The following is a 115,343-nucleotide window of genomic DNA, read 5'->3' on the forward strand; positions in this document are numbered from 1 at the left end:
GTCGTGTTGGTGGGTCGTGAAGGATTCGAACCTTCGACCAATTGGTTAAAAGCCAACTGCTCTACCAACTGAGCTAACGACCCGTAACTTTCGAAGCCGCGATACACCCACCGGAATCAACCAGTGATTGTCGCTCTTCGTGGAGGATTGTCCGCGCTCAGCCGCCGACAACCTTCCGCAATATGGTGGGTCGTGAAGGATTCGAACCTTCGACCAATTGGTTAAAAGCCAACTGCTCTACCAACTGAGCTAACGACCCAAGCGAGGCGCATATACTACTGATTTTTTTGCGCTGTTCAACCCCTTTTTTCAGGATTGTTGCGACTTTTTTTCCTCTCCGGCGCTCAATGATTAATTGGCAGCCAGATACTCCCCGGCCAGCTTGGCCGCACCGGAATTCGGATAGCTCTTCACCACCTTCTCCATCTGCCTCCTGGCCTCCGCCTTGTCACCCAGGCGATCATTCGTCACACCAAGCTTGTAAACCGCATCGGACGCCTTACGATGATCCGCGTAGCGGGTCGCGACAATGGTGAATGCCTGCTTTGCCTGCTCAAGCTTGGGCTGCACCAGATAAACCTCACCCAGCCAATAGTAGGCATTGACGGTCAGGTCACCTTCCGGGTATTCGCCGATAAAATCGTACAGCTTGCCGATGGCCGCGTCGTAATCTTTCTGCTCGCGGATCAGCGCCTGGATTTCCTGGTAGGCGGCCCGTTCCTTGGCATCCGGTTGCCGGTATTCCCGGGTCGGGGTTGCCTGCGGTGATTCTCCGGCAGGGCTTTCGCCACCATCATTGCCCGCTGACGGGGCCGGTTGCGCCCCACCCTGCCCGTCCAGCTTGCCGGACAGGTCGAGAATCCGCTGGTCCAGATCGATATAACGATCCCGTGACTGGCGCGACAGCCGATCAATCTGATTACGCTGTTCTTCCACTTCTCCCTGCAGGCGACGGACCTCCTGCTGCAGTTGCTGGATCATGTAGAACATTTCGGCATTGGCCTGGCCACCGGGGGCCGATTGCGCCAGCGCACTGCCCGCTTGCCCGAGGGCAAGCGAGAGCGCAACTGTCGCCATGAGTGATTTTCTCATGGATATTCCCGTTGCTGGGTTTGTCGATTACTGAAAAATCAGTTCAACGCGACGGTTCTGGGCCCATGCACTGTCAGTGGAACCCATAACCGCTGGCTTCTCTTCACCATAGCTTACGGTTTCGATCTGGCCACGTGAAGCACCGTTTACAATCAGGAAGCGCTCAACTGCGTTGGCACGACGCTCACCCAGCGCCAGGTTGTATTCCTTGGTGCCACGCTCATCGCCATGACCTTCGAGACGGACCTGCTGGCTCGGATTGGCTGCCAGGAACTTGGCATGGGCAACCAGCACGTCACGGGCTTCCGGCTTGATCTCAGAGGTATCGAAATCAAAGTAGAAGGTGGTGATCTGACGCATGGCTTCCATCTCGGCACGCTCCTGCGCAGCCTGACGCTCTTCGGCACTCAGCTGGCCGGAAGAAATGCCACCGTCGTCGGTGCCGCCGTATACGGTGCTGCCATCCTGCCCGGAAGCCGCGGTGTCGGTGTAGCCTTCATCCACGGTTTCACCGGTGGAGCTACAGCCAGCCATCAGGCCGAGGGAGAAAACCATTGCAACCGCTTTCTGCTTCATTGAAATATTCATAGTCACTTCCTTCTTTTCCATGAGTTGAACTTTTTATTGGCCAGAGTCACCGCTTCAGCGGGAAATCGGTGACCAGGCCGGGTCACGGACATCACCTTCAGAGGCTGGCAAGGTGTAATTTGCCCCGCCATCTGCGGAAATCACCGTGAGAACGCTTTGGCCGTTCTGTTGTGTTGCGTAAATCAGCATTCGCCCGTTAGGCGAAACACTGGGCGACTCATCCAGCTTGGTGCGCGTAAGTACGGTTTCTTCGCCTGTTTCAAGGTTGGTACGGGCAATGTGGAACGCCCCTTCACGCTGGTGGACGTAATAGACGTACTTGCCATCCGCACTCGGGCGTGGCCGGGCGTTGTAACGGCTGCCGAAGGTAATCCGTCGCGGCTCCGCACCTTCACTTTCCATGTAATAGACCTGCGGCCCGCCGGAGCGATCCGACGTGAAGAAGATCCCGCGACCACGATGATCCCAGGTGGCTTCCGTGTCGATCGACCAGTGATTGGTCAAGCGCTTCAGCGAGCGGCTGGCTATATCCATTTTGTAGATCTCTGCGTTGCCATCCTTCGACAACGTCAATAATAACGAGCGGCCATCCGGCGACCAGGCCGGTGCCGAGTTCAGCCCCTTGAATTCCGCGATTCGGGTACGCTTGCCGGAACTCAGTTCATGAAGGTAGATAGCCGGCTTGCTGCTCTCGAAGGAGACATACGCCAACTGTTTGCCGTCCGGCGACCAGGCCGGTGACAGAATGGGCTCCCGGCTGTCGAGCCGGATCCGGGCCCGCTTGCCATCCACATCACTGACCTGCAGCTTGTAAAGGGGCTTGCCATTGACGTTCTGCAGGGTCACGTACGCCAACCGGGTTGAAAAGGCGCCAGGCACCCCGGTAATGGCTTCATAGACCTTGTCGCTGATGTGGTGCGCCAGGGTACGGATATTGCTGACCGGAGCCGAGGCAGTCTCGCCCAGCAGACGGCTTTCCCGGTTGACATCGAACAGCTCATAACGGGCACTGACCCGGTCGCCTTCCCGCTGCATCTGGCCTACCAGAACGTAACGCTGTCCCAGCATCCGCCAGTCCCGGAAAAAAACCTCATCGCCTTTTGACGGCAAGCTGAGCATTTTTTCCGGTGGCAGCGGACGAAACTCGCCGCTCATCGCCAGGTCGTCACGAATAATCGTGCTCACGTTATCGCCGGCCGGCATGGCACCGGACTCGGCAAAAGGCACCACCGACAGGGGAATGGCGGCGTCCGCACCCTCGGTAATCCGGATCAGCAACTCTGCACTGGCCGGGCCTGCCGAGACCAGGAGTGCCAGTACCAGAGACCAGAGACCGGATTTCAGCGCCCGGAAACGATGGGTATTGATCCTGTTGCTCATAATCGATTCCCTTGTCCTTTATCTCAACCGCCGCGGGTTGAATTCAATGGTGAACTGCCGGAAATAGCGTTCAAACGTATCCCTGCTGTCCGGGATCGGATAGCGACTCAGGGACCGCACGGCACTTACGGCCGAGTTGTCAAAAGCGGTATTGCCGCTGCTGCTGACCAGTTTGACCGATGCCAGTTCGCCGGTCGGCAGCAAGGTAATCTGCAGTCGTGCCGTCATGTCCTCGGTTGCCGATGAAGGCGGATACCAGGCCTGGCTCAGACGCTCTCGAATCAGCGCCTGGTACTTTTCGCTTTCCGACATCATCTGGCTTTCCCGGGCCTTGGCCGCAGCCGCAGCGGCCTGACGCTGTGCCTCAGCCTCCTGCGCCTTGCTGGCCTGCTCTGCCAGGGCTTCCAGTTGCTGCTCCCGCAGCCGGCGCTCTGCCTCTTTGCGTTTTTCCTCGGCCGCCTGCCGGGCCTGCTCTTCCTGTTCCTGGCGCTGGCGTTCCAGCTCTTGCTGGCGACGCTTCTCTTCTGCCGCCTTGCGGGCAGCTTCTTCCTTGCGCTGTTTCTCGGCTTCCGCCTGCTGGCGGGCACGTTCCCGGGCTTCCGCATCGGCTTTCTGCCTGGCCGCTTCCGCTTCCTTTGCCTTACGCTCCTTTTCCAGCGCGACCTGGCGCTCCTGCTCACGCTTGCGGGCTTGCTCGCGGGCCTGCGCTTCCTCTGCCTTGCGTTGTTCTTCGGCCTGCCGCCGGGCCTCTGCCTTGCGCTGCTCCTCGAGGCGGCGTTGCTCCTCCTGAGGATCCGGCTGTTGTACCGGCTCCATCTGGGGACTCGGCTCCGGCTGCGGCGCAATCAGACGTGCCGCAATCGTCCGTGGCTTCGGCTCGTCCAGTGGCTTGGTCCAACTCCAGCCCACCAGCGCCACTACAACCAGTGCAATGTGCAGGCCTACAGACAGCATAACCGGTGATTTCCACGGTGGCTGTCCGGTCCGGGTTACATCGCGTTCATGACCTGTCACGGATAAAACCTGCCTTACTTGCTGTCATTAGCCGCGTCGTCTGCAAACGCTTCGGTAATCAGCCCCACGCTCGAGGCCCCGGCACCCTGCAGCTCAGCCATCAGGCGCACCACCACACCGTATTCCACATGCTCATCACCACGGACCAGCACCTCACCATTGGCCCGCTCCGACAGGATCGTGGCCACCTGGCTGCGCAGCTCACCAAGGCTCATCGGATCGCTGCCGCGGTCTCCCACCTCCAGGTAGTACGCGCCGGCGGCGTCTACCGACACAATGATCGATTCCACGTCCTTCTGGGCCTGGATCGGATCGGAGGTGGTCTCCGGCAGGTCAACCTTGACGCCCTGGGTCAACATCGGCGCGGTCACCATAAAGATCACCAACAGCACCAGCATCACGTCGATGTAGGGAACCACGTTGATTTCCGACATCGGCTTGCGGCGTGCCGTGGGCATCATTCCCATGCCTTTCATATCTGCCTGCTCCTGGTTAACTGGACCTGCCCGTTATCAGGCACCTGAAGCCTGCTCACTGCTGTGAACCCGACGATGGAGAATGCTGGAGAATTCCTCCGCAAAGGTTTCGTAGTTCTTCAGCAGGGCATCCGACCGGGCGGCAAAGCGGTTGTAGGCGATGACCGCCGGAATGGCCGCAAACAGGCCCATGGCCGTGGCGATCAGCGCCTCGGAGATCCCGGGGGCCACCGTTGCCAGCGTCGCCTGCTGCACCTGGGCCAGGCCCCGGAACGAGTTCATAATGCCCCAGACCGTACCAAACAGGCCGACATAGGGACTGGTGGAGCCGACGGTTGCGAGGAACGGCAGGTGCATTTCCAGCCGCTCCTGTTCGCGGGAAAACGCCACGCGCATGGCCCGCTGGGATCCATCCATGACGGCATCGGCATCCCGGCTTTGCTGACGGAGACGGGAGAACTCCTTGAAGCCGGCACGGAACACCGACTCCAGGCCTGAATAGGGCGTCGGGTTGGCGCTGACATCGCGGTAGAGCTGCCCCAGGTCCATGCCGGACCAGAACCGCTCTTCGAACTCGAGCTGTGCCTTGCGGGCCTTCTTGAATACCTGCAAGCGCTGGAAAATCAGGGCCCAGGAGACCATCGAAGCCAGCACCAGCAGCAGCATGACCAGCTGCACCAGCAGACCCGCATTGGAGATGAGATACCAAACAGAAACTTCTGACTCCACCTTTTACTCCTGGCTCATTCCGGTTGATGAGTTAGTGTCATGATAATGTTCAAGCAGCTGCCGCATGTTATCGGGCAGCCGGCGTGGCCGACCGCTGTCGAGGGCTACGCAGGCAACCCGGACATCCGCCTCGGACAGCACTTTACGGTCACTGGCCCGCAGCACACATTGACGGAAATCCATCCAGACTCTTCCGAACGCCACCGGATCGGCGGTCACCAGCAACTGGTCGTCCAGTTTCGCCGGTACGGCATAATGTATCGACAGGCGCTGAACAACATAGCTGATGTTGTCCGCCAGCCCCGCCCGCAGCCCAACGCCACGGTTACGTATCCATTCCGTTCTTGCCCGTTCCATGTAATGCAGGTATTTGGCATGGAACACGATGCCGCCGGCATCGGTATCCTCAATATAGACCCGCACCGGCCATTCGAACGACTGCTGGCTCGTGTCAGCCAAGATGGTCCTCCCGCGACCCGGCGCCGGACGCCACTCCGAAGTGCTGATAGGCAGTGGAGGTGACCATGCGGCCGCGGGGCGTCCGCACCATGAAGCCCTGCTGGATCAGGAAGGGTTCGAGTACGTCCTCGATGGTGCCACGCTCTTCACTGATCGCTGCCGCCAGGCTTTCGACCCCAACCGGGCCGCCGTCGAATTTCTCGATCATCGCCAGCAGCAGGCGGCGGTCCATGTGGTCAAAGCCCTGATGGTCCACCTTGAGCATGTTCAGGGCCTCGTCCGCCACCTGCTCGGTAATCCGGCCATCGGCACGGACTTCGGCATAATCCCGCACCCGCCGCAGCAGTCGGTTGGCAATCCGCGGGGTACCGCGGGAACGACGGGCAATTTCAAAGGCGCCGGTTTCATCAATGACGACACCCGACAAGCGTGCGGACCGCAGAATGATGCTGGTCAGGTCCGCGGTGTTATAGAACTCAAGCCGCTGGACAATGCCAAAACGGTCGCGCAGCGGCGACGTCAGCAATCCGGCGCGAGTGGTCGCCCCCACCAGGGTAAACGGCGGCAGGTCCAGCTTGATCGAACGGGCGGCCGGGCCTTCGCCGATCATGATGTCGAGCTGGTAATCCTCCATCGCCGGGTAGAGCACTTCCTCCACCGCGGCACTGAGCCGGTGAATTTCGTCAATAAAGAGAACGTCACCCTCTTCCAGGTTGGTCAGCATGGCAGCCAGGTCACCGGCTTTCTCCAGCACCGGGCCGGAGGTGGTCTTGATGGACACACCCATTTCATTGGCAATGATGTTGGCCAGCGTGGTCTTGCCCAGACCGGGCGGGCCGAAGATCAGCACGTGATCGAGAGCTTCCTGGCGGCCCCGGGCGGCGGAGATGAAAATCTCCATCTGGTCCCGCACCGAAGGCTGGCCGACATACTCTGCCAACAGGCCGGGGCGAATGGCCCGGTCCTGAACTTCTTCATACTGGCCTGCCTGGGCAGAAATCAGACGATCCGATTCAATCATGGGTAATGCTCATATCCGGGGCAACGCTTGACGGATGCTCACTGGCACTTCAAAACGCCACCCATTGTACAAACAGCCACTTGGCTGTCACGTTACGCTCTATACAGGTTACCGATGGCGACGTACCCGGACCGGTCCTTTCAGCTGGCCGGTATCATGTTTCTCAGTGCCAGACGGATGAGCTCTTCCCGGCTGCGCCCCTCCTCTGCCACCCGGCTCACCGCCCGGGCCGCTTCCTGGGGTTTGTAGCCCAGGGCAATCAGGGCCGCTTCCGCTTCCTCAACCGCATCTGCACTGCGCACCACCGGCGCTTCCCCGGAACCTGTCGCCGCCGACTCCACAGTAACAAACTGCCCTTCAAGTTGCCCTATCCTGTCAGCCATTTCAATCAGCAACCGCTCCGCGGTTTTCTTTCCGACGCCAGGCAATTTGACCAGCGCGTTAACATCCCGGCCATCCACGCAACGGATGAACTGGTTGGCATCGAGTCCGGACAGTATGCCCAGGGCGAGCTTGGGCCCGACTCCGTTGACCTTGATCAGCAGGCGGAACAGGTTACGGTCCAGCGCGGCGACGAAACCATACAGACTCTGGGCATCCTCGCGAACGGCGAAGTGGGTATGCAGGATTACCTCACTGCCGGCGTCGGGAAGCTGAAAAAAGGTGGTGTAGGGAATGTCGACTTCGTAACCCAGTCCCGCGCATTCAACCAGCGCCCGGGCCGGGGATTTTTCGATGAGTTGTCCTCGGATCCGACCAATCAAACCTGATCTCCTGCGGCACTCGGGCCGTGTTTACAGTTGTCGTACGCGGCCGCCACGCACCTTGCCGCCAGCACCACCGCCGGCAACCAGCCGGCTGACGCTCTGGCTCATGTGAGCGTGACACAGCGCAATGGCCAGGGCATCCGCCGCATCCGCCTGGGGTCGGGACGACAAGGCAAGGAGCACCTGCACCATGTGCTGAACCTGGGATTTGTCTGCTCCACCCTTGCCGACCACGGCCTGCTTGACCTGGCGGGCGGAATACTCATGAACGGCGAGACCGCTGTTGGCGGCACTGACGATGGCCGCCCCCCGGGCCTGCCCCAATTTGAGGGCGGAATCCGGGTTACGGGCCATAAAGACCTGCTCGATCGCGAATTCTTCCGGACGGAATTCTCCGATCAGCGTTGCAAGACTGTGAAAGATGGTTTGCAGCCGCTCCGGCATGGGTTTTTCGCCCACCCGGATACAGCCGCTATCGATGTACTGCACGTGGCGGCCCTCGGCGCGGATGATACCGTAACCGGTAATCCGCGAACCGGGGTCTACACCAAGAATGATGGCCAAGCTTGCTCCTCAGGCCGCTCGTGCATTCAGTTGCTGTCGCCGGCGGGGGCTTCGGCCACGTTGCCTTCGCCGTTCTTTGCCGCCGGCTTGCGCAGCCGGATATGCAGTTCGCGCAACTGTTTTTCGTCCACTTCGCCCGGTGCCTGGGTCATCAGACAGGTCGCGCTCTGGGTTTTCGGGAAGGCGATCACGTCCCGGATGGAGGTCGCGCCGGTCATCAGCATGATCAGCCGGTCCAGGCCGAAAGCCAGACCGCCGTGGGGCGGACAGCCGAACTTCAGGGCGTCGAGCAGGAAGCCGAACTTGGCCCGGGCCTCTTCTTCGCCAATCCCCAGGATGCGGAATACCGTCTCCTGCATCTTGCCATCGTGAATACGGATGGAACCGCCACCAAGCTCGGTGCCATTCAGCACCATGTCGTAGGCACGGGACAGTGCGGTAGCCGGTGAAGCTTCCAGTTCTTCCGGCGTGCAGGACGGCGCGGTGAACGGATGGTGGATGGCGGTCAGGCCACCGTCGGCGGTTTCCTCGAACATCGGGAAGTCCACCACCCACATCGGCGCCCACTCACAGGTCAGCATCTTGAGGTCGTGACCCACCCGGATACGCAAGGCACCCAGGGCTTCGTTGACCACCACTTCCTTGTCCGCACCGAAGAATACGATGTCGCCATCTTCGGCACCCACCCGCTCGATGACCGCCATGGCGACGTCATCGCCGAGGAACTTGACTATCGGGGACTGCAGGCCTTCAGCACCCTTGGCCAGTTCGTTGACTTTGATGTAGGCCAGGCCCTTGGCACCGTAAATGCCGACAAATTTGGTGTATTCGTCGATCTGCTTGCGGGTCAGCTCACCACCTTTCGGTACCCGCAAAGCGGCGACGCGACCCTTCGGATCCTTGGCCGGGCCGGCGAAGACCTTGAAGTCGACATTTTCCACCAGGTCTGCCACATCCAGCAGCTCCAGCGGGATGCGCAGGTCGGGCTTGTCACTGCCGAAGCGGCGCATGGCTTCGGAATAGGGCATGCGCGGGAAGTCCGGAAGGTCCACCTTCAGCACATCGCGGAACAGGTTGCGGATCATGTTCTCGTTGAGCGACATCAGCGTTTCTTCATCGATAAACGAGGCCTCGACGTCCACCTGGGTAAACTCCGGCTGACGGTCGGCACGCAGATCTTCATCACGGAAACACTTGGCAATCTGGTAGTAGCGGTCAACACCCGACACCATCAGCAGCTGCTTGAACAGCTGAGGCGACTGCGGCAGGGCAAAGAACGACCCTTCGTGGGTACGGCTCGGCACCAGGTAATCACGGGCACCTTCCGGCGTAGCACGGGTCAGGATCGGGGTTTCCACATCCATGAATCCGTTGCTGTCCAGGTAGTTACGGATGTAACTGGTCACCCGGGAACGGAACCGCAGACGATTAAGCATTTCCGGACGGCGCAGGTCGACAAAACGGTACTTGAGACGGACGTCCTCGCCAACGTCCACATGCTCGTCGAGCGGGAACGGCGGCGTGGCAGCGGCGTTGAGGATCTCCAGGCCGGTACCCAGCACTTCAACCTGGCCAGTCGGCATGTTGGCATTTTCAGTACCCGCCGGGCGGCGACGGACACGACCGGTCACCTTGATGACAAATTCGCTGCGCACTTTCTCTGCCAGCGCAAAGCTTTCCGGGGTGTCCGGGTCAAACACGACCTGTGACATGCCGTCACGATCGCGAAGGTCGAGGAAGATTACCCCGCCATGATCCCGGCGACGATGCACCCAGCCGCAAAGTGTGACGACCTGGTCGATGTGAGATTCGTTGATTCCACCGCAATAATGACTGCGCATACCCGTTCCCGTTAGTTCTGAAATGTGCGATTTAATTGGTCTCAGCCCGCCGCTGGCTCTTTGGACGCTGATGAACTGCCCTTGTCGACCAGGTTCTTCTTCGACCCGGTCTTGAAATCGGTTTCATACCAGCCTGTTCCCGCCAGGCGGAAGCCTGCTGCGGATATCCGCTTGCGGAACGCAGGTTCCTGACAGGACGGACAATCCTTCAGCGGCTCGTCACTCATCTTCTGGAGTACGTCCTTCTCAAAGCCGCACTCGTTACACACATATTCATAAATCGGCATGTTCAATACCCCATAACATAACCAACACCGGCCTCTCCGGCGACGCGGAGACCTGCCCTGCTCATATCATCGGATACCGCCGGGAATCTCTGTGCTCTGAGACGCTTTTGACGCGGACGCCCAGGTTCTGGCGGACCCTACTGGAAAAGCCGCCCATTATAAACACAATGGGATGGAAAATCAGGCTTCCGTCACGGTGGATGACGCCATCATCCCCGATCGCTAGAATGTCGTGTTTATCGACAAGATCAACTGGAGACCTTTCGTGTCCGTCAGAGCCGAACAGAAACTCAGAACCCGCCGCGCGCTGATGGATGCCGCCCTCGCCCAGTTAAGTGCAGATCGCGGATTCGGGAGCCTGAGCCTGCGGGAAGTGGCACGGGAAGCCGGTATAGCACCCACTTCATTCTACCGGCATTTTGCGGAACTGGACGAGCTCGGACTGGCACTGGTGGACGAAGGCGGGGTCGCCTTGCGGCAACTGATGCGCCAGGCCCGCAAACGAATTGCCCGTGACGGCAGTGCAATCAGTACGTCGATCGAAACCTTTATGGAGTACCTGGGCAACAACGCCAACCTGTTCCGACTGATGCTGCGGGAACGCACCGGCGTGTCCAAACCTTTTCGCACCGCGGTGCAGGCCGAAATTGACCACTTTGTCACCGAACTTGCCGACGACCTCCGGCGGTTTGCCGAAGAAGAAGGCAAACCTCTCTCGGATGCCCGCCTGGTGGCGGAAGCGATGGTCACCCTGGTATTCAACCAGGGCGCCGAAGCCCTGGACGCCACTGCCAAAGAGCGGGATCTGCTGAAGGCCAAACTGAAAACCGAGCTGCGGATGATTCTGGTTGGTTCCCAGGCACTGGCCCGGCAAAGCGGGAAAAGAGATTGAAGGCGTACCGGGTACCTTCCTGCCCTCCCGGAAATCGGAAGTATTTATGGAACCTTCCGGCGACCGGCAACGTCAGTCAAGTGGGATAGAGCCTATCCTCCATTGTTGAGTCGTTGCCTTCACAGGTAACTTGAGCCCGCCGGACAGGCGGGCTTTTTTTGTGGCAAGACGTTCAGCACCCGGCCACGACCCGCTGGATGCGACCACCCTGGCGATAGCCGACCGGTAACAGGGCATGGCGCCCGGCATCGGCACCGTCATCGCCAGACCAGTCCGACAACAACCGCTCGACCGCCCGGGCCCGGGCCCGGATGGATCCGGCAAACACTGACGTGCGGTAATCGAACTGCACCCCCACCCGAAGCCCGCCTGCGACGGGCATGGCATAACGGACCGTTGCCGGCACCCGGTCAACCATCGGTTGCACATGTTCGTCACGCAGGTCGTTTTCGAGGAAGAATGACACCCGGACGGGCTCCCCCGGTTGCACAACCCCCGCCTCGAGAATCAGCGCAGCCCCTTCGCGATCAAAATCCAGTACCGCAGATTGGGCAATCAGCACTGAGGGATTGCTGCCCTGATACACCCGTGCCCCCAGAATTCCGAGAGCAAACTGACGGTAGGTCACCGTATCTTCTTCCTGCCTGGCGGCCGAAACCTGCTGGGGTACTGCCAAGCTGTCAAACTTCATCCACATCCCCGACCTCTCTTTATTATTGGTTGAATACAGGCACGGGCGTACCCGTCTGCAGAACACGCCCAATAGAGAAACGTCGAGGGATTTCAGAAGGTTCCGGTTTTTTCTTAAACCGGTTTGTGTTGGCCCGAAATGCCGGGCTGCCTCAGCAGCCCTTTACCCGGTCAAGGAGCGGCCCAAGCCGCTGGATGATCGCCTGCAGCCCGGAATCCGTATAGGGGACAGGCTGCTGGCGACCCCAGACCGGTGCCGGCCACGCCGGATCCCCCTCAAAACGAACGATGTGGTGCAGGTGCAACTGGGGCACCATATTGCCCAGGGCCGCCACATTGAGCTTGTCGCCCTCGAACAGCGCCATCATGCCCTGCCCCAGGCAGCTGGATTCCCGCAGTAACTGCTGCTGGTCGGCGACGGTCAGGTCATAGATCTCGCGAACAGCCATGCGCCGCGGAACCAGGATAATCCATGGCCAGCTCTGGTCATTCATCAGTCGGATGTCACACAGGGCGGACTGCCCCAGATCGAGCGTGTCCGCCTGCAGACGTTCGTGTAGCCGGTACCCGCTGTCTGTCATTGCATCACACCGAGTGAAACTGGTTACGGCCGCGACCAATGGCGTAATAGATCAGGCCATGACGCTCGAGAATATCCGGGTCGTACAGGTTACGGCCATCGAATACCACCGGCTCCCGCAGCGCCGCACTCACTACATCAAAGTCCGGTGAACGGAATTCCTTCCACTCGGTACAGATCGCCAGCACATCCGCATTCTTCAGTGCCTGCTCCTTGGTACCGCACAAGGTCAGACCAGGCTGGTCCCCGTAGATGCGCTGGGTCTCCTCCATCGCTTCCGGGTCGAAGGCCTGGACGGTCGCGCCCGCCTTCCAAAGGTCTTCCATCAGGTTACGGGACGAGGCCTCACGCATGTCATCGGTATTCGGCTTGAACGCCAACCCCCACAGCGCGACCACTTTGCCGTCAAGATTACCGCCGAAATAATGGCTGATCTTGTCAAACAGGACGTGCTTCTGGGCATGGTTGACCGCCTCCACCGCATTGAGCAGGCGGGCCTCGTAGTCACAGTCCCGCGCGGTACGGGCCAGCGCCTGGACATCTTTCGGGAAACACGACCCGCCGTAACCGCAACCGGGATAGATAAAGTGATAGCCAATGCGCGGATCCGAACCGATCCCGCGGCGGACGGCTTCGATATCCGCACCCAGCCGCTCGGCCAGGTTCGCCACTTCGTTCATGAAACTGATCTTGGTCGCCAGCATGGCATTGGCGGCGTACTTGGTCAGCTCCGCGGAGCGGATGTCCATGAAGATCATCCGGTCGTGATTGCGGTTGAACGGATAGTAAACTTCCCGCAGCAGATCTGCCGCCCGCTCGCTGTCGGTACCCACTACAATCCGGTCCGGCTTCATGAAGTCGTTGATCGCCGCGCCTTCCTTGAGGAACTCGGGGTTGGACACTACGTCGAACTCCAGCTCGAGGCCACGGTGATCCAGCTCTGCGCGCACGGCGGACCGGACCCGGTCACCGGTTCCGACCGGAACTGTGGACTTGTCCACCACCACCTTGTAGTCCGTCATGTAGGTGCCGATGGAGCGGGCCACCGCAGTGACATACTGCAGGTCGGCAGAACCATCTTCATCCGGCGGCGTACCGACGGCAATGAACTGCAGCGTGCCATGCTCGACCGCCTTGCGGGGGTCTGTGGTAAAGGCCAGGCGACCCGCCTCCACCGTGTGCCGGACAATGGCGTCCAGGCCTGGCTCGTAGATCGGGATCTGGCCGTTTTCCAGCTTGTCGATCTTGGCCTGGTCCACATCCATGCAGAGGACCTGGTGACCGACGTCTGCGAGGCAGGCACCGGTGACCAGCCCGACGTATCCCGTTCCGAAAATGGTGATTTTCATGGTTCAGCTTCCGCTTCCGTAGTTCAAAAGACTGTCGAATATCCGTTCGTTGCAGACCCGCAAGGTCAGGCTTCTGCCGCCTTGCGGTCCTGCCAGATTTTTTCCCACGCCAGGGCGGTGCCGACAATGACGTCGAGGTCATCGAAATCCGGGCTCCAGCCCAGGACCGCACGAATCCGCTGGTTATCCGCCATCAGCGCCGCCGGATCTCCGGCCCGCCGGCCGGTTTCCACGACCGGGAAATCCACCCCGGACAGGCGCTTCACCACCTCGATGACTTCCCGCACCGTAAAGCCACGGCCATAACCGCAGTTCAGCACCCGGGATTCCCCTCCCCGGGCCATATGATCCAGGGCCATTACATGGGCCTTGGCAAGGTCCTCGACGTGAATGTAGTCGCGGATACAGGTGCCATCCCGGGTGTCATAGTCGATGCCGAACACACTCATCCCATCGCGGGCGCCGGTGACGCATTCACAGGCCACCTTGATCAGGTGAGTCGCCTCCGGTGTCGCCTGCCCCAGCAGGCCGTCCGGATTAGCTCCGGCCACGTTAAAATAGCGCAGGATGACGTAGTTCAGGTTACTGGCGGCTGCCAGATCCATGATCATCCGCTCGCTCATCATCTTGGACGCGCCGTAGGGATTGATCGGCGCCAGCGGCAGGTCCTCGGTCAGCACGGTCTGTTCCGGCATGCCATAAACCGCGGCCGTTGACGAGAACACCATATAGGGAATCTGGTGGCGTTCTACTGCCCGTAACAGGTTCAGGGTATTGCGGGTATTGTTGCTGTAATACTTGAGGGGGTTGGTGACCGACTCCGGCACCACGATGTTGGCGGCGAAGTGAAGCACCGCCTCGAACCGGTGGGCCTGAAAGACCGCCTCGATGGCCGCTTCGTCGGCCAGGTCGCCCACCACCAGCTCGCCGCAGGTGACGGCCCAGCGATACCCGGTCGAGAGGTTGTCAAAGACCACCACGTCGTGACCGGCCTTACCCAGCTGACGCACAACATGGCTACCAATATATCCGGCTCCGCCGGTGACCAGAACTTTCATGGTGTTATCTGCTCCTTCCCTGAATTCACGATGCGCTGACGGCGGATTTCTTCACGTCGCCGGGCAAAAAAATCACTGATGATGGTACTGCAGGGCTCTGCCAGAATGCCGCCTTCGGCCTCCACCCGCCAGTTCAGCGAGGGTTCCGCCAGCGTCTGGCGGACCGATTCAACCGCGCCCGCTTTGGGCTCCGTGGCACCATAGACCAGGCGGGAGATCCGGCTGTGTACGATGGCCCCGACGCACATGGTGCACGGCTCAAGGGTGACGTAAAGCGTGGCGCCGGACAACCGGTAATTGCCAACCCGCCGGGCTGCATCCCGCAAGGCACGCACCTCGGCATGGGCGGTAGGGTCACAGCCACTGATCGGCGCATTGAAACCGACACCGATCTCCCGACCATCCCGGACCACGACCGCCCCGACCGGAACCTCGCCCCGGGCGGCGGCCTGCGCCGCCAGTTCCAGGGCCCGGCTCATCCAGAGCTCGTCCTGCGCCCGGATGTTAGCGGACGCGGGCTCTGGTGCCACCGTTACTCCCACTCGATTATCAACAGAAATAAAAAACATTTATTTTTCAATATGATACTAACCAAAAAAAGCAAAGGACCATGATAAATACCACGTCGAGAAATCACCAACTTAAGCAACAAAGTCGATACTCGGAGCCTATTTTAGCACTCAAGACTTAGTCTGAGACTCAATAGGTAACCTAGGACGCAAATCAAGAAGGTGTACATGTATATAGGCTCCGCCTCCCAAAGCCTGTTGCACTCTGTCAGCCTCTGCAGTCAGCAGCGACAATAACTCATCCGCTTTGATCATGCGCTTTTCATCTGGATGTTTCCATTGACGGTCTTTTGCAAGAGTCACCAACAAAGCTCCAGCTTTACTGTATTCTGCTGCCATGTATTTCCTAACAAGCTGATTTTCTATTGTATCTCGCAAGTCTGTCGCTGTGCGCCCATCACCAAGTTTTAGTTCAATCACAGCTTCATGCTTAGAAATAACAGAGCGCAAACGTATATCAGTTTCCTTTTCGTCAGCTGTAACAGCCTCTTGGTCCATAGTGTAGATCGAGTTCGCGGCATAGCTCAGCTCGCGCGAAATTTCTCGACGCATCACCCTCTCGTCTGATATCCCTGCCCAAGCCTCTCGCGGTGACGCGTCACGGAGAAGAAGGTCGTTTAGGTCAGATAGCCTATCCTTCAAAATCGCAAACATAGCTTCATTCGTTGAGGCAGGCGCTTCCCCGCTTCGATCAAGTGCTACCGCTTGAGCCTCATCAAATACCTCAGCATCAATCTCTTGCGCCCAACTCTCTTCTGCCACAGCCAAAATGCGATCCTTGAAATGAGCGCACAAAGGATCTGCGGCCATCTCGAGCTTGGCAGCCAAGCCCTCCTCGCCTTTCGCGTTGAGTAATGCCGTTACAATGCTATTGCGTGCCTGTTCCGCGTTGTCTCGAGTGTCCGGTGAATAGGACCCTTCGTGGTGCGCATCGTCTTGTATTCGAACGTGGCGATAGGCCAAACGAAGAAGCCTCAGCAGTAGTTTCGGCGTGAATCGTTCGTCACCCAAACCAATTCCGTCTTGGCGATCACCAAAGAGGCTGGCCAGCCATGTCACAGCGTCTGATCGCTCAGATGGTTCAACTATCTCAATCTGATCCGCCAGCTTTTCGACACTCGTCTGCGGATCAATTCGCATTAAGGTCGACAACCAAACGAGGCGCAGCGAAAGCGGCAATTGTTGTTCCAATCTTTGTAGTGCCCGTTCTTGAAGTCTCTTAATTTCCGCAGCATCGCCATGCTTCAAGATAACCCGTGTGACTTGCCGAACCCTTTCGGTCATTCCGGTCGTGTTATCGGCGCCATTAATCCAGTCCCCACCGTCATCTAGCCAGGATTCCAGTCGTGGTAAAAATAAACTGGCTACCCTCTCAGGCGCATAATCAATTCCTTGAAGTAGGCTCGAATGTCCACGCTCACCTGACGGCCGGTTCAGCTCCCACGACAATTCATTTCCAAGCGTCCGGTCCACAGCGTTTGGGTGCGTGTCTACGAGACCTTCTATCCACTGAGGCAGGCCGTTCAGTTCAATCAGAGCGTACCGCGCGGCTAGCTCGGCTTCGGCATCGCCGAGTTTAGCTGCCCAGTCGGGGGCCTCCGCTTCGGCGTAGATCGCGGCCAGACCAAGTTGCCAACGTACAAGAAATGTATTGCGCTCGCCTTCGGGCCTTTCGCTGGGAAAAGTTGGGTGGTCATCACGCCAGATCTTCATCAGCACCCGGCGAAGCTTGTCGGCCGTTTCTTGATTGAATTGCTCTTCAATGAATCGCCGGTTCCAGCCTGACGATCGACTGTCTTCACCATCATGACTCATGGCGCGCCACAAGTTCCAAGCAGTGTTCCAGCTTTGCTCCGTCGAAAATGCGTTTTCAGGCTGATTGGCAACTTCTCGCCAGAACTGAACCCAGCTCGCGCGGTTCTTGGCCTTTCGCCGCTCTTCTTGCTTCTTTCGTTCAGCCTGCTTCTTTTCCCAACGACGATGCTCTTTGTCGTGCTTCGATGGTTTCAGCGAGTCGTCAAGTCTTTGCACGAATGAAGGTTCATCCAATATGAGAGGCCTAAGTCCTTCAACGTGTTTTTTCCATGTATCACGATCCGGCGACAGACGGATGGCTGCCTCCAAGAGCATTGCGCGTTCACCCGCATCCCGGGTCGTGTCACCAAGCGCTTCGCTCACCCAAGTCAGATCCCGGTCCGGTCTTAGCTGAACTGGTCCATCGTGAATAGTGATCTCTGCGAGCCGTCTCCAAGGATCTTTGATTTCATGGAGCGACTGCAGCAAAGCGTCCTCAACCCAGAAAAGACGCTCATTGTCCACTGCTTTCAGATTGACCAGCCGTTCGCGAAGTGATTTGATCGGCTCATCGTCGCAATGGTCTCGGTGGTGTAATCGCAATGCGATTACACCACCATGCAGCCACTGGTCGTCTAGGCTTATATCGAGGCCGCGTTCACATGTTGCAGCGAGTGCTCCACTGAGATGTGGCCGATCACTCATAATATGCGGCCACTCTTTTCGCCATTTAAGCCCCTCTGATACTAGCGCGAGGAGACCATCACGAAGTTCCTCAAGGACAGGGAGATCAAGAGACGCTCCTGCTATCAGGCGTGGTAGTTGCCAACTAAGATCGCCTACATTGCGCTTCTCTCGCTTTATCCATCTAAGGGTCCGACAAAGCTGCTCAACCGACATGTATTTTGGGAAAAGGGGTAGTATGGCACCGCGTACTACTCTATCAGGCCAGAGATCATCAGCATCAGCTATCCTGGCAGAAACTATCCCTAATCTCTCATCACCAAGGGCTACTAAAGCGTCAATAGCCATTATGCGCTCGACCGCAGTTGCAGCAATGTCCTGAGTGATATCGAATACGATGTCTGCACAAGCTTCTATGCGACCCGCCTCTATAAGGCTGATGAGGACTTCTCGTACATCCGGATTCTCTACTCCACTGCGCCAAATCCTGTCGATTTCTTCTGCCAACTCGCTCGATGCAAATCGGTGGACCTGAATGTGAGGCACCTGAAGGCCTCTCCACCCACCAGGGCCGTAGCGCTTAGCGTAGGCGCGAAGAGCTTGATTTCGCTGCGTCTGCGTTAGCGACTCTGGGTCGCCTTCATCCAGAAGCACAGCAGGCTCATTGTCTCGCAAGAGTTCAAAAATCCCGTCTTCTTGCAAGGCTAGCCACCCCGCCACTGGTCGCTTGGACGGGCGAACGATTGTGTTACCTTTTGTCTCCGCGAAGAGAAGACGTTTGAGGGCTCGAAACGGCATGCCTTGTCTTCGAAAAGCTATTAGCCGCTCCGCAGCAAGGTACTCGGCAACAGAGCGATGATGGAAGCGCACTCGGCCATAAGAAGCGAAGCCAAATAACGGACGCTCCAGCAGTGCTTTTCGTTCGTTCGGCTGCCAATCGGATAGGATGATCGCGGGATCAAGAGCTGCCTCCTCGTCAACAGCGTCGGACGCTGCACTATGACGAATGGTTATACGACGTGTCATCTGAACTGCAAGCGCGAGTCGGCTAGCTCCTTCGATCGCCTTGTCGACAGATAATTCCGCCGGTTCAGGTCTATCTTCGCGAGGAAGCAACTTCACGCGAACATTCGTGGCAACCTGATCGCGATGTGTTCGGATGCGTTTATGCTCACGCCAGTCCGCGCATAACTCAATGAGGTCCTGAGGCCTACGTGCAAACTCTAGGGCATTGCGACGTCGTAAGTCTTCAAAAAGAAGATCAGGATCGCTCACTCCCTGGTGTCGACAAAAATCGACGATCTGTTCGTCCGACAACGGCATTAAAGCTACAGACCGCCAATCGGGCGATTGATTTTTGCTTCTGTTGTCGTGTTGCTCCCGATGCTCACGCATTGCGATTTTCGCAAATGCTTCTTCATCGGAGTCCGAAGACGGCGCCATAGGAACAGGCAGTACGTTTCGGACCAGCTGTTCGTCGAAGGGGATCGGCCGTGTCGTGATGACGACGCGCGCCCGATGAAGCTGACCGCCGATACACTTTTTCAGTCGTTTGAGCGCGCGCTCAAACGACCCCATCGTCAATTTTAGCTCGTCAATCGAGTCCAGAAAAAAAGTCGCCACCTCAGACTGTGAGGCAAGCCACCCATCCAGCCGGGCTTCTTCATCTGCATCTAACAGACTGCGAAGGTCTTCTGTTGCCAACGCGGCCAATTCAACGAAGAATGCAGGTTCTCCCGAGACCCAAAGGCGCTCCGACTGTTTACGGCATTCGTAGGTTTTTCCTGCCCCTGCCTCGGAAATTATCAGTACACGTTTTGAATGTAGTAAATCATCCCATGTATATCCTCGCGACCAGCCCAGGCTGACCAAGAAAGACTGTTGGTCGGCATCATTAACCTTCCCATCAGGGATATCTTTAAAGGTCCGCTCTATTATTGTCACTAATGCCACCTATAAAATTTTTACCAATTAGGCCCGAATCTAGTGGTGCGCTTCGTTACAGCCTCAACATATTTAAATACAGCACCATGAGACTCATTAGCGAAACTGGACTCCCCTTCAATGCTGAGGCACAACGACTCCAACATACTTATAAATCGTTGTGCGAGAGACTCCATAACGACGAGCTACGTCTGCAACACGCATGTCAGGGTTGCTTAGAAGTTCTTCAATCTCCCGAACTTGCTGATCATCAAGCTTAGGCTTCCGCCCTCCCGCCCGGCCCCTAGCACGTGCTGCAGCAAGACCAGGCTGCGTTTGTTTGCGAATCAAGCTACGTCGAAATTCAGCTAGTGCAGCAAATACATGAATAACTACTTTTCCTGCTGCACCGGTAGTTTCGATCTGCTCGGTAATGCTCTCAAACCCCACCCCTAGCTGCTCTAGACTTTCCACTGTCATTACTAAGTCGGACAAACTTCGCCCTAGATCATCCAACCGCCAAACTACTAGGGAATCCCCCGCACGCAACTCCCTAAGGCACTGTTCAAGCTTTGGGCGCTCCCTACTATTACCGCTGAAAGCTTCTTCATAGATCGCGCGACACCCTGCCTTCTTGAGTGTCTCACGCTGGAGGTCTAGGTGCTGGTTATCCGGCGATACTCGGATGTATCCTATGCGTTGATTCATTGACACAACCAGAACATTGAAAAGTTAACGGAAATATTAACAGCCTTCGCTAGCTCAGGCGAGCGGAAGTTGAGAGCATCGCTGAGTAACCTGCTCCTAATTCATAGGCGCAATGATTGATACATCAAGAGACGGATAGGGGAGCGAAGAATGAGCAAGAAGAGCCCAGAAGAATCAGGTAATTACACCAAGAAAGCTTTGCCACTCGAAGCTGACGCCGCCAGCCGGGGCGTTCAGAGACTGACAGACCAGGAGAAATTGGAACTTCGGCGGGATATGATGGAGTCTTCAGCTTGGGCAAAGGAAGAACTGGCCCGCCGACGTAAAAAGCAAGGGGAGCGATCATAGCCTTGTCATGGCTCAGACCTCGGCATAACAATCTTGGTCATGATCTTACCCATTTCCTCCTGCGTCACCTCGATCTTACTGAGAACAGCGAGGATTGTTGACTGGCCGAACAGGGCAGTTCGCACGTCATCGGTCAGCCATAGCTTCAATAGGCCACCCAAACGGCCAAGATCGCCGTTGATTCGGGCCAACTCCGGGACCTGCTCACAATCGACCACACCCTTGATCTTGTAGCCCTGTCCAACCTCACGCAGATAACGCGCAGCGCTCATGCCTGCTCGCTTTGCTTGCACCTTGATATGTTCCTTTTCCTCGGGTAAGCAGTACACCTTGATAGGTATACTGCTCCTCCTCGTTATTCATTTTGCCTTATCGTCCATCGTCTTTTGCCTTACCTACTTGTCACCTGGCGGATAGTGTCCAACGCCTCCTGGAAGTCCTCCGGCGTCGCTCGACCAGTTTCAGCCTGGTAGTACAAGATTGTAAACATATTGGCCACCGCCTCCGCGACGGGCGAAATCTGCCGGGCGGTTTCCTGGTCAATGAACTCCAAGGCGGCCAGCTTGGTCGCAGCCTGATGAATTGCTTGCTGAACTTCGATATTATGTGTGGTTGTCATGTGTCACCTCTCTGTCAGGTGGTATGTGAAAATGCGGGCCGGTGCACCATCACCGGCCCGTGTGCTTTCTAACTAATTGCTACTTGCGTCGGCCAAACGGCCAGCGTCTCATTTTGTCGATTTGATCGACCGATCTCGTCATGTCCTTGTAAGCACGCCCGGCCAACCTGTTAAGGCCAGCATCACAATGAACATCACTGCGAAGAAACCAAATACCTCCGCAAGATTTTGAGGTGGAAAGTTAAACTCCATAATCAGTAATCCTTATCTAGGGAGTCTCTGAATAAGTCTCAAAATCAGCGATAATACGGCCATCGCCAACCGCATAGGATTCGTTGCCAACATGGATCAAATCACCTTCTCCGAAGCCGAGTACCAGACCAAGAAGCGTAAGACTCGCCGCGAGATTTTTCTGGAACGGATGGACAAGCTGATTCCCTGGAAGCAGTTGGAAAAGAAGGTGGCCCGTTATTACCCCAAGGGCCAGAACGGACGGCCTCCCTATCCGCTGCCTGCCATGCTGCGGGTTCATTGCATGCAGCTGTTCTATAACCTGAGCGACCCCGCAATGGAAGACGCTCTGTACGAGATCGAGTCTATGCGGCACTTCGCTGGTCTGAAGTTGGACCGCTTGCCGGACGAGACAACGATTCTCAATTTCCGGCATTTCCTGGAGCAACACGGTCTTGGCAAGGCGTTGTTTAAAGAGGTGAACAAACACCTGGAGAAAAACGACCTGATGCTGCGTGAAGGCAGCATCGTAGATGCGACCATCATCTCTGCTCCCAGCTCTACAAAGAACCAGGCTGGCAAGCGCGATCCGGAGATGCACCAGACCAGGAAAGGCAACGAGTGGCACTTCGGCATGAAGATGCACATTGGTGTCGACGACAAGCTGGGCCTGATTCAAAGCATTTATACCACCGCTGCCAACGTTCACGACATCGTACCCACCGACAAGCTGCTGCACGGTGAAGAGCAACGAGTCTTCGGCGACGCCGGTTACCTTGGCATTCAAAAGCGGGATGAGCATAAGCACCGCGAAGACGTCTCCTGGTTCATTGCCAAAAGGCCTGGCATCCGGAAGAAGCTGGATGCCAATAAGATGAAAGCCGAGAAAATCAAAGCCAGTGTTCGTGCCAAGGTCGAGCATCCGTTCCGGTATATCAAGCAGGTCTTCGGCTATAGCAAGGTCCGCTATCGCGGTCTTGCCAAGAACAACAACCGGCTGCTCTTGCTGGCCGCGTTCAGCAACCTGCTGATTGGTGAAAAATACATGCTGGCGTAGGGCCAGTGCGCCTGTTTTCCGCCAAAATGGCGGGAAACGGGCAAGAAACACACAAATAACGGGAGAATAACGTCTGAAAATCCCGATTTTTGCGGCTTTGAAACACCATCGGCAAAAATCAGCGGTTATTCAGACCCTCCCTAGGTTGCCGGAATGGATCGAAGACTATAATCGCAGCCACCCGCACAAGGGACTGAAAATGAAATCGCCCTGGGAGTACCGGGCAGAGCTGGCATCAAATTAATGAGGTGGTGTCCGGTTTAACGGGGGCAACTACAGACAGCACAAACAAGACAATAACGTGGCTCGATCTTAAAATCATGATTTCACAGGGAAAACATTATGAATGTTAGTGGATTTTCAATAGATAGCATCTTATGGAGTAATTTAAGAAGCTGCCAACAAGGTAGTATAAGGACAGCGTTAAGCTACTTGAGAAAACCGCTAACTGAAACTGCTAAGGCCTGTTTAGTCAGTTTACCTACAGGCGCTGGAAAGTCTGGTGTAATTAGCGTCATCAGCCATAAAGCCTCTCAAAAAAAGGTACTTGTACTCTGTCACCGAAGGGCCGTTTGTGATCAGTTGTATTCAGAGATAAATGGTAAGTTTTTTGACGAACGTGCTGCCGGTTCAAGCATTCCATTAAAGCGTGTCTTTGATGATATCGACGATTTATCAAAAAATGGTATTTATGTATCAACATTTCAGAAGCTTCAAAAATTCAACTCTATAGAACTAGGAGAACTAAAGAAAGAAATTGACCTTATTATTATTGATGAAGGTCACTCTGAACCCTCTCCCATTTGGCGCACTCTCGTGAGGGGAATGGATGCTCATAAAATTGTCATCACAGCAACTCCGTATCGCAACGATCTATTTCAATTTGATGTTTCAGCAGACTTCAGCTATATCTACACTTTTGAAAAAGCACTTTCGGATAACGTGCTTAAAGAACCTCAATTTGAATCTATTGATCCTCAAATATTAAGCACCTCCATTCGCTCATTCTTAACTGAAAACCCTAATACAAAATGCATCATAAAATGCAAAAACATAAGTGAAATTGAAAGTTATTACGACCAATTAAACAGCGACTTTAATGTACTGGCTATACACGATCAGCTTAAGAAAGATCCTCGAATCAATGTTAAATCAGCCGTACCTGCCAACTTAAAAAACTCTCAATATGAAGTCATCATTCATCAACGAAAGCTTGATGAGGGTGTTGACATACCGCAAGCAAAGCTATTGATCCTCACTTACAATGTTAATAGTGGTAGAGAGCTCGTACAAACAATTGGCCGTGTTGTTAGAATCTTTGCTGAAATCGAACCCAAAGTGATAGAGATAAACAGTAATTCAAATCATCAAATGTGGCAGAACTATCGCTTATTTGATGCATCCCTCAATAGTGATAGCGCTGTTAAAAAATTTATCCACTCTTTGGATGCTAACAAGTTAATAGAACTTTATCTGGAGGCCTTTCCTGATTCAAGTTATTATGGCAATCGCTTTTTGAGAAAATTTGACCTTAACGAATTTGATCCAGAGGCCTCACTAAATATACCAACAGCATCTGTTTGTTTTTTAAACACAACTGAGGGGTTTAGTGTAGAGCTTCTATCAGACATATTATATTGGCGATGCAATAATAACGGAGAGCTTGCTAAGCAATTTAACACACAGATTGATATTTATATTATTGCCTCCATAGCTTTTAACCGCTCTAAATTCTTAAAAGATCATTTCTTTTTCGAGCCCTCCTTAGAAATAACTATTATTAAAGAACTATCTAACAATATCGTCGCAATTTACGATAGCAGAGGGCGACGCCTTAGCAGAGACAAAGAATTAAAACTTGGCTCTGCCGTACCACAAGAGAATTTATTTAAAATTCTATCTCTTGGTGAATCCTCAACTACTAAAGAGGCCAGCAGCAAGTCTGTTAGTTCAGCAAGGAGACGCCCTGATAGCATAGCAATTAAGGGACAGAACTTGGATCAAATGGCAGATCAACAAGCTAATTCTTCATACCGAATTTCTACTGCAAGATTAGATACTTATGACAGAATGCAAACGAAATCTGGTAGCTATTACGTAGGTGTAGACTCAGGGCGCATATCAGACCAAAAAGAAAACTCATTCAGCCTGCATGAATTAAATGACTGGTTAGAAAAAATGAACACTGTCCTTGCTGGAGAATTACTAGTTAACAACCCCCTCATCGACTCTTATGCAAAGCCAGTTAGCATAGGCACTAATATAAATGTCGAAAGCGTGATATTTGATTTCAGCGATTTCGAATCACCAATAACAATCTCAATCGATGGTTCAAGTCATACCATAGACAATGATTTCTTACACAGGAATTATGAAAACGGATTTCTGATAATACCTGGAGTTGAGGAGAGTCGAATAGTAATCGAGCTTCGTAATGAAGAGCCATACCTAGACATGCACCCTGACCAGCCAATTTTTTATTCTATAAATGAATATGACGTTCAAAACGATAATATTGTTGACTTTCTAATTGAACATATTCACAAAGCTTTGTTGGAAAATGGAATCGGATATTCCCAAGATAAATTCTATCAAACAAAACTTCCCGTCGAACACTCTTTCAATTTTGATGAATCAAATCTAGCAAACGTGGTCATTGGGCTTCCTGAATTACTAGGGGAAAACCTAGATGAAAAAGGTTATAGGGATGGAGTATATCAGGTTGAAAATCGGAACTTCAGCACAGAATCAATCTTCTACCTATTAGACAAGATTAAAGCCAATGGAATGGATAATCCAACACGGGCGGACTTAGGACCGTTTTCTCCATATATCCCCAATGCCGATCTAGTCATAAACACTGATATGGGTACTGAGCCTGCCGATTTTATTTTGTCATCTAAAAGCAAACTTGTATATGTACACATAAAATGTGGCAACAGTTCTGTAAGGCCATACTCTTCAGCTGGTGCACTTGCTGAGGTAGGATCTCAAGCAATGAAAAACATGGAAATGTTGGTAAGTGGGAACGAATTGCTAAAACCAGGAAACTGGAACTTACTACTATCGGCTTGGCCCACAGCGGGGGCTGAGCAATTGATGCATGAGAGGATCAGGTTAATTAACGGACAACCCTATACCGCCAGTAACCCTCAAGATAGGCAGCAAAAGCTGAACGAAGCCTGGGACGTAGTTTCCCAGAGACGCCGCTCAACAGCAGTTCGTAAGGAAGTATGGATTGTTTCCGCAAATAGTTTTTCTGTAGGGCACTTTAAAGGTCAGCTATGGCTTGGTCAAAATGCGGCCAGTGAGACATTACAAGCTTACCAATTAATTAATAGCTGGATATCGACTGCGCACATCAATGATGTGGAGCTAAAAATATTTGTTTCTCCATAAATTAAATTTTAACTTTAAATGTCGAGTCAGAATTATCTCTTCCGACTCGACATTTCTAAAGGCAAGCATCTTTCCTAGAAAAACACATGAAACGAGTTGTTTTAAGCAATAACGTTAAAAGATTGAGCTTACAGACTATAACCTTTTAAGCTGTCCATTCATCAACCATATCAGCCCAGTCCTGCAACATCGCTGTTCGTTGATCACGATACTCAGCTTTGTTATATATCGCTCTTACGCCTTTTTGCTCATGCGCCAGGCATTTCTCTATTCAGTCGGTGTTGTAACCGGCTTCATGGAGCAAGGTACTGGCCGTGCGCCTCAGATCGTGGGGTCCAAACTTGGCAAGAGACTGCCCTTCTTTCTGAGCCAGCTTGTAAGTCATGGTCATTACTCGATTGAGTGTGGCACTGCTCATGGGTACGTCAGAATCGTAGCGTGATGGCAGAACGTACTCCGATCCTCCGGAGAACGTCTTCAAAGCGATGAAGATGTCCATGGCCTGTCTGGATAGAAACACCAGGTGTGGGTTTCGCCGTTTCATCCGTTCCTTGGGGATCGTCCAGAGCGCTTCGCTGAAGTTGATTTCACTCCAGGTGGCATTCGTCAGCTCGCTTTTTCGCACCATCGTCAGCAACAGCAATTTGACCGCTGCCCGGATCGATGGTGATGTGCCAATACGTCCCATGTACTGGTACATGAGCCTGATTTCTTCGGGCGTCAGGGTTCGATCTCTCGGCTCAAACCTGGCAATGCTTGCGGGCCTCACCAGGTCTGCCGGGTTCTCAACCTTCTGGCCTCGCTCAGTCGCCCAGCGGTATACCTGGAGTACAATCTCACGCGCATGAACCGCCGTAGCAGGCGCACCGCGCTCCACGATGGCGTCGGTTAGTGCTCGCAAGTCCTCGTGGGTGATTTCGGTCAGCTTCTGATTGCCGAATTTCGTTTCCAGCTCTCTCGTATATACCGAGCGGCGCATATCACGGGTAGAGTCGGCCATCTGGTAGCCACGTAGCCACTTTTCCGCCCAGGCACCAATAGTTTCAGCCCCTTTAACACGCGCCTTGTCTCGGGCCTTCTCCTTCGCTGGCGACTTTCCATCGGCGACCATCCGCTTGGCTTCACCAAGTCGCTCACGGGCTTCTGCCAGCGTGATCCCCCCAACGCCATAGCGGCCAAAGGTGATTGTCTCTTGCCTGCCATTGATCGAGTAGTTGTAACGGAATGAGATAGAACCGGCAGGAGTGATAGCCACATAGAGGCCATCCCGGTCATTCACCTTGTAGAGTTTATCCCTCGGCTTGAGGTTGCGCAGCTTGGTATCGGTCAGCAAGAGCCTTATCCTTCTTCGATTCCAATACCATGCTGGAAGATCACCCAAAATTAGGCCATAAAATCAATAAAAACAGATAGGTAAATAATTTCGATACCATGAACACACAGGATCAAGCAGCATGGTATCAGCTATCACTCATGGCATCATGTCTCGATAATACCACCTTGGATACCACGCTCAAGCGGTGCTTCCCGCTGCCATCAGCTGCCAAACACTGCCAGACATAAAAACAAAAAAAAGCCCATGAAAACATGGGCTTAAGTGTCATTTAATGCCAGCTAGTACCAGCTAATGCCTAACGTGTGATCATTCCCACTCGATGGTTGCAGGCGGCTTGGAGGAAATATCGTAGGTTACCCGGGACACTCCGGAGATCTCATTGATAATCCGGTTGGAGACCGTCTCCAGCAGCTCATAGGGCAGATGCGCCCAGCGGGCCGTCATGAAGTCGATGGTTTCCACCGCCCGCAGGGCAATCACGTGCTCGTAGCGGCGGGCGTCACCCACCACGCCAACGGACTTGACCGGCAGGAACACGGCAAAGGCCTGGCTGGTCTTGTGGTAGAGGTCGGCACGGTGCAGTTCTTCCAGGAAGATCGCATCGGCCCGACGCAGGGTGTCGGCGTATTCCTTCTTCACCTCACCAAGGATGCGCACACCGAGGCCAGGACCCGGGAACGGATGCCGGTAGACCATATCGTAGGGCAGCCCCAGCTCCAGGCCGATCCGGCGGACTTCGTCCTTGAACAGCTCCCGCAGCGGCTCAACGAGCTTGAGCTTCATGGTTTCCGGCAGGCCACCCACATTGTGGTGGGACTTGATGACATGCGCCTTACCGGTCTTGGAAGCCGCAGACTCGATCACGTCCGGATAGATGGTGCCCTGGGCAAGCCAGTTCACATCCTGGATACGGGCGGCTTCCTCATCAAACACTTCAATAAAGGTGTTGCCGATGATCTTCCGCTTCTTCTCCGGATCCGACTCGCCCTTGAGGCGGGACAGGAACAGCTCTTCGGAATCGGACCGGATGACCTTGACCCCCATGTTCAGGGAGAACATCTCCATCACCTGGTCGCCCTCATTGAGGCGCAGCAGGCCGTTATCGACGAAGACACAGGTCAGCTGATCCCCGATTGCCTTGTGCAGCAGGGCCGCGGTGACCGACGAATCCACGCCACCAGACAGGCCCAGCAGCACCTTTTCGCTACCCACCAGGTCACGGATCTGCTGGACGGCATCGTCGACAATCTTGGCGGCAGTCCAGAGCGCCTCACAGCCACAGATGTTGAGCACGAAATGCTCGAGGATACGCTTGCCCTGGAGAGTGTGGGTCACTTCGGGATGGAACTGCACACCGTAGAGATTACGGGCGAGGTCCTGCATGGCGGCAATCGGCGCGCTCTCGGTGGAGGCGAGCAGCTCGAAGCCTTCCGGCATCACCACCACCTTGTCACCGTGGCTCATCCACACATCCAGCAGCGAGTCACCGGTGGCGGTCAGGTGGTCCTTGATGTCTTTCAGCAGCGGGCCTTCGGCACGCACCTTGACCTGGGCATAGCCGAACTCACGCTTATCCGAACTGGCGACGCGACCACCCAGCTGTTCCGCCATGGTCTGCATGCCATAGCAGATACCGAGGACAGGGATACCGCGATCGAACAGGCCTTCCGGTGCCCGCGGTCCGCCCAGCTGCGTTACCGACTCCGGCCCGCCCGCGAGGATAATGCCTTTGGGACTGAATTCATCAAGCTCGTCGTCGGTAATATCGAAGGCTCTGATTTCGCAGTAGACACCGATTTCCCGAACCCGGCGCGCAATCAGCTGGGTGTACTGGGAACCGAAGTCGAGAATCAGGATGCGGTGATCGTGGATATTCTGGGCCATGGGGTCCTCAAACAAAAATGAGTAAGCATGGCCCGGAAATCGGGCCATGCCGGGCAGGCATCTGTCAGCCGATGCGGTAGTTGGGCGCTTCTTTGGTGATGGTCACATCGTGGACGTGACTCTCGCGCATGCCGGCGTTGGTAATCCGCACAAACTGCGGCTTGGTGCGCATGTCGTCCATGTTGGCGCAGCCGGTGTAACCCATGGAGGCTCTCAGACCACCCATCATCTGGTGGACGATATTACGCATCGGACCCTTGCAGGCAACCCGACCTTCGATACCTTCCGGAACCAGCTTCTCGACGCCTTCACTGGCATCCTGGAAATAACGGTCACTGGAGCCCTGCCCCATTGCGCCGAGCGAACCCATGCCACGGTAGGCCTTGTAGCTCCGGCCCTGGAACAGTTCCACTTCGCCGGGCGCTTCGTCGGTGCCGGCCAGCAGGCTGCCGACCATGACGCTGTGGGCGCCCGCGACAATGGCCTTGGCCAGGTCACCGGAGAACCGGACACCACCATCGGCAATCAGCGGTATGCCACGGTCTTTCAGGGCTGCAGCCACATTGGAAACCGCAGTGATCTGCGGAACGCCAACACCGGCCACGATGCGGGTGGTACAGATGGAACCCGGACCGATTCCTACCTTGACGGCGTCCGCACCGGCATCGGCCAGGGCGAGGGCGGCCTCGGCGGTGGCGATGTTACCGCCAATCACCTGTACTTCGGGGAAGCTGGTCTTCACCCAGCGGACACGATCGATCACACCCTTGGAGTGGCCGTGGGCGGTATCCACCACGATGACATCGACTCCGGCTTCCACCAGAGCGGCCACCCGGGCCTCGGTATCGCCACCGGTACCGACCGCGGCACCAACCCGCAGACGACCCTGGTCGTCTTTGCAGGCCAGCGGATAATCCTTCGCCTTCTGGATATCCTTGACGGTGATCAGCCCACGCAGCTCGAAATTCTCGTTGACCACCAGCACCTTCTCGATCCGGTGACGGTGCAGCAGTTCCTTGACCTCTTCCAGGTCCGCGCCTTCACGAACCGTCACCAGCTTGCTCTTCGGTGTCATGATCTCGGACACCGGGGTATCCATACGGCTTTCAAAGCGGATATCACGACCGGTAACGATACCCACCAGGTCCATACCATCAACCACCGGCAGGCCGCTGATGTTGTTGGCCATGGTGATTTCGACCAGCTCGCGCACGGTCGTGGAAGGCGATACGGTGATCGGATCCTTCACCACGCCACTTTCAAATTTTTTCACCTTGCGTACTGCTGCCGCCTGCTGCTCGACCGACATGTTCTTGTGGATAATGCCGATGCCGCCCTCCTGTGCCATGGCGATGGCCAGCTCGGCCTCGGTCACGGTGTCCATCGCAGCTGAAACGAGCGGCACGTTGAGGGTGATATCCTTGGTCAGCCGGGTTTGCAGGTTAACGTTTTTGGGCAGAACTTCGGAATGTCCGGGGATGAGCAGGACGTCATCGAATGTGAGGGCTTCTTCGGCAATACGCAACATTGGGACCCGCCTTTTGAACGTGCTAAATTGAGGCTTCGCCCCACCCTACGGAACGCTCGTTGGAATGCTCATTTCACAACGGTTTCGGTGCGGCGGAACAAAGCGAAATCCTTAATCGATCTATTATAAAACCCTGCCGGTGCACAGTAAACCGGGTATATTCCAACACTTGATTGCATCTTTTTGAATTTTGGGTATTTTTGGTCAGCAGAATTTTCGGAATTCCCTTATACGGGAAGCCGGAAACGGCCCTCTCACCCCGAAACCCACAAAGTCGACAGCTCCGGACCTGCCTGATGGACAACCTTTACCCAACCGCCCGCCCCCGCGCCCTGACCGTCAGCGAGCTCAACCATCAGGTCAGACACCTGCTGGAAACCAGCTTCATGCAGGCCTGGATCGAGGGTGAACTGTCGAGTTTTACCCGGCCGTCTTCCGGCCACTGGTACTTCACCCTGAAAGACCAGCGCTGCCAGGTTCGCTGTGCCATGTTCCGCGGCTTCAATCAACGGATCCGGCCGATCCCGAAGGAAGGCGACCTGGTGCGGATCCGTGGCAAGGTGAGCCTTTACGAAAACCGTGGCGATTTCCAGATCCTGGTGGAGCACATCGAACCGGCGGGCCTGGGTGCCCTGCAACAGGCTTTTGAAGAACTCAAGCAGAAACTCCAGCTTGAAGGACTGTTCGACCCGGCCCGCAAACGGCCGGTTCCTGCCTCACCGCGCCACATCGGAGTGGTAACCTCACCAACCGGTGCGGCCATTCATGACATCCTCACGGTACTGGCACGACGCTGCCCGGCCATTCCGGTCACGCTTTATCCGACCGCTGTCCAGGGCGCGGCCGCTACCGGCGAGATTGTTGCCGCCATTGAGCGGGCCCAGCGTCACGGGGTCGCCGACGTACTCATTGTTGGGCGCGGTGGCGGCTCGCTGGAGGACCTGTGGTGCTTTAACGAAGAAGCGGTCGCCCGGGCCATTGCCGCCTGCAGCATTCCGGTAGTCAGTGCGGTGGGCCATGAGGTGGATGTGACCATCGCCGATTTCGTGGCGGATATGCGGGCACCAACCCCATCTGCCGCGGCTGAAAAAATTTCTCCGGACCAGCAGGTCTGGGTGCACCGGGTCAGCGAGCAGCACTTGCGGCTGACGGGCGCCTTCCGCCGCCATATGCGCCAGCTGACTACCCGCCTTGACCAGCTGGCCGCCCGGTTGCGGGATCCCCGTCGCGAATTGCTGGAAAAGGCGCAACGGCTGGACGAACTGGACACCCGGCTCGCCAAGGCCGTGCAGCGGCGCCTGGAGCAGGATCAGCTCCGCACCGGGCACTTGGTCCAGCGCCTGCGCATGCAGTCCCCGACACGCCGCCTCGAGGCCGAACAGAACCGCCTCACCGTTCTTGCCGAACACCTGCAAAAGGCCATGCACCAGTACCTTGGCAGGCTCAATGACCGCCTCGGTCATGGCGGGCAAAGCCTGCACCTGGTCAGCCCGCTGGCCACCCTCGGTCGTGGCTATGCCATTGTCAGAACTACGGATGACCGCATTGTCCGGCGCGCCGCCGACCTCGAACCGGGGGATCACGTCAGCGCCCGGGTTGCCGAAGGCACCATCGAGGCTACGGTCACCGGCATCCGCCAACACCACGAGTAGGCCGCCAGCCCGCCCCGGTGAGCCAGAACCGGGGCCCGACAGCCCGTCCTGTAACCACTTTGCCAACACCGGCTTAGCCGATGGTCTAGTGGTTCTCTGGGGCAAAGTCCCTAAAGTCTGTAGGTAACGCGAGGTCCTCCCGGGGCCCCGTTCACCGAGGCAACCGCCAGGTACCCGGGAGTCCCTGAAAACAATGACAACAACGATCAGGAACGTGAGGTGGAATTATGGACTACCACTCGGAATTCAGGCGCTCGATTGAGCAACCGGAAGAATTCTGGCAGGAACAGGCGGCAAAAATTGCCTGGTTCCGCTCTCCCCAGACAATCTGGCAACCCACCGATAACGGCCATGGCAAGTGGTTCCCGGATGGCGAACTGAATACCTGCGATGTCGCCCTCGACGCCAACATCCGCGCTGGCCGCGGCGACCAGAAGGCGCTCATTTACGACTCCCCCGTTACCGGAATCACCCGTTCCTATACCTATAACGAGCTGACCCGGGAAGTCGCGCGCTTCGCTGGTGCTTTACAGGCGCGGGGTGTGGACAAAGGCGACCGCGTCATCATCTACATGCCAATGATCCCCGAAGCGGTGGTTGCCATGCTCGCGTGCGCCCGCATTGGCGCCATCCACTCTGTGGTGTTCGGCGGGTTTGCCGCCCATGAACTTGCAGTACGGATTGAAGATGCCACCCCCAAGGCCATTGTAACGGCATCCTGCGGCATCGAAATCAACCGGGTAATCGAATACAAGCCGCTGGTGGACAAGGCCATCGAGGAGTCCAGCCATAAGCCCGAGGTCTGCATCGTCTACCAGCGCCCCCAGGCGACCGCAGAGCTCAAGGCCGGCCGCGACCTGGACTGGAGCGACGTGATGGCGACCGCCACCGAGGTCGCCCCGGTGCCGGTGCTGGCCACCGATCCGCTGTACATCCTGTATACCTCTGGCACGACCGGCAAGCCCAAAGGCGTGGTGCGGGACAACGGCGGTCACGCCGTCGCCCTGCGCTACAGCATGTCGCTGGTGTATGACGCCAAGCCCGGCGATGTCTACTGGGCAGCCTCCGATGTGGGCTGGGTGGTCGGCCACAGCTACATCGTCTATGCGCCGCTGTTTGCCGGCTGCACCACCATCCTGTACGAGGGGAAACCGGTGCGGACACCCGACGCCGGGGCGTTCTGGCGGGTTTGCCAGGATCATAACGTCAACCTGCTCTTTACCGCGCCCACTGCGTTCCGCGCGGTGCGCAAGGAAGACCCGGAAGCCGATCAGCTGCGCAAGTACAACGTCAGTTCACTGAAGCGGATCTTCCTCGCGGGCGAACGCCTGGATCCGCCAACCTATGAATGGCTGAAGGAACACACCGGCCTGCCGATTCTCGATCACTGGTGGCAGACCGAAACCGGCTGGGCCATCTGCTGCAATCCGGTGGGCACCGAGATGATGGCAACCAAGCCCGGCTCGGCCACCGTGCCGACTCCCGGCTTCAATGTTCAGGTTCTGGATCCGAGCGGTAACCAGTCGCCGGCGGGCGAGCAGGGCCAGGTCGTTGTCAAGCTGCCGCTGCCACCGGGCTGTCTGACAACCGTTTGGGGTGATGACGAGCGTTTCCGCAAAACCTACCTCGACGTAATCCCGGGCTACTACAGCTCCGGCGACGGCGGCTACGTGGATGACGAGGGGTATGTTTTCATCATGGGCCGCACCGACGATGTAATCAACGTCGCCGGCCACCGGCTCTCCACCGGCGAGATGGAAGAAGTCATCGCTTCGCACCCTGCGGTTGCCGAGTGCTGCGTGGTTGGTGCCCACGATGAACTCAAGGGCCAGGTCCCCATCGGCCTGGTGCTGATCAAGGATGGCGCAACCATTGCCCATGATGAACTGGAAGAAGAGCTGGTCGAAATGGTGCGGGACAAGATTGGCGCCATCGCCTGTTTCCGCCAGGCCATGGTGGTCGAGCGCCTGCCCAAGACCCGCTCCGGCAAGATTCTGCGGCGGATCATCCGCCAGATTGCCGACGGTGAGGATTATGCCGTGCCGAGCACCATCGACGATCCGGCCATTCTGGACGAGATCAGCAGCCACTTCAGACGCTGACAGGTACCTTGCCGGTATCCGCCGCCCTGCTCCAGGGCGGCGGCATTGCGTCATGGCAAAGCCCGCCCAACACATTGTTTTTAAAACCTAAAAAAGGTTATAAGGAATCCCAAAAAAAGCGTTGACGCTCCCCAAACTCGGTCTATACTGAAATTGCTGTGAAATTACAGCGGTATTTAGTGAATGCGTTCCAACGTCCTGCCTGTGTGCTCTGCGTTGCTCCTTCCTCAGTACTCTCTGCATTTCTCAGCACAGGTTTATCCGCAAGGAATACCGAAGGTCCCCGTGAGGGCAAAATTTCAGGAATACAGGAAAGATCAATGTCCGATACCAAAACTGGCCACGTTAAGTGGTTTAACGAGTCCAAGGGCTTTGGCTTCATCGCTCAGGACGGTGGCAGTGACGTTTTTGTTCACTACAGCGCAATCAACTCCGGTGGTTTCCGTACCCTGACCGAAGGTCAGCAGGTACAGTTCACCGTGACCCAGGGTCCGAAAGGCCCGCAGGCGGAAAACGTAACCCCGCTCTAAGGTTACCTGATCCGTCCATTGCCCCTCACGGGCACTGGAGCACAAAAAAAGCCGGAATCATCCGGCTTTTTTTGTGCTTGCAGACTTGCCCTGGTCAGGCGTCAGCTACTTCGGGACTCGCGGCCGCAGTCGCCGCGGCGCTGTTGCCAACTACCCTGGCGACCGCCGAGAACAGGGCCTGCAGAGTCGCTGAGGTGGTGTCCTCCGCCAGCGCAGCTGCACTGGTGTGCTCCCCGTTCACTGCGAGCCGGATACAGGCCAACGCGTTGGCACTGGTACCCTCGCCCAGGGCGAACTCGTCATAGGCCTCAACCGCCAGCGATACGCCACAGGCCGCTTCGATGGCTGCCGAAACCGCTTCAACCGCTCCCAGTCCACGACCTTCCAGGTTCATGGCCTGCTCGCCCGCGCCCACGCTGACCCTGGCAACGACCCCTTCATCATCGCGATGCAGGTCGTAGGAACGCAACTCCCACGGCGCCTGAACCTTGAGGTAACGGTCTTCGAACAGACGATGAATGGTCAGCGAGTCAATCTCACCACCATTGACCTCGGCCTCTTTCTGCACCGCCTTACTGAACTCGATCTGCAGCCAGCGCGGCAAACTGATGTTGTAATCCCGCTCCAGCACGTACGCCACCCCACCCTTGCCGGACTGGCTGTTGATCCGCACCACTTCTTCGTAGCGCCGTCCCAGATCCCGCGGATCGATGGGCAGGTAGGCAACATTCCAGGTGTCACCCTCTTTACGCTGGGACAAGCACTTGCGAATGGCATCCTGGTGGCTGCCGGAGAAGGCGGTAAATACCAGCTCACCCGCGTAGGGATGCCGGGGATGGGTGGAAATCTCGGTGCAGGCTTCCACTACATCGGTAATTTCTGCCATTCCGGACAAATCCAGGGTCGGGTCGATGCCCTGGGAGTACAGGTTCATTGCCATGGTGACGAGATCCATATTACCGGTGCGCTCGCCATTACCCATCAGGGTACCCTCTACCCGGTCGGCGCCGGCCATGACCGCCAGTTCGGCGGCGGCGACGGCACAGCCGCGATCGTTGTGGGTATGAACACTGATACTGACATGCTCACGATAGCGGATGTTGTCGCAGATCCACTCCACCTGGTCGGCGAACACATTGGGCGTGGCCATTTCGACGGTGGCAGGCAGGTTGATGATTACCCGCTGCCCCTGATCCGGACGCCAGACGTCATTCACCGCATCAATGACTTCGGCGGCGAAGTCCAGCTCGGTACCGGTGAAACTCTCCGGCGAGTACTGGAACGTCCAGTCAACGTCCGGGTTGCGGGCGGCATGCTCTTTCACCAGCCGGGCGCCGTTGACGGCGATGTCACGGATGCCCGCACGGTCGAGGCCGAACACCTGTTCCCGCTGGACCGTGGACGTGGAGTTGTAGACATGCACAATGGCCCGCTGCGCACCCTGCAGCGCCTCATAGGTACGCTCGATCAACTCGGGACGCGCCTGGGTGAGCACCTGGATGTGGACATCCGCCGGAATGCGGTCTTCTTCAATCAGTTTGCGGCAAAAATCAAAGTCCGGCTGGCTTGCGGCCGGGAAGCCGATTTCAATCTCTTTGAAGCCCAGCTTGACCAGCAAATCGAACATCCGCTGCTTCTGCGCCACCGACATGGGCTTCACCAGCGCCTGGTTACCATCCCGCAGATCCACCGCACACCACAGCGGTGCACGCGCGATCACCTGATCGGGCCAGCGACGATCCGTTTTTCTGACGGGCGTGAAGGGGACGTACTTGCGATGATCAAATGCCATGATGTTATTCCCTGTGCTTGTGATCCGGGATGGACTCAATGATTGACAGGTTACGCCTTCTGCAGGGGAAAAAGATTGCGAATTTCGGTGCTAACGAAGCTTTTTGGCTATATTATTTCTCAAATAATATATTTGAGGCCATTTTATGCCAAGCAAACCAAAAAACCTCGTGAGAATCGACAAAACCGACCGCAGAATCCTTGAACAACTGCAGCAGAATGGCTCGCTTACCAACCAGGAACTGGCCGACAAGGTCGGACTGTCGCCCTCCCCTTGCCTGCGCCGGGTAAGGGCCCTTGAAGATTCCGGGGTGATCGTGCGGCGGGTAACCATACTGGATCACAAGAAGCTCGGCCTGGCGCTGACTGCAATCATCCTGATCGGGATGGATCGCCACACTCCGGAACGGTTTTCGGTATTCGAGGAAAAGGTCGCTGAGTTCCCGGAAGTGCAAGAGTGCTATGTGATCACCGGCCAGGATGCTGACTACATGCTGAAAGTGGTGGTGCCCGACATGGACCACTACCACGACTTTCTGCTGAACCACATTACCCGCATCCAGGGCGTCAGCGGGGTCCACTCCAGCTTTGTGTTGCGACGGGTCATTGACAGCACTGCGCTGCCCCTGGGCTACCTGAGCTGATCACGCCAGCCGGCGGCACCACAACCGGAAAGAGATTCAGGACTGGCCTGCGACCAGCTCCGCCAGGTAAGCACGGGCCATGCACTTGAGTTCGCAGACCAGCTGGTCGCCCTGGTCCCGCGGCAGCGTGACCGCAAGCCGCAGCACCGTGCCCGCTGAGCGCGGCAGCAACAGACTGGCGGTGCCGCGGCGCTCCGCGTCAAGCTGCGGATAGAGCTCCTGCAGACGGGCATCCAGGTCAGCGGCGTGGTTATACAGCTCGCGCACGTCCAGATCCCGTAATTCCGGCATGGCTTCGACACCGCTCCAGATGGCCGTATAGGCCGGCTCCTCCCGGTAGAAACGGTAGAACAGGTCTATCAGCACGTCGATGGCCTGTTCCGGGCTGATCTCCGCCAGCCGGTCCCGCAGTAGCGATTCCATTTTTGCCACATGCTGTTCGGCAATCGCCTTGATGATCGCCGCCTTGTTGGGAAAGTAGCGGTACAGCGACGCCAGTGACATGCCGGAATTGCGGGCAATTGCCGACATGCTGGTACCATCAACACCCAGCTCATGGATAATGCCAGCCGCGTGCCGCAATATGCTGCTCACCCGCTCCCGGCTGCGGGCCTGGACCGGCATACGGCGGGGCGTCACATCGACGGTGTCATCAGTCATCGGCTACCTGTCTGGTTCGCTATTGGGGATCACCGGCATCCGGAGCTGCGGGAGATGCATTCTGCGTCGCGGCAATCTGTACCTTGTGCCGCCGGCTCCGTACAATAACGGCCACTTTACGATAAATAAAGATCGCGCTGAACAAGACGGTTCACGCCCTTTACCCGCAACCCTTTTCAACTGCCTACGGAAAACACGATGCGAGCAAGCCGCTACCTGATTGCTACCCAGAAAGAAACACCCGCCGACGCCGAGGTGATCAGCCACCAACTGATGCTGCGGGCCGGCATGATCCGCAAACTGGCTGCCGGCCTCTACACCTGGTTGCCCATGGGCTTGCGGGTGCTGCGCAAGGTGGAACGCATTGTCCGCGAGGAAATGGATCGCAGCGGCGCCCAGGAAGTGCTGATGCCGGCGGTCCAGCCTGCCGAACTGTGGCAGGAGTCAGGCCGCTGGGAACAGTATGGCGGTGAACTGCTGCGGATGAACGACCGTCACGGCCGGGAGTTCTGTTTTGGTCCGACCCATGAGGAAGTCATTACCGATCTGGTGCGCAACGAGCTCAAGAGCTACAAGGAGCTGCCCGCCAACTTTTACCAGATCCAGACCAAGTTCCGTGATGAACGGCGCCCCCGCTTCGGTGTCATGCGCGCCCGGGAATTTATCATGAAGGACGCCTACTCCTTCCATCTGAACAGCGAGTCCCTGGACGAAACCTACCAGGTCATGCACCGCACCTACTGTGCCATCTTCGATCGCCTGGGCCTGGATTACCGCCCGGTACAGGCAGACTCCGGCGCCATCGGCGGTAGTGCCTCCCACGAGTTCCACGTGCTGGCCTCGTCCGGCGAAGACGACATTGTTTTCAGCACCGACAGCGATTACGCCGCCAACATTGAAAAAGCCGAAGCCGTTGCCCCGGCTGGCGACCGTCCCGCGGCCACCGAGCCCATGGCCGAAGTGGCAACCCCGGACCAGCGCACCATCGACGCGGTGGCAAACTTCCTCAAGGTTGACGCCACCCGCACCGTGAAGACTCTGATTGTCAGGGCGGAGGCCGCTGACGATGGCGAAACAGGCCTGGTTGCACTGGTGCTGCGCGGTGACCATACCCTCAACGAAATCAAGGCGGAGAACCTGGCCGGCGTTGCCGAACCGCTGACCATGGCCACAGACGAGGAGATCGAGCAGGCAGTGGGCTGCAAGCCCGGCTCCATCGGGCCGGTCAACCTCCCGCTGCCGGTGATTGTCGACCGCAGCGCTGCCCACCTGGCCGACTTTATCTGCGGTGCGAACCGCGAGGGTTACCATCTCACTGGCGTCAACTGGGAGCGGGATGTGCCGCTGGCCCGAGTCGAAGACCTGCGCAACGTGGTGGAAGGTGACCCGAGCCCGGATGGCCGCGGCACGCTGGAGATTCGCCGCGGTATCGAGGTCGGCCACATTTTCAAACTGGGCAACAAATACAGCAAGGCGATGAATGCCACGGTGCTGGACGAGCACGGCAAGGCCGTCATCATGGAAATGGGCTGTTACGGTGTCGGGGTATCACGCATCGTGGCTTCTTCCATCGAACAGAACCACGATGACCGCGGCATCATCTGGCCTGACGCCATCGCGCCGTTCGAAGTCGCCATTGTAACCCTGAACGCCCATAAATCGCCGGAGGTCCAGGAAGCGGGCGACCGGCTCTATGACCAGTTGCGCCAGGCGGGCTTTGATGTGCTGCTGGATGACCGCAACGAACGGCCCGGTGTGAAGTTTGCGGATATGGAACTGATCGGCATTCCCCACCGCGTGGTCATTTCCGATCGTGGCCTGGCCGCGGGAACTCTGGAGTACAAGGGCCGCCAGGATGCTGACAAGCAGGACGTTGCCGTTGAGGACATTCTGCCGTTCCTGATCAAGGCCTCGCCGCGCCGCGGCCTGTAATCCGGCAGGCAGGCAGGCCGGCGCCTGCCTTGTCATTCAGACGGGGTCAGGGGGTGCAACTACCCCTGGCTCCATCTCCAGCTCAACCCCGAAGCGGGTTTTGACGTCCTCACGGATCCGTCGCGCCAGCGCCAGGATATCCGCCCCACTGCCCCCTGAATGATTAACCAGCACCAGCGCCTGGTGGCTGTGAACCCCGACCCGGGCGTCGCGATAGCCTTTCCAGCCACATTGATCAATCAGCCAGGCGGCAGCCAGCTTTACACTGCCGACGGCGGGATAGCCGGCAATGCCGGGATTGTCCCGCTGCAGGCGTTGCCAGGTTTCGTCACTGACGACCGGGTTCTTGAAGAAACTGCCGGCGTTAGGGAGCGTTTGCGGGTCCGGAAGTTTGCGACGCCGTACCGCCATGACCGCATTGGCGACATCCAGCGGCGTCAGCGTGGCAAGGTCCAGTTCGTCGCCAAAATAGCCTTTGAGGTCCCCGTAATCGAGCGACAGCGGACGACTGCGGGATAACCGCAGGCGAATCTCGGTGATTACATAGTGCCCCGGATCCTGCTTGAAGAGGCTGTCGCGGTAACCGAAACGACAGTCTTCGCCGGCCAGCACAACGGTTTCACCGGAATGGCGATCAAGGGCAGTCACACTGACCAGGGTATCTTTCAGTTCTACCCCGTAAGCGCCTATGTTCTGCACCGGGGCGGCACCGGCAGTGCCCGGGATCAGCGCCAGATTTTCGATGCCACGGTATCCGGAGGTGGCTGCGTACATCACCGAATCGTGCCAGTTCTCGCCGGCGCCCAGCACCAGGGTGGCCTCGTCGTTGCGGACATCCTCCCAGTGCCGGCCGCGCATGGCGATCCGGATCACCAGCCCCGGCGGATCACCGGCAAACACCAGGTTACTGCCACCCCCCAGCACCAGCGTGGCAAGCTGCTGCTCTTCGGCCCAGGCCAGCGCCGCGGTCAGTTCACCACTGTCATGAACGGCTACAAAGTAGCGCGCCGTCGCGGCAATACCCAGGCTGTTCAGCCCTCGCAGACTGACGTTTTGTTGAATATCAGGGCGCACAGTCAAGCCAGCCGGCCACGGATGGCATCAAGCAGCCCGTCACTGGCATCCTCAATGAGGTCCAGGACGTCATCAAAACCTCGGTCGCCGCCATAGTAAGGGTCCGGGACTTCGTCCATCAGCCCCATACGGCCATAGCCAAGAAACAGCTCGGGCTCGGTACCGCCGTTCTGGCGCCAGACATCACGGACGTCCGCCAGGTTCTGCCGGTCCATGACCAGGACATAATCAAAGGTATCCAGGTCTGCAGGACACAGCTGACGCGCTCGCAGTCCACTGAGATCAACTCCACGCCGCCCGGCAGCCTCCAGGGCACGGCTGTCAGGCGGACTGCCGACGTGCCAGTGACCGGTGCCGCAGGAGTCGATCACCACCCGGTCTGCCAGACCCGCCCGCGCCACCTTGTGCGCAAACACCCCGTGGGCCGTGGGCGATCGACAGATATTACCCAGACACACAAACAGTACCTGTACGGATTCAGCCATAACTCAGCGCTTCTCCATCAGTTGACGCAGCCGTTCCAGGTCAGCCTCGGTGTCGACCCCGGCCGGCGGCGCCTCACAAGCCACCGCCACATGAATCTTCTCCCCGTTGTACAGAGCTCGCAGCTGCTCCAGGGATTCTGTCACTTCCTGAGGGGCTGGAGCCCAGGTCACGAACTTGCGTAGCAGGCCCACCCGGTAGCCATAAATACCGATATGGCGGAAGTAAAGCTGACCTTCCGGCAGAGCCGCCGGCTGGGCCATCCCGCTCCACAGATCCCGCGCCCAGGGAATCGGAGCGCGACTGAAATAATGGGCCATGCCAGAATGATCAAACACCACTTTGACAACATTGGGGTTAAAAACGCTGGCGATGTCGTGCAGTGGTTCACACAGGGTGGCCACGGCCGCGTCCGGATACCGTTGCAGGTTAGCCGCCACCTGGTTGATCAGCGCCGGCGGAATCAGCGGCTCGTCACCCTGGACGTTAACCACACAATCATCTTCGCCAAACCCCAGAATCCGGCTGACCTCCTCCAGACGGTCCGTCCCGCTGGCGTGATCCGGGGAGGTCATCACCACCTCTTCCCCGAACGCCTCGCAGACCTGGCGGATGCGCTCATCATCCGTGGCAACCACCACCCGCGTGGCATCACTTTCCCGCGCCCGTTCACAGACATGCAGAATCATCGGCTTGCCGGCAATCTCGGCCAGCGGCTTGCCGGGCAGGCGGGTGGAGGCGTAACGGGCCGGAATGACAACCGTAAAAGACATGATAACTCCCTTGTCAGTACTGGCCGTTCAGCGCTTGTCCAGACGCTCGTCCGTGGTCAGCGTCCGCGCTTCGCTGGCCAGCATTACCGGAATGCCCTCGCGGACCGGGAATGCCATGGCGTCCTGGTAACAGATCAGTTCCTTGCGATCCGGGTCCAGCTTCAGATCACCTTTACATACCGGGCAGGCCAGCAAAGCCAGTAGTTTCTTGTCCATATCGGGTCTCACAGATGGTTCATTCATGCGGATTCACAATCCGGCTATTGTAAGGCGATCGCCTGCCAGGCGTCACTTGGAGGCGCTGGGCACTTTGCCAAGGCGATCCAGCAACGTGGCACCAAAGTCCTCAGGCAGACTGGCGCTGACCTCCAGCACCCAGTGTGCTGTTTCTCCGCCACGCCCCTCGCCCAGTGCGCGGCATTTCACGGCATCCTTGGCGGTCATGACCAGCCACTCATCCGGCCCGATCTCGAGATCCGCGGCGGAAAACCGGTGATGATCCGGCAACGCCCGGCCACGGACCCGGGCGCCAAGATGCTCAAGTGTCTCAAAAAAGCGCACCGGGTTGCCGATTCCCGCCACCGCCCTCACCTTGCGGCCAGCGAGGTCCGTCAGCGGGCAGGTTTTACCGGTATACAGATGCCGCAGGACCGCCGGTTGCAGGTTCATTACAACCTGGCGGGGATGCGCAATGGCCGGCAGCGCCTCTCCATTGGCTATGACAAAGTCTACGCTATCAAGACGCTCAGGGGGCTCCCGCAGCGGGCCGACCGGAATCGGCGCACCATTGCCGAAGCCGCGGCGGGCATCCACCACCGCCAACTCCAGGTCCCGCGGCAGGCGGTAATGCTGCAGGCCGTCGTCACAGACCAGAACGTCTCCGAGATCCTGCTCCAGAGCCCAACGGCCACCCTGATAACGATCCGGGTCAACCACCACCGGCACTCCGGTCTGCTGCGCCAGCATGACCGGTTCGTCGCCGCCTTCGGCGGGATCAGTTGTGGGTGTCACCAACAGCGGATAGCGGGTTGAGGTACCGCCATAGCCTCGGGTCAGGATAACCGGCCGCCAGCCCTGGTCACGCAGGAAGTCGACCAGCCAGGCAGTCAACGGAGACTTGCCGGTGCCACCGGCGGTGATGTTGCCGACCACAATGACCGGCGCCGGCAATTGTCGGCCGGCGGCCAGGGCCAGCCCCTGCCGGCGGCGGCGCGCCGCAATCCGGCGATACAGCCAGGCCAGCGGCCAGAGCGGCCATAGTGGCCGCCGCTGACTGTACCAGAGGCGGTCGACCAGCGTCATGCCGACTCGCTGAATTGCATCTGATGCAGCTGGGCGTAAGCGCCCCCCGCCGCAAGCAGCTCCTCGTGGCGTCCGGATTCGACAATACGGCCACCATCCATCACCAGAATGCGGTCGGCCTTCTCGATGGTAGAAAGGCGATGGGCAATCACCAGCGTGGTTCGCCCCTGCATGACCGTTTCCAGCGCTTCCTGGATGTGCCGCTCGGATTCGGTATCGAGCGCCGACGTTGCTTCATCCAGAATCAGGATTGGTGCGTTTTTCAGGAGCGCCCGGGCGATCGCCAGGCGCTGCCGCTGGCCACCGGACAACATCACACCGTTATCACCGATCATGGTGTCCAGCCCATCCGGCATCCGGTCGATGAATTCCAGGGCGTGCGCCTTGGCCGCCGCTTCGCGGATTTCCTCAAGACTGTGATCCCGTAGCGCACCGTAGGCAATGTTGGCCGCAATGGTGTCATTGAACAGCACCACATTCTGGGTCACCAGGGCGATCTGTGCCCGCAATGCCGACAGCCGGAAATCCCGGATCGAACAGCCGTCGATGCGGATATCCCCTTCACTGATTTCGTAGAACCGGGGCAGCAAGCTGACCATGGTGGACTTGCCGCTGCCGGAGCGACCAACCAGGGCAACGCTCTGGCCGGCGGGTATCTCCAGGCTGATGTCCTGCAGCACGTTATCCAGCTGATCGCGGTAGCGGAAGGCAACCCGGTCAAACTCTATGTTGCCCTCGACCCGCTCAGGCTCAAAGCTGCCGTTGTCGTGTTCCGGCTCTTCGTCCATGGTTTCAAAGACATCGTGGGCCGCAGCCACCCCTTTCTGGATCTTGGCATGGACCGAGGTGACCTGGCGGATCGGCTTGGCCATGGTGGTAGCTGCAGTAATGAAGGCGACCAGCTGGCCGGTGGTCATCGCGCCGCGAATTTCCGGAGCCAGCATCGTCCACACCAAAGAGGCGATGGCCACCGCAACCAGCACCTGGATCACCGGAACGCTGATGGCCTGGGTAGAGGCCATCTTGAGACTCTGCTTGAGATTACGCTCACTCACCTGGCGAAAACGTTCGCGCTCGTAGCCTTCACCCCCGAAGGTACGCACCACTCGGTAGCCGGTAATTGCCTCTGACGCCACATGGGTGATGTCCCCCATGGAGCCCTGGATGCGCCGGCTGATCTTGCGGAAGCGCTTGCTGGCGTAACTGACCACCAGGCCAATGAGCGGGCCGACCGCAAGAAAGATCAGGGTCAGTTTCCAGTTGGTGTAGAGCATAAAGCCAAGCAGGCCGAGAATGGTCAGACCTTCGCGCAGGGTGATAGTCACCGCGTTGGTGGTGGCCTCGGCCACTTGCTCGACGTTAAAGGTGAGCTTGGAAACCAGGCGACCGGAGGCATTATCGTCGAAATAGCGGGAAGGCAGATCCATCAGCCGGTCAAACACCTGGGTACGCAGGGCATTGATCACCTGGCGGCCGACATAGCTGATGAAATACTGGCTCATGAACGTGCCCAGCCCCCGAAAGGCGAAGACCCCGACGATGAGCAGCGTGAGAAACAGCCGGTTCTGGTCGGTCGGGTTCTCGATGGCAGTAATAACATACTCCATCGCCGCGGCCATGCCGGTGGAGGCGGCCGCGTAGATGACGTTACCAACCACCGCAAGGGAAAACGCGATCCAGAATGGCCGCGCGTAGGCCAGCAGCCGCTTGTAGGTCTGCCAGTTGGAACCCGCCCTTGCGGTGGGGGTCGGTGCTACCGGCTCGGTCACGGTTCGTCACCACTTCGCTCGGTGGTAATGCTCAGCTTGGCAAACCCGAGTCGACCGGCCACATCCATCGCCCGCACCACGAATTCATGGGGGGTCTGGGCGTCGGCCGTAATGATGAACGGCAGGGATGTGTCGCCCTCAGCCAGCTCGCTGACCGCCCGCTCGAGGGTTTCCCGCCGGTTATTCACCAGGGCCCGGTCGTTCACCGCATACTGCCCCTGGGCGTTGATCACCACATCAATCTGGCGTATTTCCGTTTCCGCCACGTCGCCATTGGCCTCGGGCAGATCCACCTTGAGGTGACTCTCCCGGGTAAACGTGGTGGAAACCATGAAGAAAATCAGCAACAGGAACACCACGTCGATCAGCGGCGTGAGGTCTACCCCGACTTCCTGACTTCTCTGGCGCTTGAACTTCACGGCGTTCAGGCTCCCTCGACGTCGATTTCGCGGTCACCGTGGACCACTTCCACCAGCTTGATCGCTTCCTGCTCCATGCTGACCACCAGTTCGTCCACCCGACGGATGAAGTAGCGGTGGGCAATCAGTGAAGGGATTGCAACACTCAGACCGGCCGCAGTGGTAATCAGCGCTTCCGAGATCCCGCCCGCAAGGTTACCGGCATTGCCGACACCCGCCAGCTGGATCTCGGCAAACACCTTGATCATCCCGATAACGGTACCCAGCAAGCCCAGCAGCGGGGTAATCGTGGCTACGGTACCCAGCGGATTGAGAAACCGTTCCAGTTCATGGATGACCTGGCTGGCCTCGTGTTCGATGCTCTCTTTCATGATCTCGCGACCATGCTTGGCGTTCATCAGGCCGCCGGCGAGTACCCGGCCAAGGGGCGAGGAACCTTGCAGGGCCTTGAGCTTGCGGCCGTTAAGCTCTTTCTTCTTGATCCAGCGCCAGAGCTCGTTGATCGTTTCCTGCGGCGCAACACGGGACACCCTCAGGGTCCAGAAACGCTCCAGGATAATGGCAAGGGCAAGAATGGAACAGGCAACAATTGGCACCATGAGGATGCCGCCAGCTTTCAACAGCTCGAACACGCTTGGACTCCCTGATTGTTAACAAGCCGCGCTACTTTAGCATAGCTGCGGTCCGGGGCCACACCGGGAATGTCACAGTATTTTAACGACCCTGCCAATGTGCTTCGGGCGGCCGTATCCAGAACGGCGCACCGTCACGTTCCTGTCCGCTGACGATGCCTTGCGGGGTCAGCAGGAATCGCAGCGCACCGGAGTAGGCCGTATTGAAGGATTCCGCACCGGCCTCGCGATAGCGTCGCACCACCTCCCCATAGGGATGGCCATAGCGGTGCCGGTAACCGGCACTGTATACCACCACATTGGCCGTCAATGCTGCCACCCAGGCCACGGATGACGAGGTCTTGCTGCCATGGTGGCCGGCAATCACAAGGCGCCGCCGGGGCGCAGGTACTTCACCGATAAAATCAATCAGGGCAGGCTCCGCGACGACACTCAGGTCTCCCGGGATCACCACCTCGGTTCCGTTGGCCCGCATCAGCAGAGCGCAGGACCGGTCATTACCGGATAACCGGGCCGCAGCCACACCCGCTGCTGCGGAAAAATGCCAGAGCCGCACATCCAACCCCAGACCGGGAACGGCCGCACCACTCCGGCACGGCTCTACCTCGGGAATCCCCTCGCCGTCGCCCAACAGTTCCCGCAGCCGCGCCGGCTCGCCAGTGATAATCCGGTCCACCTGCAGCGACCCGAGCAGCAAGGGCAGCCCACCGGCATGATCCCGGTCGCCGTGGCTGACGATCAGGGTGTCGATGCGGCGTATCCCCTGGGCCCGTAACCCCGGGAGCAGCACGCTAGCAACCGCGGAATACCCGGCTGGCGATTCCGGGCCGCTGTCGTAGAGGATCACCCGGTCGCGGTGACGAATCAGCACGGACAGGCCCTGACCAACGTCCCAGACCCGCAGCTCGGGATACTCCGGCCCGGCGCTGTTGACCGGGGCAGCCCGCCACACCACCGAACCCGCCGCCCAACACCCGATGACTACCAGGGCGGCCCGGCGAGCGCCCGTTGAGGGCACTGCCAGCAGGATAAGCACCAGCACCGCAAATGCCACCACCACCGGCAACGGCACCAGCGGTTGCTGCACCGGCACCGCTGCCAGCCATTCCAGCAGGCGCCAGAGCAACTCGACCACCGCATCAAGGACCGGGGCAACCCAGACCACGGTCGCCGGAAACACCAGTACCAGGCAAACGCCGGCCAGAACCGCAGGCATGACCAGGACCGATACCAGCGGAATTGCGAGCAGATTGGCCGGAAACCCCATCAGCGTCTGATCCTGCCCCAGAACGGCCAGGATCGGCCAGAGCCCGGCGAACACCGCGAACTGGGCCAGTAACAGGCCCGCCAACCAGCCACTGCCGGCGATCCGGCGGGCGAAGGTGAGCAACAGCACCGCAACCGCACCAAACGATAGCCAGAAGCCCTGGTCCAGCGGCGCGGCCGGGTCAATCACCAGCACTACCGCCAGGGCAAGGCCCCACCCCTGCCAACTGCGCCCCTGCTGCCCGCGCAGAATCAGCCAGCCGGCAATGGCCACCATCAACAGTGCCCGCCGGGTCGGGACCGTAAAGCCGGCAACCAGGGCATAAACCAGGCTGGCAGCCACCACCAGGCAAAACGTCACGGCGCGACTCCAGCCGGGCGTCAGCCAGCGCATTCCCGTGCGGGCGGGCAGCGGCATGCGGGTCAATAACTGACGGAGAATCAGCCCGACACCGATGGCCACCAAACCGAGATGAAGTCCGGAAATCGCGACCAGGTGAATGGTGCCGGTCGCCTTGAGCACTTCCCAGTGGGCCGGCGTCATGGCGCCGCGGTCGCCCATCGCCAGTGACGCAATCAGCGGGAAATGACGGGCTTCCCCCAGCAGGGCACGCAAGCGGGCCGCCAACCGGCCCCTGGCCTGATGATAATGGCAGGCCAGACTGCACGATCCGCCGGTAACCGCCTCGATGTCACGCACCGTGCCGGTCGCCCCGAATCCCTGACGATACAGCCAGGTCTCATAACGGAATCCCGCCGGGTTCACGCTGCCATGGGGGCGCTTGAGCACAACGGTTGCGCGGACCCGGTGCGGCAGGTCGCGGGTGGCCTCTGACCCATACCAGGCGAGTCGCAATCTGGTCGGCAGCTGTGCGGCTTCCTCCGCAGCAAACTCCGGCCAGCCATCCACACACAGCGGAAAGCGCACGCTGCCAAAGCTGCCAGTGGCGGGGATATCACACAGATAACCGGTGACGGTCAGCGGCACTCCCTCCAGTGACTGCCCGCCCACCTGGCGTGGCAGCCGATCGGCCAACCGCTCCTCAGCCGACCAGGAGGCCCAGCCAAGGCCCGCCAGCAGCCAGGCCAGAAAGACCAGCAGCGACAGCGTTGCCCGGTGGCGAATTAGGTAAATACCGCAAAGCAGGGCAACCGCGGCGCCAAAAAGGCCGTAGAAAGGTAGAACGGCGCCGAACCAATACAGTAAGATAACGCCGCATGCGAAAGGAGCCCATCCCCGGGCTGAAAACGGATTTCCGGACAATCCCTGTCCTCCTGAAATACACCTGGTTTCAATCCTGCTTAGGGGCTGAACCCATTACCCTGTACAGGCAGAACTTCCTGATGCCAAAGAAGTTCATGAAACGCTATCTGCCATCTCCCGAAAAGGTGCGCTCCATGGAGTCCCTGCACTTTCTCGGGGATATCCTTCATGAACCCAACCTCTGGCACATCAACCGTCACGGCGTGGCACGGGCCTTTCTGATCGGGCTCTTCCTGGCAATGATCCCGATGCCATTCCAGATGCTGGCGGCGGCCTTCTGCGCCATCTGGTTCAATGCCAATCTGCCGCTGTCCGTCGCACTGGTGTGGGTCAGCAACCCGGTCACCATGCCGCCGTTGTTCTATTTCAACTACAAACTGGGTGCCTGGCTGCTGAACCGCCCGGTACTGGAATTCGAGTTTGAACTGGATCTTTCCTGGATCAGCGAGCGCATGCTCGACATCGGCATCCCGCTGTACTTCGGCTCACTGGTTGTCGCCACTGCCAGCGGATGCCTGGCCTACGTGGCGATCCAGTATCTGTGGCGCCGAAAGGTCCGTAACGACTGGGCCGAGCGGCGCCTGCTGCGGTGCAAACGCCGCAGTTCCGATTAAGCCGGATCCTGCTGTAACCGCCCCTGTTCCAGGCGCATGACCCGACCGAGGCTGCGTGCCATGGTCATATCATGGGTAACCATTACGAACGCCAGCCCCAGCTGGTCCCGCAGCGACTCAATCAGCTCCCGCACGCCGCGACCGGTCTGTTCGTCCAGATTGCCGGTGGGCTCATCCATCAGCACGCAATCAGGCTCGTTGACCAGCGCCCGGGCAATCGCCACCCGCTGACGCTCCCCTCCGGACAGCTCTCCCGGTTTGTGCCCCAACCTTGGCGCCAGGCCAACCCGCTCCAGAATAGCCTCCGCCCGGCCACTGGCCTCCTTGACCCCCTGCCCGCCCAGAACGCAGGGCATCATCACATTCTCCAGCGCCGAGAATTCCGGTAACAGATGATGGAACTGGTAGACAAAGCCGAGATGGCGGTTGCGGAAGCGCGCACGGGCGGCTTCGCTCATGCGGTGAATGTCCTGGCCGCAAATCGCAATATGGCCGGAAGACGGCCGGTCCAGCCCCCCGAGCAGGTTCAGCAGCGTGGTTTTGCCGGCACCGCTGGAGCCCACGATGGCCACGGTTTCACCACTGGACACCTGCAACGAGATGTCCGAAAAAATGGTCAGCTCCACCGGCCCTTCGGTGTAGGTCCGCGTTACCCGGTCACAATCGATGACCAGGGGCGGCGCTGCGTTTGCTCCGGTCCGGTTATTCATAACGTAGGGCCTCCGCGGGATCCACGCGCGAAGCGCGCCATGCCGGATAGATGGTAGCCAGCAGGCTCATCGCGAAGCCGGCACCGCTGATGATAAACACGTCCTGCCACTGCAGCTGCGAAGGCAGGTAACTGATGAAGTAGACATCCGCACTCAGGAACTGGTGCCCCAGGGCGCCCTCAAGCCAGGCAATAAAGCCCGAGATGTTATAGGCCCCAAGGACGCCCAGGGTGGTACCCACCAGGACACCGAAGATCCCGATCACTGCCCCCTGGATAATGAAAATCCGCATGATCCGTCCCGGCGTGGCGCCCATCGTACGGAGGATGGCGATATCGGCGGTTTTATCGGTCACCACCATCACCAGGGTCGACACGATGTTGAAGGCGGCCACAGCCACGATGAACATCAGCAGCAGGCCGATCATGGTCTTTTCCATGCGGATTGCCTGGAACAGGTTACCGTGGGTTCGCGTCCAGTCCGAAATGTAGTAACGTCCCCCCAGCCCGCGGGCAGCCTCCTCCGCTACCAATGGTGCCTTGAACAGGTCATCCACCAGCAGCCGGACGCCCTCGGCCTTGCCACCGGTACGCATCAGTTTGGCGGCGTCATCCATATGGATCAGCGTATAATTGCCATCAAGCTCTGCACCCACGCTGAAAATGCCCTTGACGGTAAAGCGCTTGAGACGGGGCAGCACACCTGCCGGCGTTATTGACGCTTCCGGCAGTACCACGGTGACCCGGTCCCCGACCTGCAGGCGCAGACTTGCCGCCATCAGCCGCCCGATGATAATTCCGAACTCACCCGGCTTAAGGTCATCCAGCGCGCCTTCGGTCATGTGGTTCTCGATAATGGAAACAGAGCCTTCCTCTTCCGGCAGAATCCCGTTCAACAACACGCCACGCACGTTACCGCCCCCGGTTACCATGCCCTGCCCCTGGATAAACGGTGCCGCGGCGATTACCGAGGGGTGGCCGGTAACCTCACGGTCCACCGCTTCCCAGTTTTCCAGGTAGGCCTCGCCGCGAATCACCGCATGGGGCACCATGCCAAGGATGCGCTGCTTGAGTTCGCGGTCGAAGCCGTTCATCACCGACAGCACAATAATGAGAACTGCGACACCGAGCATGAGCCCGATCATTGAAGTCAGGGAGATAAACGAAATAAAGTGATTGCGTCGCTTCGCTGCGGTATATCGCAAACCGACGTACAACGATAAAGGTTTGAACATGTGGATGAGCCTGCTGCTGCCCTCTGGTTCTTTGAATCTTCCGCCGGCTCACTCACGGGCAGGAAGCTGCTAAACTGATCTTGTTCAATAAAAACAACGGGTCAGAGAAGTACCGGTGCTCGCCGGGCCTGTGCCGGAAAATGCGATACACCGGCTGCCTGACAGGCGCGCATTATGGCCCTTGAGCAAAATCCGTTGCAACCAGACACCGTTATCCGATATTACGTTTTATCCATGTCCTGCCCCGGAATCCGCCGGAAGGAAGGAACACAAGAGACCAGGGAGTACCGAACTGATGAGAAAAATGACCATGACAGCGCTGGGTGCCGCGGTATCACTTACCGTATTCGCCGCCCTTCCGGTTGCGACCGTTTCCGCAGAAGAAGTCCGGGTTCCTGTCATGTCCCAGGCGGACCGCAGCAGCACCAGCCTCCCCAGGGCCGGCCAGAGCCAGGACAAGGTACGCGCCAGTTTCGGTGCGCCGCGGAATGTCCAGGGACCGGTTGGCGAGCCGCCGATTACCCAGTGGGACTACCCTGCGTTTACCGTGTACTTTGAATACGACAAGGTGATCCATACCGTAATGAAACGCGGACAATAACCGGACACATGCCCCGGGGGCCCGCCGCCAGCGAACCGGCACCGGCAGGCGGTGAAAAATCCCCGGGATGGCCTGACTCCTGTGCCCGGGTCCGATAGAATGACAGCCTTTTAACATTGCGACACAGGGTGGTTGTGATTTGAGTCCGAAACGAGTGATGCCCGCCGAGTGGGCGCCGCAAAGCGCCGTCATGCTGACCTGGCCCCATCCGGGCACCGACTGGGCCGATATTCTGGCCGAAGTGGAACCGGTGTTCCTCGATATTGCCAGGGCAACCCTGCGCTTCGAAAACGTGCTGATCAGCTGTGAACACGTTGCCCGGCTCCAGGAGCTGGAACGGGATCTCAATGATTTTGCCCTCCGCAACGAACTGCCCGGACGCGTAATCGCGGTGCCGGCGCCGGCCGACGACACCTGGGCGAGAGACCACGGCCCACTTGCGGTCCAGCGGGACGGTCAACTGGAACTGCTCGATTTCCGTTTCAATGCCTGGGGTGGCAAGTTTGACTGGCAGAAGGACAACGCCCTCAATCAGCGGATTGCCGATACCGGCGCCTTCGGTGCCACGCCACTGGTGCCCGTTGACTTCGTGCTGGAGGGCGGCTCCATCGAATCTGACGGCGCCGGCACCATTCTGACGACCAGTGAATGCCTGCTGACACCCACCCGCAACCCGACGCTGGACCGGACCGCCATCGAGAACATGCTGCGGGAAACCCTGGGCGCCGAACAGGTCCATTGGCTCAACCACGGCTACCTGGCCGGTGACGATACCGACAGCCACATCGACACCCTGGCCCGGTTCTGCCAGCGGGACCACATCGCCTATGTCCGCTGCACCAACCCCGACGACGAGCACTACGGTGCCTTCCGGGCCATGGAAGAGGAACTGCAGCAGTTCCGTCAGGCCGATGGCAGCCCATACCGGCTGACCGCGCTGCCCTGGCCTGACGCGATCCATGACGAGGAGGGCCAGCGGTTGCCGGCCACCTATGCCAACTTCCTGATTATCAACGGCGCCGTGCTGCTCCCGGTGTATGACGTTCCCCAGGATACCGAGGCCGAGCAGATCCTCGCCGGCATCTTCCCGGACCGGGAGATCATCTGCATCAATTGTCGTCCGCTGATCGGCCAGCACGGCAGTCTTCATTGCGTCACCATGCAGATTCCCGAGGGAGTGGTTCAACCATGACAACATCCCCGCGCCTGTTACCGGTCGCTGCCATCCAGCAAACCTGCAGCCCCGACAAGAACACCAGCCTGGGCACCACCGAACGCCTGGTGCGCCAGGCCGCCGCGGACGGCGCCCGCCTGGTCGTGCTGCAGGAACTGCATGCAACACTGTATTTCTGCCAGACCGAGGATACCTCGGTATTCAACCTCGCGGAGCCCATCCCGGGGCCGACCAGCGAGCGGCTGGGCAAACTGGCCGCCGAGCTCGGCATCGTGCTGGTGGGATCGATCTTCGAGCGGCGGATGAACGGCGTCTATCACAACACTGCGGTGGTCTTCGAAACCGACGGTAGCATTGCCGGCATCTATCGCAAGATGCACATCCCGGACGATCCCGGGTTCTATGAAAAGTTCTACTTTACCCCCGGCGACGCCACGTTCAACGCCGGTCACAGCGGTTTCACCCCGATCAGCACTTCAGTGGGCCGGCTTGGCGTGCTGGTGTGCTGGGACCAGTGGTACCCCGAGGCCGCCCGCCTGATGGCACTGGCCGGTGCGGAGCTGCTGATCTACCCTACCGCTATCGGCTGGGATATCACCGACGAGGCAGATGAACAGGCCCGCCAGCTGGAAGCCTGGGTGACCGTTCAGCGTGGCCACTCGGTGGCCAACAACCTGCCGGTCATCGCACCCAACCGCATCGGAACCGAGCCCGATCCCTCCGGGCAGTCAGACGGCATCCGGTTCTGGGGCAACAGCTTTATCTGTGGCCCCCAGGGTGAATTCCTGGCCCGCGCTGATGACAGCAGCGAAACCATCCTGGCCACGACCCTGGACCTGGACCGCAGTGAATCCGTTCGCCGCATCTGGCCGTATCTGCGAGACCGGCGCATTGACGCCTATGGTGACATCCTGAAACGGGTACGGGACTGATCCCTGCATGAAAAAAGTGACCGACAAGGTTATTGACCAGCTCAACACCATCCTGCTGGGCAAGGACCAGCAGGTCAGGCTGGCGGTGTGCGGACTGCTGGCCCGCGGCCACCTGCTGATCGAAGACATCCCGGGCATGGGCAAGACCACCCTGTCCCATGCGTTGGCCCGGACCATGGGCCTGAGCTACCAGCGGATCCAGTTTACCAATGACCTGCTGCCGGCGGATGTGCTGGGCTTCTCGATGTACGACAAGGAAGCCGGCAAACTGGTCTTCCACCCTGGCCCGATCTTTGCCCAGGTGGTGCTGGCTGACGAAATCAACCGGGCATCGCCACGGACCCAGAGCGCATTGCTGGAGGCCATGGAGGAGCGCCAGGTCTCAATCGAAGGTGAAACCCGCCCCCTCCCCCATCCGTTCTTCGTGATTGCCACCCAGAATCCGGTTGAACAGGGCGGCACTTACCCGCTGCCGGAATCCCAGCTTGACCGCTTCCTGATGCGACTGCGGCTGGGCTATCCGGATCCGCGCGCGGAGCGGGAATTGCTGGAAGGCGAGGACCGCCGCAGCATGACCGAGCAGATGCTGCCGCAGATGACCGAGCAGGAACTGGAACTGCTGCAGCAGGCCGTGGGGCGGGTTAGCGCCAGCCCGGCGTTGCTGGACTATGTCCAGCGCCTGCTGGAACAGAGCCGGCGGATGCCGGGCCTGCTCTATGGCCTGTCACCCCGTGCCGGTCTCGGCCTGCTCCGCTCGGCCCGGGCCTGGGCCCTGATGAACGGTCGCCACCATGTGCTGCCGGATGATGTCCAGGCCGTGTTCCCCGCGGTTGCAGAACATCGCCTTGAGCAGGGTGAGTCGGGCAAGAGTTCCGAACGGGTGCGGCAACTTCTGAGCTCGGTCTCTGTCATTGCCTAGACAGCGTCCGGCACCCGGCAGTCCGCCACTGGCTGCAGGCGGACAACCAACGGCTTCGGTGAGATAGCATCGTTCAATCAATAGAATTGGCCAAAACAACTGGTCACTGACCGCCCTCGCCGTGATAGGCTGCGCCACCATCAATGCAAGCGCGATGCACGCGCAAAGCACGCGCCCGGGTCACACCATCATGGCCTGGCTGCCGACAACGGCGACAAACTTTCAGGAAAGAGAGAACCTGTAATGAGCGAAAGCAAACATTCCCGACTGATCATTCTCGGCTCCGGCCCTGCCGGCTACACCGCGGCCGTCTATGCAGCCCGCGCCAACCTGAACCCGACCCTGATCACCGGCATCGAGGTGGGCGGCCAGCTCACCACCACCACTGATGTGGATAACTGGCCGGGGGATAACGACGGTGTCCAGGGGCCCGAGCTGATGCAGCGCATGCTCAAGCACGCCGAACGCTTCGAAACCAGCATTGTCTACGACACGATCAACGAAGCTGACCTGCGCTCCCGTCCATTCGTGCTCAAGGGCGACAGCGGTGTGTACACCTGCGACGCCCTGATTATCGCAACCGGTGCCTCTGCCATGTATCTGGGCCTGGATTCCGAGGAAGCATTCAAGGGCAAGGGTGTGTCGGCCTGCGCAACCTGTGACGGTTTTTTCTATCGCAAACAGAAAGTTGCGGTAATCGGCGGCGGCAACACCGCGGTTGAGGAAGCCCTGTACCTGTCCAACATTGCAGACGAAGTCACGCTGGTGCACCGCCGCGATAGCTTGCGGGCCGAGAAGATCCTGCAGGACAAGCTGTTCGAAAAAGCAAAGACCGGTAACGTGAACCTGATCTGGGATCACACCCTGGATGAGGTGCTGGGTGACGAAACCGGTGTTACCGGCATGCGGATCAAAAGCACCAAGGATGACTCCACCCGGGACATCGACCTGGCCGGGGTGTTCATTGCGATCGGTCACAAGCCCAACACCAGCCTGTTCGAAGGTCAGCTGGAGATGAATAACGGATACCTCAGGATCCGTTCCGGTCTTGAGGGCATGGCTACCGAAACCAGCATTCCCGGTGTCTTTGCCGCCGGCGATGTGGCTGACCATGTCTACCGTCAGGCGGTAACGTCGGCCGGCTTTGGCTGCATGGCAGCACTGGATGCCGAGCGGTTTCTGGACCAGCAGGACTGACCTGCTGACCTGGCCCGCAGCAGGCCGGCCCGCAGGTCGGCCTGGCACCCGCCGTCCGGAGCACGGAGCAGCATGACGTCCCTACCCTGGCTTGATCCCGATTACCTCTGGTTTCCACCTACCGAAGAAGCGCTCAAGGATCCCGATGGATTACTGGCACTTGGTGGCGACCTGTCCACCGAGCGACTCAAGCTGGCGTATCGTCACGGCATCTTCCCCTGGTTCAGCGATGACCAGCCGATTCTGTGGTGGTCGCCCGACCCCCGTTGCCTGCTGTTTCCGGACGAGGTCCACATTGCCCGCAGCCTGAGACGGACCCTCAACCAGCAGCGCTTCCACGTTACCGCGGACCAGGCTTTCGACCAGGTCATCCGGCTGTGCGCCGACACCCGGGAAGAAGGCACCTGGATCACCCAGGAAATGATAGACAGCTACTGCGAGCTCCACCGCCAGGGCGTTGCCCATTCCATCGAAGCGTGGAACCGGCACGGTGAGCTGGTCGGCGGGATGTACGGCATTGCCATCGGGCGGGCGTTTTTTGGTGAATCGATGTTCTCCCTGGAGACCAATGCGTCCCGGGTGGTAATGGTCCACCTTGCCCACCAGCTGGCGGCGTGGGGCTATCGCATCATCGATTGCCAGGTGGAAAGCAGCCATTTGCTGCGCATGGGCGCGCGCTGTATTCCCAGGTCGGAGTTTTTATCTATACTCAGAGCATGTGTCGACAGCCCGCCAGAGCAGGACAACTGGACGTTCCAGTGGCGCTGGCCGGGGCCGGAGGTGTGAATGAGCAATCTCAGGACGCTGGTATTTTTTGCCACACCACCCCACGAATGCAGTTACCTGCATGACCGGGAGGCCACCACCATGTTTGTCGATCCGCGGGCCCAGGTCGACAAGCGACTGTACAGCCAGTTGACGGCCCTCGGCTTTCGCCGGAGCGGTTCGCATTACTACCGCCCCCATTGCGAGCACTGTTCGGCGTGTGTACCGGTTCGACTGAACGTCGATCGCTTCACCCCTGACCGCAGCCAGCGACGGGTCCTGGCAAAAAACGCCGACCTGGCATGCACCCTGGTGCCGGCGGCGTTTACCGAGCGTTACTACCAGCTTTACGCCCGCTACATCGAACAACGCCATGCCGACGGTGATATGTACCCGCCGTCGCGGGAACAATTCACTTCCTTTCTCGTCGAGGGCGCGACCGATACCTGGTTCCTGGAGATAACCTCCGCGGACAAACTGATCGGGCTGGCAGTAATCGACGGCCTGGATGACGGCCTGTCCGCCATCTACACCATGTTTGACCCGAGCGAGGAAGACCGCAGCCTCGGGACGTTTGCGGTGCTCTGGCAGATCCGCGAGGCACAACAACGGGGGCTGCCCTACCTGTACCTGGGCTACTGGATCCGTGACTGCCGCAAGATGACCTACAAGACCCGCTTCCGTCCGATCGAGGCGCTGCGGGATGGCCAGTGGCAGATCCTGGCACCGGTTTCTGGCGCCCCCGAAGGTCCCCCGGGGCCGGACCAGGGCGCGTCCTGACGGCCCGGCAACGGAGGTTATTTTGCCAAACGGCCACAATTCAGGCAGAATTGCGCAATTTAAAATTACGGAAAGACCAAACCAAACGAGGCTTCTACTGAATGGCGAAATCAGATGTCATTGAAATGGAAGGGGTGATTATCGATACCCTTCCCAATACCATGTTCCGTGTTGAGCTGAGCAATGGTCACGTTGTTACCGCTCACATCTCTGGCAAGATGCGCAAGAACTACATCCGCATCCTCACTGGCGATAAGGTAAAAGTTGAACTGACTCCGTACGACCTCAGCAAAGGCCGTATCGTTTACCGCGCCCGTTAATGCCGGCATGACATCTGAAAAGCCCCGGACCGCAAGGCCGGGGCTTTTTCAGTTATGAGTCACACCGCTTCGGCGGGCTCATCCTCATACTCGAACACCAGCTCGTCGTCCTTGAGATGGACGTTGACCTCGCCGCCGTGCTCCGACAGCTGGCCAAACAGGATCTGTTCCGCCAGCGGCCGCTTGATCTTGTCCTGGATCAGGCGGGACATCGGACGTGCCCCCATGGTGACATCGTAGCCTTTTTCCGCCAGCCACGACTTGGCAGCATCATCCACGTGCAGAACCACGTGTTTCTCGTCCAACTGGGCCTGGAGTTCGGTCAGGAACTTGTCCACCACATGGGCGATGGTCTCCTTGGCCAGATCGCCGAACTGGATGATACCGTCGAGCCGGTTACGGAACTCGGGGGTGAAGGTCTTGCTGATCACTTCCATTCCGTCCGTACTGTGATCCTGCTCACTGAAGCCTATCGAGCGGCGGGCCATGTTCTCGGCACCGGCATTGGTGGTCATCACCAGAATCACGTGACGGAAATCCGCCTTGCGGCCATTGTTGTCCGTCAGAGTACCGTGATCCATCACCTGCAACAGCAGGTTGAAGACTTCCGGGTGAGCCTTTTCAATCTCGTCCAGCAACAGCACACAGTGCGGATGTTTGTTGACCGCTTCAGTCAGCAGGCCACCCTGATCAAAGCCCACATAGCCCGGAGGCGCACCGATCAGACGGGACACGGTATGCCGCTCCATGTACTCGGACATATCAAAGCGGACCAGCTCGATACCCAGCACCTTGGCCAGCTGACGGGTGACTTCGGTCTTACCCACCCCCGTCGGGCCGGCAAACAGGAAGGCCCCTTCCGGTTTTTCAGGTGCCTTCAGGCCGGCACGCGCAAGTTTGATAGCGGTTGACAGGGACTCGATGGCCTTGTCCTGGCCGAAGACCACCATCTTGAGATTCCGCTCCAGGTTGCGCAGCACGTCCTTGTCGCTGGAGGACACGCTCTTTGGCGGAATCCGCGCAATGGTTGCCACCACCTCTTCGATTTCCGGCACATCAATGGTTTTCTTGCGCTTGGCCACCGGCATCAGGCGCTGGCGCGCTCCCGCTTCATCAATCACGTCGATGGCCTTGTCCGGCAGGTGACGGTCACTGATATAGCGATCAGCCAGCTCCGCGGCAACCCGCAGGGCCTTGTCGGTGTAACGGAGGTCGTGGTGTTTCTCGAAGTTGGGCTTGAGTCCGCGAAGGATCTGGTAAGTGTCCTCAACGCTCGGCTCATTCACATCAATCTTCTGGAATCTGCGCGCAAGTGCGCTGTCTTTCTCGAAAATTCCGCGGAACTCCGAGAAAGTCGTGGAACCGATGCAGCGAATCTCCCCGGAACTCAACATCGGCTTCAGCAGGTTTGACGCGTCCATCACGCCGCCCGACGCCGACCCGGCACCGATGATGGTATGGATTTCATCGATGAACAGAATGGCATGGGGCTCTTTCTTGAGCTCGGACAGCAAGCCTTTCAGGCGCTTCTCGAAGTCACCACGGTACTTGGTGCCCGCAAGCAGCGCCCCCAGATCGAGCGAGTACACCACGGCGTCGGAGATAATCTCCGGCACCTGGCCATCGACGATGCGCTTGGCCAGACCCTCGGCAATGGCGGTCTTGCCAACACCGGCCTCGCCCACCAGCAACGGGTTGTTCTTGCGGCGGCGAACCAGGATCTGCACCACCCGCTCCACTTCGTGTTCCCGACCGATCAACGGGTCGATCCGGCCCTGCCGGGCCTGTTCATTGAGGTTGGTTGCGTAGGCCTCCAGGGGGCGGGATGAGCCACCCTCTTCCCCGGCCTCGTCATGGGAAGCCTGGTCCGGACCCTGATCCTCGTTACCCTGCACCCGCGAGATGCCATGGGACACAAAGTTGACCACATCGATCCGTGCGATGTTCTGCTTTTTAAGCACGTAAACCGCCTGGCTTTCCTGCTCACTGAAGATCGCCACCAGCACATTGGCCCCGGTGACCTCCTTCTTGCCGGAAGACTGGACATGGAATACGGCGCGCTGCAAAACCCGCTGGAAGCCCAGAGTGGGCTGGGTCTCGCGCTCGCTATCGCTGCTCGGAATCAGTGGTGTGGTTGAGTCAACGAATTCGACAAGTTCTTCCTGCAGGCGCTGGAGATCGGCGCCACAGGCTTTGAGGACGCCCACTGCCGACTCGTTGTCGAGCAGCGCCAGCAACAAATGCTCCACGGTCATGAACTCATGACGCTTGTCACGGGCATTTTTGAAGGCGGTATTCAGCGTAATTTCAAGATCTTTGCTCAGCATGGGCCACCCCGACGTCTGTCAGTCCGCACGTTCAATCTCGCAAAGCAGCGGATGTTCACATTCCGAAGAATACTGATTCACCTGTGCCGCCTTTGTCTCAGCGATGTCACGGGTATATACCCCACATACGGCTTTTCCCTGCGTATGGACGAGCAGCATCACCTGCGTCGCCTTCTCTTCGTTCATCCCGAAGAATTTCATCAGTACATCGACCACGAAGTCCATTGGTGTGTAATCGTCGTTCAGCAACACGACCCGGTAGCGCGCCGGGCGCTTGAGCGCCGGTTTCTCGGGTGCAACATTGACGTCGTCCTGACGCCCCGGTTCTTCGCTACCCCCCTGATTAAATACTAGTAGAGAATTCTGGATAATCCGCATGTTTGTTTACCGGTCATCGGTGCCTTATGCATAAGATGGTTGTCCCCAAGCCGGTTTTCAAGCCGTCTGGCCAAACCGGCGTGAGCTGGTTATCACTCTTGCCATCATAACGCTTCCTGACCTTTATCAACCACCGCTAAAGGCGATGTCCGCTATTGACTCAGACCACGTCTTGGCCGACAGTATCCGTTGTAATGTAAAATTGTGTTACCTGGCGTCAGCAATACACTACGAAAGGTAACAACGTGTCGCTATCGCGGCCACAACGCAACGCCATAACAACTAACAATAGTGATAATGACGGAACAGGGGAGTTCATCATGCCTATAGGCAAAGTCAAATGGTTCAACAACGCCAAAGGCTACGGCTTCATTATCGAAGAAGGCTGCACAGACGACCTGTTTGCGCACTTCTCGTCGGTCCAGATGGATGGCTACAAGACCCTGAAAGCGGGTCAGACCGTCACTTTTGACAAGAAGCCCAGCGACAAAGGTGTTCACGCCATCAATATCATTCCCGTGGACCAGGCGGACAAGGCCGGTAAGGCCGACGCCAGTGCGGATGGCAGCGACCAGGAAAACACCGGGTACTCTGACCAGCCGCGCGCTGTAAACGCCTGAACAGGCCGGCGCCCTGCCGGTTTGCCGGGAAGCTTGGACCGCCATCCAGTCCGGACGTGGCGGGATGATTGTTTTTGTCCTGCCGAATACCGTAAAGTCTCGTCCCATTATCATGACGACGGCTTGCTATGGCTACCCTGATACTGCTGAACAAACCCTTTCAGGTCATGTGCCAGTTCACCGACGCCGCTGGCCGGCCTACCCTCGCGGATTTCGTGGACATCCCCGGTGTCTACCCGGCCGGACGCCTGGATTACGACTCCGAAGGCCTTTTGCTGCTCACCTCCGACGGCCAGCTCCAGCACCGAATTGCCAGCCCGGACCAGAAAATGGCGAAGGCCTATTGGGTTCAGGTGGAGGGTGAGATCACTGAGGCAGCGCTCGACCAGTTGCGCCGCGGGATCATCCTGAAAGACGGGCTGACCCGACCTGCCCGTGCCAGGGCCATCGCCCCCCCCGAGGTGTGGCCACGCCATCCGCCGGTTCGACACCGGGAGCAGATTCCAACGTCCTGGCTCGAACTGACCATCACCGAGGGAAGAAACCGTCAGGTCAGGCGGATGACTGCTGCAGTTGGCTTCCCTACCCTGCGGCTGATCCGTTATCGTATCGGCGACTGGACGCTGGATGGACTCGCCCCGGGCACCTATCGCAAGCAGACGGTGCATGTACCGGCACCACCGGCATCGCAACGCCCCGCTGCGACGAACCGCCGTCGCAGTGCCTCTGGCAAACCCAATCAGCAGCGGAGAACAACCCGATCATGACCTGGAAACCCCATGCCACCGTGGCGGTAATTGTAGAAGATGACGCCGGCCGGTTTCTGCTGGTCGAAGAAAGCAGTGGCGGACTGGTGGTATTCAATCAGCCTGCGGGCCACATCGAGGAAGGCGAAGCCATCACTGACGCCGCCCGCCGTGAAGCCCTGGAAGAAACCGGCTGGGAAGTGGAACCCGAGCACTTTCTGGGCTTCTATACCTACAAGGCGCCCGCCAACGGAGTAACCTACTACCGCTTCTGCTTCTCCGCGCGCGCCCTCCGCAAAGTCAGCGACAACCTGGACGACGGCATCATCGCTGCCCACTGGCTCACCCTCGAGGAGATCCGCCAGCTGGGCGAGCGCCTGCGCAGCCCTCTGGTGCTGCAGTGCATAGAAGATTACCGAAACGGACGCCGCTACCCCCTCGACATCATCGTCGATACGCAGACGTAACCCGGGATAACTGGTAAACTCCGGGGTTTTTACCGTTACCGGCGTAGTGATGACCAAAGCACCTGAAAATACCCGCGTAATCGTCGGCATGTCCGGCGGTGTCGATTCATCCGTTGCAGCCTGGCTCCTGAAAGATCAGGGCTACCAGGTTGAGGGCCTGTTCATGAAGAACTGGGACGAGGATGACGGCACCGAGTACTGTACCGCCATGACCGACCTGGCCGATGCCCAGGCTGTTGCCGACGCCATGGGCATTACCCTGCATACCGCAAGTTTTGCCGCGGAGTACTGGGACCGGGTGTTCGAACATTTTCTCTCCGAATATCGTGCTGGACGGACGCCGAACCCGGACATCCTCTGCAACAAGGAGGTCAAGTTCCGCGCCTTCCTCGATTACGCGGTGACCCTGGGCGCCGACTACATTGCCACCGGCCACTATGCCCGCCAGCGGCCGCTGGATGACGGTTCCGGCCGCGCACAATTGCTCAAGGGCCTTGATGCCAACAAGGATCAGAGCTACTTCCTGCATGCCGTCGCCGGCGACCGGATCGCCCGCACCCTGTTCCCGGTGGGCGAACTCGAAAAGCCGGAGGTCCGGCGGATCGCCGAAGCCCAGGGGTTTGTCACCCACGACAAGAAGGACTCCACCGGCATTTGCTTTATCGGTGAACGCAAGTTCCGTGACTTCCTCAAACAGTACATCCCCGCCCAGCCAGGCGATATCGAGACCCCCGACGGTACCAGGATCGGCCGCCACCAGGGCCTGATGTATCACACCATTGGCCAGCGGCAGGGTCTGGGTATTGGCGGCCTGAGCGAGTTTGGCGATGACCCCTGGTACGTTGCGGAGAAAGACCTGACGCGGAACGTGCTGATTGCTGTGCAAGGCAAGAACCATCCGTTGCTGTTCTCCCGCGGCCTGATCAGCGGTCCGGTCGACTGGGTAGCAGGTGAGCCACCGGCAGAATCCTTCCGCTGCAAGGCCAAGACCCGGTATCGCCAGCCCGACCAAGATTGCATGGTTACCGTGACGGACAGCGGGGTACGAGTGGTTTTTGATGACGCCCAGCGTGCCGTGACCCCCGGCCAGTCGGTGGTGTTTTACCAGGGCGACGTTTGCCTGGGCGGTGGTGTCATCGAGCAGACCTGGCGGGACGGCGAGCCCGCAGCGGAGCGGCACCGGGACAACGGAGCCGGCTCATGACCCGTTCCGTTTACGACCAGACCCTCGCCCTTGCGGGGGTATTCCAGGCGGCTGCCCTGGTGCAACAGGTTGCCCACAACGGCTCCTGCAACAGCTCCAGCCTGGAGACCGCCATCCGTTCGCTGTTTGCAACCGACCCGCAAACCACACTCGACGTCTATGGTGGCGATCTGAAGGATCTGCGTGAGGGCCTGGCGACGCTCGGCAGCGTCCTTAGCGAACAGAGCAAGACCAGGGACATCGAGGTGCTGCGCTACGCCCTCAACCTGATTCACCTGGAATCCAAGCTCAACCGCCAGCAGGACATGATGGCGGTGATTGGCAGCCGCATCGAGCAGGCGCGTCATACCGCGAGCCATTTCGGCTTTACCCATCCCAATCTGATCGCCAACCTGGCGTCGGTGTATGCCGATACCATCAGCACGTTCCGCATGCGCATCCAGGTCACCGGTGATCCCAACGTACTGCAGCAAGAGGAAAACGCTGCAAAGGTACGCGCCCTGCTGCTGGCCGGCATCCGCTCCGCTGTCCTCTGGCGCCAGTCCGGCGGCCGGCGCTGGCAACTGATTTTTACCCGCCGCAAAATCATAGATAACGCAAAGCAGCTGGCCGAGAAAGCAAACCAGTCCGTTTACGACTGAATCCCTGCCGGTGCTGGTGTATCATTTACCACCCCGATTTTTTCTTTGATGACTTGAGAGGTTTTCGATGGAACTCACCGCCCTGACCGCCATTTCCCCGGTCGATGGACGCTACGGCAGCAAAGTCAGCGTTTTCCGTGAAATTTTCAGTGAATATGGCCTGATCAGAAACCGGGTAACCGTCGAAATCCGCTGGCTGCAGAAACTCGCCGCCCATCCGCAAATCAGCGAGGTTCCCCCCTTCTCCGCCGAGGCCAACCGCTTCCTCGACCTGATGGTCAGCGAGTTCAGCCTGGAAGACGCTGGCCGCATCAAGGAAATCGAACGCACCACCAACCACGACGTCAAGGCGGTGGAATACTTCATCAAGGAAAAAATCGCCGCCGTGCCGGAACTGCACGCCGTGACCGAGTTCGTTCACTTTGCCTGCACCTCCGAGGACATCAACAACCTGTCCCACGCCCTGATGCTGCGGGAAGGTCTCGACTTCGGCATGCTGCCCGCCATGGACATGGTGATCGACAAACTGACCGAGCTGGCCCACGAGCACGCCAGCCAGCCGATGCTGTCCCGCACCCATGGCCAGACCGCCTCGCCGTCCACCGTCGGCAAGGAGCTGGCCAACGTGGTCTATCGTCTGCGCCGCCAGGTTAGCCAGATCCGGAGCATTGAACTGCTGGGCAAGATCAACGGCGCCGTGGGTAACTACAATGCGCATCTGTCGGCCTACCCGGACATCGACTGGGCCGCCAACGCCCGGGACTTTATCGAAGGCCTGGGCCTGAACTGGAACCCCTACACTACCCAGATCGAGCCCCACGACTACATTGCCGAGCTCTACGACGCTGTCGCCCGCTTCAACACCATCCTGATCGACCTGGACCGGGACATCTGGGGCTACATTTCCCTGGGCTACTTCAAGCAGAAGACCGTGGAAGGCGAAGTCGGCTCGTCCACCATGCCCCACAAGGTAAACCCCATCGACTTCGAGAACTCCGAAGGCAACCTGGGTATCGCCAACGCCCTGTTTGGCCACCTGTCTGCGAAACTGCCCATTTCCCGCTGGCAGCGTGACCTGACCGACTCGACCGTGCTGCGCAACCTCGGGGTCGGCTTTGCCCACAGCCTGATTGCCTACGAGGCAACCCTGAAAGGCCTGGGCAAGCTGGAGCTCAACCCGGTACGGCTGGACGATGACCTCGATCACGCCTGGGAAGTGCTGGCGGAACCCATCCAGACCGTCATGCGCCGCTATAATATCGAGAAGCCGTATGAAAAACTGAAGGCGCTCACCCGCGGCAAGGCCATGACACCCGAGGTCATCCGCAGCTTTGTGGACTCCCTCGAGATTCCCCAGGCCGCCAAAGACGACCTGCTGGCCCTGACGCCCGGCTCCTACATCGGAAACGCCACAGACCAAGCGGAGGCAATCTGAATCATGGAACTGCTCGGCGGACTGACAGCACAGGATTTCTTGCGGGAGTACTGGCAGAAAAAACCATTAGTCATCCGCCAGGCCTTTCCCGGATTCGAGTGTCCGGTTTCGGCAGATGAGCTGGCCGGCCTGGCCTGCGAGGAAGCGGTCGAATCCCGCATTATCATCGAGAACGACAGCGGCAAACCCTGGCAACTCCACAACGGACCGTTTGCGCCAGAACGCTTCGAAACCCTGCCGGAAACCCACTGGACGCTGCTGGTCCAGGGTCTCGACCACTGGGTGCCGGACATTGCCGACCTGCTGGAAAACTTCCGCTTCATCCCCAACTGGCGGCTGGACGACATTATGGCCAGCTATGCCCCGAGGGGAGGCAGTGTCGGCCCCCATTACGACCAGTACGACGTGTTCCTCCTGCAGGCCCACGGCAAGCGGGAATGGACGTTCGGCGGCCATTGCGACCACACCTCACCCCGGGTTGACGGCACGCCCCTGCGCATCCTCAGTAGCTGGGAAGGTGAGGAAACCGTAGTGCTCGAGCCCGGGGACATGCTCTACCTGCCGCCCGGCGTGGGCCACCATGGCGTTGCGCTGGACGACTGCATCACCCTGTCGGTTGGCTTCCGGGCGCCCAGTATCGATGACATCCTCACCGGATTCACCGATTTTCTCTGCAGCCAGTCCGATGCCTCGGATCACCTGACCGACCCCGACCTCCAGGTCCAGGACAACCCGGGAACCATCAGCCCGGAGGTCATCGACCACCTCGACGGTATCATCCGTGCCCGGCTGACGGACCGGCGGCAGCTGGCCTTCTGGTTTGGCCAGTATGCGACCGCTCCGAAAAGTATGGACATCGTGGCGCCGGCGGACGAGCCAATCACCGCTGACGACCTGCAGGCATGGGTCGCCGACGGTGCGCAGGTACGCTGGAACGAGGGCTCGCGCTTTGCCTATTACATCCTGGAAGGCGAAACCGCGCTGTTTGTCGACGGCGAGCGGTATCTGCTGCGGGGCGACGCCCAGGAGCTGGCACCGCTGCTCTGCGAAGGTGCCCGGCCCGACATGGACCGTCTGGCAGCCCTGCTCGACGACGAAGCGCTGAGGGGGCTGTTAGCCAACCTGTTCAATCAGGGAAGCCTGTACCTGGAATGAAGATCCGCATTCGCAAATACAGCTGGCAACTGGCACCGGCAAGCGTCCGGCAGATCCGCCAGCAGGTGTTTATTGACGAGCAACAGGTGCCGGAAGCCCTGGAATGGGATGACACCGACGACATTGCCGATCATTACCTCGCCGTGTTGCCGGACAACACGCCCGTCGCAGTGGCCCGGATGTTCTCCACCCTGTCCGAAACAGCCCATATCGGCCGGATGGCAATTTTGCCGGAGTTCCGGGGTCGGGGCATCGGCCGTACGTTGCTGAATCGACTGATCCAGGACGCTGCAGGCCAGTTTCCGGAGCTCAGGCTGTCTGCCCAGCGACATGCTGTTCCCTTCTACCAGCGTAGCGGCTTTCATGTCTGCTCCTCGCCCTACGAAGATGCCGGCATTCCCCATGTCGACATGTGCTGCCTGGCGCCGGAACTGGTGGCAGCGGAACTTGGCAGGCGCCACTATCCCATGGTGAAAGGCGAGGATGCTGACGCCTGGTTGTTCCACTGCGAAGAGGAGCTCGCCGCCTTACTGGATTCCCTGGTCAGCCAGGCGAGCCAGCGAATCTGGCTGTACGACCGGCTGCTGGAGCACGACCTCTACGACCGTTTCCGCTTCCGTGAAGTGCTGTCGGCACTGGCGCGCCGCCACCGCCTGAGCGAAGTGCGTATTCTGATCCACGATGACCGCCCGCTGGTGAAGAAGCGCCACCGGATTGTCGAACTGATGCGACGGCTGCCCAGCCGCATCGAACTGCGCCTGGTCAACAGCCAGTACCCGGTGGAAGACCAGCCGTTTGTGCTGGCAGACCGGGAAGCGCTGCTCTATCGCCACGATTTCTACAAACCGGAAGGCTTTGCCAACTTCACCGACAGCGGCCGTGTCCGGCTCCTGTCGGAAAGCTTCCAGCGGATGTGGGACGCCGGTCGCAACTCCCTGGAGCTCCGCGAACTACCGCTCTGAGTGGTGGAGACTCAGGCGCTCCTCAGACTCGAACTGTGAACCGAAGGGCGCAAATTCCGTGTCCACCTCCGCAGCTACCTCGATGACCAGCCGGCGCAGCCACTGGTGATCGGCGTTGTGCTGCAACAAAGGGCTCCAGGCCATTTTCAGCTCAAACGGCGGGATCTCAAAAGGCGGCACCTTGACGACCAGATTCGGATTGTCTTTCTGCAGCCAGGCGGCCCGGGACGGCAAGGTGGCAATCAGATCGTGCTGCTCCGCCAGCAACATAGCCACCTGATAGTGCCGGGTGAATACCGAAATCTGACGTTTACGCCCCATCCGCGACAGCGCCTCGTCAACCCAGCCCAGGCGCTGGACGTCCTTGGGGTTGACGCCGACGCCGACGCCGAACCCGGTTTTGCTGACCCAGATGTGACTGGCATCCAGGTAGGTATCCAGGGTGAACGGCTTTTCCAGCAGAGGATTGCGGGCGTTCATCAGGCAGGCAAAGTATTCGATCCAAAGGGTTTTCTGATGGAAGGACTGGGGGATCTTGTCGAAACGGTTGATTGCCATATCAACACGGCCCTGCTCCACATCGAGAAAGCTGACGTCGCTGGGGGTCAGCACGTCGAGGGTAACCTGGGGAGCCTCCTGGCGAATACGGCGCAGGACCCGGGGCATCAGGCAGGACTCGGCGTAGTCACTGGCCATGATGCGGAACACCCGCTGGCTGTCAAACGCGGCGAACGGGGTTTTCTCCTGGACCGCCTGCTCGATGTCGGAAAGTATGCCGCGTACCAGCGGCTGCAGCTCACGGGCCCGCTCCGTCGCTGTCATGCCCTCGCTGGTCCGCACCAGGATCGGATCGCCGAACAGGTCACGCAGCCGTCGTAACCCGTTGCTCATTGCCGGCTGGGTGATTCCCAGGTGGTTGGCGGCCTTGGTTACATTCTTTTCCCGCAACAGCACATCGAGATAGACCAGCAGATTCAAATCTACCCGGGAAATATCCATACCACTGCCTCACCATTCACCAGATTTATTTACTGCCTCGACAAAATTCACCAGACAAATATACACGATATCCCGGCCCGGTTAGAAGACGGAATAACCCGGGGTTTTCTGCTAACCTTGGCGGAGTTACCCGCACAATCCACGGTTGGGTCCAACACTAGCGCCCCGGGCTTTCCTGCAATTCAACAGAACCGGCAGGGTGCGGCCAAATTCCACAGGGATACAAATAACGGTGAGTTCCTGGTTCAGCAAACGGCTTTCCTTACGCCTGACCCGCAACACGGTGCTGGTTGCCATGGGGCTGGGCCTGCTGCTCAACCTGGTTCAGGTGACGCTGGATTACTTTGACGCCCGTCGCTCCATGGAAGATGAAATCCGCGCGTTGATGGAGATCAGCCACAGCCCCGCATCCCAGATTGCCTATAACATTGATATCCGCCTGGCCGAGGAACTGCTCGACGGCCTGCTCAAGCACCCCGCCATCATCGATGCGCGGATCGTTGACCCGGAAGGCCTGGTGCTGGCCGAGGCCAGCCAGAATCCGTTCGAGTCCCGGTATCGCCTGCTCAGCGATGCCCTGTTTGGTCCCGACCGCTACTTTACCGATGACCTGCGGGTCCCGCAGCTCACCGATATACCACTGGGGCGACTGGCGCTGACAATTGACACCTACCACTACGGGCTTCGGTTTCTGCAGCGATCCGGCTATACCCTGCTGAGCGGGTTCCTGAAAAGCCTGGTGCTGTCGATCGCGCTGCTGTTCATTTTCTACTTTGTGCTGACCCGGCCAATCATGAATGTCATCAATGCCCTGGGCCGGGTGCGGGCTGAAACACCCGAGAAGGTGCGCCTGCCGGTGCCCTACAAGCACCGGGAAGATGAAATAGGACTGATGGTGGGCATCATCAATGACCACCTCGACACGATCGATTCGAGCCTGGCGCGCCTGCGTCTGGCGGAAAGCGCCATGAAGAATTACTCCAGCCAGCTGGAGCATGAAGTCGAGGATCGTACCCGGGAGATCTCGGAAAAGAACCAGGCCCTGCTGCGAAGTAACCAGGCCCTGATTCGTGCCAAGGAAGATGCCGTGCGCAAAGCCCGCTCCCGCGCCAGCTTCCTCGCCAACATGAGCCACGAGATCCGCACGCCACTGAACGGCGTGCTGGGTATGCTTAACCTGGCCCTGGAAGGCGAGCTCGAACCGGCCCAGCGCAACCGGCTGGAAATTGCAGTAACTGCCGGACAAAGCCTGCTGTCCCTGCTTAACGACATTCTCGATATTTCCAAGGTGGAAGCGGGCAAGCTGGGGCTGGAGAATATTCCCTTCAACCTCCGCAACCTGATTGAAGAATGCGCCACCCTCCATGGCGAGCAGGCCCGGCGCAAGCGGATTGACCTGGTGGTTGATATCGACCCGGAACTGGCTGAAGTCTACCGGGGAGACCCCACCCGTACCCGCCAGGTCATCAACAACCTGCTTAACAATGCCATCAAATTTACCGATACCGGCTCGGTCAGGATCCGCGCCACCCAGATGGGAGGCAATCTGCGCATCGACGTGATGGACACCGGCATCGGAATGTCCCGGGAAGGCCTGCACCGGATATTCTCGCCGTTTTCCCAGGCCGACAGCGACACCACCCGGCTGTATGGTGGCACCGGCCTCGGCCTGACCCTGTGCCGCCAGCTGGTTGAGCGGATGCATGGCCAGATCCTGGTCGATTCCGAGGAACGCCTGGGAACACACTTCACCGTTGTGCTGCCATTGCCCGAGGACAAACAGGATCAGGGCCCGCCCCGTGAACAGAGCCTGCCTCCGGAACTTGCAGGCTATACGGTCGCCCTGACCCTGGCTGCCCAGCATCCGCACCGCCTGCCCATCGAGAACCAGTTACGGGCGTGGGGGTTGCGGGTACGGGAGCAGGTTCCTGCCGGTGAGCCAGGCATGGTGATCGCCGATGCCGACGCCCCACCCCCGGAAACAGCCACCCCGCTCCATGGCTGCCGGACCATTCTGGTTGACCGCTTCGCGTCGGCAAGGGAGACCGGCGACACCTGTCTGCTGCTCATGCCCCTGCGACGAGATGACCTGTACCGATGCCTGCTGGTGGCCGCCGGCCTCGAACGCCCGGCCCCCGAACCACCCCGGAACAGCGACCAGCCAGCGGCCAGCACCCGCAAACTCCGCCTGTTGCTGGTCGAGGACAACCAGGTCAACCAGATCGTAGCCAGCAGCATTCTTCGCAAACTGGGGCACGACGTCGACCTGGCAGAGAACGGCAAACGTGCCCTGAACGCCTTGACCAACGCCCACTACGACATGGTGCTGATGGACTGCCAGATGCCGGTCATGGACGGCTATGAAGCAACCCGCCACATCCGCGCCAATCCCGACTGGCAGAATCTTCCAGTCATCGCAGTCACCGCCAACGTCATGCAGGGCGACCGCGAAGACTGTCTGGCAGCCGGGATGAACGACTACATCACCAAGCCCTACAACAAGAACGAGCTCCGGTCGGTCATTGAGCGCTGGACGCCCGCGGTTGTTCAAGCTGACTGAGCAGTGCTTTCAGCTGGTCACGCAAGGCAAACAGGGCATCCGCATCCAACCCGGTACGACACAGCATTTGCCCGGGTACATCCAGGGCCCGCTCCCGCAGGGCCTGCCCCTTCGGAGTCAGGCGCAGCGTTACTACCCGCTCATCCTGCTGGCTGCGCGACCGTGCCACCAGCTTCGCCTGTTCCAGTCGCTTCAGCAACGGGGTCAGGGTTCCGGAGTCCAGCCTTAACCGCTGGCCAAGATCGCTCACCCGCATCGGCTCGCCTGCAGCCTCCGCTTCCCACAGCACCAGCATGACCAGGTACTGGGGATAGGTCAGCCCGAGACTGGCGAGCAACGGGCGATACAGGGCTGTTACCGCACGGTTTGCGGCATAGAGTGCAAAGCAGACCTGATTATCGAGGACCAGGGGGTCCGTCATGGCGGCGGCCGTCAAAGCAGCTTCTCGATATCTGCCCGGATGGCGTCGGGCTTGGTCGTCGGGGGGTAACGGTTGACCACTTCCCCTTCGCGGTTCACCAGGAACTTGGTGAAATTCCATTTGATTTTTTCCGACCCCAGCAGCCCCCGGGCGCGGCCTTTCAGCAAGCTGAACAGGGGATGGGTACCGGGACCATTCACCTCCACCTTGGCAAACATCGGGAAGTCCACACCGTAGTTCAGGCTACAGAACTGACTGATGGCATCGTCATCGCCCGGATCCTGGTTCAGAAACTGGTTGCAGGGAAAGCCCAGGACCACCAGTCCGCGTCCAGCCAGATCATTGTAAAGGGATTGCAGCCCCTCAAACTGGGGCGTAAAGCCGCACTTGCTGGCCGTATTCACAATCAACAGGACCTTGCCCTGGTACTCCGCCATGCTATGAGACTGCCCGCGGATGTCGGTAACTTCGATTTCGTATATGGCGTGATCTGACATGAAAGGTCCCTTCATTCCTGATTAGAGAGTTGTTCACCATCGGATTTTGCACAATCTATTTACCATGCGGATTGCACCGGTTGCACTAACAAATTAACTGTACCGGTTAAAACTTTGGCTTCTGTACCATTTTTCGCCACAATTCATCACGATTGACCTGTTGCCGGCGCACCCTGCTCCGCTAGAATAGGTGTTTTAGCGCCAACCAAAGGAAGTACTGACCTCATGCTGAACTACAAGAAATCCGCCAAACTGGATAACGTGTGTTACGAAATACGTGGCGTGGTTCTGCGTGAGGCGCGTCGGCTGGAAGAAGAGGGCCACCGGGTTCTCAAGCTGAATATCGGCAATCCGGCAGCCTTTGAACTCGACGTTCCGGAAGAAATCCAGCAGGACGTCATCTACAACATGCACCTGGCCCAGGGTTACGTCGAGTCCAAGGGGCTGTTCTCCGCCCGGAAGGCGGTCATGCATTACTGCCAGCAGCGCGGCATCGACAAGGTCGACATTGATGACATCTACCTGGGCAACGGTGTCAGTGAGCTGATTGTGATGTCGATGCAGGCCCTGCTCAACACCGGTGACGAGGTTCTCATCCCGGCTCCGGACTACCCCCTGTGGACGGCCGCCGTCACCTTGTCCAGCGGCAAACCGGTACATTACCGCTGTGATGAGCAACAGGACTGGTACCCGGACATTGACGACATCAAGAAAAAGATCACCCGTCGCACCCGCGCCATTGTGCTGATCAACCCGAATAACCCGACAGGCGCCGTGTATTCCCGCGAGCTGCTTGAACAGATTGTGGAACTGGCCCGCCAGCACAACCTGGTGGTTCTGTCGGACGAGATCTACGACAAGATCCTCTATGACGGGGTGGAACACATCTCCACGGCGTCGCTGGCTGACGACGTGCTGTTCTTCACCTATAACGGCCTGTCCAAGAATTACCGTGCCGCCGGTTATCGCTCTGGCTGGATGATTATCAGCGGCGCCAAGCACCGCGCCCAGGACCTGATCGAGGGCATCGACATGCTCTCCAACATGCGACTGTGTGCCAACGTGCCGGCCCAGCTCGCTATCCAGACCGCCCTCGGTGGCTATCAGTCCATCAACGATCTGGTGGCACCCGGCGGACGCCTTTACGAGCAGCGCCAGACCGCCTGGTCGCTGCTCAACGACATCCCGGGAGTCAGTTGCGTAAAGCCCAGCGGCGCCCTGTATATGTTCCCGAAACTGGACCCCAAACGCTTTCCCATCGTCAATGACGAGAAACTGGTGCTGGACCTGCTGCTGCAGGAGCGGATCCTGCTGGTTCAGGGCTCGGCATTTAACGTTGACGACCGTCAGCACCTGCGGGTGGTTTTCCTGCCCCGGGAGGACACGCTGGAAGACGCCATCAAGCGCCTGGCCCACTTCCTGTCCACATACCAGCAGTAACGGGGTCCGGCATGGCGGATATTCACATCGAGGAGTTCTACAAGGATACCGCGATAGCGCTGGTGCAGCTCTATAACGGCTTTCCCCGTCGCATCAACCTCTTCGTGGAGGATATCGCCGGCCCTGACGATCCGGACGAGTTCGGTTTGCACAGCCGTCGCCACATGGCCTGCTTCGGCAGCCTGCTGTGGCTGGCGGAAGAAGGCCTGGTTCGCTATGTCGATACCATCCGCCAGGAAGCCCTGGACCAGGCCGTGCTGACCCGGGCCGCCTTCGAGCGTCTGAGCAGCGTCGCCGACCCCACCCTGCTCCGGACCCTCGCACCGGCGGCCGCAGAGCTCGCCGATGATGTCCCGCCTACCATCCGCGAAGACTTTTCAACGTATATCTTTCTGATCCGTGAGGCCCTGCGAAGCAAGAGTTCGGACCGGATCAGCCAGGTCATGAAGGCGGCATTCTTCCATGGCCGCTCTGCAGGTTAAACTGCAGCAAGCCTGTTGAAGTGGCGAATGGCGCCACCATATAGCTTCTGAAGACAGACACCCATTCTCTTCGTATTGATCGTGAAAAAAGGAACGGATAATGCGAATTCTGTTATTTCTGGCCACCAACCTGGCGGTGATTCTCGTCGCCAGCGTGACCCTTCGCCTGCTTGGCGTCGACAGCTATCTGACCGCCAACGGCATTCAGTATGGCTCGCTGCTGGCGTTCGCTGCCGTTTTTGGCTTTGCCGGAGCCATCGTCTCCCTGCTTATCTCCAAGCCGATGGCGAAATGGAGCACCAAGGCCCAGGTCATTGAGTCGCCCCGCACGCCTGCAGAACGCTGGCTGGTCGAAACCGTTGCGGAGCTGGCGAAAAACGCCGGTATCGGCATGCCGGAAGTTGCCATTTTCCCGGCCAGCCAGTCCAATGCCTTTGCAACCGGCTGGAACCGCAACGCGGCTCTGGTGGCCGTTAGCGAGGGGCTGCTCACCCGCTTCAACAAAGACGAGATCCGCGCTGTTCTGGGCCATGAGATCGGTCACGTGGCCAATGGGGACATGATTACCCTGGCGCTGATTCAGGGCGTGGTGAATACCTTCGTGATCTTTGCCTCACGGGTCATCGGCTCACTGGTGGATCGGGTGGTTTTCAAGAACGAGCAGGGTCACGGCCCCGGCTTTTTCATCGTCAGCCTGGTGGCTGAACTGGTACTGGGCATTCTGGCGAGTACGATCGTGTTCTGGTTCTCCCGGCGGCGGGAGTTTCGGGCGGATATCGCCGGCGCCCGGCTGGCGGGGCGCTCGGCCATGATCAGCGCACTCACCCGCCTGAAACAGGAAAGCGAAGTGCCCGACCAGATGCCGGATTCCCTGCAAGCCTTTGGTATCAACCGTGGTGCCCGAGGTGGCCTGGGTGCGCTGTTCATGACTCACCCACCGCTGGAAACCCGTATTGCCGCACTCCAGCAGGCCCAACTCTGAGTCAGAACGTTAGCGCGAAAGAGGTATGCGGGTGCCGTGGCACCCGCAACGCGTGGACTAGATCTTCAGCTTGAAGCCGAGCGCACGGAAGGTATCCTGCAGGGACTTGCTGGTGCCCTTGAGCTGGATCTTGACGCTGGAAAACTCCCGGCGCACCGGATAATCCCGCCGCAGGCGGTCGAAAGCGCCCCCCCGTTCCCTGGCCTCACGATCCATGGTCAGCCGCAGGCGGCTGTCATCCATTCGCGGATCGTAGCAGGATCGCATGGCAACCGTGGTCGCCGACCACTCCGACGCAGCGCTGGTAAATGACAGCTTGCTGAGGGCCGGCTCCGGCAGGAATTGCCCGGCTTTCTTGCGCACCGGCAAGCCCAGAAACCGGCACAGCCCCTGGTAGATCATTTCGGTACCCTGAACCTTGCCCTCCAGGCTATAGCCGGCGATGTGCGGCGTGGCAATCCACACCCGATCGACCAACTCCGGGCTGATCCGGGGTTCCTGCTCCCATACATCCAGCACCACCGTGGGCGGGTTGGCCTCATCAAGCCGGTCAAGCAGGGCCCGGCAGTCAACCACCTCACCGCGGCCACTGTTGATCAGCAACTGATCAGCACGCAGCGCCTGCAGCCGTCCCGCGCCAAGCAGGTGATAGGTGGCATGCTCGCCATCCCGGGTTAACGGCGTGTGCAGGGTAATAACATCGCACGCCAGCGCCTCATCCAGACTGACAAAGCCTTCCTCGCCTTCCAGGGCCGCTCTGGGGGGATCACAAAGCTTGACGGTGCAATCCAGCCAGTCCAGCTTGCGAGCCAGTTCGCTGCCGACATTTCCGGCACCGACAATGCCCACGGAGAGGTCGGCCCAATCCTTCAGGCCCTTCTTTTCAATGTGAAGGGACACCACCGACAGCACATACTCCGCCACGCTGTTGGCATTGCAGCCCGGAGCCGCACAGAAGGCAATTCCGCGGGACTCCAGCCAGGGCACGTCAACATGGTCGGTGCCGATGGTGGCAGTCCCGACAAACTTGACCCGGCTGCCCTCCAGCAAATCGCGGTCGACCCGGGTTACTGAACGGACCAGAAGCACGTCGGCATCCTGCACATCTTCCGGCGACATACCACGACCGGAAACCCGCCGCACCTCGCCGATATCGTCAAAGAAGGAGTCCAGTAAGGGAATGTTCTCGTCAGCAACGATTAACATGGCTTGTCAGGGCTCCGTCAGGATCTGCGCTGGCGCGGATTACGACCGCCACTGCCCTGCGGACGGCGACGTCCACGGTTTCGGGTGATGGGAGGCTTCTCCAGGGGTGCGCTGAGGTCTTCCTCGGGCACCGCGGTTTTCAGTTTCTGGCTGATGTAGCTCTCAATGGCCGGCAGCGAAAATGCATCGTCTTCACTGGCAAAACTGATGGAAACCCCGTGCTGGCCCGCGCGGCCGGTACGACCGATGCGGTGGACATAGTCCTCCGCGTTTTCCGGCAGGTTGTAGTTGAAGACGTGGCTGACCCCGTCGACATGGATGCCCCGGCCGGCAACGTCCGTCGCCACCAGCACCTGGATGGTGCCACGCTTGAACTGGTCGAGGGTCTTGAGGCGTTTGGTCTGGGCAATTTCACCGGACATCAGGGCAACCTTGACGCCCTGGTTGCGGAGATCTTCCTCCAGGTCACGGCACTGGTCGCGGCGATTGGCAAATACAATGGCCTTCTCCACCTCCGGCCGCTGGAGATAGTTCACCAGCACCGGCAACTTTTCATCCTCGCCTACCAGGTAAACCGTCTGCTTGACCCGCTCCGCGGTCTTCTGCTGGGGCTCGATCTCCACAAACTCGGCATTGCGGGTCCACATGGAGGCCAGGTTCAGCACGTCCTGGTTGAAGGTGGCACTGAACAGCAGGGTCTGGCGCTCTTCCTTCGGCGTACACTTGCGAATGATCCGCTTGACGTCCGGAATGAACCCCATGTCCAGCATCCGGTCGGCCTCATCCAGAATGAGGATGTCGAGCTGGTCCAGGAACACGTCCTGGGATCCGAGAAAATCGATCAGCCGGCCCGGGGTAGCCACCAGAATATCGACAATTTCATTCTGCAGCTGGTCGCGCTGCTTGTCGTAATTCATGCCTCCCACCACGGTAACCACGTTGTGGCCGGTATAGCCGCAAAGCTGTTCGGCGTCCTTGGCGATCTGCAGAGCCAGTTCACGGGTCGGCGCCAGCGCCAGCACACGGGGCTCCGAGGCAAAACGGTCGGCCTTCGGAATCGGCGTTTCCAGCAGGCTCTGGATGGCGGTAATCAGGAACGCAGCGGTTTTGCCGGTCCCGGTCTGGGCCTGGCCGATCAGGTCTTCGCACGCGAGGGTGTACGGCAGGGTCTCGGCCTGGATCGGAGTACAGTATTCGAAGCCAATGTCAGTGATGGCGTCCAGTACCCGCTGGTCCAGATTGAGGTCACTGAAACGGGTTTTGCCGGCAGCTTCCGGCACTTCCACCTTTGGGCGGCTCGTAGCCGGCACCTGGCTTTCCTGCGAGTCGATCGCCGTTGAGATTTCGGATGTCATATAGAGTCAACTTACCTTGTTGTCGATGAACGACAGAGCGCGTAGCAGCGACCGGATCGGAAAGGCTCCGGCACCACAGTGCTATTCCCGCGCGGATTCTTCAGCCCACGCTGCGCCAAACCGCTCGGTCGTTCCGTAAAATGTCATGAGTGACGTGAAAAATGAAGCCGCCCGCGAGGGCATCCCGTTGCGGAGGTAGTCGTCCGCCTGGGTCCTGACCCTGCGACGGAAACCGGCCTCGTCGACCGCTCCGTCACCGGACAGGTTATCGATACTGATATGAAAGCGGGAGCCCGCCGCCACGGAAAACAGCCATTCAAGGGCCTGGGGCTTGACCTCCACCTGTTCGAACAGACGTTGATGATCCCGACTCCGGCCGTCCGGACAGTACCAGTAGCCATAATCGTGCAGGGTTCTGCGCTGTTCGCCGGCAATACACCAGTGACTGATTTCATGTAGCGCGCTGGCGTAGAAATTCCGGGCAAAAACCACCCTGGCCAAGCCTTCCGGCCCGGTCGCTGGCAAATACTCCGGTTCGTCGCCGCCCCTGACCAGTACCGTCCCGAAACTTTCCCGGAACAGGTCATTGAACAGCATGATAAGATCATCTGGGTGGTGATTCATGTGCTTGCTATTGTGCGACTTTAATCCAATCAATACCAGAGGGAACTTTCAGCAGGCTGACGAGTCCACTGCACGGTTGTTATCTCGGATTGACCGAGTTTACATGCAGCTGACAAACTTGCCGCCGCTCAACTACCCGGATTGACGTGACCCTAACCATGACTGGAAGTAACAACGCCGTAACCTCTCGCCTCCATACCCCCTGCATCCGGGGCGTACCGCCATTCCGCAAGCTGCTGAGCGGCTTTGCATTCGTGCTCACCCTGATCGCCACAAGCCCCGCATTTGGGCTTAACTGGTCTGCTTCGAGCGTGCTCACCGGCGACAGCGACTTCCTTCCGGTTGATGAAGCCCTGCCGTTCAGCTTTACCACCGATGATCAGGGCGTGACGCTGTCCTGGAACACCACGCCCGGCCATTACCTTTATCGCGAACGTATCAAGGTCACCGCCCTGACCGACGACGCCACCACCGGCGCCATGACGTTTTCCCTGCAGGGCAAAACCACCGTCGATGAGTACTTTGGCGAAGTCACCGTATTCTACGAGCCGGTCTCGGCCCGCGTTCCCGTCACTCTCGCCGAGGGTCAACGGGAAGCAACGCTGGAGGTAACCTACCAGGGCTGCGCCGAAGCCGGTCTGTGCTACCCGCCGCAAACCCGTGAAGTCCTGTTCTACCCCGGCGGTACCGCCGCCACGGGCACATCTCCGGCCACCGATAGCATCGGCCCGGCAAGCCCCGCGGCCACTGTGGCACCAGGTGCCGACTTCGACAGCAACTCCGCGACCGGTCTGGCGGGCTTTCTGTCCAGCCAGTCCACACTGATCATTGCCGGCGTCTTTCTGTTGCTGGGGCTCGGACTGACCTTCACACCCTGCGTCCTGCCCATGGTGCCGATTATTTCTTCACTGGTTTCCAGCCGCAACACCCAGAGCACGGGTCACGCCCTGCTGCTCTCTTCGAGCTATGTCCTTGGCATGGCACTGACCTACGCCGCGGCCGGCGTTATTACCGGTCTGCTGGGTGCCAGCTTCAACCTGCAGGCGCAACTGCAGTCACCGTGGGTACTCGGGGTATTCGCGGCCTTGTTCGTGGTGTTTGCCCTGGCCATGTTCGACCTCTATGACATCCAGCTCCCCCGGGCCCTGAGGGACCCGCTCAATAACGCCAGCCACCGCATGACGGGCAGCCGCGTCCTGAGCATTTTCGGCATTGGCGCGGTATCCGCACTGATCGTATCGCCCTGTGTGTCTGCCCCGCTGGCCGGCAGCCTGCTATACATCAGCACCACCCAGGATGCGGTCGTCGGCGGCATTGCGCTGTTTGCCCTCGGACTGGGCATGGGACTGCCGCTGATCATGGTCGCCGTCGGCGGCCGCAAACTGCTTCCTTCGACCGGCACCTGGATGAATGTCGTCAAGTCATTCTACGGTGTCATGTTGCTGGCGGTCGCCATCTGGCTGATCGAACGTCTGGTTCCCGAGTGGATTTCATTAACGCTCTGGGGCCTGCTGGCAGCCGTCACCGGTGTCCAGCTGGGGGCATTTGATACCGCGAAGGCCGGCTGGCAACGAACCTGGAAAGGCTGCGGCCTGGTGCTGTTTGCCTACGGTATCGCCCTGCTTGCCGGCGCCATCAGTGGCGCCAACGATCCACTGCGGCCACTGGCACCGTTCACCACCGCAAGCCTGACCGGCAGCGCCGGCACCCAGGCGGCTGAAAATCACGCCAGCTTCCTCCGGGTAACCGAACCGGCGGAGATCCGCCGCCAGCTGTCCGCAGCCGCCAGCCGCAATGAACCCGTCATTCTCGACTTCTACGCCGACTGGTGTATTTCCTGCAAGGTCATGGAGCGACGGGTCTTCAGTGACGCCGAGGTCAGCCGTGAAATGGCCAACTTTACCTTGCTGCAGATCGATATGACCGCAAATACCCCGGATCAGCAGGCCCTGCTCGACGAACTGGGCCTGTTTGGCCCACCGGCCATCCTTTTTTACCGCTCCGATGGCAGTGAAAACAACAACTTGAGAGTACTCGGCGAAATGGACCGGGGGCAGTTCCTCGCCCACCTCCGCAAAGTCAGGGCAGCCCGGGACTCCTGAACTGCAGCCGGGGATCCCGGCAAGTATTCATTCACCACGACGGATATAGAACACAAACGTGGCGTCCACCTCCTGCTGGTCAACCAGTTCATGGTTGAGAAACTGGCAGAACCTGGGGATATCCCGGGTGGTCGAGGGATCGGTCGCCACGACCCTCAGCACCTGCCCTGCAGCCAGCTCCGCCATCCGGTTGTGCAGCATCATCACCGGCTCCGGACAAAACAAGCCCCGGGCGTCCAGTTCGGCGTCAAATTCTTGCTGATTCAATCTGGTTCTCCTGACAGTCATTGCAGGTCACGACACCTGTATTTTTTTCACGACATGCTAAATTATTGTTTATAGAAATCAAAAAACCTGACTGCGATGCGAGGTAACTTATGATCCGGGTGCTTATTGAACGTCACATTGCCGAAACTCTGGAAGCCGCCTACGAGGAACGGTCACGTAAAATCCTCCAGCAGGCTGTCAGTGCGCCGGGCTTCATTTCCGGTGAAACCCTGGTCGACGCCCACGACCCCAATCACCGCCTCACGCTTGCAAACTGGCGCTCCGAAGCCGACTGGGACCGCTGGTTCAACTCCGACGAGCGGCGCGAGTTGATGCTGGAGGTCCAGCCGATGATGGACCAGGACGAGCGCGTGACGGTGCTGCATCAGAGCTGACTGCGAAACTCAGTCCAGACGTTCGACAAAACAGGTGATCTCTTCCCGGTCGTGATAGAGGTGGCGGGCCCGTAACCGGTATCGAATGTCCGCTGCCTCAAGCTGTTCCACCAACAGCTCGCGACACGCCAGCCATTCCTCATAGCGCTTTTTCATCGGCAACTTGAGGTTAAAAATGGTGTATCGGCACAATTTACCGCCGAGCCAGTCGGCCGCAAGCCGGGCGGTTTTCTTTGGTTGGTCGACGATGTCGCAGACCATCCAGTCCACTGCCCGTTTCGGCCGCCACTGGTAGCCGTCCGCCATGACGTGCTCAACATGCCCCGACGCCATCAGCTCCGGGTTCATCGGACCATTATCCACCGCGGTCACCAACATCCCCTGGCGCACCAGTTGCCAGGTCCAGCCACCGGGTGCTGCGCCCAGGTCAACCGCTTTCTTGCCTCCACCCAAGTAATCCAGCGCCGTCTCCTCGGGCAGGAACACCTTCCAGGCCTCCTCCAGCTTCAGGGCAGAGCGGCTGGGTGCCGATGCTGGCAGACGGAGCCGGGGAATACCGCTGACATAACGGGCGCGGTTCGAGGTCAGGCTGAAACCGACCAGCGCACGGCCAAAATCCACCAGCAACACCTCAAGCCGTGCCTTTGCCCACTTGTCCTGGTCCCCATCCAGCAGGCCGGCACCGCGCAGGGCACGGGAGAGCGGTGCCACCCATTTCCGGGAAAACCGGCCGAGGTCAGCGTCGGCGTTAACTTCCGGCAGACGGACCTCGATCCTGGCACAGTTCGGGATAGCGGTATCTGCTTGCCGGAGGCTGTCGACGATCGCCCCCACCCTATCTGTAGTCGGCAACGACACATCGGAAACCACCACAAACCAGTCACGAACAAAGACCAGCTCCGTCAGCGGCAGCCGCTGCAACAGGTCCAGCGGGAGCTCGGGCCCCGGCAGGTTGAATAGCAGAAACCCCCGATTCCCGCAGGGCTCAAAATAACCATAAATACCCACGCCTGCCGCGGCATCGGTCAACTCCCGTCCGGCTTCGGTCTCGAATCCCGGACGACAGAACGCCACCAACTGCTCCATGAATCACCTGTTACAGGAATTAGTACTGTTTAACAGCATGATACGCCATCACAGGCTACACTCCTGCCCTTTATCGTGCCGGGAAAGCGCCCATGCCGTATTTTATGCGTTTTGTCATGCTGCTCGTGATGACCTGCCTGGCCGGCGTTGCACTCGGCAGCCCCGTTGCGGACGCATCCCGCTGCCCGACCATTGCGGTGACCGATGCCAACGATCGCGCCCGACTGCTGCATCATATCTGCTATCTCAAGGGCCGCCCCGGTGAGGTTGCCTGGCAGGCTTCAACCCCGGATCAATTGCCCCCGAGTGCCGACTGGACGTCTGCCAACGGTCACGATCTGGTGTTCGCCCACAGCGACACGACCTACTGGTTCCGGCTCAATGTCCATAACCCGTCGGACCGTGCCGGGCTCTGGTACCTCAAACTCAACTATGCACTGCTGGACGAGGTCACCTTCTGGACCTCCGGTCGGGACGAAACCCACCGCCTCGTCACCGGGGACCAGCAGCCGTTTTTCACGCGGGGCATAGATTACCGGTATTTCCTGCTCCCCGTCACGCTGGAAGCCGGCGAAGCCAGCACTATCCTGTTGCGGGTGCGCAGCAGCGGTGCGCTCAACGTGCCGCTGGAACTGACCACCCCGGACCGCCTGATTGCCGACAGCAATCACCTGACCCTGACCCACGGCCTGTTCTACGGTGCCTTGCTGATTGTCGCCATTCTCAACCTGCTGCTGTTCATCACCTCGGGCACCGCCTACTACTTCTTCAACATGTTCTACCTGGTTGCCATGGGCCTGTTCATGTTTGCCATGGGCGGCTTCGCCAACCAGTATTTCTGGCCCGACAGCCCGCGGTTTGCCAACACCTCCGTGCCGTTTTTCATGGGAATGTCCGTCCTTGCCATGACCCTGTTCGGTCGCTCGTTCCTGGAGGTGGATGCCAGCCAGGGACTGGCTTCCCGGGCTCTCAGCCTCCAGTCACTGGGCAGCCTCGTCATCATGGCGCTCGCCTTCGTCCTGCCCTACAGCCAGAGCATTTCCCTGAATACCGTTTTCAGCCTGCTGGTCATCGCCAACCTGTTCGTGATCGGACTGATCCGCTGGCGTCAGGGTTACACACACGCCAAATGGTATGTACTGGCCTGGTCGCTGATGGTTCTGGGCACCCTGATCTTCGCGCTGGCAGCGTTTGGCTACCTGGCTGACTTCCTCGCCCGTGAAGTGATGATGCAGGCAGCCATTGGCGGCCAGGTGGTGCTGCTGAACTATGCCATGGTGCAGCGCTGGCGAGTCCTCAACCAGAAATTGCTCGAAGTCGAGCACAGCGCCAAGATTCAGCTGGAACTGCAGGTTCACCAGCGCACCGCCCAGCTTCGGGACGCCATGCGTGACCTGGAGCAGGCCAACCGCAAGCTGGCCGACCTGAGCCTGAACGACTCCCTTACCGGTCTGCGAAACCGCCGCTATCTGGACCAGATGGTGCCCGATTTGTGTGCGGAATCCCGTCGCACCGGCAGCCCCCTGACCATGGTGCTGGTAGATGCCGACCACTTCAAACGCCTCAATGACAACTGGGGGCACAGTTTCGGTGACCTGTGCCTGCAGCGCATTGCCGATATGCTGACGCGGCATGTACGTCGACCGCGGGATATCGTTGCCCGGTTTGGCGGCGAGGAGTTTGCCCTGGTATTGCCGGACACCACTCCGGAAGGTGCCCGCAAGGTGATCGAAGATATCCTGGCTGACACTGCCGGCACACCGGTCAGCACGACTGGCGGCGAGACGGTGACCATGACCCTCAGCGCGGGCCTCACCTGCCTGCAACCGGGAGATTCCGCCAGCGACCTGTTCCGTCGTGCCGACGAGGCGCTTTACCGCGCCAAAGCGGCTGGGCGCAACCGGGTGGAAATCGCCGGTTGCAGCCAGCCCGCCTGATTCCCTCAGACGCCTGCCATGAATTCAGCCGCAAGGCGCGCAGCCTCGCGGATCAGGTCAGCCTGGGACGCAGCCTGCCTCTTCGGAGGCAGCAAATCGTGATCGCCCCCTTCCAGCCAGTGTATCGTGACCGGATTCGGCGCCGGCAGGGCAGCAGCCACTTCTTCCGGTTTGCCAAAGGGGTCACGGGTGCCCTGAAGGATACAGACCGGGCACTGCAACTCAGGAAAGTGCCCGACTCGCCAGCGGTCCGGCTTTCCCGGTGGATGAAACGGATACCCGAAACAGACCACGCCCTCGAAACCGCCGCTGAACTCGGCGGCGGAGGCCAGCACGGAGGCCATCCGTCCCCCCATGGACTTGCCGCCGATAAAGATCCGCCGGCCCCGTCCGGGCCCTTTGCGCAGCTGTTCCAGGTGCTCCCGGAAATCCGCCAACAACTTGTCCTGGCGGTCCGGCGGACGCTTGCGGCCATCCTCCCGACGTCGAGCCATGTAAGGGAATTCGAACCGGATAACCGTAACGCCCTGTTCAACCAGGGCGGCGGCCAGGTCCGCCATGAACGGCGAGTCGGCAGGGGCACCGGCCCCGTGGGCAAGCAACAGCAGCGGACCAGTGGCGGATGCGGAAGTGTCCACCAGGTATCCATCAGTCGAGTTCACGTAACCTCCAATCGCGACTATCATTAGTACCCGAATTATCAATTCACTCCGGATGCCGGAGGCTAGTGCCGAAGGCGGTCGGACGCAAGGCAGCAAGGTCAGCCATGTTGCTGATTTGAGCGACATTGAAGCCTGCCGGGAGTTGACCTGAGTCATTGCAAACTCCTAATGGTTTCTCCATACTTGCGCCCGCACATTTCCCCACTCTAAATCCATTGGTAAGGCTATGAGCACAGTAAATCCAAACCTGACATACAACTACAAGGTGGTGAGACAATTCGCCATCATGACAGTGGTATGGGGTATTGTTGGCATGGCGCTGGGCGTGCTGATCGCAGCACAACTGGTATGGCCGTCGCTCAACCTTGATTTACCCTTTACCCACTTCGGCCGCCTGCGGCCGCTGCATACCAACGCGGTAATTTTCGGCTTTGGTGGTAGTGCCCTCTTCGCAACCTCATACTATGTGGTTCAGCGCACCTGTCAGGCGCGACTGTTCTCGGACGGCCTCGCCGCCTTCACATTCTGGGGCTGGCAGCTGGTCATCGTCTCCGCCGCGATCACCCTGCCGCTGGGCCTGACTTCTACCAAGGAGTATGCCGAGCTGGAGTGGCCGATCGACATCCTGATCGCCCTGGTCTGGGTGGTTTACGCCATTGTGTTCTTCGGCACAGTGACCAAGCGTGCCACGCCACACATCTACGTGGCCAACTGGTTCTACGGCGCCTTCATTATTACGGTTGCGGTGCTGCACATCGGTAACAACATGGCGTTGCCGGTCAGTGCGTTCAAATCCTACTCGGCATACGCCGGTGTGACCGATGCCATGATGCAGTGGTGGTGGGGTCACAACGCGGTAGGCTTCTTCCTGACCGCCGGCTTCCTGGGCATGATGTACTACTTCGTTCCCAAGCAGGCAGAGCGTCCGGTTTACTCCTACCGCCTGTCCATTGTTCACTTCTGGGCTCTGATCGCCACCTACGTGTGGGCCGGTGGTCACCACCTGCACTACTCCGCATTGCCAGACTGGGCACAAAGTGCCGGCATGGTGATGTCCCTGATCCTGCTCGCACCGTCCTGGGGCGGTATGATCAACGGCATGATGACCCTGTCCGGCGCGTGGCACAAACTGCGTACCGACCCGATCCTGCGCTTCCTGGTGGTGTCCCTGTCGTTCTACGGCATGTCCACCTTCGAAGGCCCGATGATGTCTATCAAGACCGTGAACGCGCTGTCTCACAACACTGACTGGACCATCGGCCACGTGCACTCCGGTGCCCTGGGCTGGGTTGCCATGATCAGTATCGGTGCGGTTTACCACCTGATTCCCAAGCTGTGGGGCCTCAAGGCCATGTACAGCACCGGCCTGATCAACGTGCATTTCTGGCTGGCCACGGTCGGTACCGTTCTGTACATCGTTGCGATGTGGGTTAACGGCATCATGCAAGGCCTGATGTGGCGCGCGGTCAACGACGACGGCACCCTGACCTACAGCTTCGTGGAAGCCCTTGAAGCCTCCTACCCCGGCTACTTCGTCCGCTTCCTCGGTGGCGTCATCTTCCTGACCGGCATGCTGGTAATGGCCTACAACGTGTACATGACCGTACGCCAGAAGCAGGCCGTGGCACAGGACAACGCGGCAGCCCAGGCGGCGTAACGGGAGACTGAACTGATGAGACATGAAATAGTAGAAAAGAACCTTGGGCTGATGATCATCCTGATCATCTTCACCATCAGTGGCGGCTTCCTGGTTGAAGTATTCCCGCTATTCTTCCTGAAACAGACCAACGAGCCGATTGAGGGCCTTGAGCCGCTGTCGGCACTGGAACTGGAAGGCCGGGACATCTACATCCGCGAAGGCTGTCACGTATGCCATACCCAGCAGATCCGTCCTTTCCGGGCTGAAACCGAGCGTTACGGCCACTACTCCGTGGCGGGCGAGTTCGTTTACGACCGTCCGTTCCTGTGGGGCTCCAAGCGCACCGGTCCGGACCTGGCCCGGGTCGGCGGACGTTACTCCGATGCCTGGCAGCGCCAGCACCTGTACGATCCCCGCAGCGTGGTTCCGGAATCCAACATGCCGGCTTTCCCCTGGCTGTTCAAGAACCAGGTAGACCACCAGGGCACTGCAGCCAAGATGACAACCCTGCAGACCCTCGGTGTGCCCTACACGGATGAGCAGATCGCCGGTGCGGCAGAGCAGGTTCAGGGCAAATTCGAGATCGAAGCCCTGGTTGCCTACCTGCAGCAACTTGGAACTGTGATTTCAACCAAGCGGTGATCCCGATGGATATTAACGAGTTTCGCGGATTCCATACCCTTCTGGTCATGGCAGCCTTTCTCGGCATCATCTGGTGGGCGTACAGCGCCCACCGCAAGAAGGCCAACGATGAGGCAGCTCACCTGCCCTTCGATGACGATGAAGTCGAAAAGCGAACTCTCGAACAGGAAAAGACGGAGAAAAAACAATGAGTACCTTCTGGAGCATCTGGATCAGTGTGATCGTGCTCGGTACTGTGTTTGGCTGCTGGTGGCTGCTCTGGGCAACCCGCAAGAGCCAGACAACCGATACTGAAACCGACCGTACCATGGGCCATTCCTTTGATGGCATCGAGGAATACGACAACCCGCTTCCCAAGTGGTGGTTCTACCTGTTCCTCGCAACCTGCATCTTCGCGCTCGGTTACCTGGCCCTGTACCCGGGTCTGGGTAACTGGAAAGGCCTGCTGGGCTGGACTTCCACCAACCAGTGGGAGGCTGAAGTGGCCGAGGCTGAGGAGAAGTATGGTGAGATCTACGCCCGCTTCGGCAGCACTCCGGTGGCCGAACTGGCGCAGAATGACGAAGCCATGCAGATGGGCCAGCGCCTGTTCGCCAACAACTGCGCAGTCTGTCACGGCTCTGCAGCCCGCGGTTCGGTTGGCTTCCCCAACCTGACCGACAACGACTGGCTGTACGGCGGTGATCCGGACACCATCCTGGCCACCCTGCACAACGGTCGCCAGGGCGCAATGCCGGCCAAAGGCACCATGCCCAACATGACCAACGAGCAGGTAGACCAGGTAGTAAACTACGTCCTCAGCTTCAGCGGTCGTGAGAAGGACGCTGCCGCAGCCGAAGCCGGCAAGCAGGTGTTCGCCCAGGCTTGCGTGGCATGCCACGGCGCCGACGGCACCGGCATGCAGGCAATGGGTGCGCCCAACCTGACCGACAATGTCTGGCTGTACGGCTCTACCTACGAGTGGATCCGCGAGACAGTAGTAAACGGTCGTCAGAACCAGATGCCTGCCCAGGGCGAGCGTCTGAGTGACGATCAGATTCAGATTCTGGCGGCGTACGTTTACAGCCTGTCGAACTGAGTCTTGCCGACCGGAATCCCAGGGTTCCGGTCGCAGTCTTTTGAACCCTGGGCCTGCGCTGTGCAGACCCAGGCTTGAAAAGACTTCCCGCTTACGGGCCACCCTGACCCGCAAGCAATCTACTTCATCAGGAGGTACCCATGAGCAGTCAGATTCCGGTCAAACAGGTTGACCCTTCCTCTGACGCCTCCAATAAAAACAATAAGAACACCGGATCCGTCGAGCTTTACGCCAGCCGCAAGAAAATCTACGTCAAGGAAGTCAAAGGCCTCTTCCAGCGCATCCGCAATGTCAGCCTGCTGGCATTGATGGGCATGTACTTCCTGTTCGTCTGGCTGACACTGGACGGCCAGCCGCTGATCCATTTCGACCTGCCTGCGCGGGAATTCCACCTCTACGGTGCCACTTTCTATCCCCGGGACTTTATCCTGCTGTCCGGGATGCTGATCATTTGTGCCTTTGGCCTGTTTTTCATCACCACCCTGTTCGGACGGGTATGGTGCGGCTATACCTGCCCGCAAACGGTGTGGACTTTCATCTTCATGTGGATTGAAGAAAAGGTGGAAGGTAGCCGCAACAAGCGGATGAAGCTCGACAAGTCGCCCAATTCGCCCGCCAAGATTGCCAAGAAATCCATCAAGCACTCGCTCTGGCTGCTGGTGGCGCTGGCAACGGGATTGACCTTTGTGGGTTATTTCTACCCCATCCGCGAGCTGATTGTTGACCTGTTTACCCTGAATGCCAATGGCTGGGCGTATTTCTGGGTTGCCTTCTTCACAGTTGCCACCTACCTCAATGCCGGCTGGATGCGCGAGCAGGTGTGTCTCTACATGTGCCCCTACGCCCGCTTCCAGTCCGTCATGTTCGACCCGAACACCCGTGTGGTCTCCTACGACCCCAATCGGGGCGAGCCACGCGGCGGCCGCAAGAAGGACGCCAACCCTGCCGAACTGGGCCTGGGTGACTGTATTGACTGCGGGCAGTGTGTTCAGGTCTGTCCGACCGGCATCGACATCCGCGACGGCCTGCAATACGAATGTATTGGTTGCGCCCTGTGTATTGATGCCTGTGACGACGTCATGGAGAAGATGAACTATCCGAAGGGACTGATTCGCTATACCACGGAGAACGAGCTGGAAGGCAAAACCTCCAAGCTGCTCCGTCCCCGCACCTTCGGTTATGGTGCCGTCCTTGCCCTGATGATCAGCGCCATCATCTTTACGATCGCGACACGGGTACCGGCGCAGCTTGACGTGCTGAGGGACCGGGGCGCCCTGTTCAGTTACAACGGCGAAGGGCGTGTGGAAAACTCGTACACCCTGAAGATTGCGAACATGACGGAAACACCGCAGACTTTCACCATCCAGGTGGCCGGCATGGATTCAATCCGTCTGCTCAGCCAGGCCGAAGTGACCGTTGCCAGTGGCGAGAACCGCTCGGTACCAGCGGTGGTGGATGTTGATCCGGAAGACATCGAGACCAGCAATACGGAAATCCGGTTCAAGATCGAGTCGCTCACCGATGAATCACTGATTCTTGAAACCGAAAGCCGGTTTGTCGGTCCAAACAGCTGATTCAACGGTTCCGCCTGACCCAAAGTTTGCAAGAGATTGTGTTCTATGACTGATAATACCGTCGCAAAGCCCTGGTTCCGTGAACCGTGGTTCTGGTTTCTGGTCGCTTTTCCAATGGCCTCCATCATCTGGTGTGCCTTCATGATTACCGTGGCGCTGAACACCGAAAACGCCATGGTGACCGATGATTACTCCAAGGAAGGCCGTGGCATCAACATGGAAATTGCCCGCGACCAGAAGGCCGCCGATCTTGGCCTGCACGCCGAACTTGAGTTCAGCGATCGCCAGGTCAGCCTCCAGGTCGACACCCGGGATGGCAAGGCGGACTTTCCTTACCTGGTACTGAACCTGTTCCACCCCACCCTGTCCGCCCAGGACCGGATCATCCAGTTGCAGTCCGCCGGTGGTGGCTATTACACCGGCAACCTGCACGAACCGATTGACGGGCGCTGGTACCTGGATATTCGTGGCCCATCCAACGAGTGGCGGTTGAAGGGTGAGACCAATCTGCCCAGCGAGACCGCCCTCAGGCTCGGCACGGAGTCCGAAGGCCGCGGGTGAGTTCCTCCTTGGCTTGCTACCATTGTGGTGAGCCGGTTCCGGCCGGCTCAGCCATTCAGCTTGCGGTGGACGGAGCAACCCGCGACTTTTGTTGTCATGGCTGCAAGGCAGTCTGTGAAACCATTCATGCGGAAGGGCTTACCGGTTTTTACCAGTTCCGCACCGAACCGGCAGTGACGCCGCGGCAGTTGTCTGCATCCGAGCTGAACCAGATCCGCGAGCTGGACCATCCGCTGGTCCAAAAAGCCTTTGTGGCGCCCGTCAAGGGTGGTCTTGAAGCCCAGTTGCTGATCGAAGGCATCACCTGTGCCGCCTGTATCTGGCTGCTGGAAAACCACCTGGCCCGTCAGCCCGGTGTCCTCTCCTTCACCGTCAACCACAGCACCCAGCGCGGGCGCCTGGTGTGGTCTCCCGACACCGCCAAACTCAGCGACCTGGTCATTGCCGTTCACGAACTGGGCTACCGTGCCCGCCCCTACCAGCCCGATGAGGCCGAACTGGCACTGAAGGCGGAAAAACGCTCATCCCTGATTCGCCTGTGCGTAGCCGGTCTCGGCTCGATGCAGAGCATGATGCTGGCGTTTCCCATGTATTTCGAACTGCTCAGCGATCTGTCACCCGAATTCATCAGTTTCTTTCGCTGGTTCAGCCTGATGGTGGCCACACCGGTGGTGTTCTACAGTGCCCGCCCCTTCTTCCGCAACGCCCTGCGGGATCTCCGTAGCCGGCACCTGACCATGGACGTTCCGGTTGCCACAGCCATTGGCCTTGCCTACACGGCGAGCGCCTGGGTTACCGTGTTCGGCGGCCAGGAGGTGTACTTTGAGTCCGTTTGCATGTTCACCTTTTTCCTGCTGCTGGGACGCTATATCGAAATGCAGGCCCGCTATCGTGCCGGCCTCTCCGGCAACGCTCTGGCGGGCTTTCAGCCAGCCGTTGCCACGCGCCAGAAGGGTGAGCAAACCGAAGTGGTGGCGGCCCATGAGCTGGCGCCGGGTGATCTTATTCAGGTCAAGCCGGGCGATACCCTGCCCGCTGACGGGTTTATCGTATCCGGCAACTCCACCCTGAACGAAGCAGCTCTGACCGGCGAGTACCTGCCGGAGATGCGAGGCCCGGGGGACAAGGTCCATTCAGGCAGTGTTAACGGCGAAAGCCCGCTGGTGATCGAAGTGAGCCATAGCGGATCCCAGACCCGGTTATCCGGAATCCTGCGGATACTCGATCGGGTCCAGGCAGAGAAGCCGCCGGTCGCCAGCATGGCCGACCGGGTCGCCGGCGTCTTTGTCAGCCGTATCCTGATCCTGTCACCGCTGGTGTGGTTCGGCTGGTGGCTGGCCGGCGCAGACAATGCTTTTGACATTACCCTGTCGGTGCTGGTCGTTACCTGCCCCTGCGCTCTGTCGCTGGCAACACCGACGGCCATCACCAGCGCCACGATGCGGCTGCGACGGATTGGCTTTCTGCCTACCCGGGGCCATACCCTGGAATCCCTCGGTAACGTCGACACCGTGGTGTTTGACAAGACCGGCACCCTGACCCGGGGCGAACTCAGCCTGCTGCAGACCGACCCCCTCGGAGAGCTCGATGCCGAACAATGCCGGCAGCTTGCCGCGGGCCTGGAAAGCCATTCCGAGCACCCCATTGCCCGGGTTTTCCATGGCTTTGCTGGCAACCGGGTTAACGATGTGCGCAACCATCTCGGCGGCGGCCTCTCCGGCCGCTGGCACGACACTGAGGTCTACATTGGCCACCGGGACTTTGTTCAGCCGAACATCAGCGCCGGGGCGCCGCCGGTTCCGCCGCACTCCGGCATGGAAATCTGGCTCGCTACCCGCGAGCAGTGGCTCGCCCGGTTCATTCTTGATGATCAACCCCGGGACGATGCCCGCGCAACCATTGCTGAGCTTCAGGCGATGGGCCTGAAAACACTGCTGCTGAGCGGTGATCGCTCGGGTCATGTGGAGCAGGTTGCGGCGCAACTCGGCATTGACGATGCAATCGGACAGGCCTCTCCAGAGGACAAGCTGGCGGTGCTGGAAGAGCTCAAGGCGCAAGGCCGCCAGATCATGATGGTGGGCGACGGCCTGAACGACCTGCCGTCCATGGCCGGAGCCGGTATTTCCGTTGCCATGGGGGGCGCTGCAGACCTCACTCGCATGAAAGCCGATGCTGTCTTGCTCAGTGGCCACCTGATGCAACTGGCAGAGGCGATCCGCACCAGCACCCGGACCCGCCGGGTTATCCGCCAGAACATGACCTGGGCCGTGGGGTATAATCTCTGCGCGCTGCCACTGGCCGCCGCCGGCCTTGTCCCGCCCTGGCTGGCCGCCATCGGGATGTCGCTGAGCTCACTGGTGGTGGTGCTGAATGCCATCCGGCTGGGGCGCACCCCCGCTGACCACAGTCAGGACCCGCAATCCATTGGCGCCCTGGCAGCCTCCTGATAGGGTTACCCTGATCTCCCACGAACCGTGAGGTGCAATTGTGCAGATTTTAATGATTCTGGTGCCGGTGACCCTGATCCTGGTCGCCCTGGGCGTCGTGCTGTTCAACTGGGCCGTGAAGAATGGCCAGTACGACGATCTCGACGGCCCGGCGCACCGCATCCTCTACGATGACGACAAGGACATGATTCCGGACGATGCCAAGACCGGAAATGAGAAGGCCGCAGCGGACCGCTCCGAAACCAGGGACACCCGGAAACAGTGAGTGGCGAGCTTTACCTGGGCTATTCCAGCGCGTTCCTGATCGGGCTGCTTGGCAGCACCCACTGCCTGGGAATGTGCGGCGGCATCAGTGCCTCGCTGTCGATGACGCTGCCGGTGGGCCGGGGCTTCCGCTGGCGCCAGAGCCTGCTGTTGCTGGCTTTTAACGGCGGGCGTATCGCCAGTTATGTGCTGCTGGCCACCGCCATCGCTTTACTCAGCACCAACGCCGCCGCCCAGTGGACCCAGCTGGCGCCACTGTTCCGGACTCTGGCCGGCGTTCTGCTGATCCTTATGGGTCTGTCGATGGGACAGTGGTGGCACGGCATCCAGAAAGTGGAAAAACTGGGCGCACCCGTATGGCAACGCCTGGCTCCGGTCACCCGTCGATTCATTCCGGTGCACCGGGCCAGCCAGGCCCTTGCCCTTGGCGCCCTCTGGGGCTGGCTGCCCTGCGGGCTGGTCTACAGCACCCTGGGATGGGCGGCCCTGCAACCGACGGTAGCAAGCGCGGCTACAACCATGCTGTTTTTCGGGCTCGGAACCCTGCCAGCCATGCTCGCCACCGGCTATGCCGCCGGCGCCATCCGCCAGCTCAGGGGCAGCCCGTGGTTTCGCAAACTGTCCGGAGCCCTGTTGATCGTATTCGGCATCTGGACCCTGCCACTGATGATGCTGTTATCGACCAACCACAACCTGTAACGACTGCCGTCAGATATTCAGCACATCAAGGCGGCCAAAATCGGGCTCACCCGCTGCCATCACCTGCCCCACGGCACCCTGGGCGGGCTCGCCAATACGACGACCTTCCCGGAAGTCATACAATGAGGGGTCTGCCAGATGCGAAGGCTCCACATTACACAGTGCACGGAACATGGTTTCCAGCCGGCCCGGATGCTGCTTGTCCCAGCCCTGCAGCATCTCCTTGATTACCTGGCGTTGCAGATTGTCCTGGGAGCCGCAAAGATTGCAGGGAATGATCGGAAACTGTTGCAACGCAGCATACCGCGCAATGTCTTTCTCGCGACAATAGGCCATGGGGCGGATCACTGTATTGCGGCCGTCATCACTGTGCAGGACCGGTGGCATCGACTTCAGCTTGCCACCATAGAACATGTTCAGGAACAGGGTTTCCAGCAGATCATCCCGGTGATGCCCCAGGGCAATCTTGGTAACACCGTGCTCTTCGGCAAAGTTATACAGGATACCGCGGCGCAAGCGCGAGCATAGCCCACAGGTGGTCTTGCCCTCGGGCACCTTGTCCTTCACGATGCTGTAAGTGTCCTTCTCGATGATGTGGTACTCGATGCCCAGCGTTGCCAGGTAACCGGGCAAGACGTCCTCGGGGAAACCGGGTTGCTTCTGATCCAGGTTGACCGCAATGATCTCGAAGGCAACCGGTGCGCTCTTCTGCAGGTTGAGCAGGATATCGAGCATGGCGTAGGAGTCCTTGCCGCCACTGAGACAGCACATCACCTTATCGCCTGCTTCGATCATCGAAAAGTCCGCAATAGCCTGGCCCACGTCCCGGCGCAGGCGCTTCTGAAGTTTATTCAGTTCCAGCTTTTGCGTGCGTTCGGCGTCGGAGGTAACGGTGTTTTCGGCAGAGACAATCATAGCTTCGGACATAGCGGCTTCATGCAACAGTTCAATGAGCGGGCGATTATACGCCTGAGCGGACACGAGTGACAGGTTACGGCCGTAGGTAGTGTCTGCAACCCGCCCCTTCCGTAATCCTGCCCTCTCGCCTACCATAGACCCATGATTCCCGCCCCGACGACGTCAACAGCCCCGGCAGCCGCCGACCTCGATTTACAAATCCAGCACCTGCTCGTTGCAGTGGAAGCGGAACTGCGACGCCGACCGCAAGGTTTCAGCGAACTGGCGTTGATCCGACAGCTCCAGCAACCGCCCTGGCAACTGCTGGAGCCGGTCAGTTTTCGTGATCCGGCGAAGCTCTATCCGGTCCACTTCCTGCTGTTCCATGTGCTCTACCGGCTACGGGACCAGCTTGCCGACCAGGGCGAGATCGTCGAGGTCTCGCCGCTGAACATCCGGTTGCATCACAGCCCGGTCGTCGCCGGTGATGGCCCCCTGGCCTCCACCGATCCACTGCGAGCCTTTTACCTCGACCTCGACCGCCTCGCGTTGCCGGAGGAGGCGATTCTGGCCATGATGGCGGACTTCCGCGCCGGGCGCTCCGGCGGGACACCGGACGGTCAGGAAACCCTCGCCGCGGCACAGGTACTCGGGTTTGCCGCAGTGCCCCGCGATCTCACCGAGGCCAAATACTGCTTTCGCCGGGCGGTCATGCAGGCGCATCCGGACCGTGGCGGCGACACCGCCCGCCTGCAGGACCTCAACCGGGCTTTTGCCATACTGAAACAGCACTTCCGCTGACCTGCTGCCGGCTCCAATCTGCTCACCGACTGCAACGGACTCGATAACGCCATGACGACATCCCGCACTCTGTTTCGTAACACGGCCTTCACTCTGTTCACGCTGGCGACGCTTAGCGCCCGCGCAGACCTGGCAATCCTGCAATACCACCACATCAGCGACAGCACCCCTCCGGCCACCACGACCAGTACTTCACTGTTCGACGCCCAACTGGCCCTGATCAGGCAGCTGGATCTGGAGGTGGTGCCCCTCGAACAAGGGACCAGGGCGGCACTGAACGGCGAGCTGGAGAGTCGTCAGCAGGTCGCACTGACCTTTGATGACGCCTACCTCTCGGTACTGCAGGAGGCCGCACCGCGGCTGCGGGAGTATGGTTTTCCCTATACGGTCTTTGTCAACACCGGCGCCATAGGCCAGTCTGGCTATATGAGCTGGGGTCAGCTGCAAACCCTGGCTGCGGAGCCGGGCGTGACCATCGCCAACCACAGCGAAGACCACGGCCACCTGGCCCGTCGCCCGGAGGAATCGGAACAGCACTGGCAACAACGGATCAACCGCAGCCTTGATCAGGCCCAACAGACACTGGAACAGCAGTTGGGTGAGGCAGTACCGCTGTTTGCCTTCCCGTATGGCGAGTTTGACCGGGAGCTGCAGCGCGCAGTTGCCGACCGCGGCTGGCTGGGCTTCGGCCAGCACTCTGGCCCCGTAGGCAGCACATCCGTCGCGACTCGACTACCCCGGTTCCCGATGGCGAATGCCTACGGCCAGCTCGACAGCCTGGAACACAAGCTGACCAGCCGGGCATTACCGGTAACTGCCAGCAACCTGCCCGACAGTGTTATCGATCAGAACCCGCCGCTGCTGACCTTCACCCTTGCAGAGCCACTGGATGCCGGGCGCCTGAGCTGTTTTGCTTCCGGTCAGGGCCGCATTGGCCACACCCGGGAGGAACAGGGACTGATTGCCGTAAAGGCACCGAAGGCCGTGAACAGTCGACGCTTCCGCTATAACTGCACCTTGCCGGATGGCAACGGCCGCTATTACTGGCTGTCACAGCCATGGCTCGACCTTGGCCAACCCGAGGACTGAGGCTGCCTAATCGCCCGATGTCATGGAGGTAAGGCTGAGCTCTCCGAAACCGCGATGGGGAATGACTCTGGGACCGCGCTTGTCCTCAATTACCGTCTGGCCGGCCGCATCTTCCGGACGAGTGAACATCAGTAGCCAGTGCTCACCTTCGCTGGGGAACACAGGAACCAAGGACTCCAGAAAGCCATGACGGTGCCAGGATTCGGGGGTGTAGCCAGCAACGAGGTCAGTGACAATGCGGAGCGGTCTGAGGTCCTCGTCCAGGAATGCCAGGGACGGCACGAAGACCCCGTCGCTGGCAAACGAGCGCAGGCGCACCACAAAGTCTCCGGCGGTCTGCGCATCCGGCAGTCGGACCAGCTGATAGCGGCTCTGGCCCGTCGCAAACGGGTAGCTTGTCGAGTCCGCCGCAACCACGACCCTGAATTCACGGTCCGGTTGCCAGGAAACGGCCGCAGCCAGCGACAACCCATCACAGCAGGCCTCGGCCCAGCGATCAAAGAACGACTCCTGCGACCGCTCGATGCCCAGGATGGCGTACGCATCCGGCTCCCGACCGGTTTCGCCGCGTTGCCCGGGGCCTTCGCGGTCATCAACGTCCGGCCCGGTGCCCGGAGTCGCGGTGGCACCCCCGGAACGGTAGATGCTGGCAACAGTCAGCTTCAGCGGGGGCTTGACCCGACCCTTCTCGACGTCGGAACGAGTGTCCGGACGGTAGTAACTGACGCGGATATTGCCTTCGGCATCCCGCCAGGTGAAGTAGGGCAAAGGCTCGCCAGGGCGGATGTAGCCTTGCTTTTCGAGTTCATCGCCGTCCGGGTAGTTTTCGAGGGTGTATTCGTCTTCCGGCGCCAGCTGCCCGATTACCCGGCCTCCGGGCCCGGTCTCCCCCGGCTCAACCGGTGATCCGCCGGCCTCGCCTGCCCGGGCCGACGCCTCTTTGGTCGACATCTCGCGATCGGGGGTGGCATCGCCCGGTGGCACCGGGCTGGAGTGCACCCGCCCCTGCTCGTCCACCCAGGTGTAGTAGCCCGCCTTGTCGGGGGGGGCGCCGCCACCGGCCACACAGCCCGATACCAACAGTGTGGCGATCAGCGCAACCAACCCGACCCGGGATGGTGCGGGATGGTGTGTTTGATGATCGATGATCACAGTCCGGCCTGCCCTCCCCGGGCCATCAGAACTTGGTACGGAAACTCAAGCCCGCCATAACGACCCGCAGGGAAGTTTTGACATCGAGCCCCGCGTAGGGGTTGTAGATGATGTTGGTGATGTTGTCACAGTTTACGTTGCAACTGGTATCTGCCGGAATGGTCTCCACCGAATGCAGGTAACTGAGGTTCATGTCGATCTCGGTGTCCTTGTCCCATTTATAGCCCATGCCCACGCTGTACAGGTTGGCGCCGCCAAACGGTGCCATGACCTGGCGCTGGTCATCGGGAATCACCGAATCCCGGATTTCGACCCCGGCCCGCAGGTCGAGGCGGCTGGAGGCGTGGAACTCCATGCCAAACGCCCAGTTCCACTGGTCGGTAAAGCCGAGCGGCAACCGCAAGGTATTGGGCGTGGCGTTATCCGGTGACAGGATCCGCGCCGCGTTGAGGAACTCCAGGTTGCGATCGAAGCGGAACACGAAAGCGTCCCACTGCTTGTAGTCTGTCCAGCCCACATCCACATTCAGCGTCAGCCTGGGATGCACATCCACACTGATCCCGGTCTGGAAATGCTGCGGATAGACCAGGTCCATGCTGACGTTCCCGGCCTCCCGCGGTGCCCCGGACGGCAGACTGAGGATGGCGGAGGTGATCGCCCCCAGGACCGAACCGTTGACACTTTGCCAGAACCCCGACCAGTCATCGGTGTATTCGATTTCAAAGGTGCCCTTGAGGTTCATGTCGGCTTCGGAGGTGTAACTCGCCCCCCAGGTGAACCAGTCGGTGGGCTCCCACATCACCCCCAGGGCATAGGTGGGCGACAGGGTTTCCTGAACGTTGATATTGAGCGCACCGATGTCGTCCCAAGGCCCGACGTTGCCGCCACACAGGGCCAGCCAGGGTTGCAGCGGCTCATCGCCACTCTCGCAGTTGAACGCATCCTGCAGGATCTCCGCGACCCCGAGCAGCAAGTTTGGCGCCCGCATGTACTGGTCTGCGGCAATGCCCATGTGGGACAGGTGAATACCGGCGCCCACAGACCATTCGTCATTGATTTCATAGCCCACGCTCGGCGCCAGGTACGTGGTGCGTTGCAGCGCCGTGGCCTGGGGCTGGTATCGGCCGGGGTCGTTCTTTTCCCGGTAAAACCCCGCCGCCATAGGCAGATAGAAGGCATTGGCAAAGGTCAGTTTGGAACCCGGCGGATTCACACTGATTCCGGCCGACGGCGCCAGTGCCGGTCCTGGCGGTAACCGCAGGATGCCGTAACCGGGGACGTAAAGTGCGACGTTATTGGTATGGCTGTGCGAATTGGCAACCGGATCCCGTTGCTTGCCGGTGAGCGGGTCGGTCTCGAGACCATCAATGCCAAAGATCTCGTAGCCTTCCGGGGCCGTAAAATCCGCATCGATATCCAGGTAGACACTCATCAGGTTCACTTCAAGCTGACGGTCTTCCAGCCTGGTCAGGCCCGCCGGATTGTAGTGAATGGCCATAATGCCGGGCGGGTCTGCCGTAACCGCATTCCCCAGAGCCAGCGCCTTGGGATGAATGGTCAGGTTCTGCGCGAGCTGCGCCTCGACACCCCACGGAATGGACGCGGCCAGGAGCCCCCCGAGAATCCGCTTCTTGTGTCTGTTCAGTAACATGAAATCCTTCCCTTCCCGCTTGACGTCATCGGTTCCGGTCAGTCTTTAAGACCCGAGAAATTGATGGGCAGGGAAACTCCGAGGGAGAAATCCGGCGCGTCTTCGGTAAGGCCGATACCCAGACTGGTATTCACGATGGTGGTATCGCTGACCCGGGTACCCAGGGACATGCTGAGAAATCCGGTCATCTGGTCCTGGGCAACGGCCTCACTGCCATCGGAGAAGGTCAGCGAGGTTTCGTCGCTGTAGCTCAGTTGCACCGAGATACTCATGGAGATGTCATAGGACAACGAGTAGGCAAAGCCACCGGAGCCGGACAGTCCGAAGCCGGGCTCCACCTCCGTCAGCAGGCGGGCACCGCGGACCTGCTGCAGGTCCTCTTCCGGCAGGTTATAGGTGGCACTCACCGAACCGAACACGACGACCGGATCAAGTACCTTCGACAGGCTGAGCCCCCCGGAAACCGAGTAATAGCCACTGCCGGTAGAGAGCTGTTCATTGATATCAATCTCGTAGGGACTGACACCGGTCTTGGAGGTCAGTGTGGAAAACACCGTGGTGGATATCTTGCCGGGCACGTAGGCGAAGGGCTGCCAGCGAGCGGTGAACGACACATCCCCGAGATCATAGATACTGAGCTCATCCTGGGTGTCGTACTTGACCACCAGAGGCACCCGGGTCCCTACCGTCAGGTTATCCAGCAGACCGAAATCGTAGGAAAAGGCATTGGTGAAGTTATGGGTCGCCGACGGCACCACGTCGAGATTGCGTACCGAACCATCCGTAATGGCAAGATCCAGCCGCTGGTCTCCGGTGTAGGAGTAATCAAACGAGTAGGTCAGCGCATGGGTACCCTTGCGTTGCAGGGAGTAGTTCTTTTCTGCTGCCTGGAATACTTCCTCGAGCTGACGGGAAGAGTCCTCGTCACCTTCCTGCTTGGCCAGCGCCTCCCGCGCCTGATCCACACTGCTATCCTGTGCCACTGCCATGGCGGGCACCAAGCCCACCACGGAGTAAAGGACAAAACCTCGCACAAACCAACGATTCATCCCAGCTCCCTAATTTTTCTTTGTAATTTAGTCCGTCCCCGGGTCTGGATCCGGGGTCAGTTGCGACGGTAAAACAGCTGCTTACGGGTATTTTCAACACTGCCGTCGGGATTGTTTTTGAGACGTTCGAGAAGGTTCTGGATACGCCGCTCCGTTGCCTCGTGAAACGCCGGCATTTGCTGCATCGCCAGCAGCGTCATGGTCTGGTCGTCAACAAAGCGCAGGTCCTCTTCCTTGAGCTCCAGGAAATCCAGCGGCTTCTCGCTACCCGGGAAAACGATGAACAGCACGTTGTCGTCCCATTTCTCTTCAAACTGGCCGAGGGTGAACGAGATATTTCCGACCGAGGGGTCGGCAAGGTAGACCCGGCCATCGCGAATGGTCCGCAGTACCACGAAGTGCTTGAATCCGGCATGGTGGATAGGAACGATGGCGGGGTGGTCCAGGTCTTTCAGGTCGTCAATGCTGGCGCGGAATCCGCCGGCCGGATAGCCCAGCGCGGTTACCAGCCGCTTCATATCCAGCATGGAGAAAGCCCGGCGCTCGACGATCCGCTCACTCTCACCGTAATGCAGCAGCCCTTCCATCACCTGGCGTTCGGTCAGGTTACGGCCAAGGTAGTAAGCCAGCACTGTTGTGAGGGCGGCACTGCCGCAACTATAGTCGTAGGCCTGGCGCACAATGTTGCGGTACTTCTGTTCCACCAGGGGTTCAACCCGCACATCGTTGCGCAGTTCCACCGGACCGCTGTCGACCTTCTGCTCGATTACGATGACCCCTTTGTCATGGGGTTCGGCAACGGTGGCTTCCTGAACCATTGCAAACGTCATTAGCGATCCGGCAAGCACCAACAGCATGATCTGGAGAGTTCCCTTGTTATTTTCAGTGGTTCTTCTTGTTATCGGGCTGTGTTACATGTTGTTACGGTACGATACCGAAATCCCGGAACCCTGAAAGATAACTGTGCCTCAAATCAGTCGCTGCAGAAGGGGCCTTGACGGCAGTTTTTGCGAACAGGTTCATATCACCAGCAGGCAGTACGGATAACCGCCCGGGATCAGTTCAGAGCGAAGACCCAGCCCAGCAGCAGGTAACTGATCAGGGTCACCACGATCACGCCCATTATGTTGAGGGCAAAACCATTGCGGATCATATCGCCGATACGCATGTGGCCACTGGAGAACACGATTGCGTTGGGCGGGGTGGCTACCGGCATCATGAACGCACAGCTGGCTGCAATGGCTGCCGGTACGGTGAACAGCAGTGGCGAAACCTCTTGCGAAATGGCCAGGGCGCCGAGCAGTGGCAGGAAAGCGGCTGCGGTTGCGGTATTGCTGGTCACTTCGGTGAGGAAAATAATCACCGTAGTGACCAGCACAATCATCAGTAACGCGGGCAAGGTGCCGTAGGCGGACAGGCTCTGGGCAATCCACTCCGCCAGCCCGGAGCTGCTGATCACCCCGGCCATGGCGAGGCCACCACCGAACAGCAGCAGCACACCCCAGGGGAGTTTTTCGGCGGCCTGCCAGTCCAGCAGGAAAGTCCGTGACTTCAGGTCCACCGGAATCAGGAACATCACCACCGCGGCAGCAATGGCAATTCCGGTGTCGCTGAGCCACGACATCGGGCCGCCGGACAACAGCGGTCGGAAAATCCAGGCTGTTGCCGTCAGCACAAAGACCAACGCCACCAGCTTCTCCGCCTTTGACAGCGGGCCAAGGCGGGCCAGCTCCTCACGGATCAGCTGGCCACTGTCGCTGCTGTGACCCAGGGCGAAGTCCTTGCGGGTCAGCCACCACCAGGTGAGTGACAGCATCAGCACTGTGACCGGAACTCCCAGCAACATCCACTGGGCAAAGCCGACGGCGATTCCCTGGCTGTCACTGAGATAGGCCGCCAGCAGGGCGTTGGGCGGCGTCCCGATCAGCGTTGCAATGCCACCGATACTTGCCGAGTAGGCAATCGACAACAGCAAGGCCGTGGCATAACGGCGAACGCCCTCCGGGTTATCGCTGTCTACCATGGCAATCACCGACAGGCCGATGGGCAGCATCATGATGGCCGTCGCAGTGTTACTCACCCACATGCTGAGGAACGCGGTGGCCAGCATGAACCCGGCAATCTGCCGGCGCGGCTGATTGCCCATTGCCCGCAGGGTCAACAACGCTATTCGCCGGTGCAGGTTCCACTTCTGCATGGCGAGGCCGAGGGTGAAACCGCCGAGGAACAGGAAGATGATCGGATTGGCATAGGGCGCCGTTGCCGTACCCACGCTGCCCAGTCCCAACGCCGGAATCAGTACGATCGGCAACAGCGAGGTCACCGGAATGGGGATCGCCTCGGTGGACCACCAGGTCGCCATCAGCAACATCATCCCCAAAGCCGCCCAGGCCGGCTCCCCCATCCCTTCCGGGGCGGGCACCAGCAGGGCAATCAACAGGAACAGGGGGCCGAGAAACAGGCCAGTGGCCTGACTTTTTGGCAATCCTGCCGGATCGGTTCCGGGGATGGACGGTTCAGTCATGACGAAGATTCCCTGTTATCTATAAATTTCCGCAAATCGGTCAACGACGCAACAGCCGTTCAAGCTGCCCGTCATGAGACCGGGCCAACAGACCAAGGGCCAGTATGGCGCCCAGTAACGCCAGCGCCATGTCGGATTGGGTATCCCAGACGTAACCCTGGGTGCCGAGAAACGACTCGGCCGCTTCATCACTGAGCAGGGCAACCCACCACTCAATCAGTTCGTACAAGGCGCTGAACGCAAGACAAAAACAAATGATGAAAAAGTTCATCCAGCGGCGGGAAGAAAACACCCCTAGCCGCAACATCAGCTCGCGGGCAATCAGGGCTGGCACGAAACCCTGGGCCAGATGACCGAGTTTGTCATAGTTGTTGCGGTCACCACCGAGCAGGTCGCGCAGTGCGTCAAACAGCGGCACCTCGGCGTAGGTATAGTGACCGCCCACCATCAGGATCACGGCATGGATCAGGATCAGCAGGTAAACCAGAGGGGTCAGCGGAAACCGCCGGTAGGTCAGCACCAGCAGCGCGAAGCCAACGATGGCCGGCGACACTTCGAGGAACCAGGTCAGCTGATCCTTCGGTTGGATTCCCGACCAGACCAGCACGCCCAGAAAGGTCAGCACCCACAGCACTGGTGCCCACCAGGTTGTCCACCAGGTCTTCCCCATGCACGTCCCCCTTGCCGATTTAGCGTACCCTAACGAATCCGGACCCGCACACCGTCCTCCAGTTGCCGGTCAGGATGACGGACCACCCGGTTTCCTTGCGCAAGGCCGCCAGTCACCTGGGTCATCAAGCCGTTGTCCCGTCCGGTCTGAATCCGGGTGAGACGGGCCACGTCCTCCTGCACGGCAAACACGGCAGGGCCATCGTCACCCAGGAATACGGCTGAGCTCGGTACCTGGAGAACGTCTTCAGCCTGCCATAGCAGGAATTCGGCATCCACACGATAACCGTCCCCAAGCATTTGCCAGCCTTCCCGCGGGCTCATCATATCGGCGATAACCTGCACCCGCTGCTCCTCCACACCGAGGGCGGAGATATCCTCGAATCCGACCGGTTCCACCCGGCGCACCACGGCCTCCAGCACCGGGCCACCCCACCCTTTCAGGCGCACCGGCAACCCGGGCTGCAGCTTGACTGCGTCAAAACTGAGGACATCCACCACCACTTCCAGAGCGGTCGGATCCCCCACTTCGAGGATAGCTTCACCCGCCTGAATAACCCCCTCACTCTTGCGGACTACGTTCAACACCGCGCCACTGACCGGCGAGCGCACGGCCACCTGATCAACCGGCTGGTCTTGCCCGGACCTGGCCGCCGAAACTTCCAGCCGGGTACGGGCCGCCTCCAGCTCGTGCGCGGCGACCTCCTCGTCAAACCTTGCCGAGCGCAGCATGGCCTCGGCCCGGACCGCCTCGGCCTCGGCCTGCTGCAATCGCTCGGCGGAAATGTAGTCAGACGCCTGCAGGGCCTTGAGACGCTCATACTCGCGCCGGGCAAACTGCGCCTCCGCCCGCACCGCACCGACCTTCTGGCTTGCTGAATTCAATGCGGAGCGTGCGGCTTCGATCCGTGCTGCCGCCTCGGCGCGACTGCGCGCATCAAGCACACTGGCCGGAATTGGCGCAACCCGGGTCAGCAACTCTCCCGGGGTGACTTCGTCACCGACGTCCAGTTCGACCCGGTGCACGAACCCGGTAACCGGCGCGAAGACCACGTAACGGTCTTTAACCCGCGTTCGGCCTTCCTCCACAATGGTCACCTCCAGTGGCCCGCGGCTGACCTCCGCCAGATCCACCCAGACCGGATCAGGGCGCAGGGTATATCCCAGAGCAACCAGCACCAGTACACCGAACAGCGACCAGAACAGCCATTTACCAACGGGATATCGGTGGGTGCGCCGTTTGTCTGTTGCCATACCTCGTTTCCTTTTTGTGGAGCGACCGGTTCACTCCCGGGTTTTGAGCACCGCTACCAGATCCAGCCCCCGCAGCCGCCACCAGGCGATGGCGCCGGAAGCCAGTGCCGAAACAAACACCACGGTGGCCGAAAACGCCAGGGTCTGCGCGGTGATGGTGAGCGGCACCCGGTAGAGTTCTGTCTGCATCGCGGTGACAATCAACAGCGCAAGGCCGTTGCCGATGGCCCAGCCTGCCGGAATTCCGAGCAGCAGAAGTATCGCCAGTTCACCCAACAGGATGTGGGCGACTTCCGGATGGCTGTATCCCAGCACCCGCAGGCTTGCCAGCTCGCGCCCCTTTTCCGCAAGCGAGATTCGCACCGTATTGTAGATCACCCCGAAGGCAATGATGCCGCCAAGCAGACTATTGAAAAACGTGAAGGTCAGGAAGGTGCGGGCCAGGGTTTCATAGAAGCTGTCGAGCATGGCCTGGCGGATGTTGATGGCCATCACGCCCGGAGTTTCCCGCAGCTCGCGGTAAATGGTGCCCGCCTGTGCGGCATCCACGTTAAGCAATGCCTGATTGATCACCGGACCTTCCCCCAGTACCCGGTTCAGCGCCTGCCGGGTCATGTAGGCACCCACTCCCAGGTATTCGCTGGTGATCCCCGCCACCGGGATCACCAGCGTACGCCGGTCACCCTCGAGAACATCGACCCGGAGCAGGTCGCCGGTCGTAATGGCCAGCTCGCGGGCCAGGAAATCCGTCAGCAGCACACCATCAGGCGGCAGGCTGACATTATTCAGGTCGGCATCCACCACATGCTGGAGTCGGGCATCCAGCGGAATCCCGGTAAGCGCGGTGCGCCACTGACGGTGTCCGTTCACCAGCCGCACCGCCACGGTTCTGCGGCCCTCGCCGTATCTGATGCCGGGCTGGCGTACCAGACCAAACAGCACCGCGTCACTGGCCGGATCCGTCAGGGTGACAGCCAGGTCCTGTTGCTGGATGCGGGCAAACTGGGTGTGCACCATCAGCGACACCGAATCAAACTGGAAATTCCCCACCAGCACGATGGCCGTGGCCATGGCGATACCAAGAACGGACATCAGCGTGCGTCCGGGCCGGCGGGACAGCTGCCGGACAATCATCCGCGACGGCTGGGACAACCGGACGCCGGACAGCAGGCGCTCAATGCGGCTGATGCGAAAGCGCGCCGGGCCCTCCGGTTGCATGGCCTCGGCCGGCGGCAGCATCGCCGCCTGGCGAATGGCCCGCCAGCCCGCCAGCAAAGCCACCGCAAAAGTGATCAGTGCCAGCACAGCCACCCACCAGACGTTGACCCGGAACAGCAGGGCGGGAAAGCGGTAATACTCCATATACAGCTCACCGAGTCCGTTCCCCAGCCAGATACCGGACGCTACCCCTATCAGCAGACCGATCAGCGCAATCAGCATGACCAGCTGGCTGTAATGCCAGCCGATCTGGCGGTTGCTGTAACCAAACGCCTTGAGTACCGCAATGATGTCACGCTGGGTGCTGATCAGGCGGCTGATCACCACATTCAGCAGGAACATGGCAACGCTCATGAAAATCAGCGGGAACACGGTCGCCATGGTTTTCAGCTGATTCAGCTCATCGTTGAGGAACCGATGGGAGAACTGGTCCTCCCGGCCAAAGGCCCCCGTGCCTCCGTAACGATCCAGCTCCCGGTCGAGGGCGTCGACCACCCCCGCCACGGCAAACGCAGGGTCCACCCGCAACACCAGACTGTTGAACGCACCCCGCATATCCATGGCCGCGGCCAGAGCTTCCTGGGCCAGCCACAGCACACCGTAGCGCTGGTAATCCGGTAACATGCCCCCCGGTGGTATGACGTAGACGAATTCCGGCGACTCGGCAATGCCGACGATCCGCAGGGGCTGACGCCGGCCGTTGATGATCGCGACCAGGCCATCGCCCGGCATCAACCCATGGGCTTCGGCAAAACTGCCGATCACCACAATCTCGTCGCTGCGGGCCGGGTCCGGCAGGCGGCCCTGGCGGAGGAATAACCGATTGACCTCAGGTTGCCCCGCATCCGGCAGCGACACCAGGCGCGCCGATACCGGATCGGTGAACCCCGCCACTTCCAGCTTGGCGGTACCTTCGACCCGTCCGCTGTGCCGGGTGACGCCGGGAATCTGTGCCACCCGCTGGAGGACATGGCGCGGCGCCCGCTTGAGGGACACAAACCCATCGGCAAACTGGTGGTCCTGGTAATACTGCGCGCGGGTTGCCTGCAACGAGGAATAATTCACCAGGGACATCAGGCAGACTGCAACCCCGCCTCCGATCACCAGCGCAATCGCCAACACCTGGCCGCGCATTTGCCAGATTTCCCGTCGTAACTTGGTGTGAAGGGCACTGGCCCGGAAACCGATCATGCCATCACCAGCTCAGGGTCCGTGGATCCTGGCGTTCGGCGTTACGACGCTCACCGCTGATCATGCCATCCGACAGCGTGATCACCCGGTCGGCCATGGCGGCAATGGAGGCGTTATGGGTGATAATCACGGTGGTGGTCCCGGTCTCCCGGTTGGCCTTGTCGAGCGCCGCCAATACCAGCACGCCGGTGGCCGAGTCGAGGGCACCGGTGGGCTCATCGCACAGCAGTACCTCCGGGCACTTGGCGATAGCACGGGCGATGGCCACTCGCTGCTGTTCTCCCCCTGACAGCTGGGCCGGGAAGTGATCCATGCGGTTACCCAGGCCCACCAGATCGAGCGCTTCCTCGGGAGCCATCGGTGCCTCGGCAATTTCGGTCACCGCGGCAACGTTTTCCCGCGCGGTCAGGCTGGGAATCAGGTTGTAGAACTGGAACACGAAGCCGACGTGATGGCGGCGGTAACGGGTCAGTTCCCGGTCACCGGCGGAACTCAGCTCCATGTCGCGATAACACACCTTGCCCGCGGTCGCCACGTCGAGTCCGCCGAGAATATTGAGCAGCGTCGACTTGCCGGAGCCGGAGGCACCCAGCATCACCACCAGCTCGCCGGCGTAGAGATCCAGATCGATGCCACGCAAGGCATGCACCTGGACTTCACCCTGTTCGTAAACCTTGGTGAGTCCGCGAGTCTGGAAAACAACGGCCTGCCCGGGCATGCGCTTTCCCGTGCCTGCAGAGTCAGTCAGCGCAGTCAACACACAGCGTGGTATAAGGCAGCACCTGCAGGCGACGTGGGTCAATAGCCGCACCGCAACGCTCGCATTCATCACCCTGACCGTTACGAATCCGTTCCAGCGCCCGCTCAACCTGTACCAGCTCGGCCCGGGCCTCGCTCTCCAGGCCGTCGACCACTTCATCATTCTGGGTCTGGGTGGCCTGCTCTTCGAAGTCCTTGTCGAGGGCGCCGCCTTCCCGCCGCTGGTGGGCTTCGAACCGGCGCAGCCGGGCTTGCAGATCTGCTTTCAGGGTTTCCAGTTCCGATTGCCTGCTACTCATCGTCGACTCCATGGATTGGTCCATTCCTCTATACGGTCCGGTGACCGGTCTGGCAGGGTGGCATCGCCAGAGATTGCCTGCCGCAAGATGCTTCCTACCATAAAGCATAAGCTGAATAAGCGGTTGATGCCTGTCAAAATGTCCTATAGTTGCAGGCCATCGGCCCCATACCGCCAAAGGAACCTACCCGATGATTTACACCACCATAGCCGCTCTCGCCACCGCGCTTCTGCTGTTTACCTGGCTAGGGCTGAGAGCCCGGCTTGCCAGCGGCGACCTCGACGATTACGTCACCGCCCGCAACAGCCAGGGCGCGCGCGCCCTGGGGTTGTCCTTCCTGGCGTCCGGCATGGGAGGCTGGATCTTGTTTGCACCGCCAGAAGTCGGCGCCCTGGTGGGTCCGGTGGCGCTTGCCGGCTATGCTGTGGGCGCCGCCCTGCCGTTCCTGGTTTTTGCTTTTTTCGGCCCGGCAATCCGTCGCCACCTGCCCCGCGGACGTAGCATCGGGGAGTTCGCCGAGGCGTGCTACGGCCGGGCAGTGCGCCGGTATGTCGCAATGATTTCGGTGTTGTACATGCTGTGCTTCCTCACCGCCGAGCTGACCGCAATCGGTGCCATTACCGGCATGCTGTCCGGCGTCAACGGCAATCTGGCGGTCATTGGCGTGGCCGTGGCCACCCTGATCTACACCGCCTGGGGCGGCCTTCGGGCCAGTCTGGTAACGGACCGCTGGCAGGCCTTTCTGCTGATTGGCCTGCTGGTTATTGTTGGCGGTTTCGCCCTCGCGCGGCTGCCGGAAGCGGGTCAGGTATCCGCCATGCCTCAGGTACCCGCCACCGCTGCTCTCGGTGTGGCACTGACACTGGTGATCGCGGTGACGGCAGCCAATCTGTTCCATCAGGGTTACTGGCAGCGCCTGTGGGCAGCGCGGGATAATACTGCGCTCGGCCAGGGCGCCCTGCTCGGTGGCGTGATCACCGTTATTGTGGTTGCGGTAGTCGGTGGGCTCGGCATTGCCGCTGCCATCAGTGGCACCGACCTCGGCACTCCGCCGATTCCCTTTTTCGCGCTGCTGGCGGGCGCCCCGGCCTGGCTGACCCTGCCGGCACTGATCCTGGCGCTGACCCTGGTTGCCTCTTCAGTGGACACCTTGCAGAACGCCCTGGCGTCCCTGGCGGTCACCGAGAAACAGGGCCTGTCCCTGAACACCGCGCGCTGGGTGACTGTACTGCTGATGGTGCCCGTCATAATGATTGCCCTGCAGGGCATTTCGGTGCTGCGCTTGTTCCTGATTGCCGATCTGCTGTGTGCCACTGCCGTCATTCCGGTTTTACTGGGCCTTTGGCAGCGCATGTCAACCCGGGCCGCGGTGGCCGGAGGTCTTGCCGGGCTGCTCGGAGCCATTGTACCGGGATGGCTGGGGGGCGGCAGTATTGCGCAGGGTCTGGAGGCCGCCAGTTTTCCGGGCGGGATTCCCACCCTTGGCCCCTTCCTCGGCGCACTGCTCGCGTCGGCCGCGGTGAGTTTGCTGATGGCGCTCTGCAACCGGGGACCCCGGGCCGTTTCGGGCGCCTCGCAAAACTGACGTAAGTCAAAGATTTCACATGAACTTACGAACACTTACATCTCACCACCAGATTTGCAACTTAAGTCCGATTGTTCACCTTGCAGGTTGGGCAGACACTAGCCGACAGCTCACAGAAAGCTCCCGCAAAAGCACCCTTTTCTATAAAACATAAAGCGCCGGCTGCGACCGCAGCCCGGCCAGCGCAGATCGTGATGGAGGACAAGGCAAATGAACGGCAAAAAGCTCCTGGTTTCAGGATTGCTGATGCTGCTGCTGACAGCAACAGTCGCGGCAGAAACCCTGAAAATCGGCTTGAACTACCCGCAAACCGGCCGCTACAGCGACCAGGGCCTGCAGCAACGGCTGGCCGCCTTCCTGGCAGTAGAAGAAATCAACAATGCCGGCGGCATCCTCGGCCGTCAGATTGAGCTGGTTATCCGCAACAGTGCCGGCGAACCCGACAAAGGTGCCCGCAACACGGCAGAGCTGATTGACCGCCATGACGCGCAGATGGTGTTCGGCGGCGTTTCCAGTGCGGTAGCCATTGCCTCGGGAAATGCCGCGCGCGAGCGGGACAGAATCTACTTCGGCACGCTAACCTATTCCAATGCCACCACCGGCAGTGCCGGCCACAGGCACATGTTCCGTGAACCCTACAATGCCTGGATGACCGCAAAGGCCCTGAGCAAATACCTCAACGCACAGCATGCTGGCGAAGAATATTTCTACATCACTTCCGATTACACCTGGGGTTGGTCCGTCGAGAAATCCGTCCGGAAATTTACCAACACCGAAGACTCCGGCATGCACCAGGGCGTGACCACGCCTTTCCCGAGAGCGCTGATCACCGATTTTCGCAAGGCGCTGGAAGCGGCGGAGCAAAGTAATGCCAAGGTACTGATGATGGTGCTGTTCGGGGACGACATGGTACGCGCCCTCAAGGTCGCCCATGACATGGGCCTTACCAGGAAAATGCAGGTCGTGGTACCCAATCTGACCCTCGGCATGGCCCGCCAGGTTGGCCCCACCATCATGGAAGGCGTAGTTGGTGCTGCTCCCTGGGTCTGGACTGTGCCCTACAAGTATGACTACCCTCGTGGCAAGCAGTTTGTGGAAGCCTTCTCCCAGCGCTATGACATGCGGCCGTCCACCTCCGCAGCCTCGGCCTACAGTATCCTGTACCAATACAAGGATGCGGTTGAGCGTGCCGGCACAACCGAAACCGGCGCTGTCATCAAGGCACTGGAGGGCCACACTTACAGTTTCCTCAAGGACACTCAGGAGTGGCGCGCCTTTGACCACCAGAATGTGCAGACTGTGTACGTCGTCAGAATCAATCCCCGCGACAAGGTTGTTGCTGACCCCTACAGCAGCGATTACTTCGACATCATCGATTCGATGCCGGGTAACGACGCCGCACAAACCCTGGAAGAGTGGCAGGCCGAGCGCAGGGAGGCTGGCAAGCCCACCTCCCTGTGAGCGAAGCGGTCAAATCATCTGAGTAAAGCCACAGTTAATGTTATCGTTGATGCTGAAGGGCCCGATGCCGGTATTGGCAGCGTCCGGGCCCGGAAAGGATCGGAATATTAAAGGACGATAACGGAGCGGTGGCCCGGCATGGAACAGAACGATTTTGATGTGGTAGTGGTCGGTGGTGGCGTCAACGGCGCCGGCATTGCCATGGATGCGGCAGGCCGCGGACTGAAAGTCCTGCTCTGCGAGATGGATGACCTGGCCTCGGCCACCTCCTCCAGCAGCAGCAAGCTTATTCATGGCGGTCTGCGCTACCTCGAACATTACGAATTCCGCCTGGTGCGGGAGGCTCTCGCGGAGCGGGAAGCACTGCTGCGCAACTCACCGCATATCATGTGGCCTATGCGGTTTCGCCTGCCCCACCGCCCTCACCTGCGCCCCGCCTGGATGATCCGTACAGGCTTGTTCCTGTACGACCACCTTGCCAAACGGGAATTGCTGCCCGGCTCCCGCGCAATCACTTTTGACGACAGCGGCCCGCTGAAGCCGGAGATCACCCGTGGCTTCGAATACTCCGACGGCTGGGTTGACGATGCCAGGCTGGTGGTTCTCACCGCACGCAAGGCTGCTGCCCTCGGCGCATGCATCCGGACTCGCACCAAATGCACCCATGCCGCCCGGGGCCCACAGAGCTGGACCGTCACCCTGGAAAACACAGTGACAAACCAGCAGCAGGCAGTGACCGCACGCGCCCTGGTCAATGCCACCGGTCCCTGGGTGAGCAAGGTCTTCAGCGATGCCCTCGCGATGCCGCCGCCCAGGATGATCCGAATGGTAAAAGGCAGCCATATCGTCGTGCCCCGCCTTAACAAGGGTAGCGAAGCCTACATTCTGCAGAATGAGGACGAACGTATCGTGTTCGTGATTCCCTATGAGGAATCCTTTTCGCTCATCGGCACCACCGATGTCGAGTACAACGGAGACCCGCGGCAGGCCAGGATCTCGCCGGAAGAAACCCGGTACCTGCTGGATATCGTCAATGCCCACTTCAAGCGTCAGCTCGAAGCCAGTGACGTCATCTGGTCCTATTCCGGGGTGCGGCCACTGATGGACGATGAGAACGAGCCTGCCCAGAAGGCTTCAAGGGATTATTCTTTCGAGGTGGACGGTGACCGGGACCTTGCCCCGGTGATTTCGGTATTTGGCGGCAAAATCACCACCTACCGCAAGCTGGCCGAGGCGGCGACCGACCGGTTGTGCCAGTTCTTTCCCAAAGCCGGCAAACCCTGGACACGGGAGGCCGTGCTGCCCGGCGGCGACTTTGACACGCCGGAACAGCTACTGGCACAGCTCGGCGAATCCTGTCCCTGGCTTCCCGAACCGTTGCGGCGCAGGTATGTCCGCAGCTACGGTACCGAGGCCTTCCGGTTGCTTGCCGGCGCGCAAACCCTGGACGACCTCGGACACTGCTTCCTGGGAACGCTGTACCAGCGGGAAGTGGATTATCTGGCCGAGCATGAATGGGCAATGACCGCCAGCGACGTGTTGTGGCGACGGACCAAGCAGGGCCTTTACGCCAGCCCTGACCAGGTTGCGGCGCTGACCGACTACCTGGCAGACAGGGCCGGCGCTAGCGCAACGGCGAGTGCACCGCCTGCCCGAGAATGCTCCTGACCCGGTCCTGCAGGGCCGGGACCACCTCTGCCTCGAACCAGGGATTCTGCTTCAGCCAGCCGTTATTGCGGGGGCTCGGATGCGGCAACGGGACGATGTCCGGCCAGAACCGCCGCCAGTTGCGGACATTCGCGGTCACCGGCTGCTTCGGCTTGGGCAGGTGCCAGGCGTGGGCATACTGGCCGATCACCAGGGTGAGCTCGATGCACCTGAGGCGCTCGAGGAGCAGTTCCCGCCAGGCCGGCGCACACTCCGGGCGCGGCGGCAGGTCACCGGACTTGCCGGTACCGGGGTAGCAGAATCCCATTGGCAGGATCGCCATCAGGGTTTCGTCGTAAAACGTGTCCCGGGTCACCCCCATCCACTGTCGCAACCGGTCACCACTCGGATCATTGAACGGCAGACCGGTTTCATGGACCCGACGCCCGGGCGCCTGCCCCACCAACAGTATCTTTGAATCCTCACTGAGCTGGATCACCGGTCGCGGACCCAGCGGCAGCTTGTCGGCACACAGGGTGCAACTGCGCACCTGATGCACCAGCTCGCGGAACGGCAGCGCCTGGATATCATTAGCCATCAACAGTCTCCCACTCGGCTCCTTGTGACTAACCATCCGCCGGGTTTTGCAGGGCCGCTGCGGCCCCCAGCAGGCCCGTAGCGGTTTCTGTGACCAGGTAGACCGGCGTCGACTCCATCAGCGGACGCATCCGGCCCTTATCCTCAAACCCTCTGCGGAACGGGCTTGCCAGGAAAAAATCGATTATCCGAGGCAGGATGCCACCGCACAGATACACCCCGCCCTGGCTGCCGAGTGTCAGTGCAGCATTACCCGCCACCCGACCGAGGATCTCACAGAAGTGCCACAGGGTCCGCCGCGCCAGCAGGTCAGCACCCGCTTGCGCCGCGCGGGTGACCTGTTCAGGTGTCGTCAGCGGAGCGGCCATGCCCTCGATTTCGGCATGGGCCTGGTAGAGATTCAACAGCCCCTGGCCACTCAGGATCCGCTCCACCGACACCCGTCCGAACCTGGCCTGCAGGATGCGCAGCAGCGCCATTTCTGCCTCATCGACCGGCGCAAAGTCGACATGCCCGCCTTCGGTTATCAGGGGAATCCACCCCCCGCTCGCCGGCACCAGGCCGGACACCCCGAGGCCAGTGCCCGGCCCCATCACCAACCGGGGCCGCGACGGGTCTCCCGGGCCGCCACAAACATGTACCAACCGCCCGGGTTCGAGGTGGGGCACCCCCAGCGCCATGGCGGTAAAATCGTTGATCACCTTCAAGGCACGCCAGCCGAACGCCTTGCACAGCGCCTCCCGGTCAAAATACCACGGGTTGTTGGTCATCCGGACGAGGTTACCCGACGCCGGCGACGCCACCGCAAGACACGCCTGTACCACGTCCATCCCATCCGCCCGGGTCAGGTAATCCCGAAGCGCATGCTCCAGATTGGCGTAGCCGGCACAGGGCAATACCTCCACCCCACGCAGCTGTAGCTCGCCCGGCGCCACCAGGGCAAAGCGGGCATTGGTGCCACCGACATCGCCCACCAGGGCGTACGGCCGCGCGGTCATGCCTGATGATTCCAGAAGTAGCTTGCCCCCTGCTCCGGGGTACTGGCCGACCGCCGCATCCAGCCAAACAGTTCCCGTCCCAGTCCGGCATGGTGACTGCCGAGGTTCGCCGTTGCCACTTCCCGGCTGGCCAGCTCGTCGTCAGACAGCGCAATGGTCAGCCGGCCCTTGTCGGCGTCCAGACAAATCCGGTCGCCGTTCCTGACACGGGCCAGCGGACCACCGTCCACCGCCTCCGGATA

The 115,343-nt window shown here is 59.6% G+C and carries 108 protein-coding genes, 2 tRNA genes and 2 pseudogenes (1 of these 112 running past the window's edge); 48 read left to right on the forward strand and 64 right to left on the reverse strand.

Translation table 11 applies throughout. From position 1 onward, the window contains the following. Positions 1–7: 7 nt before the first annotated feature. From CLH61_RS04000 to CLH61_RS04065, 14 genes are all read right to left on the reverse strand, one after another. Positions 8–83 (reverse strand) — tRNA-Lys (locus CLH61_RS04000). A gap of 100 nt (positions 84–183) precedes the next feature. Next, positions 184–259, reverse strand: a tRNA-Lys gene (locus tag CLH61_RS04005). Between the two features lie 92 nt (positions 260–351). Continuing rightward, positions 352–1,092, reverse strand: a complete 741-nt coding sequence (gene ybgF, locus CLH61_RS04010) for a tol-pal system protein YbgF (RefSeq protein WP_099613422.1) — start codon at positions 1,090–1,092, stop codon at positions 352–354. 27 nt (positions 1,093–1,119) lie between these two features. Beyond that, a complete protein-coding gene (gene pal, locus CLH61_RS04015; protein WP_099613423.1) occupies positions 1,120–1,680 on the reverse strand; it encodes a peptidoglycan-associated lipoprotein Pal in 561 nt (186 codons plus the stop codon). A 54-nt stretch (positions 1,681–1,734) separates the two neighbouring features. Then, on the reverse strand, positions 1,735–3,060 hold the full coding sequence (gene tolB, locus CLH61_RS04020) for a Tol-Pal system beta propeller repeat protein TolB (RefSeq protein ID WP_099613424.1): 1,326 nt from the start codon (positions 3,058–3,060) through the stop codon (positions 1,735–1,737). 18 nt (positions 3,061–3,078) lie between these two features. Next, the gene (gene tolA / locus CLH61_RS04025; RefSeq protein ID WP_099613425.1) at positions 3,079–4,014 is read right to left on the reverse strand and encodes a cell envelope integrity protein TolA; all 936 of its coding nucleotides are present in this window, start codon (positions 4,012–4,014) and stop codon (positions 3,079–3,081) included. 74 nt (positions 4,015–4,088) lie between these two features. Next, complete coding sequence (gene tolR / locus CLH61_RS04030; RefSeq protein ID WP_099613426.1) at positions 4,089–4,550, reverse strand: protein TolR; 462 nt, start codon at positions 4,548–4,550, stop codon at positions 4,089–4,091. Positions 4,551–4,586: 36 nt separating this feature from the next. Continuing rightward, positions 4,587–5,279: a protein TolQ gene (gene tolQ, locus CLH61_RS04035; RefSeq protein ID WP_099613427.1), complete on the reverse strand. Its 693-nt coding sequence runs from the start codon at positions 5,277–5,279 to the stop codon at positions 4,587–4,589. 3 nt (positions 5,280–5,282) lie between these two features. After that, positions 5,283–5,741 carry a YbgC/FadM family acyl-CoA thioesterase gene (locus tag CLH61_RS04040; RefSeq protein WP_407657551.1) on the reverse strand — a complete coding sequence of 153 codons (459 nt, stop codon included), beginning with the start codon at positions 5,739–5,741 and terminating at the stop codon, positions 5,283–5,285. Then, positions 5,731–6,759, reverse strand: coding sequence for a Holliday junction branch migration DNA helicase RuvB (ruvB, locus tag CLH61_RS04045; protein WP_099613429.1), 1,029 nt, complete (start codon positions 6,757–6,759; stop codon positions 5,731–5,733). Before ruvB ends, CLH61_RS04040 begins: the two co-directional genes overlap by 11 nt. Before the next feature lie 140 nt (positions 6,760–6,899). Further along, positions 6,900–7,523 (reverse strand): Holliday junction branch migration protein RuvA, encoded by a 624-nt coding sequence (ruvA, locus tag CLH61_RS04050; RefSeq protein WP_099613430.1) that lies wholly within the window; start codon positions 7,521–7,523, stop codon positions 6,900–6,902. A 30-nt stretch (positions 7,524–7,553) separates the two neighbouring features. Continuing rightward, positions 7,554–8,090 (reverse strand): crossover junction endodeoxyribonuclease RuvC, encoded by a 537-nt coding sequence (gene ruvC / locus CLH61_RS04055; protein WP_099613431.1) that lies wholly within the window; start codon positions 8,088–8,090, stop codon positions 7,554–7,556. A gap of 26 nt (positions 8,091–8,116) precedes the next feature. Beyond that, on the reverse strand, positions 8,117–9,931 hold the full coding sequence (gene aspS / locus CLH61_RS04060; protein ID WP_099613432.1) for an aspartate--tRNA ligase: 1,815 nt from the start codon (positions 9,929–9,931) through the stop codon (positions 8,117–8,119). A 41-nt stretch (positions 9,932–9,972) separates the two neighbouring features. After that, positions 9,973–10,218 (reverse strand): FmdB family zinc ribbon protein, encoded by a 246-nt coding sequence (locus CLH61_RS04065; RefSeq protein ID WP_099613433.1) that lies wholly within the window; start codon positions 10,216–10,218, stop codon positions 9,973–9,975. A gap of 265 nt (positions 10,219–10,483) precedes the next feature. Here CLH61_RS04065 and fabR point away from each other — a divergent pair, with 265 nt between their 5' ends. Then, positions 10,484–11,110 carry an HTH-type transcriptional repressor FabR gene (fabR, locus tag CLH61_RS04070; RefSeq protein ID WP_099613704.1) on the forward strand — a complete coding sequence of 209 codons (627 nt, stop codon included), beginning with the start codon at positions 10,484–10,486 and terminating at the stop codon, positions 11,108–11,110. Between the two features lie 172 nt (positions 11,111–11,282). Here fabR and CLH61_RS04075 read toward each other — a convergent pair whose 3' ends face one another. The 7 genes from CLH61_RS04075 to CLH61_RS04105 form a co-directional block, all read right to left on the reverse strand. Next, complete coding sequence (locus CLH61_RS04075; protein WP_143752076.1) at positions 11,283–11,801, reverse strand: PilZ domain-containing protein; 519 nt, start codon at positions 11,799–11,801, stop codon at positions 11,283–11,285. A gap of 151 nt (positions 11,802–11,952) precedes the next feature. Next, entirely contained in the window at positions 11,953–12,381 is a 429-nt protein-coding gene (locus tag CLH61_RS04080) for an HIT domain-containing protein (protein WP_099613435.1), read from the reverse strand. Positions 12,382–12,385: 4 nt separating this feature from the next. Then, entirely contained in the window at positions 12,386–13,729 is a 1,344-nt protein-coding gene (locus tag CLH61_RS04085; protein ID WP_099613436.1) for a UDP-glucose dehydrogenase family protein, read from the reverse strand. 65 nt (positions 13,730–13,794) lie between these two features. Further along, a complete protein-coding gene (gene galE / locus CLH61_RS04090) occupies positions 13,795–14,787 on the reverse strand; it encodes a UDP-glucose 4-epimerase GalE (RefSeq protein WP_099613437.1) in 993 nt (330 codons plus the stop codon). Then, positions 14,784–15,317: a tRNA adenosine(34) deaminase TadA gene (tadA, locus tag CLH61_RS04095; RefSeq protein ID WP_228152522.1), complete on the reverse strand. Its 534-nt coding sequence runs from the start codon at positions 15,315–15,317 to the stop codon at positions 14,784–14,786. Before tadA ends, galE begins: the two co-directional genes overlap by 4 nt. A gap of 150 nt (positions 15,318–15,467) precedes the next feature. Then, the gene (locus tag CLH61_RS04100) at positions 15,468–19,778 is read right to left on the reverse strand and encodes an NACHT domain-containing protein (protein ID WP_211289061.1); all 4,311 of its coding nucleotides are present in this window, start codon (positions 19,776–19,778) and stop codon (positions 15,468–15,470) included. A gap of 117 nt (positions 19,779–19,895) precedes the next feature. Next, positions 19,896–20,465, reverse strand: coding sequence for a recombinase family protein (locus CLH61_RS04105; protein ID WP_099613439.1), 570 nt, complete (start codon positions 20,463–20,465; stop codon positions 19,896–19,898). 150 nt (positions 20,466–20,615) lie between these two features. Here CLH61_RS04105 and CLH61_RS04110 point away from each other — a divergent pair, with 150 nt between their 5' ends. Then, on the forward strand, positions 20,616–20,813 hold the full coding sequence (locus CLH61_RS04110) for a hypothetical protein (RefSeq protein ID WP_099613440.1): 198 nt from the start codon (positions 20,616–20,618) through the stop codon (positions 20,811–20,813). Between the two features lie 5 nt (positions 20,814–20,818). On the opposite strand, the gene traJ is transcribed toward CLH61_RS04110, so the two are convergent. Further along, positions 20,819–21,172: a conjugal transfer transcriptional regulator TraJ gene (gene traJ, locus CLH61_RS04115; protein ID WP_228152543.1), complete on the reverse strand. Its 354-nt coding sequence runs from the start codon at positions 21,170–21,172 to the stop codon at positions 20,819–20,821. 32 nt (positions 21,173–21,204) lie between these two features. Beyond that, the gene (locus CLH61_RS04120; protein WP_099613441.1) at positions 21,205–21,432 is read right to left on the reverse strand and encodes a type I toxin-antitoxin system ptaRNA1 family toxin; all 228 of its coding nucleotides are present in this window, start codon (positions 21,430–21,432) and stop codon (positions 21,205–21,207) included. A 343-nt stretch (positions 21,433–21,775) separates the two neighbouring features. Between CLH61_RS04120 and CLH61_RS04125 the strand changes: the two genes are divergently transcribed. From CLH61_RS04125 to CLH61_RS04130, 3 genes and pseudogenes are all read left to right on the forward strand, one after another. After that, complete coding sequence (locus tag CLH61_RS04125; RefSeq protein ID WP_099613442.1) at positions 21,776–22,720, forward strand: IS5 family transposase; 945 nt, start codon at positions 21,776–21,778, stop codon at positions 22,718–22,720. Between the two features lie 136 nt (positions 22,721–22,856). Continuing rightward, a pseudogene (locus CLH61_RS18670) lies at positions 22,857–22,964 on the forward strand (hypothetical protein); the annotation flags it as partial. Positions 22,965–23,062: 98 nt separating this feature from the next. Beyond that, complete coding sequence (locus tag CLH61_RS04130) at positions 23,063–26,119, forward strand: DEAD/DEAH box helicase (RefSeq protein WP_099613443.1); 3,057 nt, start codon at positions 23,063–23,065, stop codon at positions 26,117–26,119. 145 nt (positions 26,120–26,264) lie between these two features. Here the strand turns inward: CLH61_RS04130 and CLH61_RS04135 are convergent. The 3 genes and pseudogenes from CLH61_RS04135 to guaB all read right to left on the reverse strand — a co-directional run bounded on the left by CLH61_RS04135 (position 26,265) and on the right by guaB (position 30,867). Then, positions 26,265–27,452: pseudogene (locus CLH61_RS04135) on the reverse strand (tyrosine-type recombinase/integrase). A 309-nt stretch (positions 27,453–27,761) separates the two neighbouring features. Next, complete coding sequence (guaA, locus tag CLH61_RS04140) at positions 27,762–29,339, reverse strand: glutamine-hydrolyzing GMP synthase (protein ID WP_099613706.1); 1,578 nt, start codon at positions 29,337–29,339, stop codon at positions 27,762–27,764. 64 nt (positions 29,340–29,403) lie between these two features. Continuing rightward, positions 29,404–30,867: an IMP dehydrogenase gene (gene guaB, locus CLH61_RS04145; RefSeq protein ID WP_099613444.1), complete on the reverse strand. Its 1,464-nt coding sequence runs from the start codon at positions 30,865–30,867 to the stop codon at positions 29,404–29,406. Between the two features lie 296 nt (positions 30,868–31,163). On the opposite strand from guaB, the gene xseA reads away from it, so the two are divergent. From xseA to CLH61_RS04160, 3 genes are all read left to right on the forward strand, one after another. Beyond that, positions 31,164–32,519 (forward strand): exodeoxyribonuclease VII large subunit, encoded by a 1,356-nt coding sequence (gene xseA / locus CLH61_RS04150; protein ID WP_099613445.1) that lies wholly within the window; start codon positions 31,164–31,166, stop codon positions 32,517–32,519. Between the two features lie 227 nt (positions 32,520–32,746). Then, positions 32,747–34,621, forward strand: a complete 1,875-nt coding sequence (locus CLH61_RS04155; protein ID WP_099613446.1) for a propionyl-CoA synthetase — start codon at positions 32,747–32,749, stop codon at positions 34,619–34,621. 320 nt (positions 34,622–34,941) lie between these two features. After that, the gene (locus tag CLH61_RS04160; RefSeq protein WP_099613447.1) at positions 34,942–35,151 is read left to right on the forward strand and encodes a cold-shock protein; all 210 of its coding nucleotides are present in this window, start codon (positions 34,942–34,944) and stop codon (positions 35,149–35,151) included. Between the two features lie 94 nt (positions 35,152–35,245). On the opposite strand, the gene leuA is transcribed toward CLH61_RS04160, so the two are convergent. Then, positions 35,246–36,943 carry a 2-isopropylmalate synthase gene (gene leuA, locus CLH61_RS04165; protein WP_099613448.1) on the reverse strand — a complete coding sequence of 566 codons (1,698 nt, stop codon included), beginning with the start codon at positions 36,941–36,943 and terminating at the stop codon, positions 35,246–35,248. Positions 36,944–37,088: 145 nt separating this feature from the next. On the opposite strand from leuA, the gene CLH61_RS04170 reads away from it, so the two are divergent. Next, positions 37,089–37,586 carry an Lrp/AsnC family transcriptional regulator gene (locus tag CLH61_RS04170; protein WP_099613449.1) on the forward strand — a complete coding sequence of 166 codons (498 nt, stop codon included), beginning with the start codon at positions 37,089–37,091 and terminating at the stop codon, positions 37,584–37,586. Positions 37,587–37,622: 36 nt separating this feature from the next. Here CLH61_RS04170 and CLH61_RS04175 read toward each other — a convergent pair whose 3' ends face one another. After that, positions 37,623–38,246 carry a TetR/AcrR family transcriptional regulator gene (locus CLH61_RS04175; RefSeq protein ID WP_099613450.1) on the reverse strand — a complete coding sequence of 208 codons (624 nt, stop codon included), beginning with the start codon at positions 38,244–38,246 and terminating at the stop codon, positions 37,623–37,625. A gap of 198 nt (positions 38,247–38,444) precedes the next feature. Between CLH61_RS04175 and CLH61_RS04180 the strand changes: the two genes are divergently transcribed. After that, on the forward strand, positions 38,445–40,178 hold the full coding sequence (locus tag CLH61_RS04180; protein ID WP_099613451.1) for a proline--tRNA ligase: 1,734 nt from the start codon (positions 38,445–38,447) through the stop codon (positions 40,176–40,178). Positions 40,179–40,214: 36 nt separating this feature from the next. On the opposite strand, the gene murB is transcribed toward CLH61_RS04180, so the two are convergent. From murB to CLH61_RS04225, 9 genes are all read right to left on the reverse strand, one after another. Further along, complete coding sequence (gene murB, locus CLH61_RS04185) at positions 40,215–41,258, reverse strand: UDP-N-acetylmuramate dehydrogenase (protein ID WP_099613452.1); 1,044 nt, start codon at positions 41,256–41,258, stop codon at positions 40,215–40,217. Continuing rightward, the gene (locus CLH61_RS04190) at positions 41,255–41,737 is read right to left on the reverse strand and encodes a low molecular weight protein-tyrosine-phosphatase (RefSeq protein ID WP_099613453.1); all 483 of its coding nucleotides are present in this window, start codon (positions 41,735–41,737) and stop codon (positions 41,255–41,257) included. The genes murB and CLH61_RS04190 overlap by 4 nt, the downstream gene beginning before the upstream one ends. 3 nt (positions 41,738–41,740) lie before the next feature. Next, on the reverse strand, positions 41,741–42,508 hold the full coding sequence (kdsB, locus tag CLH61_RS04195; protein WP_099613454.1) for a 3-deoxy-manno-octulosonate cytidylyltransferase: 768 nt from the start codon (positions 42,506–42,508) through the stop codon (positions 41,741–41,743). 27 nt (positions 42,509–42,535) lie between these two features. Further along, positions 42,536–42,724, reverse strand: coding sequence for a Trm112 family protein (locus CLH61_RS04200; protein ID WP_099613455.1), 189 nt, complete (start codon positions 42,722–42,724; stop codon positions 42,536–42,538). Positions 42,725–42,796: 72 nt separating this feature from the next. Then, complete coding sequence (gene lpxK, locus CLH61_RS04205; RefSeq protein WP_099613456.1) at positions 42,797–43,810, reverse strand: tetraacyldisaccharide 4'-kinase; 1,014 nt, start codon at positions 43,808–43,810, stop codon at positions 42,797–42,799. Beyond that, positions 43,807–45,579: a lipid A export permease/ATP-binding protein MsbA gene (gene msbA / locus CLH61_RS04210; protein WP_099613457.1), complete on the reverse strand. Its 1,773-nt coding sequence runs from the start codon at positions 45,577–45,579 to the stop codon at positions 43,807–43,809. Before msbA ends, lpxK begins: the two co-directional genes overlap by 4 nt. Continuing rightward, positions 45,576–45,998, reverse strand: a complete 423-nt coding sequence (locus tag CLH61_RS04215) for an ExbD/TolR family protein (protein ID WP_099613458.1) — start codon at positions 45,996–45,998, stop codon at positions 45,576–45,578. Before CLH61_RS04215 ends, msbA begins: the two co-directional genes overlap by 4 nt. A 5-nt stretch (positions 45,999–46,003) precedes the next feature. Continuing rightward, positions 46,004–46,630: a MotA/TolQ/ExbB proton channel family protein gene (locus CLH61_RS04220; RefSeq protein WP_099613459.1), complete on the reverse strand. Its 627-nt coding sequence runs from the start codon at positions 46,628–46,630 to the stop codon at positions 46,004–46,006. A gap of 82 nt (positions 46,631–46,712) precedes the next feature. Then, on the reverse strand, positions 46,713–49,160 hold the full coding sequence (locus CLH61_RS04225) for a DNA internalization-related competence protein ComEC/Rec2 (protein WP_228152523.1): 2,448 nt from the start codon (positions 49,158–49,160) through the stop codon (positions 46,713–46,715). 80 nt (positions 49,161–49,240) lie between these two features. Between CLH61_RS04225 and CLH61_RS04230 the strand changes: the two genes are divergently transcribed. After that, positions 49,241–49,774 (forward strand): DUF2062 domain-containing protein, encoded by a 534-nt coding sequence (locus CLH61_RS04230; protein ID WP_099613461.1) that lies wholly within the window; start codon positions 49,241–49,243, stop codon positions 49,772–49,774. Here the strand turns inward: CLH61_RS04230 and CLH61_RS04235 are convergent. Beyond that, on the reverse strand, positions 49,771–50,484 hold the full coding sequence (locus CLH61_RS04235; protein WP_099613462.1) for an ABC transporter ATP-binding protein: 714 nt from the start codon (positions 50,482–50,484) through the stop codon (positions 49,771–49,773). The genes CLH61_RS04230 and CLH61_RS04235 overlap by 4 nt on opposite strands. Further along, positions 50,477–51,718 (reverse strand): lipoprotein-releasing ABC transporter permease subunit, encoded by a 1,242-nt coding sequence (locus CLH61_RS04240; protein WP_099613463.1) that lies wholly within the window; start codon positions 51,716–51,718, stop codon positions 50,477–50,479. Before CLH61_RS04240 ends, CLH61_RS04235 begins: the two co-directional genes overlap by 8 nt. A 295-nt stretch (positions 51,719–52,013) precedes the next feature. On the opposite strand from CLH61_RS04240, the gene CLH61_RS04245 reads away from it, so the two are divergent. From CLH61_RS04245 to infA, 8 genes are all read left to right on the forward strand, one after another. Then, entirely contained in the window at positions 52,014–52,319 is a 306-nt protein-coding gene (locus CLH61_RS04245) for an RNA-binding protein (protein ID WP_099613464.1), read from the forward strand. Positions 52,320–52,476: 157 nt separating this feature from the next. Then, positions 52,477–53,511, forward strand: a complete 1,035-nt coding sequence (locus CLH61_RS04250) for an agmatine deiminase family protein (protein ID WP_099613465.1) — start codon at positions 52,477–52,479, stop codon at positions 53,509–53,511. Continuing rightward, the gene (locus CLH61_RS04255; RefSeq protein WP_099613466.1) at positions 53,508–54,425 is read left to right on the forward strand and encodes a carbon-nitrogen hydrolase; all 918 of its coding nucleotides are present in this window, start codon (positions 53,508–53,510) and stop codon (positions 54,423–54,425) included. Before CLH61_RS04250 ends, CLH61_RS04255 begins: the two co-directional genes overlap by 4 nt. 7 nt (positions 54,426–54,432) lie before the next feature. Next, entirely contained in the window at positions 54,433–55,344 is a 912-nt protein-coding gene (locus CLH61_RS04260; RefSeq protein WP_099613467.1) for an AAA family ATPase, read from the forward strand. Between the two features lie 243 nt (positions 55,345–55,587). Beyond that, positions 55,588–56,541 carry a thioredoxin-disulfide reductase gene (gene trxB / locus CLH61_RS04265; protein WP_099613468.1) on the forward strand — a complete coding sequence of 318 codons (954 nt, stop codon included), beginning with the start codon at positions 55,588–55,590 and terminating at the stop codon, positions 56,539–56,541. A gap of 72 nt (positions 56,542–56,613) precedes the next feature. Further along, positions 56,614–57,327 (forward strand): leucyl/phenylalanyl-tRNA--protein transferase, encoded by a 714-nt coding sequence (gene aat / locus CLH61_RS04270; protein WP_099613469.1) that lies wholly within the window; start codon positions 56,614–56,616, stop codon positions 57,325–57,327. Then, positions 57,328–58,086, forward strand: a complete 759-nt coding sequence (locus CLH61_RS04275; protein WP_099613470.1) for an arginyltransferase — start codon at positions 57,328–57,330, stop codon at positions 58,084–58,086. A gap of 101 nt (positions 58,087–58,187) precedes the next feature. Continuing rightward, positions 58,188–58,406 (forward strand): translation initiation factor IF-1, encoded by a 219-nt coding sequence (gene infA, locus CLH61_RS04280; RefSeq protein WP_014421226.1) that lies wholly within the window; start codon positions 58,188–58,190, stop codon positions 58,404–58,406. A gap of 59 nt (positions 58,407–58,465) precedes the next feature. Here infA and clpA read toward each other — a convergent pair whose 3' ends face one another. Next, positions 58,466–60,733, reverse strand: coding sequence for an ATP-dependent Clp protease ATP-binding subunit ClpA (clpA, locus tag CLH61_RS04285; protein WP_099613471.1), 2,268 nt, complete (start codon positions 60,731–60,733; stop codon positions 58,466–58,468). Positions 60,734–60,751: 18 nt separating this feature from the next. Further along, on the reverse strand, positions 60,752–61,111 hold the full coding sequence (clpS, locus tag CLH61_RS04290; RefSeq protein WP_099613472.1) for an ATP-dependent Clp protease adapter ClpS: 360 nt from the start codon (positions 61,109–61,111) through the stop codon (positions 60,752–60,754). 320 nt (positions 61,112–61,431) lie between these two features. Between clpS and cspD the strand changes: the two genes are divergently transcribed. From cspD to CLH61_RS04330, 8 genes are all read left to right on the forward strand, one after another. Then, complete coding sequence (gene cspD / locus CLH61_RS04295; protein ID WP_099613473.1) at positions 61,432–61,731, forward strand: cold shock domain-containing protein CspD; 300 nt, start codon at positions 61,432–61,434, stop codon at positions 61,729–61,731. 128 nt (positions 61,732–61,859) lie between these two features. After that, entirely contained in the window at positions 61,860–62,498 is a 639-nt protein-coding gene (locus CLH61_RS04300; protein WP_099613474.1) for a pseudouridine synthase, read from the forward strand. After that, on the forward strand, positions 62,495–62,944 hold the full coding sequence (locus tag CLH61_RS04305; protein WP_099613475.1) for an NUDIX hydrolase: 450 nt from the start codon (positions 62,495–62,497) through the stop codon (positions 62,942–62,944). The genes CLH61_RS04300 and CLH61_RS04305 overlap by 4 nt, the downstream gene beginning before the upstream one ends. Before the next feature lie 49 nt (positions 62,945–62,993). After that, entirely contained in the window at positions 62,994–64,148 is a 1,155-nt protein-coding gene (gene mnmA / locus CLH61_RS04310) for a tRNA 2-thiouridine(34) synthase MnmA (RefSeq protein ID WP_099613476.1), read from the forward strand. After that, complete coding sequence (hflD, locus tag CLH61_RS04315; protein ID WP_099613477.1) at positions 64,145–64,789, forward strand: high frequency lysogenization protein HflD; 645 nt, start codon at positions 64,145–64,147, stop codon at positions 64,787–64,789. The genes mnmA and hflD overlap by 4 nt, the downstream gene beginning before the upstream one ends. A 67-nt stretch (positions 64,790–64,856) precedes the next feature. Then, the gene (gene purB, locus CLH61_RS04320; RefSeq protein ID WP_099613478.1) at positions 64,857–66,224 is read left to right on the forward strand and encodes an adenylosuccinate lyase; all 1,368 of its coding nucleotides are present in this window, start codon (positions 64,857–64,859) and stop codon (positions 66,222–66,224) included. A gap of 3 nt (positions 66,225–66,227) precedes the next feature. Then, a complete protein-coding gene (locus CLH61_RS04325) occupies positions 66,228–67,379 on the forward strand; it encodes a cupin domain-containing protein (RefSeq protein ID WP_099613479.1) in 1,152 nt (383 codons plus the stop codon). Beyond that, positions 67,376–68,341 (forward strand): GNAT family N-acetyltransferase, encoded by a 966-nt coding sequence (locus tag CLH61_RS04330; protein WP_099613480.1) that lies wholly within the window; start codon positions 67,376–67,378, stop codon positions 68,339–68,341. The genes CLH61_RS04325 and CLH61_RS04330 overlap by 4 nt, the downstream gene beginning before the upstream one ends. Here the strand turns inward: CLH61_RS04330 and CLH61_RS04335 are convergent. Continuing rightward, positions 68,330–69,340 carry a LysR family transcriptional regulator gene (locus CLH61_RS04335; RefSeq protein WP_099613481.1) on the reverse strand — a complete coding sequence of 337 codons (1,011 nt, stop codon included), beginning with the start codon at positions 69,338–69,340 and terminating at the stop codon, positions 68,330–68,332. The genes CLH61_RS04330 and CLH61_RS04335 overlap by 12 nt on opposite strands. Before the next feature lie 295 nt (positions 69,341–69,635). Here CLH61_RS04335 and CLH61_RS04340 point away from each other — a divergent pair, with 295 nt between their 5' ends. Beyond that, entirely contained in the window at positions 69,636–71,900 is a 2,265-nt protein-coding gene (locus tag CLH61_RS04340; protein WP_099613707.1) for a hybrid sensor histidine kinase/response regulator, read from the forward strand. Here CLH61_RS04340 and CLH61_RS04345 read toward each other — a convergent pair. Beyond that, positions 71,860–72,321: a MarR family winged helix-turn-helix transcriptional regulator gene (locus tag CLH61_RS04345; protein WP_099613482.1), complete on the reverse strand. Its 462-nt coding sequence runs from the start codon at positions 72,319–72,321 to the stop codon at positions 71,860–71,862. The two genes, CLH61_RS04340 and CLH61_RS04345, sit on opposite strands and share 41 nt — an antisense overlap. A gap of 11 nt (positions 72,322–72,332) precedes the next feature. Then, a complete protein-coding gene (locus CLH61_RS04350; RefSeq protein WP_099613483.1) occupies positions 72,333–72,818 on the reverse strand; it encodes a glutathione peroxidase in 486 nt (161 codons plus the stop codon). 225 nt (positions 72,819–73,043) lie between these two features. Between CLH61_RS04350 and CLH61_RS04355 the strand changes: the two genes are divergently transcribed. From CLH61_RS04355 to htpX, 3 genes are all read left to right on the forward strand, one after another. Then, a complete protein-coding gene (locus tag CLH61_RS04355; RefSeq protein ID WP_099613484.1) occupies positions 73,044–74,258 on the forward strand; it encodes a pyridoxal phosphate-dependent aminotransferase in 1,215 nt (404 codons plus the stop codon). A gap of 11 nt (positions 74,259–74,269) precedes the next feature. Then, positions 74,270–74,740, forward strand: coding sequence for a hypothetical protein (locus CLH61_RS04360; protein ID WP_099613485.1), 471 nt, complete (start codon positions 74,270–74,272; stop codon positions 74,738–74,740). Positions 74,741–74,837: 97 nt separating this feature from the next. Then, entirely contained in the window at positions 74,838–75,722 is an 885-nt protein-coding gene (htpX, locus tag CLH61_RS04365) for a protease HtpX (RefSeq protein WP_211289071.1), read from the forward strand. 57 nt (positions 75,723–75,779) lie between these two features. On the opposite strand, the gene pdxB is transcribed toward htpX, so the two are convergent. The 3 genes from pdxB to CLH61_RS04380 form a co-directional block, all read right to left on the reverse strand. Beyond that, positions 75,780–76,928 carry a 4-phosphoerythronate dehydrogenase PdxB gene (pdxB, locus tag CLH61_RS04370; protein ID WP_099613487.1) on the reverse strand — a complete coding sequence of 383 codons (1,149 nt, stop codon included), beginning with the start codon at positions 76,926–76,928 and terminating at the stop codon, positions 75,780–75,782. Positions 76,929–76,945: 17 nt separating this feature from the next. Then, the gene (locus CLH61_RS04375) at positions 76,946–78,283 is read right to left on the reverse strand and encodes a DEAD/DEAH box helicase (RefSeq protein ID WP_228152525.1); all 1,338 of its coding nucleotides are present in this window, start codon (positions 78,281–78,283) and stop codon (positions 76,946–76,948) included. Between the two features lie 81 nt (positions 78,284–78,364). Continuing rightward, positions 78,365–78,907: an elongation factor P hydroxylase gene (locus CLH61_RS04380; RefSeq protein ID WP_099613488.1), complete on the reverse strand. Its 543-nt coding sequence runs from the start codon at positions 78,905–78,907 to the stop codon at positions 78,365–78,367. 158 nt (positions 78,908–79,065) lie between these two features. On the opposite strand from CLH61_RS04380, the gene dsbD reads away from it, so the two are divergent. Then, a complete protein-coding gene (gene dsbD / locus CLH61_RS04385; RefSeq protein WP_099613489.1) occupies positions 79,066–81,009 on the forward strand; it encodes a protein-disulfide reductase DsbD in 1,944 nt (647 codons plus the stop codon). 27 nt (positions 81,010–81,036) lie between these two features. On the opposite strand, the gene tusA is transcribed toward dsbD, so the two are convergent. Further along, on the reverse strand, positions 81,037–81,276 hold the full coding sequence (tusA, locus tag CLH61_RS04390) for a sulfurtransferase TusA (protein WP_099613490.1): 240 nt from the start codon (positions 81,274–81,276) through the stop codon (positions 81,037–81,039). A gap of 110 nt (positions 81,277–81,386) precedes the next feature. Here tusA and CLH61_RS04395 point away from each other — a divergent pair, with 110 nt between their 5' ends. Continuing rightward, positions 81,387–81,671: an antibiotic biosynthesis monooxygenase family protein gene (locus CLH61_RS04395; RefSeq protein ID WP_099613491.1), complete on the forward strand. Its 285-nt coding sequence runs from the start codon at positions 81,387–81,389 to the stop codon at positions 81,669–81,671. A gap of 9 nt (positions 81,672–81,680) precedes the next feature. Here CLH61_RS04395 and rlmM read toward each other — a convergent pair whose 3' ends face one another. After that, complete coding sequence (gene rlmM / locus CLH61_RS04400) at positions 81,681–82,757, reverse strand: 23S rRNA (cytidine(2498)-2'-O)-methyltransferase RlmM (protein WP_099613492.1); 1,077 nt, start codon at positions 82,755–82,757, stop codon at positions 81,681–81,683. A gap of 92 nt (positions 82,758–82,849) precedes the next feature. On the opposite strand from rlmM, the gene CLH61_RS04405 reads away from it, so the two are divergent. Continuing rightward, entirely contained in the window at positions 82,850–84,694 is a 1,845-nt protein-coding gene (locus tag CLH61_RS04405; RefSeq protein WP_099613493.1) for a sensor domain-containing diguanylate cyclase, read from the forward strand. A 5-nt stretch (positions 84,695–84,699) separates the two neighbouring features. Here CLH61_RS04405 and CLH61_RS04410 read toward each other — a convergent pair whose 3' ends face one another. Further along, complete coding sequence (locus tag CLH61_RS04410) at positions 84,700–85,356, reverse strand: alpha/beta fold hydrolase (protein ID WP_099613709.1); 657 nt, start codon at positions 85,354–85,356, stop codon at positions 84,700–84,702. Positions 85,357–85,582: 226 nt separating this feature from the next. Here CLH61_RS04410 and ccoN point away from each other — a divergent pair, with 226 nt between their 5' ends. The 9 genes from ccoN (at position 85,583) to CLH61_RS04455 (ending at position 94,260) form a co-directional block, all read left to right on the forward strand. Then, positions 85,583–87,013 carry a cytochrome-c oxidase, cbb3-type subunit I gene (gene ccoN / locus CLH61_RS04415; protein ID WP_099613494.1) on the forward strand — a complete coding sequence of 477 codons (1,431 nt, stop codon included), beginning with the start codon at positions 85,583–85,585 and terminating at the stop codon, positions 87,011–87,013. Between the two features lie 15 nt (positions 87,014–87,028). Then, positions 87,029–87,637: a cytochrome-c oxidase, cbb3-type subunit II gene (gene ccoO / locus CLH61_RS04420; RefSeq protein ID WP_099613495.1), complete on the forward strand. Its 609-nt coding sequence runs from the start codon at positions 87,029–87,031 to the stop codon at positions 87,635–87,637. A 5-nt stretch (positions 87,638–87,642) separates the two neighbouring features. Continuing rightward, positions 87,643–87,828 (forward strand): cbb3-type cytochrome oxidase subunit 3, encoded by a 186-nt coding sequence (locus CLH61_RS04425; RefSeq protein WP_099613496.1) that lies wholly within the window; start codon positions 87,643–87,645, stop codon positions 87,826–87,828. Next, positions 87,825–88,715: a cytochrome-c oxidase, cbb3-type subunit III gene (ccoP, locus tag CLH61_RS04430; protein WP_099613497.1), complete on the forward strand. Its 891-nt coding sequence runs from the start codon at positions 87,825–87,827 to the stop codon at positions 88,713–88,715. Before CLH61_RS04425 ends, ccoP begins: the two co-directional genes overlap by 4 nt. Before the next feature lie 140 nt (positions 88,716–88,855). Further along, complete coding sequence (gene ccoG, locus CLH61_RS04435; protein ID WP_099613498.1) at positions 88,856–90,289, forward strand: cytochrome c oxidase accessory protein CcoG; 1,434 nt, start codon at positions 88,856–88,858, stop codon at positions 90,287–90,289. A gap of 45 nt (positions 90,290–90,334) precedes the next feature. Continuing rightward, positions 90,335–90,850, forward strand: coding sequence for a FixH family protein (locus CLH61_RS04440; RefSeq protein ID WP_099613499.1), 516 nt, complete (start codon positions 90,335–90,337; stop codon positions 90,848–90,850). Positions 90,851–90,858: 8 nt separating this feature from the next. Next, positions 90,859–93,297, forward strand: coding sequence for a heavy metal translocating P-type ATPase (locus tag CLH61_RS04445; protein WP_099613710.1), 2,439 nt, complete (start codon positions 90,859–90,861; stop codon positions 93,295–93,297). Positions 93,298–93,349: 52 nt separating this feature from the next. Continuing rightward, positions 93,350–93,562 (forward strand): cbb3-type cytochrome oxidase assembly protein CcoS, encoded by a 213-nt coding sequence (ccoS, locus tag CLH61_RS04450; RefSeq protein WP_407657552.1) that lies wholly within the window; start codon positions 93,350–93,352, stop codon positions 93,560–93,562. After that, a complete protein-coding gene (locus CLH61_RS04455) occupies positions 93,559–94,260 on the forward strand; it encodes a sulfite exporter TauE/SafE family protein (protein ID WP_099613501.1) in 702 nt (233 codons plus the stop codon). Before ccoS ends, CLH61_RS04455 begins: the two co-directional genes overlap by 4 nt. Before the next feature lie 9 nt (positions 94,261–94,269). Here CLH61_RS04455 and ttcA read toward each other — a convergent pair whose 3' ends face one another. After that, positions 94,270–95,175: a tRNA 2-thiocytidine(32) synthetase TtcA gene (gene ttcA, locus CLH61_RS04460; protein ID WP_456085550.1), complete on the reverse strand. Its 906-nt coding sequence runs from the start codon at positions 95,173–95,175 to the stop codon at positions 94,270–94,272. 144 nt (positions 95,176–95,319) lie between these two features. Here ttcA and CLH61_RS04465 point away from each other — a divergent pair, with 144 nt between their 5' ends. After that, positions 95,320–95,958 (forward strand): DNA-J related domain-containing protein, encoded by a 639-nt coding sequence (locus CLH61_RS04465; protein ID WP_099613503.1) that lies wholly within the window; start codon positions 95,320–95,322, stop codon positions 95,956–95,958. 51 nt (positions 95,959–96,009) lie between these two features. Continuing rightward, positions 96,010–97,047 (forward strand): polysaccharide deacetylase family protein, encoded by a 1,038-nt coding sequence (locus CLH61_RS04470; RefSeq protein ID WP_099613504.1) that lies wholly within the window; start codon positions 96,010–96,012, stop codon positions 97,045–97,047. Between the two features lie 6 nt (positions 97,048–97,053). Here CLH61_RS04470 and CLH61_RS04475 read toward each other — a convergent pair whose 3' ends face one another. From CLH61_RS04475 to CLH61_RS04520, 10 genes are all read right to left on the reverse strand, one after another. After that, positions 97,054–98,199, reverse strand: coding sequence for a MalM family protein (locus CLH61_RS04475; protein WP_228152526.1), 1,146 nt, complete (start codon positions 98,197–98,199; stop codon positions 97,054–97,056). 25 nt (positions 98,200–98,224) lie between these two features. Continuing rightward, positions 98,225–99,850 (reverse strand): OmpP1/FadL family transporter, encoded by a 1,626-nt coding sequence (locus CLH61_RS04480; protein ID WP_099613505.1) that lies wholly within the window; start codon positions 99,848–99,850, stop codon positions 98,225–98,227. A gap of 38 nt (positions 99,851–99,888) precedes the next feature. After that, the gene (locus CLH61_RS04485) at positions 99,889–100,899 is read right to left on the reverse strand and encodes a flagellar protein FilC (RefSeq protein WP_099613506.1); all 1,011 of its coding nucleotides are present in this window, start codon (positions 100,897–100,899) and stop codon (positions 99,889–99,891) included. Positions 100,900–100,955: 56 nt separating this feature from the next. Further along, entirely contained in the window at positions 100,956–101,756 is an 801-nt protein-coding gene (locus CLH61_RS04490) for a C39 family peptidase (protein WP_099613507.1), read from the reverse strand. 200 nt (positions 101,757–101,956) lie between these two features. Further along, complete coding sequence (locus tag CLH61_RS04495) at positions 101,957–103,423, reverse strand: SLC13 family permease (protein ID WP_099613508.1); 1,467 nt, start codon at positions 103,421–103,423, stop codon at positions 101,957–101,959. Between the two features lie 40 nt (positions 103,424–103,463). Continuing rightward, positions 103,464–104,093, reverse strand: a complete 630-nt coding sequence (locus CLH61_RS04500) for a DUF2238 domain-containing protein (protein WP_099613509.1) — start codon at positions 104,091–104,093, stop codon at positions 103,464–103,466. Between the two features lie 29 nt (positions 104,094–104,122). Beyond that, the gene (locus CLH61_RS04505) at positions 104,123–105,346 is read right to left on the reverse strand and encodes an efflux RND transporter periplasmic adaptor subunit (protein WP_099613510.1); all 1,224 of its coding nucleotides are present in this window, start codon (positions 105,344–105,346) and stop codon (positions 104,123–104,125) included. A gap of 30 nt (positions 105,347–105,376) precedes the next feature. After that, positions 105,377–107,755, reverse strand: coding sequence for an ABC transporter permease (locus CLH61_RS04510; RefSeq protein ID WP_099613511.1), 2,379 nt, complete (start codon positions 107,753–107,755; stop codon positions 105,377–105,379). Between the two features lie 4 nt (positions 107,756–107,759). Beyond that, positions 107,760–108,473 carry an ABC transporter ATP-binding protein gene (locus CLH61_RS04515; protein ID WP_099613512.1) on the reverse strand — a complete coding sequence of 238 codons (714 nt, stop codon included), beginning with the start codon at positions 108,471–108,473 and terminating at the stop codon, positions 107,760–107,762. A 22-nt stretch (positions 108,474–108,495) separates the two neighbouring features. After that, positions 108,496–108,813: a TraR/DksA family transcriptional regulator gene (locus CLH61_RS04520; RefSeq protein WP_099613513.1), complete on the reverse strand. Its 318-nt coding sequence runs from the start codon at positions 108,811–108,813 to the stop codon at positions 108,496–108,498. A 190-nt stretch (positions 108,814–109,003) separates the two neighbouring features. Between CLH61_RS04520 and CLH61_RS04525 the strand changes: the two genes are divergently transcribed. The 3 genes from CLH61_RS04525 (at position 109,004) to glpD (ending at position 113,527) form a co-directional block, all read left to right on the forward strand. Beyond that, entirely contained in the window at positions 109,004–110,398 is a 1,395-nt protein-coding gene (locus CLH61_RS04525; RefSeq protein ID WP_099613514.1) for a sodium:solute symporter family transporter, read from the forward strand. 210 nt (positions 110,399–110,608) lie between these two features. After that, positions 110,609–111,859: a substrate-binding protein gene (locus CLH61_RS04530; protein ID WP_099613515.1), complete on the forward strand. Its 1,251-nt coding sequence runs from the start codon at positions 110,609–110,611 to the stop codon at positions 111,857–111,859. Positions 111,860–111,997: 138 nt separating this feature from the next. Further along, positions 111,998–113,527 carry a glycerol-3-phosphate dehydrogenase gene (gene glpD, locus CLH61_RS04535; RefSeq protein ID WP_099613516.1) on the forward strand — a complete coding sequence of 510 codons (1,530 nt, stop codon included), beginning with the start codon at positions 111,998–112,000 and terminating at the stop codon, positions 113,525–113,527. Here the strand turns inward: glpD and CLH61_RS04540 are convergent. The 3 genes in view from CLH61_RS04540 to edd are tightly spaced (at most 28 nt apart) and all read right to left on the reverse strand, a layout consistent with a single transcriptional unit that may run on beyond the window. Beyond that, the gene (locus CLH61_RS04540; RefSeq protein ID WP_099613517.1) at positions 113,484–114,104 is read right to left on the reverse strand and encodes a uracil-DNA glycosylase family protein; all 621 of its coding nucleotides are present in this window, start codon (positions 114,102–114,104) and stop codon (positions 113,484–113,486) included. The genes glpD and CLH61_RS04540 overlap by 44 nt on opposite strands. Positions 114,105–114,132: 28 nt before the next feature. Then, positions 114,133–115,101, reverse strand: coding sequence for a glucokinase (glk, locus tag CLH61_RS04545; RefSeq protein ID WP_099613518.1), 969 nt, complete (start codon positions 115,099–115,101; stop codon positions 114,133–114,135). After that, positions 115,098–115,343, reverse strand: the end of a protein-coding gene (edd, locus tag CLH61_RS04550) for a phosphogluconate dehydratase (RefSeq protein ID WP_099613519.1). It continues 1,575 nt past the right edge of the window; 246 of the gene's 1,821 nt are visible here — the last part of the coding sequence; its start codon lies beyond the right edge, outside the window; the stop codon is at positions 115,098–115,100. Before edd ends, glk begins: the two co-directional genes overlap by 4 nt.

This window comes from Marinobacter profundi, from assembly GCF_002744715.1.
In the GTDB taxonomy this organism is placed as follows: domain Bacteria; phylum Pseudomonadota; class Gammaproteobacteria; order Pseudomonadales; family Oleiphilaceae; genus Marinobacter; species Marinobacter profundi.

Excerpts from the sequence above, each read along its gene's own strand:
- ybgF (WP_099613422.1), bottom strand. The coding sequence starts at position 1,092 with ATGAGAAAATCACTCATGGCGACAGTTGCGCTCTCGCTTGCCCTCGGG.
- pal (WP_099613423.1), bottom strand. The coding sequence starts at position 1,680 with ATGAATATTTCAATGAAGCAGAAAGCGGTTGCAATGGTTTTCTCCCTC.
- tolB (WP_099613424.1), bottom strand. The coding sequence starts at position 3,060 with ATGAGCAACAGGATCAATACCCATCGTTTCCGGGCGCTGAAATCCGGT.
- tolA (WP_099613425.1), bottom strand. The coding sequence starts at position 4,014 with ATGCTGTCTGTAGGCCTGCACATTGCACTGGTTGTAGTGGCGCTGGTG.
- tolR (WP_099613426.1), bottom strand. The coding sequence starts at position 4,550 with ATGAAAGGCATGGGAATGATGCCCACGGCACGCCGCAAGCCGATGTCG.
- ruvB (WP_099613429.1), bottom strand. The coding sequence starts at position 6,759 with ATGATTGAATCGGATCGTCTGATTTCTGCCCAGGCAGGCCAGTATGAA.
- aspS (WP_099613432.1), bottom strand. The coding sequence starts at position 9,931 with ATGCGCAGTCATTATTGCGGTGGAATCAACGAATCTCACATCGACCAG.
- CLH61_RS04065 (WP_099613433.1), bottom strand. The coding sequence starts at position 10,218 with ATGCCGATTTATGAATATGTGTGTAACGAGTGCGGCTTTGAGAAGGAC.
- CLH61_RS04075 (WP_143752076.1), bottom strand. The coding sequence starts at position 11,801 with ATGAAGTTTGACAGCTTGGCAGTACCCCAGCAGGTTTCGGCCGCCAGG.
- CLH61_RS04080 (WP_099613435.1), bottom strand. The coding sequence starts at position 12,381 with ATGACAGACAGCGGGTACCGGCTACACGAACGTCTGCAGGCGGACACG.
- CLH61_RS04085 (WP_099613436.1), bottom strand. The coding sequence starts at position 13,729 with ATGAAAATCACCATTTTCGGAACGGGATACGTCGGGCTGGTCACCGGT.
- galE (WP_099613437.1), bottom strand. The coding sequence starts at position 14,787 with ATGAAAGTTCTGGTCACCGGCGGAGCCGGATATATTGGTAGCCATGTT.
- CLH61_RS04105 (WP_099613439.1), bottom strand. The coding sequence starts at position 20,465 with ATGAATCAACGCATAGGATACATCCGAGTATCGCCGGATAACCAGCAC.
- CLH61_RS04110 (WP_099613440.1), top strand. The coding sequence starts at position 20,616 with ATGAGCAAGAAGAGCCCAGAAGAATCAGGTAATTACACCAAGAAAGCT.
- CLH61_RS04120 (WP_099613441.1), bottom strand. The coding sequence starts at position 21,432 with ATGACAACCACACATAATATCGAAGTTCAGCAAGCAATTCATCAGGCT.
- CLH61_RS04125 (WP_099613442.1), top strand. The coding sequence starts at position 21,776 with ATGGATCAAATCACCTTCTCCGAAGCCGAGTACCAGACCAAGAAGCGT.
- CLH61_RS04130 (WP_099613443.1), top strand. The coding sequence starts at position 23,063 with ATGAATGTTAGTGGATTTTCAATAGATAGCATCTTATGGAGTAATTTA.
- guaA (WP_099613706.1), bottom strand. The coding sequence starts at position 29,339 with ATGGCCCAGAATATCCACGATCACCGCATCCTGATTCTCGACTTCGGT.
- guaB (WP_099613444.1), bottom strand. The coding sequence starts at position 30,867 with ATGTTGCGTATTGCCGAAGAAGCCCTCACATTCGATGACGTCCTGCTC.
- xseA (WP_099613445.1), top strand. The coding sequence starts at position 31,164 with ATGGACAACCTTTACCCAACCGCCCGCCCCCGCGCCCTGACCGTCAGC.
- CLH61_RS04155 (WP_099613446.1), top strand. The coding sequence starts at position 32,747 with ATGGACTACCACTCGGAATTCAGGCGCTCGATTGAGCAACCGGAAGAA.
- CLH61_RS04160 (WP_099613447.1), top strand. The coding sequence starts at position 34,942 with ATGTCCGATACCAAAACTGGCCACGTTAAGTGGTTTAACGAGTCCAAG.
- leuA (WP_099613448.1), bottom strand. The coding sequence starts at position 36,943 with ATGGCATTTGATCATCGCAAGTACGTCCCCTTCACGCCCGTCAGAAAA.
- CLH61_RS04170 (WP_099613449.1), top strand. The coding sequence starts at position 37,089 with ATGCCAAGCAAACCAAAAAACCTCGTGAGAATCGACAAAACCGACCGC.
- CLH61_RS04175 (WP_099613450.1), bottom strand. The coding sequence starts at position 38,246 with ATGACTGATGACACCGTCGATGTGACGCCCCGCCGTATGCCGGTCCAG.
- CLH61_RS04180 (WP_099613451.1), top strand. The coding sequence starts at position 38,445 with ATGCGAGCAAGCCGCTACCTGATTGCTACCCAGAAAGAAACACCCGCC.
- CLH61_RS04190 (WP_099613453.1), bottom strand. The coding sequence starts at position 41,737 with ATGGCTGAATCCGTACAGGTACTGTTTGTGTGTCTGGGTAATATCTGT.
- kdsB (WP_099613454.1), bottom strand. The coding sequence starts at position 42,508 with ATGTCTTTTACGGTTGTCATTCCGGCCCGTTACGCCTCCACCCGCCTG.
- CLH61_RS04200 (WP_099613455.1), bottom strand. The coding sequence starts at position 42,724 with ATGGACAAGAAACTACTGGCTTTGCTGGCCTGCCCGGTATGTAAAGGT.
- lpxK (WP_099613456.1), bottom strand. The coding sequence starts at position 43,810 with ATGACGCTGGTCGACCGCCTCTGGTACAGTCAGCGGCGGCCACTATGG.
- CLH61_RS04230 (WP_099613461.1), top strand. The coding sequence starts at position 49,241 with ATGCCAAAGAAGTTCATGAAACGCTATCTGCCATCTCCCGAAAAGGTG.
- CLH61_RS04235 (WP_099613462.1), bottom strand. The coding sequence starts at position 50,484 with ATGAATAACCGGACCGGAGCAAACGCAGCGCCGCCCCTGGTCATCGAT.
- CLH61_RS04240 (WP_099613463.1), bottom strand. The coding sequence starts at position 51,718 with ATGTTCAAACCTTTATCGTTGTACGTCGGTTTGCGATATACCGCAGCG.
- CLH61_RS04245 (WP_099613464.1), top strand. The coding sequence starts at position 52,014 with ATGAGAAAAATGACCATGACAGCGCTGGGTGCCGCGGTATCACTTACC.
- CLH61_RS04250 (WP_099613465.1), top strand. The coding sequence starts at position 52,477 with ATGCCCGCCGAGTGGGCGCCGCAAAGCGCCGTCATGCTGACCTGGCCC.
- CLH61_RS04255 (WP_099613466.1), top strand. The coding sequence starts at position 53,508 with ATGACAACATCCCCGCGCCTGTTACCGGTCGCTGCCATCCAGCAAACC.
- CLH61_RS04260 (WP_099613467.1), top strand. The coding sequence starts at position 54,433 with ATGAAAAAAGTGACCGACAAGGTTATTGACCAGCTCAACACCATCCTG.
- trxB (WP_099613468.1), top strand. The coding sequence starts at position 55,588 with ATGAGCGAAAGCAAACATTCCCGACTGATCATTCTCGGCTCCGGCCCT.
- aat (WP_099613469.1), top strand. The coding sequence starts at position 56,614 with ATGACGTCCCTACCCTGGCTTGATCCCGATTACCTCTGGTTTCCACCT.
- CLH61_RS04275 (WP_099613470.1), top strand. The coding sequence starts at position 57,328 with ATGAGCAATCTCAGGACGCTGGTATTTTTTGCCACACCACCCCACGAA.
- infA (WP_014421226.1), top strand. The coding sequence starts at position 58,188 with ATGGCGAAATCAGATGTCATTGAAATGGAAGGGGTGATTATCGATACC.
- clpA (WP_099613471.1), bottom strand. The coding sequence starts at position 60,733 with ATGCTGAGCAAAGATCTTGAAATTACGCTGAATACCGCCTTCAAAAAT.
- clpS (WP_099613472.1), bottom strand. The coding sequence starts at position 61,111 with ATGCGGATTATCCAGAATTCTCTACTAGTATTTAATCAGGGGGGTAGC.
- cspD (WP_099613473.1), top strand. The coding sequence starts at position 61,432 with ATGCCTATAGGCAAAGTCAAATGGTTCAACAACGCCAAAGGCTACGGC.
- CLH61_RS04300 (WP_099613474.1), top strand. The coding sequence starts at position 61,860 with ATGGCTACCCTGATACTGCTGAACAAACCCTTTCAGGTCATGTGCCAG.
- CLH61_RS04305 (WP_099613475.1), top strand. The coding sequence starts at position 62,495 with ATGACCTGGAAACCCCATGCCACCGTGGCGGTAATTGTAGAAGATGAC.
- mnmA (WP_099613476.1), top strand. The coding sequence starts at position 62,994 with ATGACCAAAGCACCTGAAAATACCCGCGTAATCGTCGGCATGTCCGGC.
- hflD (WP_099613477.1), top strand. The coding sequence starts at position 64,145 with ATGACCCGTTCCGTTTACGACCAGACCCTCGCCCTTGCGGGGGTATTC.
- purB (WP_099613478.1), top strand. The coding sequence starts at position 64,857 with ATGGAACTCACCGCCCTGACCGCCATTTCCCCGGTCGATGGACGCTAC.
- CLH61_RS04325 (WP_099613479.1), top strand. The coding sequence starts at position 66,228 with ATGGAACTGCTCGGCGGACTGACAGCACAGGATTTCTTGCGGGAGTAC.
- CLH61_RS04330 (WP_099613480.1), top strand. The coding sequence starts at position 67,376 with ATGAAGATCCGCATTCGCAAATACAGCTGGCAACTGGCACCGGCAAGC.
- CLH61_RS04335 (WP_099613481.1), bottom strand. The coding sequence starts at position 69,340 with ATGGATATTTCCCGGGTAGATTTGAATCTGCTGGTCTATCTCGATGTG.
- CLH61_RS04340 (WP_099613707.1), top strand. The coding sequence starts at position 69,636 with ATGGGGCTGGGCCTGCTGCTCAACCTGGTTCAGGTGACGCTGGATTAC.
- CLH61_RS04345 (WP_099613482.1), bottom strand. The coding sequence starts at position 72,321 with ATGACGGACCCCCTGGTCCTCGATAATCAGGTCTGCTTTGCACTCTAT.
- CLH61_RS04350 (WP_099613483.1), bottom strand. The coding sequence starts at position 72,818 with ATGTCAGATCACGCCATATACGAAATCGAAGTTACCGACATCCGCGGG.
- CLH61_RS04355 (WP_099613484.1), top strand. The coding sequence starts at position 73,044 with ATGCTGAACTACAAGAAATCCGCCAAACTGGATAACGTGTGTTACGAA.
- CLH61_RS04360 (WP_099613485.1), top strand. The coding sequence starts at position 74,270 with ATGGCGGATATTCACATCGAGGAGTTCTACAAGGATACCGCGATAGCG.
- pdxB (WP_099613487.1), bottom strand. The coding sequence starts at position 76,928 with ATGTTAATCGTTGCTGACGAGAACATTCCCTTACTGGACTCCTTCTTT.
- CLH61_RS04375 (WP_228152525.1), bottom strand. The coding sequence starts at position 78,283 with ATGACATCCGAAATCTCAACGGCGATCGACTCGCAGGAAAGCCAGGTG.
- CLH61_RS04380 (WP_099613488.1), bottom strand. The coding sequence starts at position 78,907 with ATGAATCACCACCCAGATGATCTTATCATGCTGTTCAATGACCTGTTC.
- dsbD (WP_099613489.1), top strand. The coding sequence starts at position 79,066 with ATGACTGGAAGTAACAACGCCGTAACCTCTCGCCTCCATACCCCCTGC.
- CLH61_RS04395 (WP_099613491.1), top strand. The coding sequence starts at position 81,387 with ATGATCCGGGTGCTTATTGAACGTCACATTGCCGAAACTCTGGAAGCC.
- rlmM (WP_099613492.1), bottom strand. The coding sequence starts at position 82,757 with ATGGAGCAGTTGGTGGCGTTCTGTCGTCCGGGATTCGAGACCGAAGCC.
- CLH61_RS04405 (WP_099613493.1), top strand. The coding sequence starts at position 82,850 with ATGCCGTATTTTATGCGTTTTGTCATGCTGCTCGTGATGACCTGCCTG.
- ccoN (WP_099613494.1), top strand. The coding sequence starts at position 85,583 with ATGAGCACAGTAAATCCAAACCTGACATACAACTACAAGGTGGTGAGA.
- ccoO (WP_099613495.1), top strand. The coding sequence starts at position 87,029 with ATGAGACATGAAATAGTAGAAAAGAACCTTGGGCTGATGATCATCCTG.
- CLH61_RS04425 (WP_099613496.1), top strand. The coding sequence starts at position 87,643 with ATGGATATTAACGAGTTTCGCGGATTCCATACCCTTCTGGTCATGGCA.
- ccoP (WP_099613497.1), top strand. The coding sequence starts at position 87,825 with ATGAGTACCTTCTGGAGCATCTGGATCAGTGTGATCGTGCTCGGTACT.
- ccoG (WP_099613498.1), top strand. The coding sequence starts at position 88,856 with ATGAGCAGTCAGATTCCGGTCAAACAGGTTGACCCTTCCTCTGACGCC.
- CLH61_RS04440 (WP_099613499.1), top strand. The coding sequence starts at position 90,335 with ATGACTGATAATACCGTCGCAAAGCCCTGGTTCCGTGAACCGTGGTTC.
- ccoS (WP_407657552.1), top strand. The coding sequence starts at position 93,350 with ATGATTCTGGTGCCGGTGACCCTGATCCTGGTCGCCCTGGGCGTCGTG.
- ttcA (WP_456085550.1), bottom strand. The coding sequence starts at position 95,175 with ATGATTGTCTCTGCCGAAAACACCGTTACCTCCGACGCCGAACGCACG.
- CLH61_RS04465 (WP_099613503.1), top strand. The coding sequence starts at position 95,320 with ATGATTCCCGCCCCGACGACGTCAACAGCCCCGGCAGCCGCCGACCTC.
- CLH61_RS04470 (WP_099613504.1), top strand. The coding sequence starts at position 96,010 with ATGACGACATCCCGCACTCTGTTTCGTAACACGGCCTTCACTCTGTTC.
- CLH61_RS04480 (WP_099613505.1), bottom strand. The coding sequence starts at position 99,850 with ATGTTACTGAACAGACACAAGAAGCGGATTCTCGGGGGGCTCCTGGCC.
- CLH61_RS04485 (WP_099613506.1), bottom strand. The coding sequence starts at position 100,899 with ATGAATCGTTGGTTTGTGCGAGGTTTTGTCCTTTACTCCGTGGTGGGC.
- CLH61_RS04490 (WP_099613507.1), bottom strand. The coding sequence starts at position 101,756 with ATGCTGTTGGTGCTTGCCGGATCGCTAATGACGTTTGCAATGGTTCAG.
- CLH61_RS04495 (WP_099613508.1), bottom strand. The coding sequence starts at position 103,423 with ATGACTGAACCGTCCATCCCCGGAACCGATCCGGCAGGATTGCCAAAA.
- CLH61_RS04500 (WP_099613509.1), bottom strand. The coding sequence starts at position 104,093 with ATGGGGAAGACCTGGTGGACAACCTGGTGGGCACCAGTGCTGTGGGTG.
- CLH61_RS04505 (WP_099613510.1), bottom strand. The coding sequence starts at position 105,346 with ATGGCAACAGACAAACGGCGCACCCACCGATATCCCGTTGGTAAATGG.
- CLH61_RS04510 (WP_099613511.1), bottom strand. The coding sequence starts at position 107,755 with ATGATCGGTTTCCGGGCCAGTGCCCTTCACACCAAGTTACGACGGGAA.
- CLH61_RS04515 (WP_099613512.1), bottom strand. The coding sequence starts at position 108,473 with ATGCCCGGGCAGGCCGTTGTTTTCCAGACTCGCGGACTCACCAAGGTT.
- CLH61_RS04520 (WP_099613513.1), bottom strand. The coding sequence starts at position 108,813 with ATGAGTAGCAGGCAATCGGAACTGGAAACCCTGAAAGCAGATCTGCAA.
- CLH61_RS04525 (WP_099613514.1), top strand. The coding sequence starts at position 109,004 with ATGATTTACACCACCATAGCCGCTCTCGCCACCGCGCTTCTGCTGTTT.
- CLH61_RS04530 (WP_099613515.1), top strand. The coding sequence starts at position 110,609 with ATGAACGGCAAAAAGCTCCTGGTTTCAGGATTGCTGATGCTGCTGCTG.
- glpD (WP_099613516.1), top strand. The coding sequence starts at position 111,998 with ATGGAACAGAACGATTTTGATGTGGTAGTGGTCGGTGGTGGCGTCAAC.
- CLH61_RS04540 (WP_099613517.1), bottom strand. The coding sequence starts at position 114,104 with ATGGCTAATGATATCCAGGCGCTGCCGTTCCGCGAGCTGGTGCATCAG.
- glk (WP_099613518.1), bottom strand. The coding sequence starts at position 115,101 with ATGACCGCGCGGCCGTACGCCCTGGTGGGCGATGTCGGTGGCACCAAT.